General features: G+C 73.6%; 104 protein-coding genes (2 of these 104 only partly in view). 59 read left to right on the forward strand and 45 right to left on the reverse strand.

Going from position 1 to position 111220, the window contains the following annotated elements; genetic code table 11:
- The 7 genes from OG386_RS38270 to OG386_RS38300 all read left to right on the forward strand — a co-directional run.
- On the forward strand, positions 1–963 hold the 3' portion of the coding sequence (locus OG386_RS38270; protein WP_328791935.1) for a thiolase domain-containing protein. It extends 204 nt beyond the left edge of the window; only the last 963 of its 1167 coding nucleotides appear in the window; the start codon falls outside the window, past its left edge; the stop codon is at positions 961–963.
- 154 nt (positions 964–1117) lie between these two features.
- A complete protein-coding gene (locus OG386_RS38275; RefSeq protein ID WP_376112602.1) occupies positions 1118–1345 on the forward strand; it encodes a DUF397 domain-containing protein in 228 nt (75 codons plus the stop codon).
- A gap of 200 nt (positions 1346–1545) precedes the next feature.
- Positions 1546–2034 carry a GNAT family N-acetyltransferase gene (locus OG386_RS38280; protein WP_328791936.1) on the forward strand — a complete coding sequence of 163 codons (489 nt, stop codon included), beginning with the start codon at positions 1546–1548 and terminating at the stop codon, positions 2032–2034.
- A 641-nt stretch (positions 2035–2675) separates the two neighbouring features.
- Positions 2676–3083, forward strand: a complete 408-nt coding sequence (locus OG386_RS38285) for an ACT domain-containing protein (protein WP_328791937.1) — start codon at positions 2676–2678, stop codon at positions 3081–3083.
- A gap of 102 nt (positions 3084–3185) precedes the next feature.
- Positions 3186–6053, forward strand: a complete 2868-nt coding sequence (locus tag OG386_RS38290) for an ATP-binding protein (protein ID WP_328791938.1) — start codon at positions 3186–3188, stop codon at positions 6051–6053.
- Between the two features lie 34 nt (positions 6054–6087).
- Positions 6088–6849 (forward strand): maleylpyruvate isomerase family mycothiol-dependent enzyme, encoded by a 762-nt coding sequence (locus tag OG386_RS38295; protein ID WP_328791939.1) that lies wholly within the window; start codon positions 6088–6090, stop codon positions 6847–6849.
- Positions 6850–6937: 88 nt separating this feature from the next.
- Positions 6938–7438, forward strand: a complete 501-nt coding sequence (locus OG386_RS38300; protein WP_030723069.1) for a hypothetical protein — start codon at positions 6938–6940, stop codon at positions 7436–7438.
- 25 nt (positions 7439–7463) lie between these two features.
- Here OG386_RS38300 and kstD read toward each other — a convergent pair whose 3' ends face one another.
- The 3 genes from kstD to OG386_RS38315 form a co-directional block, all read right to left on the reverse strand.
- Entirely contained in the window at positions 7464–9266 is a 1803-nt protein-coding gene (gene kstD / locus OG386_RS38305) for a 3-oxosteroid 1-dehydrogenase (RefSeq protein WP_328791940.1), read from the reverse strand.
- Between the two features lie 168 nt (positions 9267–9434).
- Positions 9435–10079: an ATP-binding protein gene (locus OG386_RS38310; RefSeq protein ID WP_328791941.1), complete on the reverse strand. Its 645-nt coding sequence runs from the start codon at positions 10077–10079 to the stop codon at positions 9435–9437.
- Between the two features lie 230 nt (positions 10080–10309).
- Positions 10310–11434 carry an aminoglycoside phosphotransferase family protein gene (locus OG386_RS38315; protein ID WP_328791942.1) on the reverse strand — a complete coding sequence of 375 codons (1125 nt, stop codon included), beginning with the start codon at positions 11432–11434 and terminating at the stop codon, positions 10310–10312.
- A gap of 231 nt (positions 11435–11665) precedes the next feature.
- On the opposite strand from OG386_RS38315, the gene OG386_RS38320 reads away from it, so the two are divergent.
- Complete coding sequence (locus tag OG386_RS38320; RefSeq protein WP_328791943.1) at positions 11666–13162, forward strand: DNA-binding protein NsdB; 1497 nt, start codon at positions 11666–11668, stop codon at positions 13160–13162.
- Positions 13163–13301: 139 nt separating this feature from the next.
- On the opposite strand, the gene OG386_RS38325 is transcribed toward OG386_RS38320, so the two are convergent.
- Complete coding sequence (locus OG386_RS38325; protein WP_328791944.1) at positions 13302–14729, reverse strand: PP2C family protein-serine/threonine phosphatase; 1428 nt, start codon at positions 14727–14729, stop codon at positions 13302–13304.
- 488 nt (positions 14730–15217) lie between these two features.
- Here OG386_RS38325 and OG386_RS38330 point away from each other — a divergent pair, with 488 nt between their 5' ends.
- Together OG386_RS38330 and OG386_RS38335 are read left to right on the forward strand one after the other, a co-directional pair.
- Entirely contained in the window at positions 15218–17446 is a 2229-nt protein-coding gene (locus tag OG386_RS38330) for a xanthine dehydrogenase family protein molybdopterin-binding subunit (protein ID WP_328791945.1), read from the forward strand.
- A 20-nt stretch (positions 17447–17466) separates the two neighbouring features.
- Complete coding sequence (locus OG386_RS38335) at positions 17467–17922, forward strand: (2Fe-2S)-binding protein (protein WP_327733902.1); 456 nt, start codon at positions 17467–17469, stop codon at positions 17920–17922.
- A 10-nt stretch (positions 17923–17932) separates the two neighbouring features.
- Here the strand turns inward: OG386_RS38335 and OG386_RS38340 are convergent, their stop codons facing one another.
- A complete protein-coding gene (locus OG386_RS38340; protein ID WP_443053263.1) occupies positions 17933–19048 on the reverse strand; it encodes a MerR family transcriptional regulator in 1116 nt (371 codons plus the stop codon).
- A gap of 112 nt (positions 19049–19160) precedes the next feature.
- Here OG386_RS38340 and OG386_RS38345 point away from each other — a divergent pair, with 112 nt between their 5' ends.
- Entirely contained in the window at positions 19161–21101 is a 1941-nt protein-coding gene (locus tag OG386_RS38345; protein ID WP_328791946.1) for an APC family permease, read from the forward strand.
- On the opposite strand, the gene OG386_RS38350 is transcribed toward OG386_RS38345, so the two are convergent.
- Positions 21019–22332, reverse strand: a complete 1314-nt coding sequence (locus tag OG386_RS38350; RefSeq protein WP_328791947.1) for a helix-turn-helix domain-containing protein — start codon at positions 22330–22332, stop codon at positions 21019–21021. The genes OG386_RS38345 and OG386_RS38350 overlap by 83 nt on opposite strands.
- Positions 22333–22461: 129 nt before the next feature.
- Here OG386_RS38350 and OG386_RS38355 point away from each other — a divergent pair, with 129 nt between their 5' ends.
- From OG386_RS38355 to OG386_RS38395, 9 genes are all read left to right on the forward strand, one after another.
- On the forward strand, positions 22462–23025 hold the full coding sequence (locus OG386_RS38355; RefSeq protein WP_327387162.1) for a TetR/AcrR family transcriptional regulator: 564 nt from the start codon (positions 22462–22464) through the stop codon (positions 23023–23025).
- A gap of 56 nt (positions 23026–23081) precedes the next feature.
- Positions 23082–23702, forward strand: coding sequence for a DUF6461 domain-containing protein (locus tag OG386_RS38360; protein ID WP_328791948.1), 621 nt, complete (start codon positions 23082–23084; stop codon positions 23700–23702).
- Positions 23703–23845: 143 nt separating this feature from the next.
- Positions 23846–24088: a helix-turn-helix domain-containing protein gene (locus OG386_RS38365; RefSeq protein WP_189742670.1), complete on the forward strand. Its 243-nt coding sequence runs from the start codon at positions 23846–23848 to the stop codon at positions 24086–24088.
- A gap of 160 nt (positions 24089–24248) precedes the next feature.
- Complete coding sequence (locus OG386_RS38370; RefSeq protein ID WP_189742668.1) at positions 24249–24689, forward strand: hypothetical protein; 441 nt, start codon at positions 24249–24251, stop codon at positions 24687–24689.
- Positions 24686–25483, forward strand: a complete 798-nt coding sequence (locus OG386_RS38375; protein WP_328791949.1) for a transcriptional regulator — start codon at positions 24686–24688, stop codon at positions 25481–25483. The genes OG386_RS38370 and OG386_RS38375 overlap by 4 nt, the downstream gene beginning before the upstream one ends.
- Before the next feature lie 71 nt (positions 25484–25554).
- On the forward strand, positions 25555–25974 hold the full coding sequence (locus OG386_RS38380) for a roadblock/LC7 domain-containing protein (protein WP_109781909.1): 420 nt from the start codon (positions 25555–25557) through the stop codon (positions 25972–25974).
- A 125-nt stretch (positions 25975–26099) separates the two neighbouring features.
- A complete protein-coding gene (locus OG386_RS38385; RefSeq protein ID WP_150255694.1) occupies positions 26100–26474 on the forward strand; it encodes a hypothetical protein in 375 nt (124 codons plus the stop codon).
- Between the two features lie 195 nt (positions 26475–26669).
- The gene (locus OG386_RS38390; protein WP_328791950.1) at positions 26670–30248 is read left to right on the forward strand and encodes a bifunctional glycosyltransferase/CDP-glycerol:glycerophosphate glycerophosphotransferase; all 3579 of its coding nucleotides are present in this window, start codon (positions 26670–26672) and stop codon (positions 30246–30248) included.
- 125 nt (positions 30249–30373) lie between these two features.
- Positions 30374–30856 carry a VOC family protein gene (locus tag OG386_RS38395; protein ID WP_327387167.1) on the forward strand — a complete coding sequence of 161 codons (483 nt, stop codon included), beginning with the start codon at positions 30374–30376 and terminating at the stop codon, positions 30854–30856.
- 25 nt (positions 30857–30881) lie between these two features.
- On the opposite strand, the gene OG386_RS38400 is transcribed toward OG386_RS38395, so the two are convergent.
- The gene (locus OG386_RS38400; RefSeq protein ID WP_328791951.1) at positions 30882–31610 is read right to left on the reverse strand and encodes an SIR2 family NAD-dependent protein deacylase; all 729 of its coding nucleotides are present in this window, start codon (positions 31608–31610) and stop codon (positions 30882–30884) included.
- Between the two features lie 152 nt (positions 31611–31762).
- Between OG386_RS38400 and OG386_RS38405 the strand changes: the two genes are divergently transcribed.
- The 3 genes from OG386_RS38405 to OG386_RS38415 are packed head-to-tail and all read left to right on the forward strand — an operon-like array spanning position 31763 to position 34029.
- A complete protein-coding gene (locus tag OG386_RS38405) occupies positions 31763–32191 on the forward strand; it encodes a hypothetical protein (RefSeq protein WP_328791952.1) in 429 nt (142 codons plus the stop codon).
- Between the two features lie 42 nt (positions 32192–32233).
- Positions 32234–33184 carry an ATP-grasp domain-containing protein gene (locus OG386_RS38410; RefSeq protein WP_328791953.1) on the forward strand — a complete coding sequence of 317 codons (951 nt, stop codon included), beginning with the start codon at positions 32234–32236 and terminating at the stop codon, positions 33182–33184.
- On the forward strand, positions 33181–34029 hold the full coding sequence (locus tag OG386_RS38415; RefSeq protein ID WP_328791954.1) for a GNAT family N-acetyltransferase: 849 nt from the start codon (positions 33181–33183) through the stop codon (positions 34027–34029). Before OG386_RS38410 ends, OG386_RS38415 begins: the two co-directional genes overlap by 4 nt.
- 94 nt (positions 34030–34123) lie before the next feature.
- On the opposite strand, the gene OG386_RS38420 is transcribed toward OG386_RS38415, so the two are convergent.
- On the reverse strand, positions 34124–34567 hold the full coding sequence (locus OG386_RS38420) for a subtilase-type protease inhibitor (protein ID WP_327387172.1): 444 nt from the start codon (positions 34565–34567) through the stop codon (positions 34124–34126).
- Between the two features lie 327 nt (positions 34568–34894).
- On the opposite strand from OG386_RS38420, the gene OG386_RS38425 reads away from it, so the two are divergent.
- Together OG386_RS38425 and OG386_RS38430 are read left to right on the forward strand one after the other, a co-directional pair.
- Complete coding sequence (locus tag OG386_RS38425; protein ID WP_328791955.1) at positions 34895–35632, forward strand: ABC transporter ATP-binding protein; 738 nt, start codon at positions 34895–34897, stop codon at positions 35630–35632.
- Positions 35626–38094: an ABC transporter permease gene (locus OG386_RS38430; RefSeq protein WP_328791956.1), complete on the forward strand. Its 2469-nt coding sequence runs from the start codon at positions 35626–35628 to the stop codon at positions 38092–38094. Before OG386_RS38425 ends, OG386_RS38430 begins: the two co-directional genes overlap by 7 nt.
- A gap of 3 nt (positions 38095–38097) precedes the next feature.
- Here OG386_RS38430 and OG386_RS38435 read toward each other — a convergent pair whose 3' ends face one another.
- Positions 38098–38559 carry a Crp/Fnr family transcriptional regulator gene (locus OG386_RS38435; RefSeq protein WP_189742646.1) on the reverse strand — a complete coding sequence of 154 codons (462 nt, stop codon included), beginning with the start codon at positions 38557–38559 and terminating at the stop codon, positions 38098–38100.
- A gap of 136 nt (positions 38560–38695) precedes the next feature.
- Positions 38696–39637, reverse strand: coding sequence for a LysR family transcriptional regulator (locus OG386_RS38440; protein WP_328791957.1), 942 nt, complete (start codon positions 39635–39637; stop codon positions 38696–38698).
- Positions 39638–39743: 106 nt separating this feature from the next.
- Here OG386_RS38440 and OG386_RS38445 point away from each other — a divergent pair, with 106 nt between their 5' ends.
- The gene (locus OG386_RS38445) at positions 39744–40667 is read left to right on the forward strand and encodes an NAD(P)H-binding protein (RefSeq protein ID WP_328791958.1); all 924 of its coding nucleotides are present in this window, start codon (positions 39744–39746) and stop codon (positions 40665–40667) included.
- Entirely contained in the window at positions 40657–41022 is a 366-nt protein-coding gene (locus tag OG386_RS38450) for a darcynin family protein (protein ID WP_328791959.1), read from the forward strand. The genes OG386_RS38445 and OG386_RS38450 overlap by 11 nt, the downstream gene beginning before the upstream one ends.
- A 46-nt stretch (positions 41023–41068) precedes the next feature.
- Here the strand turns inward: OG386_RS38450 and OG386_RS38455 are convergent, their stop codons facing one another.
- A complete protein-coding gene (locus OG386_RS38455; RefSeq protein WP_189742644.1) occupies positions 41069–41377 on the reverse strand; it encodes a hypothetical protein in 309 nt (102 codons plus the stop codon).
- 298 nt (positions 41378–41675) lie between these two features.
- Between OG386_RS38455 and OG386_RS38460 the strand changes: the two genes are divergently transcribed.
- Complete coding sequence (locus OG386_RS38460; protein WP_328791960.1) at positions 41676–43604, forward strand: glycoside hydrolase family 5 protein; 1929 nt, start codon at positions 41676–41678, stop codon at positions 43602–43604.
- Here OG386_RS38460 and OG386_RS38465 read toward each other — a convergent pair.
- Entirely contained in the window at positions 43528–45060 is a 1533-nt protein-coding gene (locus tag OG386_RS38465; RefSeq protein WP_328791961.1) for an MFS transporter, read from the reverse strand. The genes OG386_RS38460 and OG386_RS38465 overlap by 77 nt on opposite strands.
- Positions 45061–45137: 77 nt before the next feature.
- Between OG386_RS38465 and OG386_RS38470 the strand changes: the two genes are divergently transcribed.
- On the forward strand, positions 45138–45725 hold the full coding sequence (locus OG386_RS38470; RefSeq protein ID WP_328791962.1) for a helix-turn-helix domain-containing protein: 588 nt from the start codon (positions 45138–45140) through the stop codon (positions 45723–45725).
- 184 nt (positions 45726–45909) lie between these two features.
- The gene (locus OG386_RS38475; RefSeq protein ID WP_328791963.1) at positions 45910–48642 is read left to right on the forward strand and encodes a DNRLRE domain-containing protein; all 2733 of its coding nucleotides are present in this window, start codon (positions 45910–45912) and stop codon (positions 48640–48642) included.
- A 65-nt stretch (positions 48643–48707) separates the two neighbouring features.
- Here OG386_RS38475 and OG386_RS38480 read toward each other — a convergent pair whose 3' ends face one another.
- From OG386_RS38480 to OG386_RS38520, 9 genes are all read right to left on the reverse strand, one after another.
- Positions 48708–51218, reverse strand: a complete 2511-nt coding sequence (locus OG386_RS38480; protein WP_328791964.1) for an acyl-CoA reductase — start codon at positions 51216–51218, stop codon at positions 48708–48710.
- 2 nt (positions 51219–51220) lie between these two features.
- Positions 51221–52378, reverse strand: a complete 1158-nt coding sequence (locus OG386_RS38485) for a LuxE/PaaK family acyltransferase (RefSeq protein WP_328791965.1) — start codon at positions 52376–52378, stop codon at positions 51221–51223.
- A gap of 5 nt (positions 52379–52383) precedes the next feature.
- Positions 52384–53529, reverse strand: coding sequence for a GNAT family N-acetyltransferase (locus tag OG386_RS38490; RefSeq protein WP_328791966.1), 1146 nt, complete (start codon positions 53527–53529; stop codon positions 52384–52386).
- Positions 53526–54866 (reverse strand): MFS transporter, encoded by a 1341-nt coding sequence (locus OG386_RS38495; RefSeq protein ID WP_328791967.1) that lies wholly within the window; start codon positions 54864–54866, stop codon positions 53526–53528. The genes OG386_RS38490 and OG386_RS38495 overlap by 4 nt, the downstream gene beginning before the upstream one ends.
- Positions 54863–56146 (reverse strand): phenylacetate--CoA ligase family protein, encoded by a 1284-nt coding sequence (locus OG386_RS38500; protein ID WP_328791968.1) that lies wholly within the window; start codon positions 56144–56146, stop codon positions 54863–54865. The genes OG386_RS38495 and OG386_RS38500 overlap by 4 nt, the downstream gene beginning before the upstream one ends.
- Before the next feature lie 248 nt (positions 56147–56394).
- Positions 56395–59052, reverse strand: coding sequence for a DUF7824 domain-containing protein (locus tag OG386_RS38505; RefSeq protein WP_328791969.1), 2658 nt, complete (start codon positions 59050–59052; stop codon positions 56395–56397).
- Positions 59049–60470, reverse strand: coding sequence for an SWIM zinc finger family protein (locus OG386_RS38510; protein ID WP_328791970.1), 1422 nt, complete (start codon positions 60468–60470; stop codon positions 59049–59051). The genes OG386_RS38505 and OG386_RS38510 overlap by 4 nt, the downstream gene beginning before the upstream one ends.
- A gap of 75 nt (positions 60471–60545) precedes the next feature.
- Complete coding sequence (locus OG386_RS38515) at positions 60546–60734, reverse strand: hypothetical protein (protein WP_328791971.1); 189 nt, start codon at positions 60732–60734, stop codon at positions 60546–60548.
- 91 nt (positions 60735–60825) lie between these two features.
- The gene (locus tag OG386_RS38520) at positions 60826–61251 is read right to left on the reverse strand and encodes a DUF3224 domain-containing protein (protein ID WP_328791972.1); all 426 of its coding nucleotides are present in this window, start codon (positions 61249–61251) and stop codon (positions 60826–60828) included.
- Positions 61252–61352: 101 nt separating this feature from the next.
- Here OG386_RS38520 and OG386_RS38525 point away from each other — a divergent pair, with 101 nt between their 5' ends.
- Together OG386_RS38525 and OG386_RS38530 are read left to right on the forward strand one after the other, a co-directional pair.
- Positions 61353–62333: a helix-turn-helix transcriptional regulator gene (locus OG386_RS38525; protein WP_328791973.1), complete on the forward strand. Its 981-nt coding sequence runs from the start codon at positions 61353–61355 to the stop codon at positions 62331–62333.
- 77 nt (positions 62334–62410) lie between these two features.
- Positions 62411–62881: a GNAT family N-acetyltransferase gene (locus tag OG386_RS38530; RefSeq protein ID WP_328791974.1), complete on the forward strand. Its 471-nt coding sequence runs from the start codon at positions 62411–62413 to the stop codon at positions 62879–62881.
- Here OG386_RS38530 and OG386_RS38535 read toward each other — a convergent pair.
- Positions 62874–63389, reverse strand: coding sequence for a hypothetical protein (locus OG386_RS38535; RefSeq protein ID WP_328791975.1), 516 nt, complete (start codon positions 63387–63389; stop codon positions 62874–62876). The genes OG386_RS38530 and OG386_RS38535 overlap by 8 nt on opposite strands.
- Before the next feature lie 97 nt (positions 63390–63486).
- Here OG386_RS38535 and OG386_RS38540 point away from each other — a divergent pair, with 97 nt between their 5' ends.
- On the forward strand, positions 63487–63783 hold the full coding sequence (locus tag OG386_RS38540; protein WP_328791976.1) for a hypothetical protein: 297 nt from the start codon (positions 63487–63489) through the stop codon (positions 63781–63783).
- A gap of 47 nt (positions 63784–63830) precedes the next feature.
- On the opposite strand, the gene OG386_RS38545 is transcribed toward OG386_RS38540, so the two are convergent.
- Together OG386_RS38545 and OG386_RS38550 are read right to left on the reverse strand one after the other, a co-directional pair.
- Positions 63831–64673, reverse strand: a complete 843-nt coding sequence (locus OG386_RS38545) for a MerR family transcriptional regulator (protein WP_328793507.1) — start codon at positions 64671–64673, stop codon at positions 63831–63833.
- Positions 64674–64741: 68 nt separating this feature from the next.
- On the reverse strand, positions 64742–65200 hold the full coding sequence (locus OG386_RS38550; RefSeq protein WP_328791977.1) for a hypothetical protein: 459 nt from the start codon (positions 65198–65200) through the stop codon (positions 64742–64744).
- Between the two features lie 190 nt (positions 65201–65390).
- Here OG386_RS38550 and OG386_RS38555 point away from each other — a divergent pair, with 190 nt between their 5' ends.
- Both OG386_RS38555 and OG386_RS38560 read left to right on the forward strand, forming a co-directional pair.
- Entirely contained in the window at positions 65391–66677 is a 1287-nt protein-coding gene (locus OG386_RS38555) for an MFS transporter (protein WP_328791978.1), read from the forward strand.
- 352 nt (positions 66678–67029) lie between these two features.
- Positions 67030–67806 carry a peptidoglycan-binding domain-containing protein gene (locus tag OG386_RS38560; RefSeq protein ID WP_328791979.1) on the forward strand — a complete coding sequence of 259 codons (777 nt, stop codon included), beginning with the start codon at positions 67030–67032 and terminating at the stop codon, positions 67804–67806.
- A gap of 351 nt (positions 67807–68157) precedes the next feature.
- Here OG386_RS38560 and OG386_RS38565 read toward each other — a convergent pair whose 3' ends face one another.
- Complete coding sequence (locus OG386_RS38565) at positions 68158–68901, reverse strand: SDR family NAD(P)-dependent oxidoreductase (RefSeq protein WP_328791980.1); 744 nt, start codon at positions 68899–68901, stop codon at positions 68158–68160.
- A gap of 219 nt (positions 68902–69120) precedes the next feature.
- Here OG386_RS38565 and OG386_RS38570 point away from each other — a divergent pair, with 219 nt between their 5' ends.
- Together OG386_RS38570 and OG386_RS38575 are read left to right on the forward strand one after the other, a co-directional pair.
- Positions 69121–70197 (forward strand): RNA ligase (ATP), encoded by a 1077-nt coding sequence (locus OG386_RS38570; RefSeq protein ID WP_328791981.1) that lies wholly within the window; start codon positions 69121–69123, stop codon positions 70195–70197.
- Between the two features lie 147 nt (positions 70198–70344).
- Positions 70345–71262, forward strand: a complete 918-nt coding sequence (locus OG386_RS38575) for an NADP-dependent oxidoreductase (RefSeq protein WP_328793508.1) — start codon at positions 70345–70347, stop codon at positions 71260–71262.
- Between the two features lie 85 nt (positions 71263–71347).
- Here OG386_RS38575 and OG386_RS38580 read toward each other — a convergent pair whose 3' ends face one another.
- The 7 genes from OG386_RS38580 to OG386_RS38610 all read right to left on the reverse strand — a co-directional run bounded on the left by OG386_RS38580 (position 71348) and on the right by OG386_RS38610 (position 80747).
- Entirely contained in the window at positions 71348–74209 is a 2862-nt protein-coding gene (locus tag OG386_RS38580) for a poly(A) polymerase (protein ID WP_328791982.1), read from the reverse strand.
- Positions 74209–76017: an RNA ligase family protein gene (locus tag OG386_RS38585; protein ID WP_328791983.1), complete on the reverse strand. Its 1809-nt coding sequence runs from the start codon at positions 76015–76017 to the stop codon at positions 74209–74211. Before OG386_RS38585 ends, OG386_RS38580 begins: the two co-directional genes overlap by 1 nt.
- Positions 76018–76124: 107 nt before the next feature.
- Entirely contained in the window at positions 76125–76790 is a 666-nt protein-coding gene (locus OG386_RS38590) for an NAD(P)-dependent oxidoreductase (RefSeq protein ID WP_328791984.1), read from the reverse strand.
- Between the two features lie 137 nt (positions 76791–76927).
- Entirely contained in the window at positions 76928–78436 is a 1509-nt protein-coding gene (locus OG386_RS38595) for a hypothetical protein (RefSeq protein WP_328791985.1), read from the reverse strand.
- 74 nt (positions 78437–78510) lie between these two features.
- Complete coding sequence (locus tag OG386_RS38600; protein WP_328791986.1) at positions 78511–79020, reverse strand: hypothetical protein; 510 nt, start codon at positions 79018–79020, stop codon at positions 78511–78513.
- Between the two features lie 66 nt (positions 79021–79086).
- Entirely contained in the window at positions 79087–80304 is a 1218-nt protein-coding gene (locus OG386_RS38605) for a DUF418 domain-containing protein (protein WP_328791987.1), read from the reverse strand.
- Entirely contained in the window at positions 80301–80747 is a 447-nt protein-coding gene (locus tag OG386_RS38610) for a hypothetical protein (protein WP_328791988.1), read from the reverse strand. Before OG386_RS38610 ends, OG386_RS38605 begins: the two co-directional genes overlap by 4 nt.
- Positions 80748–80986: 239 nt before the next feature.
- On the opposite strand from OG386_RS38610, the gene OG386_RS38615 reads away from it, so the two are divergent.
- The 6 genes from OG386_RS38615 to OG386_RS38640 all read left to right on the forward strand — a co-directional run bounded on the left by OG386_RS38615 (position 80987) and on the right by OG386_RS38640 (position 85424).
- Positions 80987–82033 (forward strand): NUDIX domain-containing protein, encoded by a 1047-nt coding sequence (locus OG386_RS38615; RefSeq protein WP_328791989.1) that lies wholly within the window; start codon positions 80987–80989, stop codon positions 82031–82033.
- A 79-nt stretch (positions 82034–82112) separates the two neighbouring features.
- Positions 82113–82721, forward strand: a complete 609-nt coding sequence (locus OG386_RS38620) for a hypothetical protein (RefSeq protein WP_328791990.1) — start codon at positions 82113–82115, stop codon at positions 82719–82721.
- A gap of 70 nt (positions 82722–82791) precedes the next feature.
- Positions 82792–83295, forward strand: a complete 504-nt coding sequence (locus OG386_RS38625; RefSeq protein WP_328791991.1) for an SRPBCC domain-containing protein — start codon at positions 82792–82794, stop codon at positions 83293–83295.
- A gap of 147 nt (positions 83296–83442) precedes the next feature.
- Positions 83443–84177, forward strand: coding sequence for an SDR family oxidoreductase (locus OG386_RS38630; RefSeq protein WP_328791992.1), 735 nt, complete (start codon positions 83443–83445; stop codon positions 84175–84177).
- 5 nt (positions 84178–84182) lie between these two features.
- On the forward strand, positions 84183–84830 hold the full coding sequence (locus OG386_RS38635; RefSeq protein WP_328791993.1) for a GNAT family N-acetyltransferase: 648 nt from the start codon (positions 84183–84185) through the stop codon (positions 84828–84830).
- A 60-nt stretch (positions 84831–84890) separates the two neighbouring features.
- A complete protein-coding gene (locus OG386_RS38640; protein WP_328791994.1) occupies positions 84891–85424 on the forward strand; it encodes a hypothetical protein in 534 nt (177 codons plus the stop codon).
- 181 nt (positions 85425–85605) lie between these two features.
- On the opposite strand, the gene OG386_RS38645 is transcribed toward OG386_RS38640, so the two are convergent.
- The gene (locus OG386_RS38645) at positions 85606–85998 is read right to left on the reverse strand and encodes a hypothetical protein (protein WP_328791995.1); all 393 of its coding nucleotides are present in this window, start codon (positions 85996–85998) and stop codon (positions 85606–85608) included.
- 119 nt (positions 85999–86117) lie between these two features.
- Here OG386_RS38645 and OG386_RS38650 point away from each other — a divergent pair, with 119 nt between their 5' ends.
- Both OG386_RS38650 and OG386_RS38655 read left to right on the forward strand, forming a co-directional pair.
- Entirely contained in the window at positions 86118–86591 is a 474-nt protein-coding gene (locus OG386_RS38650; protein WP_328791996.1) for a GNAT family N-acetyltransferase, read from the forward strand.
- A gap of 296 nt (positions 86592–86887) precedes the next feature.
- The gene (locus OG386_RS38655) at positions 86888–87823 is read left to right on the forward strand and encodes a class I SAM-dependent methyltransferase (RefSeq protein WP_443053264.1); all 936 of its coding nucleotides are present in this window, start codon (positions 86888–86890) and stop codon (positions 87821–87823) included.
- 67 nt (positions 87824–87890) lie between these two features.
- Here OG386_RS38655 and OG386_RS38660 read toward each other — a convergent pair whose 3' ends face one another.
- Together OG386_RS38660 and OG386_RS38665 are read right to left on the reverse strand one after the other, a co-directional pair.
- Positions 87891–89369 (reverse strand): DEAD/DEAH box helicase, encoded by a 1479-nt coding sequence (locus tag OG386_RS38660; protein WP_384827669.1) that lies wholly within the window; start codon positions 89367–89369, stop codon positions 87891–87893.
- A gap of 75 nt (positions 89370–89444) precedes the next feature.
- Entirely contained in the window at positions 89445–89963 is a 519-nt protein-coding gene (locus OG386_RS38665; RefSeq protein WP_328791997.1) for a MarR family winged helix-turn-helix transcriptional regulator, read from the reverse strand.
- 106 nt (positions 89964–90069) lie between these two features.
- Between OG386_RS38665 and OG386_RS38670 the strand changes: the two genes are divergently transcribed.
- On the forward strand, positions 90070–90438 hold the full coding sequence (locus OG386_RS38670; protein ID WP_328791998.1) for an HGxxPAAW family protein: 369 nt from the start codon (positions 90070–90072) through the stop codon (positions 90436–90438).
- Between the two features lie 218 nt (positions 90439–90656).
- The gene (locus OG386_RS38675) at positions 90657–90863 is read left to right on the forward strand and encodes a cold-shock protein (RefSeq protein ID WP_033213830.1); all 207 of its coding nucleotides are present in this window, start codon (positions 90657–90659) and stop codon (positions 90861–90863) included.
- 69 nt (positions 90864–90932) lie between these two features.
- On the opposite strand, the gene OG386_RS38680 is transcribed toward OG386_RS38675, so the two are convergent.
- Positions 90933–91532 (reverse strand): TetR/AcrR family transcriptional regulator, encoded by a 600-nt coding sequence (locus tag OG386_RS38680; protein ID WP_328791999.1) that lies wholly within the window; start codon positions 91530–91532, stop codon positions 90933–90935.
- Positions 91529–91882 carry a DUF1304 domain-containing protein gene (locus OG386_RS38685; RefSeq protein ID WP_327387219.1) on the reverse strand — a complete coding sequence of 118 codons (354 nt, stop codon included), beginning with the start codon at positions 91880–91882 and terminating at the stop codon, positions 91529–91531. The genes OG386_RS38680 and OG386_RS38685 overlap by 4 nt, the downstream gene beginning before the upstream one ends.
- Before the next feature lie 121 nt (positions 91883–92003).
- Here OG386_RS38685 and OG386_RS38690 point away from each other — a divergent pair, with 121 nt between their 5' ends.
- Positions 92004–93023, forward strand: coding sequence for a BtrH N-terminal domain-containing protein (locus OG386_RS38690; protein WP_328792000.1), 1020 nt, complete (start codon positions 92004–92006; stop codon positions 93021–93023).
- A gap of 37 nt (positions 93024–93060) precedes the next feature.
- Here the strand turns inward: OG386_RS38690 and OG386_RS38695 are convergent, their stop codons facing one another.
- On the reverse strand, positions 93061–93399 hold the full coding sequence (locus OG386_RS38695; protein WP_328792002.1) for a thioredoxin family protein: 339 nt from the start codon (positions 93397–93399) through the stop codon (positions 93061–93063).
- 118 nt (positions 93400–93517) lie between these two features.
- Between OG386_RS38695 and OG386_RS38700 the strand changes: the two genes are divergently transcribed.
- The gene (locus tag OG386_RS38700; protein WP_328792003.1) at positions 93518–93787 is read left to right on the forward strand and encodes a hypothetical protein; all 270 of its coding nucleotides are present in this window, start codon (positions 93518–93520) and stop codon (positions 93785–93787) included.
- Between the two features lie 71 nt (positions 93788–93858).
- On the opposite strand, the gene OG386_RS38705 is transcribed toward OG386_RS38700, so the two are convergent.
- Complete coding sequence (locus OG386_RS38705) at positions 93859–94224, reverse strand: DoxX family protein (protein WP_328792004.1); 366 nt, start codon at positions 94222–94224, stop codon at positions 93859–93861.
- 258 nt (positions 94225–94482) lie between these two features.
- On the opposite strand from OG386_RS38705, the gene OG386_RS38710 reads away from it, so the two are divergent.
- The 4 genes from OG386_RS38710 to OG386_RS38725 all read left to right on the forward strand — a co-directional run bounded on the left by OG386_RS38710 (position 94483) and on the right by OG386_RS38725 (position 97704).
- Positions 94483–94839 (forward strand): YciI family protein, encoded by a 357-nt coding sequence (locus tag OG386_RS38710; RefSeq protein ID WP_189742561.1) that lies wholly within the window; start codon positions 94483–94485, stop codon positions 94837–94839.
- Positions 94840–94907: 68 nt separating this feature from the next.
- Positions 94908–96128: an RNA polymerase sigma factor gene (locus tag OG386_RS38715; protein ID WP_328793511.1), complete on the forward strand. Its 1221-nt coding sequence runs from the start codon at positions 94908–94910 to the stop codon at positions 96126–96128.
- Positions 96129–96274: 146 nt separating this feature from the next.
- A complete protein-coding gene (locus OG386_RS38720) occupies positions 96275–97033 on the forward strand; it encodes a TetR/AcrR family transcriptional regulator (RefSeq protein ID WP_328792005.1) in 759 nt (252 codons plus the stop codon).
- Positions 97030–97704 carry a hypothetical protein gene (locus OG386_RS38725; RefSeq protein ID WP_328792006.1) on the forward strand — a complete coding sequence of 225 codons (675 nt, stop codon included), beginning with the start codon at positions 97030–97032 and terminating at the stop codon, positions 97702–97704. Before OG386_RS38720 ends, OG386_RS38725 begins: the two co-directional genes overlap by 4 nt.
- A 12-nt stretch (positions 97705–97716) precedes the next feature.
- On the opposite strand, the gene OG386_RS38730 is transcribed toward OG386_RS38725, so the two are convergent.
- The 3 genes from OG386_RS38730 to OG386_RS38740 form a co-directional block, all read right to left on the reverse strand.
- The gene (locus tag OG386_RS38730) at positions 97717–99195 is read right to left on the reverse strand and encodes a condensation domain-containing protein (RefSeq protein ID WP_328792007.1); all 1479 of its coding nucleotides are present in this window, start codon (positions 99193–99195) and stop codon (positions 97717–97719) included.
- Positions 99196–99601: 406 nt separating this feature from the next.
- On the reverse strand, positions 99602–101908 hold the full coding sequence (locus OG386_RS38735) for an ABC transporter permease (RefSeq protein WP_328792008.1): 2307 nt from the start codon (positions 101906–101908) through the stop codon (positions 99602–99604).
- The gene (locus OG386_RS38740; RefSeq protein ID WP_327387230.1) at positions 101905–102615 is read right to left on the reverse strand and encodes an ABC transporter ATP-binding protein; all 711 of its coding nucleotides are present in this window, start codon (positions 102613–102615) and stop codon (positions 101905–101907) included. The genes OG386_RS38735 and OG386_RS38740 overlap by 4 nt, the downstream gene beginning before the upstream one ends.
- Positions 102616–102749: 134 nt before the next feature.
- On the opposite strand from OG386_RS38740, the gene OG386_RS38745 reads away from it, so the two are divergent.
- Positions 102750–103601 (forward strand): sensor histidine kinase, encoded by an 852-nt coding sequence (locus OG386_RS38745; protein ID WP_328792009.1) that lies wholly within the window; start codon positions 102750–102752, stop codon positions 103599–103601.
- 44 nt (positions 103602–103645) lie between these two features.
- Entirely contained in the window at positions 103646–104368 is a 723-nt protein-coding gene (locus OG386_RS38750; RefSeq protein ID WP_328793512.1) for a response regulator transcription factor, read from the forward strand.
- A gap of 16 nt (positions 104369–104384) precedes the next feature.
- Here the strand turns inward: OG386_RS38750 and OG386_RS38755 are convergent, their stop codons facing one another.
- The gene (locus OG386_RS38755; RefSeq protein ID WP_328792010.1) at positions 104385–105722 is read right to left on the reverse strand and encodes a hypothetical protein; all 1338 of its coding nucleotides are present in this window, start codon (positions 105720–105722) and stop codon (positions 104385–104387) included.
- The gene (locus tag OG386_RS38760) at positions 105719–106642 is read right to left on the reverse strand and encodes a LysR family transcriptional regulator (protein ID WP_328792011.1); all 924 of its coding nucleotides are present in this window, start codon (positions 106640–106642) and stop codon (positions 105719–105721) included. Before OG386_RS38760 ends, OG386_RS38755 begins: the two co-directional genes overlap by 4 nt.
- 71 nt (positions 106643–106713) lie before the next feature.
- Between OG386_RS38760 and OG386_RS38765 the strand changes: the two genes are divergently transcribed.
- Positions 106714–107667 (forward strand): NAD-dependent epimerase/dehydratase family protein, encoded by a 954-nt coding sequence (locus tag OG386_RS38765; RefSeq protein WP_328792012.1) that lies wholly within the window; start codon positions 106714–106716, stop codon positions 107665–107667.
- Positions 107668–107672: 5 nt separating this feature from the next.
- On the opposite strand, the gene OG386_RS38770 is transcribed toward OG386_RS38765, so the two are convergent.
- Positions 107673–108431, reverse strand: a complete 759-nt coding sequence (locus OG386_RS38770) for a GntR family transcriptional regulator (RefSeq protein ID WP_328792013.1) — start codon at positions 108429–108431, stop codon at positions 107673–107675.
- 232 nt (positions 108432–108663) lie between these two features.
- Between OG386_RS38770 and OG386_RS38775 the strand changes: the two genes are divergently transcribed.
- The 3 genes in view from OG386_RS38775 to OG386_RS38785 are tightly spaced (each overlapping or abutting the next) and all read left to right on the forward strand, a layout consistent with a single transcriptional unit that may run on beyond the window.
- Positions 108664–109827, forward strand: a complete 1164-nt coding sequence (locus tag OG386_RS38775; RefSeq protein ID WP_376151987.1) for an ABC transporter substrate-binding protein — start codon at positions 108664–108666, stop codon at positions 109825–109827.
- Positions 109827–110717, forward strand: a complete 891-nt coding sequence (locus OG386_RS38780; protein ID WP_328792014.1) for an ABC transporter permease — start codon at positions 109827–109829, stop codon at positions 110715–110717. The genes OG386_RS38775 and OG386_RS38780 overlap by 1 nt, the downstream gene beginning before the upstream one ends.
- Positions 110705–111220 carry the 5' portion of an ABC transporter permease gene (locus tag OG386_RS38785; protein ID WP_327387237.1) on the forward strand. It continues 426 nt past the right edge of the window, so only the first 516 of its 942 coding nucleotides appear in the window; its start codon is at positions 110705–110707; its stop codon lies off the right edge, out of view. Before OG386_RS38780 ends, OG386_RS38785 begins: the two co-directional genes overlap by 13 nt.

The raw sequence follows: 111220 nt of genomic DNA on the forward strand, positions 1-111220 counted from the left end.
CTGGCGGACGCCCTCGGCGCGGTCGGCAAGCCCATGCTGCGCGTGCACACGGCCGGTTCGGTCGGCGGGTCCACCGCCCTGGTCGCCTCCAACCTGGTGGCCGCCCGCGTCCACCGCACCGTCCTCACCCTCGCCTTCGAGAAACAGTCCGAATCCAACGCCATGTGGGGCCTGTCGCTCCCCGTCCCCTTCCAGCAGCCGCTGCTCGCCGGCGCGGGCGGCTTCTTCGCCCCGCACGTGCGCGCGTACATGCGGCGCACCGGCGCGCCGGACACGGTGGGCTCGCTGGTCGCGTACAAGGACCGGCGCAACGCGCTCAAGAACCCGTACGCGCACCTGCACGAGCACGACATCACCCTGGAGAAGGTCCAGGCGTCACCGATGCTGTGGGACCCGATCCGCTACTCGGAGACCTGCCCCTCCTCCGACGGGGCGTGCGCGATGGTCCTTACCGACCGGGCGGGCGCGGCCCGTTCGCCGAAGCCGGCGGCCTGGGTGCACGGCGGGGCGATGCGCAGCGAGCCCACCCTCTTCGCGGGCAAGGACTTCGTCTCCCCGCAGGCCGGCAAGGACTGCGCGGCCGACGTCTACCGCCAGGCCGGCATCACCGACCCGCGCCGGGAGATCGACGCGGTCGAGATGTACGTGCCGTTCTCCTGGTACGAGCCGATGTGGCTGGAGAACCTCGGCTTCGCGGCGGAGGGCGAGGGCTGGAAGCTCACGGAGGCGGGGGTCACCGAACTCGACGGGGACCTTCCGGTCAATCCGTCGGGCGGTGTGCTGTCCACCAATCCGATCGGCGCCTCCGGCATGATCCGCTTCGCGGAGGCGGCCCTCCAGGTCCGCGGCCGGGCCGGGGAACACCAAGTTCCGGGAGCCCGTCGGGCGCTGGGCCACGCGTACGGCGGTGGCGCGCAGTTCTTCGCCATGTGGTTGGTGGGGGCACAGGAGCCGACCTCCTGAACACGGGCCCGGCCGACGACGGAGGGGTCGGCCGGGGAGCCGGATGAGCCGGACCGGCCACGGGTGACTCACCGTGGCCTGTCCGGCACCCGCTGCGGTGGTTAACCTTGCCCCCGGACGACGTACCGGGAGGAGCACGCACGTGGCCGAGAGCATGACTTCACAGCCCCTTGCTGGTTGGGGGAAGCCGGACCTCGATCTCACCGGGGCGGACTGGCAGTCGAGCAGCCGGGGAGTGGGTGACGTCCAGATCGCCTTCGTCGAGGGCTTCATCGCGATGCGCAACAGCGAGCGTCCCGAGAGCCCTTCACTGATCTTCTCGCCGGACGAGTGGCACAAGTTCGTACTGAACGCGCGGGGCGGTGAGTTCGACCTGACCTGACCCCGACCGGGCGGTCCCGCGGGCCCGACCCCGGGCCGGGGCGTCGGGCGCGTACGGCCACCTGCGGCCACGTACGAGCTGCGATCCTCCGCCCGGGGGCCTTGCGGCAGGGCGCCCCTACGGAGCCTGCGGCCTTCTGCGGAAACGGTGTTGCGCCCGGTGCGGGCGGCGCCGATGCTGACCGGCCGGAGGCGGTAGAGATGATCAACGTGGTGTTGAAGCTGTCCGTGCGCGACTTGAGGCCCGCGGACCTGGCGTCGTGCGGGTGGGCGGGGTCCGAAACGCATCTGGCGGGCGTCGCCCGGCAGTTGGAGCGCGCCCGGCTCGGCGAGGTCGACTACCTCGCGGTCTGCACCGGGACGGACGTCCCCGTGGCCAAGGGAGGCGTCGACTACCGGGCCAAGGAGGGCGTCGGAACGCTGTGGCAGTTGGCCGTCCACCCCGCATTGCAGTCGTGCGGGATCGGCACGTTCTTGATCGGGGCGGCGGAGCTGCGGATCAGGAACCGCGGGCTGCTCCACGCCGAGCTGGGCGTGGAGGAGGACAACACCCGGGCGCGGGCCCTGTACGAGCGGCTGGGCTACGTCGCCCGGGGCCGCCGGCCCGATGCGTGGACGGAGCAGGCCCCGGACGGATCGCTGCGCCGCCACGAGGCGATGTGCACCGTGATGCGCAAGCGGCTCGCGTAGGCCGGGTGGTACCGCGGCGGTCTACGAGCCTCCCACGAGGTACGGCTGACGCGAACCTCCTGCGCGGAGGCAGGCATGCGGCGGCGCGCTGTACGCGACGGTGCGGCGGGAGGGGGGTCGAGGCCGTCTGGGACGGCTGGCGGAACCCGGCCGGCGGGAGCGTCGACCTACCGGAACTCCCGTGCCGCTCTCGACCGCGGCTGGGGGCGGCCCGCCCGGACGGTGACGGGCCTGCTGGCGGAGCGGCATCGGGCGGACGCGGACCGGCCGCGGCTCCAGTTCGGCGTCGCCGGACGTCGGCGACGGCGATCCGGCGGCCGAGGGGCTGCACCCGGCGGCACGCCTGGCGGGCGGCGACCGGCAGCACATGGCCGAGGTGCGGGGCCGGACCTGGCACCACGCCCAAGACCACGCATGAGCCGGCCCCCGGCACTCACCCCGACCGGGCCCGCTCCACCTGCGCGGGGCCGGACCACCGATCGGGGGACCACGGCCGACCCCTCGACGCGGCCCGCCGGCCCACCGGCCCGGACGAACGGCGATCCGGCGGCCGAGGCGGTCATCGGCCCCGGCGGGGCGGGTGCACCGCGGGCGGGCCCCGATGAACCGGCCGTGACCCGCGCACTGGGTAGGGTGGCCACATGAGCGGAGAGCACGACCTGCGGAAACTCCTGAGCGGCATGCGGCCCGAGCTGAACGAGGGGCGGTACGTCTTCTGCGCCGTCGACGGCACCACCGTCCCCGCCGGAACCACCCCCGTCGCCACCGTCCTCGAACCCGAGGGCCTCACCCTGGTGCTGCGCCAGGAGGACGCCGATGCGGCCGGCCTCGCCTACGACTACACCGCCGGCTGGATCACCCTGCGGATCCACTCCGCCCTCGACGCCGTCGGGCTCACCGCCGCCTTCGCCACCGAACTCGGCGCACATGGTCTGAGCTGCAACGTCATCGCCGGCTACCACCACGACCACCTCTTCGTGGCCGCCGACCGGGCCGCCGAGGCCGTGGCCGTCCTGGAGGACCTCGCGGCCCGTTCCCTACACGACTGACGCTCCCCGGAAAAGAAGATCGGATTCTTTTCCGCACTGGGATCCCTCGCGCTGCGCGCGGGCGTACGCTGAACCCCCGAACAGGCCTGGGGGGTACCAGCCATGACGGACCGCCGGACCCGCACACGGCGCACCATGGTCGAACGCGATGCCGAACTCGCGATCGTCGACGAAGCCCTGGACCAACTCACCGGTCCCGGGCCGGACGCGGGCGGAGCGCTGCTCGCCTTCTCCGGTCCCGCCGGCCTCGGCAAGACCACCCTGCTCGCCGAACTGCGCCGCCGCGCCCTCGCCCGCAACTGCACCGTCCTCGCCGCCCGCGGCGGCGAGCAGGAGCAGACCCAGCCCTTCCACGTCGCCCGCCAGCTCATCCAGCCCCAGCTCGCCGGCACCTCCGAGCAAGAGCTGCGCGCCGCCCTCGGTGGCTGGTACCCCATCGTCGGCCCGGCCCTCGGACTCTGCGCCCCCGAACAGGGCGTCCCGCCCGACCCCCAAGGCCTGCGCGACGGGCTCGACTGGGTGCTCACCCACCTCGTCGTCAAGCGCGCCCCCGTCGCCCTCGTCCTGGACGACGCCCACTGGGCCGACCCCGAGTCCCTCGGCTGGCTCGCCGCCTTCGCCCCGCGCGCCGAACACCTCCCGCTGCTCCTCGTCGTCGCCTACCGCCCCGACGAACTGCCCGAGCACGCCGACGCCTTCCGTACGCTGCCCGGCCGGGCGGGACAGCGCCCGCTGCCCCTGGCCCCGCTCACCCCGGCCGCCGTCGCCACCCTGGTCCGCGAGGCCGTCGGCCCCCACGCCGACGACGCCTTCTGCCAGGAGGCCTGGGCCGTCACCACCGGCAACCCCTTCGAGGCCGTCGAACTCACCGCCAAGGTCCGCGGCAAGGGCCTGACCCCGGTCGAGGCGAACGCGCCGCAGCTGCGCGACCTCGCCGCAGCCCAGCGCGGCAGCGGCCTCGTCGCCCGCCTCGAACGGCTCGGTCCCTCCACCGTCCGCTTCGCCTGGGCCTGCGCCGTCCTCGGCACCGCCATCCCGCAGGACATCGCCGCCCGGGTCGCCGCACTCGGCGCCGAGGAGGCCGTGGACGCCACCCGGCGGCTGCGCGACGCCCGCATCCTCTCGGCCGCCGCCGCCGAGGAACCCGACGCCGAGGCCGGGCTGGAGTTCGTCCACCCCCTCATCGCCACCGCCATCTACCGCGCCATCCCCGACGCGCTCCGCGTCGCCCTCCACGGCAAGGCCGCGGCGGCCGTCGTCGACGCCGGGCTCGGCTCCTCCGCGGCCGCCCGCCACCTGCTGGAGACCCACCCCGAGAACGACCCCTGGGTGGTGCGCACCCTGCGCGAGGCCGCCGGCGAGAACCTACGGGCCGGCGCCCCCGAGGCCGCCCGCCGCCAGCTCGCCCGCGCCCTGCTCGAACCCCCGGACTTCGACGAACGCGCCGCCGTCCTCTACGAACTGGGCTGCGCCTCCCTGCTCACCGAGCCCGCCAACACGGTCAACCACCTGCGGGCCGCACTCGCCGAGCCCTCCGACGACCCGGCCCTGCGCCAGGGCATCGTCATCCGGCTCGCCCAGGTCCTCGCGCACAGCGACCGGCTCGCCGAGGCCTCGGAATCGCTCGCGCGGGAGATCCCGTACACCCAGGACGTGCGCGCCCGGCTGCGCCTGCAGTCCGAGCAGTTCATGTGGGACGCCTTCAACGCCGCCGAGACCGACTCCCCGGCCCGCTCCCGGCGGCTCGCCCGCCTCGCCGACCGGCTGACCGGGCGCGACCTCACCGAGCGGTACATCATCGGGCTGCGCGCCTGGGACGCCTGTCTGCGGGGCGAGCCGGTCGACGTGGTGCTGCACCACGCCGGACGGGTGCTGGAGCAGCCCTTCAGCTGGGCCCACGAGGACCGCGGCTTCGAGGTCCCGGTCCTGGTCGCGATGGCCCACATGTACACCGACCGGCCCGGACGTGCGGAGGAGCTGTTCGAAGCGGGCACCGCCGAGTTCGAACGGCACGGCTGGCGCGGGGCGCACCTCTCCTTCGCCTACAGCCTGCGGGCCTACGTCCGCTACCGGCGCGGGCGGCTCGTGGAGGCCGAGGAACTGGCCCGGGCCGGACTGCACCTCGCCGAACGCGTCGGCCGGCGTACCCCCGTGCACTGGTACGCCATAGCCATCCTCCTCACCACCCTGCTCGCCCGGGGCCGGCCCGAGGAGGCCTGGGAGCTGGCCCGGGAGCACGAGTACGGGAGCCCCTTCCCCGCGGCCGTGGTCTTCCCCGACTCGCAGACCGTCTACGCCGAACTGCTGCTGTCCCGGGGCGAGGTGCAGGCCGCGGCCGTCGAACTGGAGGCGGTCGACCGGCGGCTGACCCCGCGCGGCATCCAGAATCCGGCCTGGTGCCCGTGGCAGCTGCACCTCGCCCGGGCGGTGGCCGCGGACGATCCGCAGCGCGCCCGCGCCCTGGCCGACGACGCCGTCCGACGTGCCCGCGCCTTCGGCGCCGCCTCGGGCATCGGCCAGGCGCTGCGCGTGGCGGCGCAGGTCGCCGCCCCCGAGGAACGGGCCGGGCTCCTCCAGGAGGCGGTCACCCTGCTCTCGGCCTCACCGGCGGGCTACGAACTGGCCTGCGCCCTGGCCGCCCTCGGCACCGAGCTGCGGGACGCGGACGTGCTGATGCAGGCCGTGGTGACGGCGCGGGAATGCGGTGCGGACGGGCTGGCCGCGGAGACCACCGACACCCTGCTGGGACTCGGCGGTGCCCTGCCGTGCGGGCTGGCCTGGGAAGACGGGCTCACGGAGGAGGAGCGGCAGGCGGCGGACCTCGCGGTGCGCACCGAGAAGGAGACCGTGCCGGAAGCCGTGGTGCTGCCCGCGCCGGACTGGGCACTGTCGGCGGCCTGCCGCAAGCTGGGCACCGACCGGCCCGGGCTCAGGGACGCACTGGAGGCGTTCGCCCGTAGCTCAACGTGATCGGGTCCGCCGCCCGGTGGGCAAGCATGCTCGTATGGATCATGCCGAAAGACTCGCCCCCTTCCGGACCGAGGCGGCGGCGTTCGAGAAGGCCGTGCGCCGGGCGTTCGACCTCGGAGAGCCGGTGCCCGCGGTCCCCTCGTGCCCCGGTTGGACGGTCGCCGACCTGGTCCGCCACCTGGGCGGAGTGCACCGCTACCTCGCGCACGTCCTGCGCGAACGACTCACGGCCCCGGCCGACCCCGCCGGCCTCACCCTCCCCGAGGTCCCCGACGCCCCGGACGGGCTGACCGACTGGTTCGCGCAGGGCGCCCGGGAGCTGGCCGAGCTCTTCGACGAGCTGGGGCCGGACACGTCGGTCTGGACCTGGTCGGTGGAGCAGACCACGGGGTTCTGGCTCCGGATGCAGCTGATCGAGCTGGCCGTGCACCGCTGGGACGCCGAATCCGCGACCGGCACCGCGGGCCGCCTCGCCCCGGACGTGGCCGCGGACGCCGTGACCCAGACGATCGAGGTGATGGCCCCGGCCCGCCGCGGCTGGCAGCAGGCGCCGCCGGGCACGGGGGAGAGGTACCGCTTCCGGCGTACCGACGGCCCGGAATCCTGGACGGTCGTCTTCTCGGGGGACCAGGTCCTGCTGGAGCCGGGTTCCACCGGCCCGGCGGACGTCGAGGCCTCCGGCACCGCCTCCGACCTCGCCCTGTTCCTCTGGCGCCGCCTGCCGCCCTCCGCCCTGCAGGTCACCGGCGACGCAGCCCTGCTCCCGTACTGGTTCACGCTCGTCCCACCGATCTGACGGGCCGGGCCGGGGGGCCCGGTCCGGACAGGTCCCCGGATGCGGGCCCCCGGGCCGGAAAACCCGCGCGGCCACGTACCATGGCGGCATGTCCTTCCTCCGCCGCCACCGCGCCGCCACTCCCGCCGGCCCGGACTTCGACGTCCTGGCCATGGACCCGGGGGACTGGCCGGGCAATCTCGGGGCCGGGCTGCTGCCCGCGCCCGACGGCAGCTGCCAGGGTGTCTTCCTCCGCTACGACCTCTTCGGCGGACGCGGCCCCGCGATGATCATCGGGAACCTCCCGGAGGGATCCCCGGCCCGCGACCTCACCGACGGCCAGATCCCCTTCGAGGTGGCCCAGCTCCTCGACGCACTGGAGAACGACGAGGACGTCGAGGTCACCGGCGTCGAGGACTGCCCCGTCATGCAGGGCGACAACCTCCTCATCGTCCGGAAGATCAAGCTGTCGGAGTCCCGCATCTCCTGCGTCCAGTTCGACCGCAGCGACAACGTGCTGGTCACCATCGCCAGCTGGGACCGCCCGATCACCGATGACCTCTACGCCCTCCTGAAGCCGCTCCCCGCCGAGCTCTTCCAGCAGGGCTGACCGTCCGCATCCCCCATCGCGGGCGTCACGCGTCCGCGATGGCGTTCGCCGCCACGTAGCCGAAGGTCATCGCGGGGCCGATCGTCGATCCGGCCCCCGCGTAGCTGTGGCCCATCACCGCCGCGCTCGCGTTGCCGGCCGCGTACAGGCCCGGGATCACCGAGCCGTCCGGGCGCAGGGCCCGTGCCCGGGCGTCCGTCACGATGCCGCCCTTCGTGCCGAGGTCCCCGGGCACGATCTTGAACGCGTAGAACGGCGGGACCCAGACGGGTGCCAGACACGAGTTCGGGTGCACGCCCGGGTCCGTGTAGTAGTGGTCGTACGCCGTGTCGCCCCGGTGGAAGTCGGCGTCGTTGCCGCTCCACGCCTGCGCGTTGAACCGGCCCAGCGTCGCCCGCAGCGCCGCCGCCGGGACCCCGATCTGACCCGCCAGCGCGTCCCAGGTCCACGCCTTCTTCGCCGCGCCGGCCTGGTACCACGAGTCCGGGAAGGGGAGCGTCGGCAGGATGTCCTTGAACAGGTACCTGTTGCGGTAGTTCTGATCCACGATCAGCCACGCCGGGATGTGCGAGCCGACCGCGCCCCGGTCCTTCTCGTACATCACGTGCACCACATCGCTGTACGGCGCGGCCTCGTTGACGAACCGCGCGCCGTTCGCGTTCACGATCAGCCCGCCCGGCAGGGTCCGTTCGGCGAGGCAGAAGTACGGCTCCCCGGGCAGCGGGATCGAAGGCCCCCACCACGCGTCCTCCATCAGCGCCAGCGAGGCCCCGGCCCGCTGCCCCGCCCGGATCCCGTCGCCGGTGTTCTCCTTCGCGCCCACCGACCACTGGGTGCCGATGGGCTGCTGTTGGTACTGCGCCCGCATCGCCGCGTCGTGCTCGAACCCGCCCGAGCCGATGACCACCCCGCGCCGGGCCCGTACGGTGCCCCGTACGCCCTCCTTCTCCACCACGATCCCCGTCACGGGACCGCCGGCCCCGCCCTCCTGGACCAGGTCCACCAGCGGGCTGTTCAACCACACCGGTACCCCGGCCCGCTGGAGCCCCGCGCGCAGCCCGGCCGCCAGGGCCTGGCCCATCGTCAGCGGCTTCTCGCCGCGCAGCGCCGCCTTCGTGCCGCGCGCCAGGCACTCGGTGGACACGGCGAGCCCCTTGGCGCTCACCGCCGCCAGGTTCAGCCACTTGTAGTCCTGGCTGAAGACCACCATCCCGGCCGGGACCGGCATGTACGCCGGGTTCAGCCGGGCCAGTTCGGCACCCAGGACGTTCCCGTCGATCTGGTCCGGCTCGATGGAGCGGCCGCCCGGCAGCCCGCCCGGCAGGTTGGGGTAGTAGTCGCTGTACCCCTCCATGAAGCGGAACCTCAGTGGGCTGTTGGCCATCACGAAGTCCAGCATCCGCGGCCCGTTGGCGAGGAACGCGGCTTGGCGGTCGGCCGGCACCTCGGGCCCGACGACGGCCGCGAGGTACGTCGCCGCCTTCTGCGGGGTGTCCGGCACCCCCGCGCCCAGGATCACCGAATTGTTGGGCAGCCAGATACCGGCTCCGGACCGGGCGGCCGATCCGCCGAAGGTCGGGGCCTTCTCCACCACCAGCACGCTCAGCCCCCGTTTGGCGGCGGTGAGCGCGGCGGTCATCCCGGCGGCCCCGGAGCCGACCACGACGACGTCGTACTCGCCGAGCGGGGGCCCGTCCTGGGCGCCGTCGGCCCGGGCGGTGGCGGACGGCAGCACGGTGGCGGCGAGCACCCCCGCCCCCGTACCGGCGAGGACCGCGCGTCTGGACGGGAGGGCGGCGGAGGTGGTGCGTGAAGCGCTTGCGGACATGAGCAGGCTCCAGCGGTGTGGGGAGGAGGGGAAGTGCCTCCAGCATGTCTGATGCTGAGTCAGAAGAAGGTGTTCGGGGGATCATGTGATGTCAAGACATCCGGCACCGGGTGCGTGCGCAGGGGGGAGGGCATCCACACCGCGCACTCCGGTCGCGCCGCCCCGTGGTCACGGACCCGGCCGGTCCTCGCCGTGGCGCTGATCCTCGAGGCGGGCCGTCAGGTCGGGCCAGTGCTCGGACCACAGCGCCAGATCACCCGCGGTCAACGACCACCGCGAACGCAGGGTTTCGTCCGGCAGGAAGCGGACGCAGGTCCCGGTGGTCCCGTCGGCTTCGACGGGCTGGAGACCGGTCACCGGGACGCCGCGCTCGTAGCGCTGGCTCCAGGATCCGTTGAGCCGGCGGTTGGTGTGGATCAGCCACTCGCTGAGCGCTGCGACCACGGACATGCCACGGCGCGGATGTCCGTCAGGAAGCCGCTCCGCCTCCGGGAGGTCGAAGAACCGGAGGTCCTTCGTGGCCATGACCGGTTTCTTCACCGTCCGGCCGTGCTCGTCGACCCGCGTGTCGGTGCCCCGCCCGTCATCCTTCACCGACACCGAGCCGTCGGTGTGCAGCGTCACCACGCACCGTCCGCCGCCCCGGCCCGCCGCCTCGTCAGCGGCATAAGCAACGACCTCGAGAACGAGGTGCTCCGGCCCGCCGGGCACGAACTCCCCGGACCTCCGGCGGATCCCACCGAGATGGTCCTCGTCCACCGTACCGGCCCAATCGTGCGTGGTGTTGACCCAAGAATCCCTTGATCCGTCCATCCGGCAAGTATCCGCCGGGCCCTCGTGCGGGCCGTGTAGGAGGGGGTCGTCCCGGAGACCCGCGACCTGGACTCCCCGGACCCCGAGGTCGGCCTGACCGTAGTCCCGCCGCGGCCGGTCCAGGGGCTCCGCCCGCCACGGCTCCGTGCCGCCGCGGTGCTCATGGGCCCTCCGGAACGGGCGAAGCCCCGTGGCGGTGGGGGCCACGGGGCTTCGCGTTCGGGGAGCGGTCAGCGCGTGCCGACCGCCGCGCGGACCGCTCGGCGCGCCATCCCCGCATCGTCGTGCAGGCGGCGGAGCAGCAGCCGCTGCTCCTCGCCGGAGGACAGGGCGCCCACCGGCAGCGGCTGGCTCGGGGCGGTCGCCGACATCGAGCGCTGCACCGCCGTCTCGGACATCCGGATCTCCCGGGTCAGCACCAGCATCAGATTGACCAGGAAGGCGTCCCGCGCGGCCGGACCGGCCGACTGGGCGAGCCGGCTGATCTGGGCGCGGGCGGCCGGGGCGTCGCCCAGTACCGTCCACAGCGTGGCCAGGTCGTACCCCGGCAGGTACCAACCCGCGTGCTCCCAGTCGAGCAGGACCGGACCGGCCGGCGACAGCAGCAGGTTCGACAGCAGGGCGTCACCGTGGTTGAACTGCAGCGCCGTGCCCGACAGCTTCACGCCGTGCAGCAGCTTCTGCAGGTCGCCGAGGTCCCGGTCGGTCAGCAGGCCCAACTCGTAGTCGCGGGCGATCCGCCGCGCGTAGTTCATCGGGGTGCCGAACAACTCCGCCGGCGGCCGCCACTGGTTGACCCGGGACACCGCACCCAGGGCCGCCCGGAGGTCCACCCGCGGCGGCGGCTCCACCGGGTGCCGCTGCAGCGCCGCGACCCGACCGGCCATCCGCTCCACCACGAGCGTGCAGTTCTCGGGGTCGGCGGCGATCAGCCGCGGCACCCGGACTGGTGGGCGGTGCCGGACGAAGGTCCGGTATGCCGCTATTTCGTGCTGGTAGCGCTCACGCCACTCGGGCGAGTGGTCCAGTAAAACCTTCGCCACGGCGGTCATCCGTCCGGTGGTTCCGACCAGGAGGACCGAGCGGCCGCTGCGCCGCAGTACCTGCACCGGGGCGAACTCCGGACAGATCCGCTGCACGGAGGCGAGCGCGGTGCGCAGCTGCGCCCCCTGCGGCCCCGAGAGGTCGATTCTTCCGCTGACGGGCAGTGATCCGGTACCCGGCATTCGCCGCGCCCGGACGACGCCCTGTGCCGGAGCCGCCGGGCGGCCGGGTTCGAGGTAGGGGCCGCCGCCAGCCGGGAGCGTGCGGTGCGGCCGGACCGGTGCGGACACGGAGGACGTTGCTGCGTACATGGTGATACGGATCCCTTCGTGCGCCGACGAGTTGCGTACGCCACCCCGCCGGATCCCGTACTTCACCCTGGGGAGTTCCGCCGGTGAACCGGGTCGGGGAGGCGCATTCCTACCTGACACCCGGGGCAAGGTGGCGAACCATCGGGCGTGCCCTGGCGAAGCCTGGCGAATAGTCGCTGGGCACCTACCAGCGGGCTACTGTCAACTCAGCCGAGAACCTGGGGGCTTGACGTGAGCAAAGGTCCAAACACCCGCTTGAACGACCTGTTCGGCCTGGCCGGCTGGTCGAAGGGCGAACTGGCGAGGATGGTGAACAGGCAGGCGGCGGCCATGGGCCACCCCCAACTGGCCACCGACACCTCGCGGGTGCGGCGCTGGATCGACATGGGGGAGGCCCCCCGCGAACCGGTGCCCACGGTACTGGCAGCACTGTTCACCGAGCGGCTCGGTCGTGTCGTGACCATCGAGGACCTCGGGTTCGTACGGCAGCGGCGCACCTCCAGACGGCAGCCGGACGGGGCTCGTGAGAACCCCGACGGGATGCCCTGGGCGCCCGAACGCACAGCCGCGGTCCTCACCGAATTCACGGGAATGGACCTCATGCTCAACCGTCGCGGTCTGATGGGCGCGGGAGCGGTGCTCACCGCCGGCTCCGCCCTCAGCAACGCCATGTACGACTGGCTGCACACCGACCCCGCCCTGGCCAAGGAGGCCCGGAACTTCGGGGACACCTTCCAGGCCGACCCAGCGGGCTACGACCGCTACGAGGCCGCACCGATCGGCTCCCAGGAGATCGAGGCCCTGGAGCGCTCCGTGGAGGTGTTCCGTGCCTGGGACGCGTCCAGAGGCGGCGGACTCCAGCGCAAGGCCGTCGTCGGCCAGCTGAACGAGGTCGGCGGGATGCTCGCCTACCACCACCCCGACCACCTCCAGCGCAGGCTCTGGGGGGTGGCGGCCAACCTGGCGGTCCTCGCCGGCTGGATGTCCCACGACGTGGGCCTCGAACCCACGGCGCAGAAGTACTTCGTCATCGCCGCGCACGCGGCCCGCGAGGGCGGCGACCGGCCGCGCGCGGGCGAGGCGCTGTCCCGTGCAGCCCGGCAGATGGTCCACCTGGGCAAGCCGAACGAGGCCCTGGACCTGATGAAGCTCGCCCAGTCCGGCTCGGGCGAGCAGACCCTCCCGCGCACGCGCGCCATGCTGCACACCATCGAGGCCTGGGCACAGGCCGCCATGGGCAAGGGCCAGGCCATGCGCCGCACCCTGGGCGAGGCGGAGGAGCTCTTCGTCTCCGACAAGGGCGACGTACCGCCGCCGAGTTGGATGCAGCACTTCGACGAGGCCGACCTGCACGGCATGCAGGCCCTCGCCTACCGGACCCTCGCGGACCACGACGCCGCCGCGGCGCCGATCGCCGCGCGCCACGCCAAGGAGGCGCTGCGGCTGCGCGGCGAGGGCTACCAGCGCTCGCAGATCTTCGACTACATCTCCATGGCCTCGGCCTGCTTCATCGCCGACGAGCCGGAGCAGGCCGACCGGTACGCGCGCCTCGCCCTGGTCTCGATGAACGAGACCTCCTCGCACCGGACCTGGGACAGGCTGCGGGAGATGTACCGGCTCACCGCCCAGTACTCCGGGTACGCGCGCATCGAGGACCTGCGCCAGGAGATCAAGCTGGCCCTCCCCGACACCCCGGCGCCGCGCGGCCCGCGCGGTACGGGGGTGTAGTCCCACGCCCGCCCCCCCCCGCACGGTTCGCCGCGCGCCGTGCACGAAGCCCCGTACGGAGACGAGAAAGGCCGCGCCCTGTGGCGCGGCCCTGAAGCCCCTACGGCTGAAGCCTGACGGCCCTGCGGTTCGAAGCCCGTTACCCGCCGACCCGGGCGACCAGCACGCAGGCGTCGTCCTCGCGCTCGCTCTCGCCGAACTCCTCGATCACGATCCGCACGCACTCCTGCGCCGACCGCGCCGCCGAGAACCGTGGCGCGAGCGCCAGCAGCCGCTCGGTCCCGTCCGCCCGGCTGAACTCGATGCTGCGCGGCGTGAGTCCGTCCGTGTGCAGGACCAGCAGGTCGCCCACTTCGAGGTGTTCCTCGGCCTGGCCGTACGAGGCTCCGGAGGTCGCGCCCAGCAGGACGCCCTCCGGCGGAAGCAGGGAGCGTCCCGACCCGTGGCGGAACAGCAGGGGTGCGGGGTGGCCCGCCTGCGCCCAGGAGAGGACCCGGCGCGCGGGATCGTAGCGGCAGCAAACGGCCGAGCCGAGCGCCGGCTGCACGGAGGTCTCCAGGAGCTGGTTGAGCCAGCCCATCAGCGGGCCGGGCTCGATGCCCGCCATGGCCATGCCACGCAGGGCGCCGAGCATCATCGCCATCCCGGAGGTGGCGGTCACCCCGTGGCCGGTCAGGTCGCCGACCGTCAACATCGAGCACCCGTCGGGGAGTTCGAGCGCGTCGTACCAGTCGCCGCCGATCAGTGCGCTGGTCGCGGAGGGCAGGTAGTGCGCGGCCACGTCCAGCGTGCCGGCGCTGCCGTACGGGAACCGCAGGGAGCCGCGCCACGGGGGGAGCACGGCTTCCTGCAGCTCGACCGCCAGCCGGCGTTCGGTCTGCGCGATCTCCCGCTGACGCTGGAGCGAGTCGCGCGACTCGCGTACCGCGCGCTGGCTCCGGCGCAGTTCACTCACGTCCCGCAGGACGGCCCACATCGAGGCCGTACAGCCGTCGGAGTCGAGTACCGGCTCGGCCCTCATGTGTAAGGTCCGGACCCGGCCGTCGGCCCGGACGATGCGGAACTCGCCGTCGATCGGTCTGCCGTCCACGAGGCAGGCGGTGACCCACGCGGTGAGCAGCGGCTGATCCTCGGAGAAGAGGGTCGAGCCCAGTTCGTCGAGGGGGAGCGCGCCGGACTCGGGCGAACGGCCGAAGATCTGGAACAGCTCGTCGGACCAACTGACCTCGTCGGTCAGCAGGTTCCACTCGGCGCTGCCGACCCGGATCTGGGCCTCGGGCCCGGTCTCGGGCGCCGCCTGCGGCTGCTCGACCTCGACGATGTCGGGGGCCGCGGGCAGACCCTCCTTGAGCTGGCCGAGGTGCTCGCGGAGGTCGTCGAGGTGGTGGACGGCGAGATCGCACAGCGCGCGCTGCCAGCGGCCTTGAGCGTCGTCGTCGTCGACGACGGTGTCGCGGCGGACCGCGTCCACTTCCCCGCGCAGCCGCCGGGTCTGCGAGATCAGCGCGTCCACCGACCCGGGCTCGGGCGGCTGCGCGGGACGGTCCGCGAACAGGTGGGACGGCATGAGAACTCCGATACAGGCGCGGCACGGCCAAGTCTGAAGGAAGGACCGGTAACGACTGTTGCACAGGGCGCGACGGCGTGTAAGACGTTTGGCAACATCCGCTACGTTCTTGCTTCTGGTATATGCCGCAGGCCTGCCGCCCCGCTCGTGGCGTGCGAAAGGATCCGGTCAGGCGAACTTCGGGGCGGTACGCGGTGACCAGCCGGTCGGGGTCGTGAAGCCGTGCGAACAGCGGCCGGAATCAGGCCATCCGGTGACCGTCGATCGATCGTACGGCCGAGATGTACGAACCCGCCCGACGGGGGAATCGCGTAAGGAACGGATCAAGGCGGGCCGCCGAGATACCCCCGAAGGAGTGATGTCGCCGCAAATGACGCGGCGTGATCGGGACTTCCCATCACGCTGTCGGGTCGCTACCCTACGTGCCGGTAATAAGCCGGGGGAGGTCTGCGCGGGCGGGCCCGCGCAGCGTGGGGACACACAACGACATGACCGGGCAGGACCACGCCGCGGGGCAGAGCCGCCGTTCCTTCCTCACCTACCTCGTGGCCGCGCCGACCCTGGCCCTGGTCACCCGGGCCGGCGCCGACGCGCTGGCCCCGCAGCCCGCCCACGCCGTGGTGCCCTCCCTCCCGGCCATCGCCGACCTGATCGACCTGGGCGACCTGTTCATCCTGGCCGGGGCGCCCACCTCGGCCCTGTTGGCGCTCGCCGTCGAGGCGGACGGCACCATCCGCTTCCGGCTGCCGCGCGAGGAGGTCGGCCAGGGCCTCACCACCGCCGTGGCCATGCTGGTCGCGGAGGAGCTCGACGCGCCACTGGCCGACGTACGCGTGGAACTGGACGACGCCCGGCCCGAGCTGCTCTTCAACCAGCTCACCGGGTCCTCCAACTCCATCCGCTCCCTCTACGGGCCGGTCCGCCAGTGCGCCGCTACCGCCCGGGCCCGTCTCGTCGCGGCCGCCGCCCACCGCTGGAACCTGTCCCCGGCCGCACTGACCACCTCCGGCGGCACCGTCCGCGCCCCCGACGGCCGCACCGCCGACTACGGCGACCTCGCCGCGGCCGCCGCCGACCCGACACTGATCGTCCTGGGCGCCACCCCCAAGAAGCGGGCCGGGCACACCCTCGTGGGCAAGCCGACCGGCCGCGTCGACGCCCGCGCCATGGTCACCGGCGCCCTGCAGTACACCCTCGACCTCGACGTGCCCGGCGCCAAGCCCTGCGTCGTGCGCCGCCCGCCCACCCTCGGCGGCACGGTCCGTACCGTCACCAACCTCGCAGCCGTCCGGGCCATGCCCGGCGTCCTGCACGTGGTGACCGTCCCGACCGGGGTCGCCGTCGTCGCCGAGACCTTCGGGCAGGCCATCGACGCCAAGACGGCCCTCCAGGTCACCTGGGGGCCCGGACCCGCCGACCAGCTGTCCGACGACCAGATCCGCGCCAAACTGCGCGCCGCCACCCCGCCGTTGCTGGTCCCGCCCCTGCTGACCCCGTACGTCGACGCCGAGTTCGACTTCGCCTTCGTCAGCCACGCCCCGATGGAGACCAACTCCGCCATCGCCGACGTGCGCGAGGACCGGGCCGAGATCTGGTCCGGCCTCAAGTCCCCGATCGTGGCCCGCGAGACCATCGCCGCCGAGCTCGGCCTGCCGTTGTCCAAGGTCACCGTGCACGTGGTCCAAGCCGGCGGCTCCTTCGGCCGGCGACTCTTCTTCGACGCGGCCCTGGAAGCCGCCCGCATCTCCAAGGCCTGCCGCCGCCCGGTCCGGCTCATGTGGACCCGCGTGGACGACACCCGGCACGGCCGGATGCGCCCCGCGACCCACCACAAGATCCGCGCCACCCACCTGCTGGGCGAGGTCCTCAGCTTCGAGCACCGCGTCGCCGCTGCCGAGACCGACTTCCGGCACGGCCTGGGCGAGATCATCACCGCCACCGCGGCCAGCCTGCCGCTCGGCATCGGCAACGCCACCCTCGCCCAGACCCTCTTCCTGACCACGGTGAAGTCCCCGTACCACTTCGGACTCACCACCCAGGCCCTCACCGAGGTGCCCACCGGGATCCCCACCGCCTCCTGGCGCTCGGTCTACTCCGCCAACACGCGCGGAGCCGAGGAGATCGTGGTCGACGAACTCGCCGCCCGGACGGGCCGGGACCCGTACCGGTTCCGGCGCACCTTCCTGAAGACCGACGCCCAGCGCGCCGTACTCGACAAGGTGGCCGCGGAGGGGAACTGGGGACGGCCGATGGAGGCCGGTTGCGCGCAGGGCATCGCCTTCCACGAGGAGTACAAGTCCCGCACCGCGTGCCTCGTCGAGATCGACACCCGGGACCCCGACCACGTCCGCGTCACCAAGGCCGTCATCGCCGTGGACGTGGGCCTGCCGGTCAATCCGCGCGGACTGGAGGCCCAGATGATCGGCGGCCTCACCGACGCGATCTCCACCACCCTGCGCGCCGGGCTGCACCTCGACAAGGGGCTTCCGCTGGAGGGCAGCTACAGCCAGTTCCACTGGGCCAAGCAGCGCGACACCCCCCGCGACGTACGGGTCTTCGTGCTGCCGGCCACCGGCGAGGAGCCGGGTGGCGCGGGCGAGCTCGGCGTGCCCGCCGCCGTCGGTGCGATCGCCAACGCCTGGGCCAGGGCCACCGGTTCCAAGCCGCGCAGCTTCCCCCTCGACTTCGACGTCGACTTCACCCCCTACCCCCGCTAGCCCGAGCCAGGAGTACCCCCGTGCCCTCGCACACCTTCACCGTCAACGGGCGCAGCGTCACCGTGGACGCGCCCGACGACCTGCCCCTGCTGTGGGTGCTCCGCGACATGCTGGGCGTCCGCGGCCCCAAGTACGGCTGCGGGGTGGACGTCTGCAAGGCCTGCACCAGCCACCTGGACGGCGCCGACATCCGCCCCTGCGTGGTGCCCGTCTCCGCGTGCGCCGGCCGGACGGTGACCACCATCGAGGGTCTGGCGAACGGGGACGACCTGCACCCCGTGCAGGAGGCCTGGCTCGAACAGGACGTCGCCCAGTGCGGCTTCTGCCAGCCCGGCCAGATCATGGCCGCCGTCGCCCTGTTGAAGCGCACCAGCGAGCCCACGGACGAGGACATCGACGCCATCGCCAACATCTGTCGCTGCGGCACCTACTTCCGCATCCGGGAGGCCATCCGCAGCGCGGCGCGCAAGATGTGAGGAGTGCCGGTCATGCGATGAGCAGGCGCAGGCCGAGGTCTGCCGAGTCGAGGTCGGCGAGGTGGCCGTTGCGCTCGGCCCACCGACCGGAGTCGAGGTCGTCGCCGAGGCTTCGCACCGCCCGCTGCTCCGCCTCCGGCCCGACCCTGGTCCACACCGACATCGCACGGCGCACGTGATCCTCGAGATACGCCTCCGGCCGGCGCCAGTACGCCTCGAACAGGCCGTCGGCGCAGTCCCACGGGACCGGAACCGACTCGGCGCGGCCGCCGATCGCATCGGCCATCCCGGCGAGCGAGGGGAAACCGGCGAGGACGCCGGCGAACTCGGGCAGGTAGTCGCGGGTGAGCCAGAACCGGTCCTGCCATCCGGGCTCGTCGGTGTCGAACGTGAGCACCACCACGCGGCGGGCCACGCGCCGCATCTCGCGCAGTCCCGCCATCGGGTCCCCCCAGTGGTGAACGGTGGAGACGGCCATCGCGACGTCGAAGGACCGGTCCTCGAACGGCAGGCTCTCCGCGGCGGCGGCCACGCACGGCGCCGAGCCGGCGGGCCGCTGCCTCCGCATGACCGCCGACGGCTCCACCGCGGTCACCTGGCGATCAGCCGGCTCGTACGAGCCGGTGCCGGCCCCCACGTTCAGCACCGTCCGGGCCTCCCCGAGCGCCTCCCGGATCTGGGCGGCGATCCGCGGCTCCGTAGTTCGCGTCGCGGTGTACGCGCCGCCGATCGCCTCGTACAGTCGTGCACCGAGCATTTCCAGTTGCTTCTCGGGTGTCACCTTCAGTCCCTTCGCCCGTGCTTCGAGTTCCTTGTCGATGGCCGTCACCATGGCATCGGCGCGATCGCGCCGCTCCAGCAGCAGGCCGCGCAGTCGGCGCAGGTGCGCGACCGCGTCGGTGGACGGGTCGCCGACCAGTTCGGCAACCTCCCGCAGCCCGAAGCCCAGCCGCCGATAGGCCAGCACCTCGCGGAGCCGCTCCACGTCGTCCGCCGCATAGGCCCGGTACCCGGACGGGGTCCGCGCCGAAGGTCGCACGAGCCCGATCTCGTCGTAGTGGTGCAGCGTGCGGACGCTCACGCCGGCCAACTCGGCCACGCGCCCCACGGTCCAGTGATCTTCCATGAGTCGACTGTGCGGCCTGACGCCACGTGAGGGTCAAGTCCCGGATCGAGGGCCAGGGTGACACAAGCCCCAAAAGGGATGAAGGGTGAATCAAATGCACGATCATGCCTGAATGAGGCGTATCAATGTGAAACGCGTGCTGGTCGGCGAGCCCCTCGACACCGCCCGCCTGGGCGAGACCCTGCTGCCCAAAAGACTCGCCCTGCCGATCTTCTGCAGCGACCCGCTCTCCTCCGTGGCCTACGCCACCGAGGAGATCCTGCTCATCCTCGCCCTCGGCGGCGTCGCACTGCTGCACCTCACCTGGTACGCGGCCGCCGCCATCGTCTTCCTGCTCGTCGTCGTCGTCGCCTCGTACCGGCAGACCTGCCACGCCTACCCGGGCGGGGGCGGCGCCTACGTCGTCAGCTCGGAGAACCTCGGGCAGACCGCCGCGCTCACCGCCGCCAGCGCCCTGCTCGTCGACTACGTGATGACCGTCGCGGTCTCCGTCGTCTCCGGCGTCTCCGCGATCACCTCGGCCGTTCCCTCGCTCAGCGACCACGAAGTGGTCCTGTCCGTCGCCTTCGTGGTGCTGCTGACCCTCATGAACCTGCGCGGCGTACGGGAGTCGGGCCGCGTCTTCGCCATCCCCACCTACGGCTTCGTCCTCGTCATCTACCTCATGTTCGCCGTCGCCGCCGTACGGCTCGGGACCGGCGAGACCATCCGCGCCGAGTCCGCCGCCCTCCCCATCACCCCGGTCGACACCTACACCGGACTCGCCCTGGTGTTCCTCACGATGCGCGCCTTCGCCTCTGGATGCACCGCCCTCACGGGCGTCGAGGCCATCAGCAACGGCGTCCCCGCCTTCCGCAAGCCCAAGGCGGACAACGCGGCGACCACGCTCGCCGCGATGGGCGTGCTCTCCGTGACGATGTTCGTCGGCATCACCGCCCTGGCCATGTCGTACCAGGTGCACGTCGCGGCCGACCCCACCGAACTGGGCCTGCCCCCGGGCACCGCGACCTCCACCGCCCTCGCCCAGATCGGCCGCGCCACCTTCGGCAGCTGGAACTTCCTCTTCTACCTGCTCCAGGCCGTCACCGCGGGCGTCCTGATCCTCGCCGCGAACACCGCCTTCAACGGCTTCCCGATGCTCGCCTCGATCCTGGCCAAGGACCGGTACGCGCCCCGCCAGCTCTTCAACCGAGGCGACCGGCTCGTCTACTCCAACGGTGTCGTGCTCCTCGCACTCGCCGCCATCGCCCTCATCGTGGCCTTCGACGCCGAACTGACCCGCCTGATCCAGCTCTACATCATCGGCGTCTTCGTCTCCTTCACCCTCTCCCAGTCGGGCATGGTCCGGCACTGGCGCAAGGTGCTCGCCTCGCCCGCCACCCCGCGCGAGGAGCGGATCCACATCCACCGCAGGCGCGCCATCAACGCCGTCGGCGCGAGCTTGACGGGCCTGGTCCTCGTCATCGTCCTGCTCACCAAGTTCACCCACGGCGCCTGGCTGGTCGTCATCGCCATGCCGCTGCTCTTCCTCGGCATGAAGGTCGTCCGACGCCACTACGACCAGGTCGCCCGACAGGTCGCCGTCGCCCCCGACGCCACCCCCCGCAAGCCCGCCCGCCACCACGTCCTGGTCCTGGTCGCCGCCGTGCAGGCCCCGACGCTCAAGGCCATCGGCTACGCGCAGGGCCTGCGCCCGGACACCCTGACGGCGGTCACGGTCGCGGCGGACGAGCAGGAGGCGACCCGGCTGCGCGAGGCGTGGAGCGCGCACGACACCGGACTGCCGCTGAAGATCCTGCACTCGCCGTACCGGGAGGTGGTGGGCCCGATCCTGGCCCACGTCGAGGAACTGGCCGCCGGCTCCCGGACGGACATGCTGTCGGTGGTCATCCCCGAGTACGTGGTGGGCCGCTGGTGGGAGCAGCCCCTGCACAACCAGAACGCCCTGCGGCTGAAGGCACGACTGCTGTTCACACCCGGCGTCGCGGTGATCGACGTGCCGTACCTCCTGGAGTCCGCGAGGTCCGCGGATCCGGCGCGGCGGGACGGGTAGCGGGTTCCGTCTCGACGCGCTGCAGCACCGCCGCGTGCGCCAGCGCCAGCTCCACCACCTGTCGGGGGTCGGACAGGGAGCGGCCGGTGAGCTGCTCCAGGCGCCGCAGCCGGTTGGAGACGGTGTTGCGGTGGCAGTACAACCGCTGTGCGGCGTCCGTGGTCGAGCCCTGGCAGGCCAGCCAGGTGCCCAGGGTGGTCAAGAGCGTCCGCCGGTCCTGCGCGGGCAGCGCGAGCACCGGACCGAGCACCACCTGGCGCAGCCGGCCGGCGAGCTCGGCCTCCGCCGCGACCAGCGCCGCCGGCAGCCGTTCGTCCAGCAGCGCGGTGCGCGGGCCCTCGGACCCGGGAGCGGTGCGCAGCGCGAGGGCGGCCAGCCGGTGCGCCCGGGCCACGTCGGCCGGCGCGGCGACGACCGGACCGACCCCGGCGCGCACCCCGAGGGGCGCGAGCAGTTCCCGTACGGACTCCAGCGGATGGTGGCCCAGCTCCACCAGGCCGATCTCCCCGTCGGCGCGGATGCGCCACAGCACGCGCGGCGCGGAGGCGGCTCCGGTGCCCCCGGTCGGGGCACCCGTCCCGGCCGGTACGACCGGTGCGCCGGACGCGTCGGCGGCCAGCACGACCACCGTGAAACGGCCCCGCTCCGGCAGCCCCAACCGTGCGGCGGCCGCTTCCGCGGCCGAGACTTCCGCGGCGGAGACTTCCCCGGCTGCGGCCGACGGCCCGACCCCGCCGTCGAGCAGCACGTCGAGCAGGGCCGCCCGGTGCTCCCGGTCCCGGTCGCCGTGCGCGGCCTCCGCCCGGCGGTACGACTCCGTCACGGCGTCCGTCATCTGGTCCAGTACGTCCCACAATGCGGTCGCGCCGGGTAGCAGCCGGGGCAGCGCCGCCCGGTCGTGCGCGGTCACGGCCTCCGTGAGGCTCTGCCAGAGCAGCCGACCGCCGCGGCGGTAGGTGCGCAGCAGGGAGGTGAGCGGCAGCCCCTGTTCGGCGCGGAGCTCGCCGACGGCCCGGGCGTCGGCGAGCTCCACCGGCAGGCCCCGGGAGCTGCGGAGCAACCCCTCGACGGCCTGGCGGAGGGCGTCGTGGATGCGCTCGCGCAGTTCGGCCCGGCCCAGCAGGGCGGCGTAGGCGGGGTCCTCGGCCAGCGTCCGGTCGGTGAGCCGGTCCGCCGCCACGGCGATCCGGCGGGACAGGTCCTCGCGTATCTCCTCGATGATCCGCTCCATGACGCGCAGCCTGACACGGGGGAGGGGGTGGTGGGGAGGGGCCGGACCGGGGACGTCCGCTACCGTGTGCGAATCACTGCACCTGCAGTGATCACCAGACGCGCCCGCTCCACACCCAGGGACCCGCCCATGCGCCAGAACCCGCAGCGCCGCGCCGCACTGCTCGACGCCGCCATCGAAGTCCTGGCGCGCGAGGGCTCGCGCGGTCTGACCCTGCGCGCGGTTGACGCAGAGGCGGGCGTGCCCACGGGCACCGCCTCGAACTACTTCGCCAACCGCTCCCAGCTACTCGTACAGATCCTGCACCGCACCCGGGAGCGGCTGGTCCCGGACCCGGCGGACCTCGCGGGCCCGCTGGACACCGAGGTCCTGCTCACCCGGCTCCTCGACCGGATGCGGCGCGAACGCAGTGTGCACATCGCCATGCTGGAGCTGCGGCTCGAGGGCACCCGGCGCCCCGAACTCCAGGCGGAGCTCGCGTCCTTCCAGGGCCTGGAGCTGGAGGCCAACATCAGGTGGCACCTGGACGCGGGCCTGCCCGGGGACCGGCAGGGCGTGGTCCTGATGTACCTGGCGATGCTCGGTCTCATCGTGGACGACCTGACCGCCCCCGCCATGCTGGAGGCGCACCCGGCGCACGGGCTCATTCGGACGATGGTCGAGCGCCTCCTCCCGGAGAAGCCCGCGGACTGACTATCGTGCCGGTGAACAAGCACCAGCGGGGTGGGCAAACCGTGGGGAGTGCGGACATGGCGGACACAGCAGAGGGCGTGACGGACGGGATCCGATGGCTGGCCGGCTGGGACCAGTGGTTCGCCGGTCTGACCTTCGCCCGGGGAATAGCCCCCGACGAACTCGCCGCGCGGCTCGGGGCGCTGCCGGGCCTGCACCCCGGGCCGCTGGGCGCGCTCGACGCCTGGAGCATGGTCACCGAGACCGTGGACGGCGACGGCGTGGCCCGGGTCGGCAGGTGGGGCGGCTGGGCCTTCGCCGTCGAACACGGTCAGCCGGCCGGAGCGGAACGGCTGGCCGAGGTCTCCCGGGGCGGCGTGGAGGCCGTCCACCTCGACCCGCAGCGCGACCACCCGCCCAAGCAGTTCGCGTACGCCCGGGACGGCGAGCTGGTGTGCTGCTTCGCCCTCGGCGAGGAATGCTGGCGCGGCGGCCACCGGCCGGACTTCCTGCTCCCGGAGCTGATCGCGGCCGGGATCCTCACCCCGGAGGGCGCGTGCGCCCGTCCGGTCGACGAGGCGGACGCGGACCGTGACCGGCACACCCTCGCCGTCGTGGAACGCCGCTTCGGGCTGTCCCTGCCGCGCCACCTGATCGCGGACGCCCCGCTCCCGGCGTACGTGACCTGCACCCACTAGGGCAAGACGACCCCCTAGCGGTCCGCGCCGGGGCCGGGATGCGGTGATCTTATGCTCAGGTTTACGCGAGTCCGCTGGTTTTGCTCCCGGTGAGCCACTTTGATGGGTTTGCCAGGCCTCGTACCGGAGCAGGGGGACTAGTCATGGGCACCGACCACAGTCAGAAGGACAGCACACCCACCCTGATCGGCTCCGTGCAGCGCGCACTGCGCCTCCTGGAAGCGATGTCCGCGGAAGGAGGGGTGACGGCCAAGAGGCTCGCCCGGCTCACCGGCATCCCCCTGCCCACCGTTTACCACCTGCTGCGCACCCTCACCCACGAGGGCTACGTGCAGCGCGAGGGAGGGTCGTTCCGCCTCGCGGACGATCTTCCGCTCGCTTCGTGATCAAATATCGACGCGTTCCGGCCAAGCTCTCGCACCCTTCCTGGCATGTTCCAACGGAAAATGCCAGAACGCCCTTTCGTACAGTGGAACTTGAGTAAGTTCCCTCCTGTCGCGCCGTACGACCGTGCACTCAGCACGTCCGGCCGGGAGGGGAGCCCGCGTGCCCGGGATCGACGAATGCCTGCTCGAAGCCATGGCCCTGCCTGGTGCGCGTGGGGCCGCGCTGGTCGACTGGAGCAGCGGACTGGCCCTCGGCACCGCGGGAGAGTCGCCCGTGGGTGACCACGAGACCACCGCCGCCGAGACCGCCGAACTGGCTCGGGCGGCAGCCGAGTACGAGTCCTTCGCCCCGGCGGAAACCGACCCGGCACACGGTGGCGGAGCCGTTCCCTCCGCCGGTTCGTCCGCCGGCTTACCGGCCGGCCCGCCTGTCGAGGATCTGATCGTCACCACCCGCACTGGATACCACGTACTGCGCTTCGTCGAGACGAGCTTCGACAGCAGCGTATTCCTCCACCTGTGGCTCGACCGCGTCGACGGCAACCTCGCCCTCGCGCGCCACAGGCTCCGTGCCCTGGCGGAGGGGCTGGTTCTCAGATGACCACCCCGGCCACCGCCACGGCCGCGAACGCCTTCGCCGCAGTCTCCCCCCTTCTCACCCGGCTCGCCGCGGAGCGCGCCACCGGCGCCCTGCTCCGCGACCGCGGCACCCTCTTCCTGGAAGACGGACGAATAGTCCACGCGGAGAGCCCGGCCACCCCCGGTCTCGACGTACTGCTCACCACCGGCGGCGGCCTCGCTCCCGAGCGCTGGCGCGAAGCCGTGGACCGGGCCGGTGCCCGGGGCGAGGTCGCCCGCTTCCTCGTGGACAGCGGCGGGCTCGCCGGCGGAGAGCTGGAGATATGCCACCTCGCCGCCATATTCGACGCCGCCTTCTTCGCACTCTCCCCGGGCAGCGGGCCCTCCCGCTTCCGCCGCGGGGCCACCCACTGGATCGGCTCCGTCCGTTCCGTTCCCGCCGCCGCCGTCGAACGGGAGACCCGGCGCCGCCGGGACCTGCTCGACGCCGTCTGGCCGTACCCCCTGCTGGACACCTCCCCGGTCGTACCCCGGGCCGCCGCGCCGGGCCAGACGATCACCTCCCGGCAGCGCACCCTGCTGGGCCAGGCCGACGGCCTGCGCACCCCGGCCGACCTCGCGTGGGTCCTGGGCCGGCCCGCCTTCCACACCCTGCTCGACGTACGGCGCCTCGCGGCGGCCGGACTGGTCGAGACCCCGCACACCCCGGCCCCGCCACCGGCCGTGGCGCCCCTGCCCGACTGGATGACCGAGGCCCAATCCCCGGACGTGGCGCTGCTCCGCCGGTTACGCGACGCACTGGAGGCAAGTCTGTGAGGCTCCCGCTGCGACCGGCCCTGCGCGCCGACCGCTCCGAGCGTAGGCAGCCCGAAAGGAGAAAGGCCGACATGAGTACGGTGCCCCCCGAGGCGGAGGCCGAGATACTCGCCGAGCTCCGCAGGCTGCGGGCCCGGGTACCCCAGCTCACCGGTGCCCTCGCCGCGAGCGCCGACGGTTTCGTGCTCGCCCAGGACAGCGCCGCCGCCGAGGCCGAGTCCGTCGCGGCGCTGACCGCTGCCGCCCTCGGGGTGGCCCAGCGCCTCAGCGACTGCACGGGCCAGGGTGCCTTCCGCGAACTGCTCGTGCGCGGTGAGGACGGGTACGTCGCCACCTACGCGGCGGGCCTGGCGGCGGTCCTCACCCTGACCGCCGAGCCGCGGGTCAACGTCGGACGCCTCCATCTGGAAGCCCGGCGCTCGAGTCTCCGGATAGCAGAACTGATCGACCACACCCTCGGGCGACGGGGTCCCGGAGCCCCGCCCGGGTGATGCGCGTTCCGGCCGGCGGCAGGGCCTGACATGTCCGGCGCGTGCCGCCACGGCTACATCCAGTCACAGCCAGTCACACCTCCCTCACGTCCCAGTCACAGAGAAACGAGAAAGAGGACCCTCTCATGGTCAATGTGGAGACCGCACTCAAGGAAGCCACCACCACGATCGAAGGTGCCATCGGTGCCGCGCTCGTCGACTACGGCAGTGGCATGGCCCTCGGTACGATCGGGGGCGGCAAGGACCTCGACCTCGCGGTCGCAGCGGCGGGCAACACGGACGTGGTGCGCGCCAAGGTCCGCACGATGGAGATGCTCGGCCTCAAGGACGAGATCGAGGACATCCTCATCACCCTCGGCAGTCAGTACCACCTGATCCGGCTGATGAAGGCCCGCGGTTCCACGGGCTTCTTCCTCTACCTGGCCCTCGACAAGGGACGGGCCAACCTCGCGATGGCCCGGCATCAACTGAAGAAGATCGAAGCGGACCTGGAGGTCTGACCGGCCCCACCGGGCAGGGTCAGGCCGCCTCCAACCGCATCGCCGAAGTGGCGGACGGCTGAATTCTTTGCCGTCCGCCCTGGCGGTTGGCTTCGTATGCCCCATATGGGTGGAGTTTATGACTCTGTTACAGAGTAGGATGCTGTGAGCAGCTGATCATCGACAAAGCATAAAACGCTGGAGAAACCGCCACCCATGCCGCCGCGCCTGAGCATCGTCGTCCCCGTCTACAACGTCGAGCTCTACCTCGACGAGTGCCTGGAATCCATTGCATCCCAGACCTTCGAAGACTTCGAAGTCATTCTCGTGGACGACGGGTCCACGGACACGAGCGCCGTCATAGCCAAGGCGTTCGCCGCCAAGGACAAGCGCTTCCGCGTCGTGATGCAGGACAACGCAGGCCTCGGTGCGGCCCGCAACGTGGGCGCCCGTCACGCCGACAAGGACAGTGAGTACCTGGCCTTCGTCGACAGTGACGACACGATGCCCGACTACGCCTATCAGCGGCTCATCGAGGCGCTCGACGAGACGGGTTCGGACTTCGCGGGCGGAAACGTCAAGCGCTTCCGCTCCGTCGGCATGCAGCAGTCCTGGGGACACCGGGCCGCCTTCGCCCGCACCCAGCTGAAGACCCACATCTCGAAGTTCCCGGCGCTGGTCACCGACCGCACCGCGTGGAACAAGGTCTACCGGCGCAGCTTCTGGGACCGGCACGGCTTCCAGTACCCGGAGGGCATCCTCTACGAGGACGCCCCGGTCAGCATCCCCGCGCACTACTTCGCCTCCAGCGTCGACATCATCAGCGACTGCGTCTACCACTGGCGCGTCCGCGAGACCGGCGAGCGCTCGATCACCCAGCGCTCCACCGACCCGATCTCCCTCATCGACCGCGTGAAGTCCGTACGCCTGGTCCGCGAGTCCCTCAAGGCCAAGCAGGGCGCCAAGTACGCCCGTTACCTGCGCGACTACGACCACAACGTGCTGAGCGAGGAGCTCCCGCTCATCTACAAGTACGTCGGCGAGGGCGGCCCCGAGTTCCGCGCCGCGTTCGTCAAGGAGGTCGGCGGTCTCGTCCGCGAGATCGGCACCGGCCCCTGGTCCGACCTGACCGTTGCCGACCGGCTCAAGGCGTACCTGGCCGGCGAAGGCCGCGTCGACGACTTCATCGCGCTCCAGCACCACCAGCGCGACTACAGCTACAGCGTGCCGGTCAAGGGCCTCGCCCGCCCGCAGGCGGACTACCCCTTCCTGCAGGGCCGTCCGCCGGTTCCGGCGAAGATCCTCACCCTCGGTCCGCGCGAGCGCCGCGTCGTCAGCCGCCTGGAGCAGGCCGCCTGGGCCGACGGCAAGCTGCTGCTGCGCGGCTACGCCCTGCCCGGCCACCTCGGTGCGGAGAGCCGCCTCGGTTCCCGCAAGATGCTGGTCTTCCGCGAGGGCAACAAGCGCAAGCGCTCCGTCGTGAGCACCCGTACCGTCGCCTCCCCGATGGCCACGGTGAAGGCCCCGCACCTCGCCCTGCGGCACGCCGACTGGGCCGGCTTCACGGCCGTCGTCGACCCCTCGATCTTCCAGTCGGGCGGCAAGTGGAACCAGGGCATATGGACCACGTCCATCGCCGTCACCGGTGCCGGCGGGCTGCACCGCGCCCGCCTGCGCGGCGGGGAGAACGACACCGGCCAGAACCCGCCCCCGCACTGGGTGGCCCCCGACGTCCGGATCGTCCCGACGGTCTCCGGCGCCCTCACCATCCAGGTGGAGGTCGTTCGCGCCCGCGCCCTGGACGTCCGCGCCGCGGGTGACGACGCCGTCGAGATCACCGGCGAACTCTCCGCCGAGGCGGTCGGATCCACCACGCTGCAGGCCGTCCACGTCACCACGGGCACGGTCCTCTCCTTCCCCCTGGAGAGCGCGGCGTCCGGCGCCGAGCGGGCCTCGTTCACCGCCCGCGTACCGCTGGCCGACCTGGCCGCCGTACCGGACGCCGCGTGCGAGCCCGGCGAATGGGCCCCCGAGCCCTGGAGCCTCTCCGTCGTCGGCGCCGACGGCACCGAGCACCGCATGGTGCACGACGAGCGCGGTGGATTCGACGGCCTGGTCCTGCCCCTGCCCGGTGAGGACGGCGGACGCTCCCTCTTCGCCAAGCGCGGGAACACCGGACACCTGACCCTGTCCGTACAGCCCTCGCCGCCGCTGGTCGACGGGGTCGCCGCCGAAGACGGCACCCTCACCCTGCGGGGCCGCTTCGTCGCGCCGACCGACGAGCCGTACGAGTTGGTCCTGCACAACGCGAACGGCGTGGAGTTCAGCTACCCCGTCACCCGCGACGGGGACGCCTTCGAGGCCGTCTTCCGGCCCGTGCTCCCCGAGGCGTACGCCGGCCTGACCACGCTCCCCGAGGGCCGCTGGTGGCCGACGATGCGCCCGGTCGCCCAGGGCGGAACCACCGCCGGACTCCTCGGTGTCGACCGCGGCGCCCCCGTACAGATGGGCCCCGGCCTGCTCTTCGCCGGGCCGCACCCGGTCACCGTGCAGGGCCGCCGGATGCGGGTCGAGACCCGCTTCCACGACCGCATGGTGCTGGTCGCCGACCCGCTGATCAGCCCGCACGACCGCTCCAACTACGCGCAGCGCGTCGCCCGGTTCGAGACCTACCCGGCGCAGCGCGCCCTGCCGGTCAAGGACATCGTCGTCTACGACACCCACCACGGGCAGGGCTGCGGCGATTCGCCGCGCGCCATCCACGAGGAACTGGTGCGCCGCGGCGAGAAGCTGGAGCACGTCTGGCTGGTCCGCGACGGCCAGACCGAGGTCCCGGAGACCGCCCGCGCCGTCCAGTACAAGAGCGTGGAGTCGTGGGAGGTGCTGGCCCGCGCCCGTTACTTCGTGACCAACGACACCGTGCCGGGGCGCTTCGAGCGCCGCGCCGGCCAGGTCGTCGTGCAGACGTGGCACGGTACGCCGATCAAGGAGATCGGTCACGACTTCGTGCACGACTACTACACGAGCCCGGAGATCCTGGAGGGGCTGGAGCACGACAGCGCCCAGTGGACCCTGCTGGCCTCCCCGAGCTCCTACGCCACGCCCCTCCTCAAGCGCGCCCTCGGCTACGACGGCGAGGTCATCGAGGCGGGCGCCCCGCGTGCGGACGCCCTGGTGCGGCCCGACGCGCAGCGGATCGCCGAGGTCCGCCGCCGGCTCGGCCTGCCCGAGGGCAAGAAGGTCGTCCTCTACATGCCCACGTGGCGCGAGAACAACGAGGGCTTCTCGGGCGGCTACAAGCTCGATCTGCGGATCGACCTGGACCAGGCCCGCCGTGAGCTGGGCGAGGACCACGTCCTGCTGATCCGTAGCCACCACCACGTGACGGAGCAGGTCCGCGACGGCGTCCGCGACGGGTTCGTCGTCGACGTGTCCCGCTGGCCCGACGCGACCGACCTGCTGCTGGTCGCCGACGTGCTGATCTCGGACTACTCCTCCGCGATGTTCGACTTCGCGCACACCGACCGGCCGATCCTGCTCTTCACGTACGACCTGGAGCACTACCGCGGCACGCTGCGCGGCTTCAACTTCGACCTGGAGGCGAAGGCCCCGGGACCGCTGCTCGCGGACTCGGCGAGCCTGATCGAGGCCGTGCGCAACGCGGACGCGGTCGGGGCGGAGTACGCCGAAGCGCGGGCGGCGTTCCGCGCCGAGTTCTGCGACCTGGACAACGGAAACGCCACCGAGTGCGTCGTCGAGCGCATGCTCGCGATGGGCGCGGAGCCCGCCAAGTAAGCCGAACGGGCGAATTACCGGCTGAATGCGGACCGGCCCCGGACCCACCGATGAATTTCGGGTCCGGGGCCGGTCTGTATGTGAGGGACGGTGTCCACCGTCCACCCACCGGCCCGGAGGCAGAGATGAGCGGCAAGGGATTCACCACGTGTCTGTGGTTCGACGGCAACGCGGAAGCGGCCGCCGACTACTACCTGTCCGTCTTCAAGGACGGCAAGCTCGGCCGGATCGGCCGGTACACGGAGGCGGGCCCCGGCCAGGCCGACTCCGTGATGGTCGTGGAGTTCGAGATCAACGGCCAGCAGTTCATCGGCCTCAACGGTGGCCCGCAGTTCCCCTTCACCGAGGCGATCTCCTTCCAGATCCGCTGTGCCGACGAGGCGGAGGCGGACTACTACTGGGACGCGCTGACCGGTGACGGTGGCGAGGAGGGCGTCTGCGGCTGGGTCAAGGACAGGTTCGGCGTGTCCTGGCAGGTCATCCCGCCGGGCGCCATCGACCTGATCGCCGACCCGGACCCCGGGCGGGCCGCCCGGGCCACCGCCGCCATGATGCAGATGAAGAAGCTGGACGTGACGGAGATGCGCCGGGCGGCGGACGCGGGCTAGGGCCCGGGCCGGGGGCCAGGCCGGGCTAGGGTGCGGCGAACCTGGCCAGGACGGCCGGCAGGGCGGTGCCGATCGGCTCGCGGACGATCTCTTCGGCCAGCGGGTCGTACGGGGTCTCCTCCGCGTTCACGATGATCAGCCGGGCCCCGGCCTCCGCGGCCATCCCGGCGAGCGATGCTGCGGGCTGCACCTGCAGGGACGACCCGACGGCGATGAAGACCTGGCACCCCTTGGCCACGGCGATCGCCTGCCCCAGCACCTCGGGGTCGAGTCGCTGGCCGAACATCACGGTCGCCGACTTGAGGATCCCGCCGCACACCAGGCAGGCGGGATCCGGCTCCCCGGCGGCCACCCGGGCCAGCGCCTCGTCCATGCCCGACCGGGCGTGGCAGGCCGTGCAGACCACCGACCGGGCGCTGCCGTGCAGCTCGAACACCTTGCGGTCGGGCATCCCGGCGAGCTGGTGCAGCCCGTCCACGTTCTGGGTGATCACCCGCACCGGGGTGCCACCGCGCTCCAGCTCCGCCACGGCCAGGTGCGCGGCGTTCGGCCGTGCTCCGAGCGCGCCGATCTCGGCGCGCATCAGCCAGGAGCGGCGCCGGATCTCCGGATCGGCCATGTAGTACGCGTAGGTCACGAGCTTTTCGGCGTCGGGATCCTGCCGCCACAGGCCCTGGGGCCCCCGGTAGTCCGGAATTCCGGAGTCGGTCGACATTCCGGCCCCGCTGAACACTGCGACAAGTGGCTTCCCCATGCACCGACCCTACGTACGGGCAAGGGCAGCCCGCGAGCCCATTTCCGCGCACCCGCCGGAGGGTCGTTTCTGCGGTGAATCCCGCCCCCCACAGGAGTGAGATCCGGGCCCCGCCCTCCCGATCTGCCGGCCCGGCGGGTACAAGACCGGACATGATGCTCAAGCCGTACCGCCTCGGTGCCCTGCTGCTGACCCTGCTCGCGCTCCCGGTCATGCCGTCCGTTCCCGCCCTCGCCGCGCCCGCCGCCGTCGCGGGGAGGGGACACACCGCTGCCCAGATCAGCGAGTTCCTCATCGGCTTCTACGGTGACCACGGTCCTTCCGAGCAGGACCGGGAGAACCAGGTCTCGCAGATCCTCAAGGAGAGACAGCAGGTCAATGAAGAGATCGACGTCCTGCTCTGCTCCCAGGAGGAGCCGCAGGACATCAGCGTCGGCCCGGTCACCGTCGCCAAGACGGCCTCGGTGGGTTGGGCCACCGTGACCACCCACTGGGCCTCCGGCACCACCGACACCTTCACCGCGTACGTACGTCTGGACTCCAACCCCATCCGGCTCGACGACGTGATCTGCGCGGGCTGAAAGCCGTACGGTGATCGGCGGGGACGTCCATAGGGTGGGTGCATGTCTACGACGACCACGACCACCACCGTCCTCTACTGCCGCGACCCGTTGAACGAGCGCCGGGCCGACGCCCACTTCGCCGCGCAGGCCCGGCAGTTGCGCGACGCCGGGGGCACCGCCCTGCTCATCGACCACGACGCGCTGCTGGCCGGGGACGCCGAACGGGCCGTCGCGCGCGTGCCGGAGGGGGCCGGAGCCGTCTGGTACCGCGGCTGGATGATCCCTTCGGGCCACTACGCCGCACTGGACGCGGCCCTGCGCCGGCGCGGTGGCGAGCTGGTCGTCACCCCGGAGGCGTACCGCAGGGCGCACGAACTCCCCGGCTGGTACGAGACCTTCGCGGGCCTGACCCCGGTCAGCGGCTGGTTGCCGGCGGCTGCGGGGGCGGTCCCGGACCCGGAGGGCCTCGCGGCCCTGGTGGCGGGCCTGCCGCCGGGAGCCGCCATCGTCAAGGACTACGTGAAGTCCCGCAAGCACGAGTGGGACGAGGCCTGTTACGTGCCCGACCTCGCCGACCGGGCCGCGCTGAACCGCGTCGTCGCCCGCCTCGTCGAACTGCAGGGCGAGTTCCTGGCGGGCGGGGTGGTGGTGCGGGCCTTCGAGCGCTTCGTCACACCGGAGGCGACGGCCGCGGAGGTACGGGTGTGGTGGCGGGACGGGGTACCGCGGCTGGTCACCGCCCACCCCGACAGTCCGGTCGACGCGGTTCCGGAACCGGCCCTCGAGTCGGCCCTCGAACCGGTCCGGGCGGCAGTCGAGGCGCTGGGCTGCCCCTTCGTGACCACCGACCTCGCGCTGCGCGCGGACGGGGTCTGGCGCGTCGTCGAAGTGGGGGACGGGCAGGTCAGCGACCTCCACCCGGAGGCCGATCAGGCCGCGTTCGTCCGCCTTCTGACGGATCATCAAGCACCCCTGCGCGCACCGGCCCCATCTGGTACAACACCGGCATGACGGGATTCGAGATCGCCGGTGCGAGCGCCGCCGACATGAGGCTGATCCGTGACTGGGCCGACGAGGAGGGCTGGAACCCGGGGGACTCGGACCGGTTCGCCTTCGCGGTCGCCGACCCGGAGGGGTTCCTGATCGGGCGGCTGGACGGCGAGCCGGTGGCCTGCATCTCCGCCGTGCGGTACGGCGGAGGCTTCGGCTTCATCGGCTTCTACATCGCCCGGCCGGCCGTCCGCGGCCAGGGGTACGGCATCCGGCTGTGGCGCGCCGGGATGGAACGGCTCGACGGCCGGCTCGTGGGCCTGGACGGGGTCGTCGATCAGCAGGCCAACTACCGGAAATCGGGATTCCGCCCGGCCTGGAACAACTTCCGCTACGAAGGCACCCCACAGGGGGACGACGACGGCGCGGTCGAGGTCGAGGTCGTGGACGCGGGCACCCTTCCCTTCGGTCGGCTCGCCGCCTACGACCGACGGTTCTTCCCCGCGCCGCGGGACGCCTTCCTGTCCGCCTGGACCGGGCTGCCCGGCCGCACCGCCCTGGCCGCCGTCCGGGACGGCCGCATCGAGGGCCTCGGCGTGATCCGCCCCTCCAGCGCCGCCCATCGGATCGGCCCGCTCTACGCGGCCACTCCGGCGGTGGCTGCGTCCCTGCTGCGGGAGTTGGCCCGCCGCGCCCCCGACGGCCTGGTGTCCGTGGACGTACCGGACGCCAACCCGGTGGCCGCCGCGCTCTTCGAACGCCTCGGCCTCGCCCCGGCCTTCGAGACCGCCCGGATGTACACGGGGCCGGCGCCGGACCTCGCCCTGACGGAGCTCTTCGGGGTGACCAGTCTCGAACTGGGATGAGGATCCGGCCCTGTTGGCGGCAGTGGCGGGGCCCCGGTGAGCCGGGCCGGACGGCGGTCGCACGGCGCCGCCCGGCCCACCGCTCCACGAGGGGTCAGAAGCCGAACAGTGCGCCGGAGGTGTTCCGTAGACCGCACGGATTGGCGAAGGTGTACGTGTAGCTGAGCCGACGACCCTGCCACACGCCGACGGCCGTCACCGTCATCGGGTTCCACTCCCTGGTACAGACGGCGCCGGCGGCCGGTGCGGCCAGCGGGTCGAGCTGTGAGCCGTTCGCGCGTAACTCGGCGCACGCCGCGGCCGGGTTCGGGTGCGTCCCGCCGGGCGCCGGCGAGCAGACGAGGGTCACCGCGCGCAGGACCGTGCCCTTCTTGGCATCGGGCCCGGCCGTCACGCTGAGCACCAGCGCGGACGGCGCGTACAGGCTCTCCGTACCGGTCGGTGCGGCTCCGGCCGTACCCGGCCAGGCCAGCGCGGTGAGCGCGGTGAGCGCCATGGCGGCGGAACCGAGCCCGAGACCCCTTGCGATGGACCGCATTTCGAACACTCCCTTGGGTTGGTGTTTCGGATAGCGGACGCAGTCTTGCCGACCCGAGCCGTGAACGCCCGTTCGGACCCCCATTTCTCGTCACCGATCGTGTACGAATGATTGCAGACAGCAGCCGTGCGAGCGGGCTGACCTGTGCGGGAGCGGGCCGCCGAATCGGCCGAACACCGACCGGGACACCCCCGCGAAACCTGTCGCACCACGCCCGTGATCTGCCCGGAGGGGGTCTGGACCCCCTCCGGGGGTAGGGCCGGCCCCACCCCGGGGACACGCCCTGGGCCCGCTGTGCCGCGCCGCCCGCGACGGTTGGCTGGAGCCATGGAATACGACGCGATCCAACTCAAGGACGTCACGCGGGTCTTCGGCGCCGGAGACCGGGCGGTCACCGCCCTCGACCGGGTCTCCCTCGACGTCCCCCGGGGCACCTTCACCGCCGTCATGGGCCCCTCCGGCTCCGGCAAGTCCACCCTGCTGCAATGCGCGGCAGGACTCGACCGGCCCACGTCCGGCGGTGTGAGCGTGGGCGGCACCGAACTCGGCGGGCTCGGCGAGACCCGACTGACCCTGCTGCGTCGCGACCGCATCGGCTTCGTCTTCCAGGCCTTCAACCTGCTGCCCGCCCTGACGGCCGAACAGAACGTCGCGCTGCCGCTGCGGTTGGCCGGCCGCCGCCCCGCCAGGGCCGAGGTCCGCGAGGCCCTCGCCCGGGTGGGCCTCGGCGACCGGGCCCGGCACCGGCCCGCGCAGCTGTCCGGCGGGCAGCAGCAGCGCGTGGCCCTGGCCCGCGCCCTGATCACCCGCCCCGAGGTGCTCTTCGGCGACGAACCCACCGGCGCCCTGGACTCGCAGACCGGCCGCGGGGTGCTCACCCTGCTCCGGGCCATGGTCGACACCGAACGCCAGACCGTCGTCATGGTCACCCACGACCCCGTGGCCGCTTCCTACGCGGACCGCGTGGTCTTCCTCGCCGACGGCCGGGTGAACGGTGAACTCCGGGGCGCACGCGCCCAGGACATCGCCGCCCGCATGACCGCGCTCGAGGGAGCGCCGTGCTGACCATCGCCCTGCGCACCGCGCTGGGCCGCTGGGTCACCTTCCTCGGAAGCTTCGTGGCCCTGGCCCTCGGCGTCGGCCTCATCGCCACCATGGGCCTCGGGCTCGCCGCCACCCTGGACGCCCCGCAGCGCCTCCCGGAGCGGTTCGCCCAGGCCCCCGTCGTCGTCAAGGGCGACGACGTGCTGCGCGTCCCCGTCCCGGGCGGGGAGCGCACCGGAAAGCTCGCCCACCCCCGGCCCGTCACCCCCGAACTCGCCCGGCGGCTGGCCGCCCTCGGCCCGACCACCGAGGACCGGTCCTTCCCCGTCCGTGCCGAGGGCGGGCCGGAGCGCCTGGTCGGCCATCCCTGGTCGGTCGCCGCCTTCGCCCCGTACACCCTCGACGCGGGCCGCTCCCCGCGCACCGACGACGAGGTCGTCACCACCGGCTGGGCCCGGCCCGGGGCCCGGATCGGCACCGACCACGGCCCCGTGACCGTGGTCGGCACCGTCGCCGACCGCGGCTTCGAGGACGCCGTCTTCTGGACCGACGCCCGCGCTGCCCGGCTCTCGCCCGCCGTCGACCACCTCGTCGTCGCTGCCGACCCGACCGCCGTACGGGACGCCGTACGCGATGCCGTCCGGGCGCTCCCGGGCCGGGACACCGGCGTACGGGTCCTGACCGGCCCGGACCGCCGCCACGCCGACCCCGACCCCGAGCGCGAGGCCCTGGTCGCCGTGAACGCCGCACTCGGCACCGCGGGCGGCATCACCGGCTTCGTCTCGGTGTTCGTCGTCGCCTCCACCTTCGCCTTCGCGGTCGCCCAACGCCGCAAGGAGTTCGCCCTGCTGCGCACGGCCGGCGCCACCCCGGGCCAGATCCGGCGCACGGTGGTCGCCGAGGCGCTGTTGCTCGGCGTGGTGGCATCCGCCGCGGGCTGCCTGCTCGGGGCGTACGGGGCGCCCGTGTTCGTCTCGTACCTGGTGGACGAGGGCTTCGCACCCCGCTGGTTCGCCGTCGGCGACGCCACCTGGCCCTTCCACGCGGCCTTTTGGACCGGCCTGCTCGTCGCCCTTGCGGGAGTCGTCGCAGCCTCCTGGCGGGCGGGCCGGGTCGCCCCCTCCGAGGCGCTGCGCGAAGCCGCCCACGAGACGCGGACCATGACCCCGGGCCGCTGGATCCTCGGCGCCGCACTGCTGCTGGCGGGCCTCGCCACCCTCGCCCACTCCCTGCTCACCGATCCGTCGGACCTGCTCCACCGCAAGACGTACACCAGCCGCCCGATGCTGTTCATCGTCGCCTTCGCGCTGCTGTCGCCGGTGCTGGTGCGGCCGTTGGTCCGGCTGCTCGCCTGGCTCCCCGCACGGCTGCCGGGCGCCGGCGGGATGCTGATCCGGGAGAACGCGGCGGCCGGCACCCGCCGTACGGCGGCCGTCGCCGCCCCCGTCCTGGTCACCGTGGCCCTCGCCGGATCCCTGCTGGGCACCACCGCCACGCTGAACGAGGCCAAGGCCGCCGAGATCCGGCAGCGGACCGCCGCCGACCACGTCGTCACGGCCGGCCCGGGAGGGTTCGATCCGGCCGCGGTCGAGCGGATCCGGGCCGTACCCGGAACGGAGATCTCCGCCACCGCCGCGACCGCCGTCCACGTGTTGGAGGAGGGCACGGCGCTGATCCGCTCCGACGCCCGCGCCGCGGACCCCGAGGCCCTCGCCCGGACCGCCCGACTGCCCCTCGCGGCCGGAGCGGTCACCGACCTCGACGACGACTCCGTCATCGTCACCGCGGAATGGGAGCGGCACACCGTCGGATCCACCGTCGAGGTGTGGCTCGGCGACGGCACCCGCAAGGTCCTACGGATCGCCGCCGTGATGAGCATCGGCACCGGCGGCAACGGGGCCTACGTCACCCCCGCCAACGCCCCCGGCGCAAAGGTGGACCGGATCGACGTACGCCTCGCCCCCGGCGCGGACCGCGCGACCGTCGGCGCCGCACTGACCGAGGCCGCACGGCAGGCCGGGGGCCGCGTCCTCACCAAGGACCGGTGGATGTCCGAGAACCGTCCCGGAACCCGCCGCACCACCCGGACGGGCTTCCTGCTGGTGCTCGGCATCGCCCTGCTCTACACGGGGATCGCGCTCGCGGGCACCCTGGTCACGGCCACCTCCGACCGGGCCCGCGACCTCGCGGTGCTGCGCCTGGCCGGAGCCACCCGGTGGCAGGTCCTGCGGTCGGTCGCGGGGGAGTCCCTGCTGGTCGTCCTCGTCGGCACGGTCACCGGAACCATGGTCGCCGCCCTGAACCTGGCCGGCGTCCGGGCGGCGCTGGGCCTCCTGGACGTCAGGAGCGCCCTGGTGATCCCGTGGGGCGCCCTCGGAGCGACGTCCGGCGCGTGCGCGGCCGTGGCGGTGGTCTCCGCGGTCGTCCCCGCCGCGCTGTGCCTGCGGCGCAGGGCGGTCGAGACGGCGGGCGTGCGCGACTAGGGGTCACGCGGTGCTGCTGAGGCGGGGTGCGTACAGCTCCAGCAGGCGGGTGCGGGTCTGCTGGAGGCGCATCGCGAGGACGCGCCCGACCCAGTGCCCGATCGCGGAGCCGAAGGTGGGATCGGCGTCCATCAGCATCCGCACGGTCGCGGCGTCGAACTCGTACGCCCGTACCGGTGTCATCGCCTCCGCGCCGAGCTGCCACACGTACGGCGGGAACAGCCAGGACCAGCCCACCAGCTCACCGGGGCCGAGGCTCTCCACGGGCGCGGGCCGGCGGCCGGCGACGGGGATCTCCAAGGTCACGGTGCCGGAACGCACGATCCAGAAGGAATCCGCCCGGGTGCCCTCGTCGAAGATGCGCGCGCTCTCCGGGAAATTGACTTCGCGGGCCTGGGACATCAGCCGTCCACGGTGCTCGGTGGACAGGACGGCGGCGATCCGGATGGGGGAAGGTGTGCTCACGACGGCCTCCGATCACGACCCCCCACGACGCTCCTGCTCTCCCAGTGTCGCCGACACCCGCCATATCGCGGCCGGACCGGACGCGGTTTCTTCCGCGGCCGGTCCGGGAACGCGGCACCACCGGCCTTGTGCGCCCTCAGGAGGTGGGGCGCAGGACGTGGCGTACGGCCCCGCGCAACCACTGGTGGGCTCCGTCAGCGCTGTGACGCGGGTGCCAGGCCATGCCGATCGTCAGGGGCGGCAGCGGCAGCGGGACGTCCAGCAGGCGCAGCCCCATCGCGCGTGCCGCGTCGCCGAGTGGTGAAGGGGGCTCGCCGGGCAGCGCGGTCGGCACCAGGCAGACCACGTCGCCGACCGCAGCCAGGGCCATCGCCGCCAGATGCCCGGGCAGGACGGCGCTGACCTGCCGGCTGAGTCCTCGCTCGGCCAGGGCCGCGTCCAGCGGACCGGTGAAGCGGCCCCGGCGGCTGACCGCCACGTGCTCGGCCGCGGCCAGCCGAGCGGGGGTCAGGGTCCCTTCGGCGAGCGGGTGCCCGGCTCTGACGCCGGCCGCCATGCGCAGCGTGACCAGCTCTTCGACCCGGGTCTCCGGGTCGACGTGGTCGATGGCCCCGATCTCCAGGTCGACCCGGCCTTCGCGCAGCGCGGGGCCCGCCTCCCACTCCTCGGCCAGCACCCGCAGCGAGACCCCCGGCGCCCGACGCCGGGCCAGCCCGAGCAGGCCCGGCGCCAGCGCCGCGCCGACCAGGTCCGAGGCCTGGACGGTGAACGTGCGCCGCAGGGCGGCGGGGTCGATCCCGCCGCTCGGGGTGAGCAGTGCCTCCAGCCGGCGCACCACCGCGGCGGCCTCGTCGCGCAGCGCCTCGGCGCGGGGCGTCGGCACCATCGCCTGGCCCGCCCGTACGAGCAGCGGATCCTGGAGCACCCGGCGCAGCCGGGCCAACGTGCGGCTCATCGCCGCGGGCGAGGTGCGCAGCCGTGCGGCGGCGCGGGTGACGCTCTGCTCGGTCAGGAGGGCGTCGAGGGCGATGGCGAGATTGGCGTCGAGGCTGGGAACTGCGCTGCTCACCGGCATCATTCCATTTCTGGCAAGGATTGGATGCTGAAGTTCCCATTGTGGCAATGCGGTGGGCGTTCGCACGATGAGGGGGCCCTACCGATTCGCTACGGACTCCGAGGTTTTCATGATCGTCATTACCGCCCCCACCGGAAACATCGGCCGGCGGCTGCTGTCGCTGCTGGTCGAAGCCGCGCCCGCGCACGGAGAGGAGTTGCGCGTCGTCGTCCGCGATCCCGCCCGGCTCCCCGAAGCCGTACGCGGACGGGTCCAGGTGGTCACCGGCTCGCACGGCGACGCCGCGACCGTCGAGCGCGCCTTCGCCGGGGCCGACGCCGTCTTCTGGCTGGTTCCGCCGGACGCCTCGCTCACGCCCGAGGAGGCGTACAGCGGTTTCACCCGCCCGGCCGCGCGGGCGTTCGCCGCCCACGGCGTCGGCCGTGTCGTCGGCGTCTCGGCGCTCGGCCGCGGCACCCCCCAGGCCGGCCGGGCCGGCCTGGTCACCGCCTCCCTGGCCGTGGACGACCTGATCGCCGATTCCGGGGTCGCCTACCGCGCCCTGGCCAATCCGTCCTTCTTCGAGAACCTGTTGGAGGAGGCCGATTCGATCCGCGAGAACGGGGTCTTCACCGACACCGCCGCCGCGGACCGGCCGGCCCCGATGGTGGCCGTCGCCGACATCGCCGCGACGGCGGCCGGGCTGCTGCTGGACCGTTCCTGGACCGGCGTAGACAGTGTGCCGGTGCTCGGCCCGCAGGACCTGTCGCCCAACGACCTGGCCCGCATCATGAGCGCAGAACTGGGCCGTCCGGTCCGCTACCAGCGCGAGTCGCTCGACGAGATGCGGTCCGCCCTGCTCGCCCACGGTCTCAACGCGGCGTTCGTCGAGGGCATGGTCGACATGAAGCGCGCCAAGGACCAGGGCCTGGACTCGGGCGTCGCCCGCTCACCGCAGGCGGGCCCGGGCCCGGCCACCGGCTTCGCCCAGTGGTGCGCGCAGACCCTCAAGCCCGCCGTCCTCGCCACATCGGAGGCAGTCGATGCCCACTGACCGAACCGAGTCGCAAGTCACCGCGTTCATGCTGGTCAAGACCACGCCCGAGTGGCTGGCGCTGACGGTGGCCGAACGCGTCCACGCCTTCACCGCCCAGGTCGTTCCGGTGATCGAGGCCCGCACCCGCGGCGTCCGTTCCCGCTTCTACGACACGGAGTTCTACTCGGCGCGGGTCACCGACGTCTGGGTCTGGGAAGCGGACGACCACGACGCCTACCAGCTGCTGATCGACGCGCTGCGCGAAACCCCCTTCTGGGACCGGTACTTCGAGGTGGTGGACCTGCTCGTAGGCACCGAGAACGGCTACGCCCGCACCTACGGCCTGGAGCCGGTGGCCACCCTCGCCACCTGACGCGACCCCGACCGCCCGGTGCCGCCGCCCTGCGGGGGCACCGGGCTTAGGGGGTGTCCTCGGCGTTGGCCTCCAGGCAGGCCAGCTCCATCGCGTCGAGGACGGCCTCGTGGCTGCGCCCGCTCAGCTCGGCGACGTTCTCGATCTGGGCCGTCGCCCAGGCCGCCAGGGTCATCACCAGCACCCGGAGCCCGTCGGTGCCGTGCTCGGCCAGGACCGCGTCGGCGACGACCATGGCCTCCTCGGGGACCTGCTCGGGCGGTTCGAGGCCCGCCAGGCCGCGCAGCAGGGTGAGGGTGCGGCGGGAGATCTCCGGCGTCATTCCCGCCAGCCGCATGTCTTCGTCGTCGTCCATCCGCCCCGCCCTCCGGTGCCGTGCCACATCACCTCAGGGCACGGTAGAGCGGTGCGGCCCCGCGCGGGGCCGTTTCGGCAGGGTGACGGTACGTGATCGGGAGTCCACCGGCTGATTCCGGTGGGTGCCGTCGGGTGCCGCCCGGGGTCCGCCGGGGCCCGGGCGGGTCATTCGTGGCCCATTCGTGGGCCATTCGCGCCGGAAAGCGTCCCGCGTTCGCCTTCCGCCGGAAGCGACCCGCCGGTAACCTGCCCGCGGCAGCCGCCCGCCGGGACGGCCGAATTCCGGCAGGAGCGAGATGAAGAACCTCTTACGCGCGGTCCTGTGCGCCCTCCTGCTCGTGGTCGGCGCTCTGGCGGCGCCGTCCGCGCCGCCCGCCCACGCCGCCGCGCGGCCCGAGGCCGCCACGGGCGCCGCCGAGGCCTGGACCCCTCCGCTGTCCACCCGGGGCCGGTACGTCGTCGACGCGCAGGGCAACCGCTTCCGCCTGCGCTCCGGGAACTGGGACGGAGCCCAGGGATCCTGGAACGGCTCGGGCGACCGCAACGACCCCGCCACGCACCACAGCGGGCAGAACGCCCACGGCATCCCGATCGGCCTGGACCGCGTCCCCCTGCCCACCCTGCTCGCCGACTTCCGGGCCGTGGGGCTCAACAGCATCCGGCTGCCCTTCTCCAACGAGATGCTGCGCGACACCACTCCCGTACCGGACTCCGCCGTCGCCGCCAATCCGGCCCTGCGCGGCCGCACGCCCCTCCAGGTCTACGACGCCGTGGTCGCCGCCCTCACCGACGCCGGCTTCGCCGTCATCCTCAACAACCACACCGTCACCACCCGTTGGTGCTGCGGCCTCGACGGCAACGAACGCTGGAACAGCGGCCGCTCCACCGCCCAGTGGGCCGACGACTGGGTCTTCCTCGCCCGTCGCTACCGCGACAACCCGCGCGTGGTCGGCGCCGATCTCTACAACGAGGTCCGCCGCGACTTCTTCGACGACCCCAACTGGGGCCTCGGCGACAACCACGACTGGCACGCGGCCGCCCAGGAGGCCGCCGACCGCATCCTCACCGAGGCCAACCCGAACCTGCTGATCGTCGTCGAGGGCATCAACTGGTTCGGCCTGCCCGTGGACGGCTTCCCGCACGGCCGCCCCACCCTCACCCCCGTACGCACCCTGTCCCACACCCTGGTCACCTCGAACAAGCTGGTCTACTCGGCCCACTTCTACGGGTACACCGGCCCCCGGCACAGCGGCGCGACCGGCATGGGCGAGACCCATGACCCCCGCTACCAGGACATGACCGCGGCGGAGCTCGAGCAGACCCTCTACGACCAGGCCTTCTTCGTGTCCGCGGAGACCGGCACGCACTTCACCGCCCCCGTCTGGATCAGCGAGTTCGGGATCGGGGCCGACGAGGGCGGCGCCGCCCCGCGCGCCTGGTTCGACCGCCTCACCGGATACCTGACGCGCTCCGACGCCGACTTCGCGTACTGGCCCCTCGTCGGCTGGAGCACCACCGCCCAGGGCACCCCCGGCGGCGACACCTGGGCGCTCCTGCGCTACGACGCGACCGGCCGCCGCTCCGGCGTCCTGGACCCGGGGGACTGGCGCACCACCCGCTGGTCCCCGCTCGCGACCACCCCCGGCCGCACCGGACCGGTCCCCGCCACCACCGCCTGGTACCAGCTGACCACCGACCACCGCGACCACAACGCCTCGCTGCGCACTCGGGCCGCCGGGGACTGGGACAGCGGGGCCCGCAAGGCGGTCTGCCCCGACGGCGCCCGCCTCACCGGGCTCTCCCACACCGGTGGCCGCGGCCTGTGCACCAGTTCCGACCTGCGCGCCCCGACGGGCGGGCACACCGTGGTCCGCGACGAGAGGTACGTCCCGGCGGGCGGTGACTGGGCCACCGGATACACCAAGTTCCAGTGCCCGCAGGGCCAGTTCCTGATCGGCTACAGCCTGCGCGGCGAGCGGGTCTCGGCGGCGTTGTGCGCCCCGGCCCGTACGGCGCTCCCCGCCGGCGGCCGGACGGTGTGGTTCGACCGGGGCGACAACCGCCCGGCGGGCGGCCCCGGCGGCGAGTTCGCCTACGGGAACTACAAGGGCCAGTGCTCGCCCACCGAGTACGCGGCGGGCATCGCCTTCACCACCCGCGCCGCCACCCGCCCCTCCCCGGCCGCGCTGCTGTGCCGTCCCCTGCCGGGTCCGGACGCCCGCTGACGCGGCCCGCCGCGGCGACGGCGGCGAGCGCGACCAGGATCAGGACCGCAGCGACCAGGAAGGTGAACCGCATTCCGGTGGCCACGGCTCCGGCGGGCGCCGAGGCGATGTCGGCCGTTGCCGACGCGCGGGCGAACACGGCTCCCATGAGGGACGCACCGGTGACCAGGCCGAGATTGCGGGAGAGACCCAGCATGCCGGAGACGACGCCCCGCCGCTCCGGGGCGACGTCCGCCATGACGGCGGTGTTGTTGGCCGTCTGGAACACCGCGTAGCCGGCGGTCAGGATCGCGAGCGGGGCGAGGTACCCGAGGACACCGAGCGACGCCGGCGCCACGGACAGGGCGACGGCACCGGCCGTCATCGCCATGAGCCCGAGCAGGGTCGTGCGCTGCGCGCCGAACCGGTCCGCGAGGCGCCCGGCGGGCATCCCGGTCACCGCGGCGACCAGCGGACCGACCGACAGGACGAGTCCGACCGGGGCCTCGCCGAGCCCGAGCGTCCGGGCGAGGTAGAACGGCCCGACGACCAGCGTCGCCATCATCACCGTCGATACGAGCGCGCTCGACGCGAGGCCGGCGCCGATCACCGGAGCGCGCAGGAGCGAGCGTTGGACCAAGGGGGAGGCCGCCTTCGCCTCGACGCGCACGAAGAGGACGACCCCGCAGGCGGCGGCCAGCAGAAGGGCGGTGCCGAGCGTGCCGGAAAGGCCGCCGCCGAGGGTCATCGCGAGGGCGTAGGCGGCGAGCGTCAGGGCGAGCAGGAGCGTCCCCAGATGGTCGAAGCGGGGCCGGTCGCCCCCGCGTTCCTCCCGGTCGACGGGCAGATGGCGGTGGGTGAGGAGGAACGCCGCGATGCCGAGCGGCACGTTGACGAGGAAGAGCGCGCGCCAGCCGGACCCGGCGAGCAGGGCCCCGCCCAGCGACGGACCGAGGGCGGTGCCCACCGCGGACATCGTGGCGAGCAACCTCATGGCGCTGCCCGTCCGCTCCTTCGGGACCGTCTCACCCACGAACGCCAGGGTGAGGGCCGTCATCACGGCGGCTCCCAGGCCCTGGGCCGCCCGGGCGGCGACCAGCAGCCAGAGCGCGGGCGCGGCGGCGCACAGCACCGAGGCCGCGGTGAAGAGGGAGATTCCCGCCAGGAGCAGCCGCCGCCGGCCGACGAGGTCGCCGAGGCGCCCGACGCCCACGACCAGGGTGGTGACGGCGAGGAGATAGGCCAGGACGACCCACTGGACCTCCTGGAACGACGCGGAGAACACCTGCGTCAGGGTCGGCAGGCCGACGTGGGCGATGCCGGAGCCGAGCGAGGACAGCAGCACGGACAGGGAGAGACCGGCGAGCGCCCACCGGACCGCGGGCGGGTGCGCGCCGGCATCCGCGTCGTCGTCGGCGCCGCCGGTGGTGGTGCGGTGCTGTCGGGGGCCGGTCGTGGAATCAGTGCGTGGGCTCATGCCGGGAGGGTGCGGGCGCCGGGTGGTGGACGGCAAACCTTGTTGCCGTTTCCGGGACGGCCGGGTGCAATGGCCGGATGGACGAGACCCCATCCCCCCACCAGGCGGTCCTCGACGAGGTCGCTCCCCGGCTCAGACGGCTGCGCGCCCGGCGCGGTCTCACCCTGGCCGCGCTCTCCGAGACGACCGGCATCTCGAAGAGCACCCTGTCCCGGCTGGAGTCGGGGCAGCGCCGCCCCAGCCTGGAACTGCTGCTGCCGCTCGCGGCCGCGTACCAAGTGCCCCTGGACGACCTGGTGGGCGCTCCCGAAGTGGGGGATCCCCGGGTACGGCTGACCCCCCGCACCCTCCCGAACGGCGGTACGGCCGTCCCGTTGACCCGGGGCCCGGGACCCCTCCAGGCCTACAAGATGCTCATCCCCGACCGGGGCGGCGAGCCGGATCCGCGGACGCACGAGGGCTACGAGTGGCTGTACGTGCTGGAGGGTCGGCTGCGTCTCGTCCTCGCCGAGCACGACCTGGTCCTCGGCCCCGGCGAGGCCGCCGAGTTCGACACCCGGCTGCCCCACTGGTTCACCAGCGCGGACGGGCGGCCGGTGGAGATCCTCAGCCTCTTCGGGCGGCAGGGCGAGCGCATGCACGTCAGGGCGAAGCCCCGCGCGTGACGATAGGGGCCGGTGTGCGGGCCGGCGCTCTTTCGCATCCGATACGTCAAGTGGGATGAATCGAGCCGCGAATCGCTCTAGGGTGCGCCCTTAGGCACGGCTGTGGACTGCTGTTCGGTGGTTTTCGGCCATGGCCTGTTCGGCCGCACCCTACGGCCGTACCGCACACCGAACTGGGGGATTCATGCGTAGATCCCGAGGGGCGGCGGCCGCGCTCGCCCTGTCCCTGGCCGGCACCGCCCTGGGGGCGGGCCTCGGCCTCGTCCCGCAGGCGGCGGCAGTCACCCCGCCCGTCGCGTTCACCGCCGACCCGCTGGCCACCTGGCAGCCCGACGGCGTCGTCTGGGCCCTCGCCGAGGCGGCCGGCCAGGTCTTCGTCGGTGGCACCTTCTCCACCGTGCGCCCGCCCGACGGAGGCTCCGGAAACGAGCGGTCGGCCGTGAACTTCGTCGCGCTCGACGCCGCGACCGGCGTTCCGACCTCCTGCGAGCTGTCCTTCACCGTCGCCTCGGGCAGCGCCACGGTCCGTGCGCTCGCCCTTTCGCCGGACAAGGCGACCCTGTACGTCGGCGGCTACTTCGGTGCCGTCAACGGCACACCCGTCTCCAGCCTCGCCGCCGTCGACGTGGCGAGCTGCACGGTGAAACAAGGCTTCCGGCCGGCGTTCGCGGCCACCGTACGCGCCCTCGCCGTCACCGGCGACACCGTCTACGCGGGCGGCGACTTCCTCACCGTCGCCGGCCAGCCGCGCCAGCGCTTCGCCGCCGTCGGCGCGGCCGACGGCGCGCTGAAGCCCTTCACCGCCGACGCCGACGAGCCCGGCCGCGCCGTCGAGGTCACCCCGGACGGCAACGACGTGATCCTCGGCGGCGACTTCTTCACCGTCAACGGCACGAACACCCACGCGCTGGCCGTCGTCGACGCGACGAGCGGCGCGCTCACCAGGTCGTACGCCGGATTCATCGAGACCAACTCCGTGGTCAAGGACATCGCGACCGACGCCACCGGCTTCTACACCGCCAACGAGGGCACGGGCGGCGGCGTCTTCGACGGCCGGATCGCCCTCAACCTCAGCGACTTCGGCCAGCGCTGGCGCGACACGTGCCTCGGTGCCACCCAAGCCGTCCTGCCGTACCAGAGCGTGCTCTACAGCGCCTCGCACGCGCACGACTGCTCCAGCGTCGGCGAGTTCCCCGACGGCCAGCGCCACCACCTGCTCGCCCAGCCCACCTCCGGGACGGGCAAGCTCGGCTGGGCCCCCGACACCAACGACGGCATCGGCGAGGGCATCGGGCCGCGCGTGATGACCGTCGGCTCCAAGGGCGGCGTCCAGTACCTGTGGGTCGGCGGGGAGTTCACCACCGTCAACGGCGCGGCACAGCAGAGCCTGACCCGGTTCGCCTCCACCGGGGACACCGGCGCACCCACCGTGCCCGTGGCGAGCGCGGTCAGCTTCCGGCCCGGTGAGGTCCAGGTGCGCTGGCGCACCAGCCTCGACCTCGACGACAGCGCGCTGACCTACCGGATCTACCGCAACGGGGCCGCCACCCCCCTCGCCACGGTGACCGCCGACTCGCTGTTCTTCAAGCGGCCGCAGGCCTCCTGGACCGACACCACCGCGGCGGCGGGCCAGTCGTACACCTACCGGGTGACGGCCACCGACGCGGCCGGCAACACCAGCGCCCCGTCCGCGACGGCGAGCGTGACCGTCCCGACCTCGGTCGAGGGCTACCCGAACCAGGTCCGCACCGACGGGGCCCAGCAGTACTGGCGCTACGACGAATCGGCCCTCCCCTTCGTCGCCGACTCCTCGGCCGCCGGGAACCGCAGCGGTACGCACCTGAACGCCCCCGCCCTGCGACAGACGCCCGGCGCGGTCTCCGGCGCGAGCACCGCGATCGGCTTCAACGGCACGGACACCCAGGTGTACGGGGACGCGCGGCAGACCGTGGGCAGCACCTACACCCTCGAGACCTGGTTCAGGACCGACACCACCCGGGGCGGCAAGCTCATCGGCTTCGGGAACAACCAGACGCGCGGCAGCAGTCAGTACGACAAGCACGTCTACATGACCAACAACGGCCGGCTGGTCTACGGCGTCTACACCGGTGCCACCCGCACCATCACCACCTCCGCCGCCTACAACGACAACCAGTGGCACCACGTCGTCGCCACCCAGGGCCCCGGCGGGATGACCCTCTACGTCGACGGCGTCCAGAGGGGCACCCTCGCCGTCACCACCCACGAGAACTTCTCGGGCTACTGGCACGCCGGCGGAGACAGCCTCGGCGGCTGGCCCGACCGTCCCACGAGCGACTACTGGGCGGGCCGGCTCGACGAGACCGCCGTCTACCCCACGGTGCTCAGCGCGGCGCAGGTGCAGAACCACTACGCCCTCGCCACCGCCCCGGCCGACTCGGTGGTCCAGGTGGCCACCGCGGAGGACACCTACGCCAACGCGGGGGCGCCGGCCACCAACTACGGCACCTCGGGATCGCTCGCGGTGCGCGGCAGCTCCTTCTACGCGAGCTACCTGCGCTTCGACCTGCCCGCCGCGCCCGCCGGCACGGTGCTGAAGTCGGCCGTGCTCAGCGTGAAGACGAGCACCCAGAGCGGCGCCGGCACCACGGACACCGTCTCGGTCCTCCCGGTCACCGGTTCGTGGAGCGAAGCCGGCACCACGTACAACAACCGTCCCGCGCTGGGTGGTCCGGCACTCGGCACCTTCACCGGCATCCCGGACGGTTCGGCGGTGCACACCACCGGGCTGACCACCGCGAGCGTCGCGGCGGCGCTCGGCGGCAGCTACGGCCTGGCGCTCAGCAGCACCGGTACGGACGCCCTGTGGCTGTGGTCCGCCGAGGCGCAGGCGAACGAAGGGACGCCGCAGCTCACGCTCACCTTCGGCGCACCGTGACCTGACCGCCCCGTGAACGAGGGGGCGCGGGACAGCCTTCGAGCCGTCCCGCGCCCCCTCTCGCATCAGCCGCGCGCGTCCACGACGGCGAGGAGCTTGCCGCTGGTCGGGCTGCGGTCCAGCAACGTGCCGTCCACCGCCTCGACCACCACGTCCAGCAGCCGCTCCGTCACCGCCGAGCGCAGCTCCGGATAACCGGCCAGGAACACCTCCCGCAGCCGCTCCGGATCCGTTGCCGCGGCCCGCTCCACCCGTACGGTCAGCACCTCGCGCGCGTCGGCGGAGTCGAGCCGGACCTGCAGCTCGCCCCGGTGACCGCCGTGTTCCTCCGCCAGGTCCAGGAAGCGCCGGTAGTTGAGGAAGTACGTCGCCACCCGCATCACGTCGCCGGTGCGCCCCCGCAGCTCGAAGCGCGGCGCGTGCCGTCCGCACGGACAGCGGCCCGGGACCTCCCGGCCGAGGTCGCCGATCACGTACCGGCCCAGGTGCTGGCCGCGCCGGGCGTGCGTGGTGAAGACCAGTCGGCCCGTCTCGCCCGGGACCACCGGGCGGTCCTCGGCCAGGTCCAGGACCTCCATCGTGTGGAGGTCGGCGTGCAGGTGGTGGACGCCGCCGGAGCTCTCGGTGCACTGGTAGCCCAGCGGGCCGAGGTCGGTGCTGCCGTAGGTGATCGAGCGGACGACCTCGATGCCGAAGGTGTCCTTCAGGGTGCGCTGCTGCTCCTCGGTGAAGTGCTCGCCGCCGTAGAACACCTTGCGCAGGCCGCCGTACGCGCGCAGCGCCTCCTCCTCGGCGTGCAGCAGCTGCCACAGGTAGGAGGGCATGCCGAAGAGGGTGTCGGCCCCGTGGTCGATCAGCGCCTGCGCCGTGGCCCGGTGGTCGGGGCCCGCCGACAGCGGCAACTGCACGCCGCCGAGCCGTTCCAGGACGGAGAAGAAGCTGATGAAGCTGCCGTACATGGCACCGCAGTAGAACAGGTTGGCGGTCCGGTCCGAGGCCGGGTCGTAGCCGGCGGCCAGCAGCCCGCGGGCGGCGGCGTGCATCTGCGTGTCGTAGTCGTCGTAGCTGAAGACCGACAGCGCGGGCGCGCCCGTACTGCCGCCGCTGCGGAAGTACAGCTCGGCATCGGCGCGCGTCAGCCGGCGGGCCGGCTCCTGCACGTCCTCCTTGCCCAGCAGCGGTCCCGCAGGACGCGGCAGCACCACGGGCCGGACCAGGTCGTCCAGGCAGGCGGTGGTGGCGAAGCGGGCCGGCTCGGCCTGGACCGCGACGCGGCGGCTGTAGCGCTGCAGGGCGTAGACCCCGTCGTGCGGCTCGCCCGCGTAGCTCTCCAGCATGGCGCCGACCGGCGTGATCCGGGTGACGCCCGCGGCCAGGGCGGTGCGGGAGAGCTCGGCGATGTCCGCCGGGCTGCCCGCGATGCCCGCCGTCTGCAGATAGCGGCGCATCGGCCGCAGGGTGGCGATCAGCCGCTTGCGGGGCAGCGGCTTGACCCACACGCTGCGGTGCAGCGGCGAGGCGGTCAGCGGGGACCGGGTGTCGGCCATGACCCGCCACGAGCCGTCGGGAGCGGCGAGCACCCGGGTCAGCCCCAGGTGCTCCTCCAGCCGGGCCATCAGCTCGGTGGTGGTCAGCTCGGCCGCCTCCGCCGGGTCCGTGCCGACCGCAGGAGAGCCTGCCGAGGCCGGCGGCCGCGCGGCGAGGACCGCGGCGAACCGCTCGGCGAAACCGAAGACCTCGTCCTCGTCCTCGGTGTCGAGGTAGACCACCTGCGGGCTGGAGCACGCCTCCTGCTCGAGCAGGCAGACGTCGTCCGCCAGGGCGTCGAGCGTGCGGGCCTCCGACCAGGCGTCGGCCGTCAGGTACGCGAAGGAGATCCGGTGCCCCCACTCCACCAGCCGGCAGCCGGCCGGCACATGGGCCGCGACCCCTTCGACGGCCGCTTCCCCGCCCCAGACGGCGACGGCGTCCGCGGGCGCGCACATCAGGCGCAGCCACTCCTGGCGGGAGGAAGGGAAGCGCAGCACGACGATCCGCGCGGCCAGCGCTCCGCTCGGGTCCAGGGCGGCGAGCTCCGCCATCAGCTGCTGGGTCAGGAGGGTGTCGTCGCTGCTGGTCTTGAGCACGTTGACGTTCCCGGCGAGCAGGCCCTCGACGATGCTCAGCGGCGCCACCGTCGTGGCGTTGCCCGGCGCGACGTGGGCGACCAGGCCGACGGGCGCCCACGCCTCGTAGACCGTCTCGCGCGGATCGGCGCGGTTCAGCCGGCCGGGCGTCGCGCTGCCGAGCTCCCGGCGCAGCTTGCGGGTCAGCTCCCGCCGGCCGAGGAGGCCGCCCAGCTCGGCCAGGACGGCCGGGTCCTCGCCCTCGGGCAGGTGCGCGGCGAGCCGGGCCCGTACGGGATGTCCGGGGTCCGACAGCGCGGTGGCGAGGGCGTCGCACGCGGCCAGGACGGTCTCGGTCTCCAGGCCCTCCGCGAGCGCGGACTCGACGGCGGCCGGCAGCTCGGTGAGCCGGCGCCCGGCCTCCTCGTCGCCGATGAACTCGCCCTGCCAGTAGTGCTGGTGCACGCTCACGGTCACACCATTCCCTTCATCAGTTCCGCTGCGGCCACCGCGCAGCTGCGGTTGCGGCTCACCCCGGCACGACCGTGAACGGTGAACCAGGGGGTCTCCAGCTCGCATCCGCACGCGCTGCCGGGCCGGAGGGAGGCGAGGTCGCCCATGACCACGCTCTGCGCCGGCACCGAGGTGATGTACGGCGACACGAGGTGCAGGTAGCCCCGCTCCCCGTAGGGCAGCGGTTCGAGCGTGCGGGTGGAGCGGATCGTCACCCGTGACCAGACGGGCGCGTGCAGCCGGTGGTGGTCGCACTCGATGTACGGGATGCAGTGCTCGACCGACCCGAAGGTGTCCCGGATCCGCTCACCCGGAATGCCGAGCTGCTCGGTGACGCGGGCGTACAGTTCCTCCTTCTCTATGCGCCGGTCGGCGTGCCCCTTCCAGCCGCCGCCGAGGACGACCAGGGAGCCCTCGGGCAGGCGCAGCGGAGGCATTCCCATGGCCCGCATCCGCTCCAAGGTGAAGAAGAGGAAGGCCGGGAAGCCGAGGATGCGGACCGGGGCGTCCTCCCGCTCGAAGCGGCGCAGTGCGGCGATGCAGCCGAAGGGGTCGAACTCGTGCTCGCCGCCGGTGTTGCGCAGCGCGTACGCGACGCTGCGCGCGGGGGCGAAGTCGCACAGGTAGTTGTCGGTGAAGGCGGTCCCGAGGTTCAAGGAGGGGGACGGCTCGTAGCTGTAGAGGAGGTAGTTGACCTCCTGGTCGGGGGTGATCCAGCCGTTGCGCTCGAAGATCCGGGCGACCATGCGCTGCGCGGAGCGGATGGTCCACTCGTCGAAGAACATCTGCGACTTCTGGCCGGTGGTACCGGAGGAGGTCAGGTGCAGCTCGACGTCCTCGCGGGGGATGGAGAGCACCTCGTGCCGCTTGAAGAAGTTCGCGTGGACGAGCGGCGTACGGTACGGCTCGGCCGGGGGAGTGGCCTCGTACAGGGAGCGGAAGAACGCGGATCGCTCGGTGTGCCAGGCGTTGCTCTCCGCCATGGCCGCGGCGAACAGTTCGTCCTGCGCGGGTCCGAAGGCGTACGGATCGGTCAGGTCGCACAGCTGCTGCACGTGCGGCAGCAGGGCCGGGTCGGGTACGGCGACCGGCGCGAGATGGGGGTTCACAGGGCTCATGGGGCTCATGGGGCAACCTCGGATGAAGTGGGCAGGTGTGCCGACGCCCAGGCCGACACGTAGCAGTCCAGGTACGGCTGGAGGGGCGGTTCGACGGCGACGCCGCGGAAGTCGATCCGCTCGCCGGAACGGGACAGCACGGCGTAGTCGTGGAAGCCGTCGCCGTCCGCGCGCATGGCCGGGTAGAGGGCCCCGGCGACGAACCCCTGGACGAGGAAGGCCGCGAGGGCCTCGTGGTGCGCGAGCGGCACCAGGGCCTCGACGTAGCCGGCGCCCGCGCGGGCCAGGGCCCGGGTGACGGGTTCGAGGTGGGCCGCCGCGGCGGCCGGGTCGGGGTGGGCCGTCAGCAGGCAGCCGTACCCGCCGGCGCGGTTGAGGTAGGCGTAGACCTCGAACCGGCCGTCTTCGGGGGTGAGCAGCACGTTCGGGGTGTGCAGCGGGTAGAACCAGCCCCCGGAGCCCGGGAACCGCTCGCGGAAGCGGCGGCGGACGAAGGCGGGTGCCTCGATCACCTCCAGCCGTTCGACCGCCGCGTGCGGCGCGGGCGCCGGGAGCGGGCCGGCGGAGGCCCTGACCCCGGGGTAGCGGATGCCGAGCGCGGACTCGGCCGTGCGCAGCAACGGCATCATCGGGGCCGGTACTTCGGTGACGGGGATCCGCCGGTCGAGCACACCGTCGGCGTGACGCGCGTAGAGTGCGAGGCTCTCGCGGCTGCTGAGATCCACCGCGTTGGGCAGGATGCCCAGCGGCCGGAAGCCGTTGCGGGCGACGACGCGCTGCGGACCGGCACTGACGGTGCGTACGGTCGCGTACACCGAGTCCAGGCGGCCCGTGTCCAGCATCCCGGCGCACAGGGCCTCGGTCAGGGCGGCGGCCAGGCCCGCCGAGCGGTGCTCGGGGTGCACGGCGATGCCCTCCAGGCGGCCGGTGCGGCTGCCCGCCTCGCCGTGGATGGCGGCGGACGCGGTCAGCGCCCCGGTGACGGCGCAGCGGGTGACGAGCCAGAGGGAGTGCGGGTCCGCGATGAGCCGGGCCATCTCTGCCGGGTCGGTGCCCAGGGCCACCGGGTAGTGCGGACCGTAGACGGCGTAGTAGAGCTGGCGCAGTTCGGCGATGTCCGCGCGGACGGCCGGGGTGATCACGGGGCTCATCGCTCGCCTCCGGCGGGTTCCGCGACGGCCGGGTCGGGCGTACGGGACCCGAGCAGGGCCAGCGCGCAGGCTGCCGGGAGCAGCCCGACGCCTTGTACGAGGCAGAGCGTCTGCGGGGAGAGGAAGTCTCCGGCGAAGCCGAACACGAGGGACGCCACCGGCAGGGAGGCACCGAGGACGGCCTGCATCACGGCGAAGAAGCCGGGCTTGTCCGCCGTCGGGACCATCCGCTGGAACAGGGCGACGAAGCGCACGCTGACGGCCCCGGCGCACCAGCCGGCCACGGCCAGGCAGCCCGCGACGACCGGGCGCTGCGCGAACAGCCCGGGCAGCGCCAGTGCCAGGGCCATCAGGCCCAGGCACCAGGCCCCGGCGACCGTGGGCCGTCCCGGCACGCGGGTGCCGGTGAAGGCGCCGACGAGCGCACCGGTGCCCAGGGAGGCCTCCAGCAGGGCCACGGTGCCGCCCCCGCCGAAGAGGACCGATCGGGTGTAGAGGGGGATGACGACGAACACGGCGGCGGTGAACAGGTTCGCCGCGGTGAAGCAGATCAGGATCCGCCGTACGGAGGGCAGTTCGGCGAGGATGCGGCGCAGCGGGCGCCGCCGGGGCGGGGCCGCCGCGCCGTCCGCGCCCTCCGCACCGTCCGCGGTGACGGTGCGGAAACGGGCGCTCGCGACGAGTACGGCGGCGCCGAGGTAGGCGGCCGCGCAGCCGGCGGCCAGCCCGGCCACGCCCGCCCGGTCGACGGCCAGGGCGCCGAGCAGTGCTCCCGAGAGGCCGGCCAGGGACTGGGTGGACAGCTCGAAGCCGGTGGCCGTCTCGATGTCGGCGTCGTCGACGAGCTCGGGGACCGAGGTGGTCAGACAGGGGTCGAAGAACGCCTGGCAGGTGGCCAGGGCGAGACCGGCGGCGTACACGGTGGTGAGCGGCAGTCCGCCGCCGTACGCCCACAGCGCGAGGGCGGCCGCGGCGGCCCCGGCGACGGCTGCCGAGGTGCGCAGCACCGAGCGGTGTGCGATGCGGGCGACGGCCCCCGCCACGACGGGCGCCAGCGCCACGGCGGGCAGCGTGCAGACCGCCATGAACAGCCCCGAGGCCAGTCCCCGGGCCCCGGGCACGGCGTAGGCGACGATCCACCAGGACACGCCGACCTGGAACATGCGCACGGCGGCCTGGGTGAGGACCTGGCCGAGCCATACGGCGCCGAAGGCCCGGTTGCGCAGGACCAGCGGAGCGCGCCGACGGTCGGCCCCGGGCAGCGGCTGCGGCTCCTTGTCCGTCTCCTTTTCCGTGTCGGCCGTGTTGGCCGTGTCGGCCGTGGGTGAGGCGGTCATGCGGTCGGCCTCTCGTCCAGGACGCGGACGAGCTTGCCCGAGCGCGGGTTGACGGCGAGGTCGCGGTGGCGGGCCCACTCCACGGACAGCGGGTGCACGAACCCGGCACGCACACTGTCCGGATACAGCGGCCGTACGCTCTCCAGCTCCGTGACGACGGCCTCGGCCAGCGCCTCGCGGCCGCCCGCGACCTGGTCGCGGGCGTCGTCACCGGGGGCCGTCGCCAGTCGCAGGACCAGCCCGTCGCGGCCGTCCCAGCGGCGGACGACGAGCTGCATGCCGACCACGCGGCCCTCGGTGTCCGCCGCGGCCACGGCGTCCTGGGCGTCCTGGGTGTAGAGGGAGACGGGGCCCACGCGCACACCCTCCTCGGCGCGCCCGAGGATCCTGAAGTGGCCGGGCCCGGTGCCGGTCCACTCGGCCCGGTCACCGGCGGGGTAGCGGATGATCGGCATGAGGCGGCGGAAGAGGCTGGTGACGACGACCCGGCCGGGCCGCCCCGGTTCGGTGATGGGCTCGTCGGTGGAGTCGTCGAGGATCTCGACGACCGCGTACGGGGTGAAGGCCCGGTGCACCCGGGCGTCGGGGCCGGGCACCGGGCGGCCGAGGAGGCCCGCGTCGACGCTGGCGTATCCGACGGAACGGACCTCGGCGCCCGGGAACGCGGCGGCCAGCAGCCGCCGTTGGTCATCGAAGAGGGCCTCGCCGCCGAAGAGGAGCAACTCCACCGAGTCGAGCCGGACACCGGACGCGACGACCTGCTCGGCGAGCCGGCACAGGGTGGTGGTCGTGCCGGTCAGCACTTGGGCGGCGAGATCGCGCAGCGTGGGGATCGTCGATTCCAGCGGCGCGCCGCCGCCGATCGGCAGGCGGACGTTGTCCACGGGCGCGTGGGCGAGCGAGTCGAGGACGAAGAGGAAACTGGCGTACAGCTCCCCGGCGTAGAAGAGGTCGGCGACGCGGTGCCCCGGGCGCAGACCGGTGTCCACGAGCCCCTCGCCGAAGGCGGTGACGAACGTGCGCCACTCGTCGCGGGTGTAGACGGAGAACTTGGGGGACCCGGTGGTGCCGCCGGTCTTGTAGACCGTGGCCTCACTGAGCGGGCCGGTCAGCACACGGCTGTCGTGCAGGGCGTTGGCCGCCCAGAAGTCCTGCTGGTCGACCACCGGCAGGTCGGTGAGGCGGTCGACGTGCGGTGGCAGGGACGCGTAGAGGTCGCGGTAGTAGGGCGAGTTGTGGCGGGCGAAACGTATGAGGTCCGAGAGCTGCTGGGCGGACATGAGCCTTTGCCTGGATGACGGGAACGGGAACGGGAATCACGGCGGGGCGCGGCGAGAGAAGGAACTCGCCTGCGGAGTCGGGCCGGTGTGAACGGGGGACCCCCCGGCGCCCCCGTATCCCTCTGACGCACGCCGAAAGCTGACGTGCAGTCATGATGATGAAACATCAGTCCCGTCATCGCCAAATTGGCCGCATATTTACGGACAGTGGGACAAAGTTCAACAATTTTTCCGTTACGGCAGCCCGTTCAGTTGCCCGCGGCGGGAGCCCCCTCGTTGCGGCGGAGGGCGTCACGCAGCCGGGCGGCCTGGGTGACCAGGCGCGACGAGCCGCCCCGGGCCGCGACGGAGGCGAGCCCCGCCGGTTCGGGCGCCGCCGCCCCGCACTGTTCCACGCACTCGGCGGCCGTCGACAGGAGGTCACCGGCGCCACGGGGGTCGGCCGCCCCCGTGAGCAGCGCGGGCAGGGCGGCCGCCAGCACGGCCCAGGTCGTCGCGTACGCGCCCGTGGCGGCGAGGGTGCGCAGCGAGTCGGCGAGCCGGCTGGGCTTGACCGTGCCCAGGGCGATCAGCTCGGCCAGATCGCACCCGAGGCGTACGGCGTCCAGCTCATCCTGGGCGGCGAGGGTGAGGAGCGCGTCCACGGCCCTCAGCCGGTCCTCGGCGTGCCGGGCGCCGAGCCCGGTGGCGACCGCCAGGTGCAGGGCCGGGCCGGCCGGTCCACCGGCCGCGGCGAGCAGGGGCAGCGCTGCGGCCGACTCGCGCGCCTCGTTGACGGCACCGGCCGTGACGACCGGGAGGCACCAGGCGGCCAGGGCCTCCCGGTCCTCGGGCAGGACCGCGATCATCGACGTGTCGTCGCGACCGTCCCAGCAGCGGTCGGTCGCCGTGCGGGCCTTCGCCAGCTCGTGGAACCGGTGCGGGAACTCGCGCACCACGGTCGTCCGCTGCGCCGTGTCCAGCACGAGACGCGCGGGCGTTACGCCGCCCCACCGGTGTTCCACCGCCGGCGCGGTACGGCGGGTGACGGCCACGGGCCGGCCCGCTTCGCCGAGCCAGGCGGCCAGCCGATCGCCCGCCGGCGTGCCGAGGGCGGCGGCCTCGGGAACGACGGAGGCGTCGCGGCGGACCCGCAGCAAGGCCTGGGCCAAGTCCGCGGGCGCGGGGTCCGCGCCGAGACGGCCGTACTCGGCCAGGCGGGCGACCAGTACGCGCGGGTCCAGCGAGCCCGTCTCCACGGTGGGCGTGGCGAGGAGGAAGGGCACCGGCCGGGACGCGATGCGCTCCGCGGCCTCGGCCACGCGCGCATGGGTGGCGGCGCCGATCGCGGGGTGGTGGCAGTCGCTGCGCCAGGACACGAGGGCCGGATCCGGTGTGCCCGTCGGCGGCGCGTCCAGGACGCAGGCGGCCACGTGCTCCAGGCCGGGCAACTCCTGCGTGTAGTAACGGGACTGTTCGGGGTCCAGCCACCAGCGGTCCGCCAGCGCGGGCCGCAGCGCCTCGGCGAGGGCCGCACGGTCCCGGTACGCGTGCCGAACCAGCCCGTCCAGGGCGCGCTCGAACTCCTCGACGGTGGCGACGCGCGCGTTGATGACCGCCGCGACGAGTTCCACGGTCTCGGCGACCGTCCCCGGGGCCAGGGCGAGCGGAGCCGGGACCGGGAGCGGCGGCAGGATCTCCTGGTAAAGGCCGGGCTCCCCGGCGGGAGCGGCGGCCGGTCCCAGGAGCTCCACCGCCCGGGCCCGGTGGACCGGGCTCAACAGGTGTGCCCGTTCGGCGAGTTCGGCGCGCAGTCCGGGATCGTCGGTCAGGTGGGCGGCGACCAGCTTCAGCGCCCGCTCCTGGATGCCGGTGTCCGCGTGCCCGAACGCCTCGGCGAGCTCCGGCAGCAGCTCGGGAGCGGCGGCCGGGTTGCGGGTGAGTTCCTTGCCGATCAGTACGAGTTGCGAGCGGACCAGCTTCTTCTCGGGGCGGAAGAGGACGGCGGCCGACATCTCGGCGAGCCGGCGGGGGGCCAGGTGACCCGCCGCGGCGAGCCGGGCGAGGGTCTGCTGGGCGGTCCCGGCGACGGCGGAAGGCGCGTCGGCGGCCAGCGCGATCCAGTCGGCGGCCCGCTCCCGCTCCTCCTCGGCGGTCGGACGCAGGGCTTCCAGGATCTCCTGGTAGGGCTTCAGCTGGGCGGGCTTGCCACCGCGCAGCAACCGCGCGGTGCATCCGTCCAGCAGCACGGTTCGGTCCAGGAACCCCTCGTCGGCCAGGGCGGCCAGCGCGGTCGGCCAGTTGTCGGGGCCGTCCGGATCCCGGTGCCAGGTGAGGACCCGGACCGGTTCGGCGGTCTCGAAGAGCCGCGGGGCGAGCGCGGTGAGGTGCGGGTCGCGGCGCAGGGTGACCACGAGAGGGGAGCGGGACGCGCCCACGGCTGTCGCCCAGCCCTCGACGCAGCCGTCGGTGGTGGGTACGGGACAGCCGGCGAGCCGGACGAGTTCGCGTATCAGCGGGTAGTCCTGTTCGGCGGTGGCGGGCCGGGCGGCCAGTCGGTGGGCGAGGTCGCCGAGCCACTTCGGATCCCGGCCGGACAGTACGTCGAGCAGTGCGGCGGTGGGCGGCTGCCGCCTCCAGCGGCGCAGATCGGCGGCGCCGATCCAGGTGGCCGCGGCCGCCGCCCCGGTGATGCAGCCGGCTCCGGCGACCACCAGGGCCGGGTTCACCCGGTTGCGGTCCTCCCAGCGCTCCCACCGCGAGGAACGCAGCTCGCCGCGCAGCCCCTTCAGCCCGGCGAGCAGTGCGCGGCGCTGTGCGGGTTCCAGCGCCTTGAGGAGGCCCGGCAGCTCGGCGGCGCGGCCCGCCCGTACGGCCGCGAGGACGTCCTCGGTGATGTCGTCGGTGGGGTTCGCGGTGGCGTTCATCGTGCGGCTCCGGAAGGGGCAGGGGAGACGGAAGAGGTGGCGGAGGTGGCGGTGGCGGCGGACCGCAGGGCCATCCGGGTGGCCAGCGCGTGCTTGCAGGGGCCGCGGCGGCCCCGGTGGTCGGCCCACCACTGGCAGGTGCAGCTGAGTGCGCCGCCGGACTCGCGCACCTGGTAGCGGCGTTCGCCGGAGGCCACCAGGGCGGTACCGGGCCCGCCCAGGGTGACCGCTCCGGCGGCCAGCAGGGCGCGGGCGGCGACCAGCCGCGGGTTGTGCCGTTCGGCACGGCGGGCGTCGTAGGGGAGTTCGCGGTGGAAGTACGCGGCTTCGGCGATGTCGTAGCCGACCCGGCCGGCCGTACCGAGGCGGGTCAGGGCCGCCCGTACGCGGTCCACCGGCAGCCCCGACTGTTCGGCCAGATCGGCCGGATCGATGCGCGGCTCCCAGGCGAGCAGTACCGAGATCAGCTCGGCGTCCTCGGCCGCCGCGTCGGTGGCCAGGGCCTCCAGGACGCCGCCCTCCCCGGAGAACCCTCGGGAGGTCTCCGGGGAGAGGGTGAGCGTGAGCCGCATCCCGGGCAGGGTGACCTCCCAGGCGGAGGCGGTGGGCTCGGCCCCGGCCGGCGCGGGACCGTACACGCGCAGGCCCGTGGCGTGCCGCAGCACCCGCTGGAGGGCGGCGAGACGTTCGGGGCCGGGCAGGCAGACCGCGCCGGGCACCGGCCGGGTGGTGGGGCGCAGCGCACGACCGGCGGGAACCACCCACAGGGCGCCGCTCGTGGCTCCGCCGCCCGCCGCGCCACGGGGCAGGGAACGGAGGAAGCGCGCCGCCTCGGCGGCGGTCAGTTCGGCCCGCAGGTCGAAGCCGGCGGTGACGGCCTGGGACTCGGCGAATCCGCGCAGCCAGCGCTCCGGCAGCGGAACCTTCTTCTCCACGACCGGCCCGTCGAGCGTGGTCACCGCCAACTCGTCGGGGCCGACCCGCAGGTGCAGCGGGTCGTCACCGCTCAGCCGGGACAACGCCTCGCGCAGCGGGTTGTTGACGTCGACGTTGGTGGTGCCGTGGCCGGTGTCGGCGCCGCGCAGACCCTCCGGCAGTACGTCGAGCCGGGCGTACACCCCGCAGCAGCCGGAGAAGGACTCGAAGCGCAGCCGGTCGCCGTTGCCGGTGACGACCGGGTCGAGCGAGGCGGGCAGGGCGCGCCGGTAGTAGCGGGCCGCGGCCACGTCCGCGACGGCGAGCAGGGCCCGCGCGGCCGCCTGAGGGGCGCTCAGGAACCCGGCGAAGAACTGGGGGTGGGCGTCCGCCCCGGTCGGGGTCAGACCCCCGGCCGTCTCCAGGTTGAGGGCCTGACCCGCCTCGGCGGCGGTCAGGGAGGAAGGGCGTGCGTAGGCGAAGGTGTGTGCGGTCCGCGTCATGTCCGGGACGCTAGGGGGACCCACTGACAACGCCGGTCGCCCGCCGGCGGCGGGGCCCGACGAGCGGAGCGGACGTCAGTCCACCAACAGCTCGTCGAGACCGCGGACGGACTCCGGGGCGACCGTGTCCTCGGCCAACGCCACCAGCCCGGCGTGGCACTGCCGGGTGCCGTGTGCGAGGAGATGCCGCACGTCCGCGATGACGGCTGCGGCGGTGAGCGGCGATTCCTCGAGGAGCGCCGCCACGCGCGCTCGGTGCGACACGCTCACGAACGTGCCCCCGGGGCGAGCGCAACGATGCGATGACGCCGGCGTCACCGCCGCCTACCGGGGGACCGTCAACGCCCGGGGTCCCTCAACGGGACGGGCTCTCACCCAGGTCGTAGGTGAAGGCGTACGCGACGGAGGTGTCGCCGTGCCGGTAGGTGAAGCCTCCGGATCCCGTCAATCCCGCGAGGTCCCCGGTGCCGGAGCCGGGGACCACCTCGAAACGACAGACCGTGCCACCGGCATCGAAGGTGCCGCGCTCCTCCAGCACGAAACTGCCCTTGCGGCCGTCCACGCTGCCGCGGACCAGCTCCATTCCGCTGTAGGAGCCGAGGTTCTCCCCGGTGTAGGCGATCGTGTAGTCGCAGGCGGTCTCGGCGGCCTCGATCCCCCCGGTGAAGGCGTTGTTGACATGGGCGTGGGCGAGCCGCGGGACGGCGTCCACGGCGCCTACGGGGCTCTCCTCCCAGTTGGCGGAGGTGAAGCGGCCAGCGGTCTCTACGGGCGTGGGCATGACGGTCCTCTCGGGCGGCCGGACGGTCTCTCCGCCCGGCGTGCCCCCAGGCTGGCACCCGTACCTGACATCTTCTGTCAGGTACGGGTGACAATGACGCCATGCGCGCCGACCGGCTCCTCTCCCTGCTCCTGCTGCTGCAGAACCGCGGCCGGATGACCGCCCCGGAACTCGCCGCCGAGCTGGAGGTGTCGGTGCGCACGATCCACCGCGACATCGACGCCCTCGGCGCCTCGGGCGTCCCCGTGCTCGCCGACCGCGGCCCGGCCGGCGGCTACCGGCTCGCCGACGGCTACCGCACGCGCCTCACCGGCCTCACCGACACCCAGGCCGGCTCCCTCTTCCTCGCCGGCGCACCGGGACCCGCACAGGAGCTCGGCCTCGGCGCCGATCTGGCCGCCGCCCAGCTCAAGCTCCAGGCCGCGCTGCCGGCCGCGCTCGCCGCCCGGGCCCGCCGGATCCAGGACCGCTTCCACCTCGACGCGCCCGCCTGGTTCCGGGAGGCCGACCCCGTCCCGCACCTCGCGCAGATCGCCCAGGCCGTCTGGGACCAGCACGTGCTGCACACCCACTACCGCCGCTGGCGCGGCGAGGTACGGCGCGAGCTGCATCCGCTCGGCCTCGTCCTCAAGAGCGGCATCTGGTACCTCGTCGCCGATGTCGCCGACGTTGCGGATGCCGACGGAGCCGTACGGACCTACCGGGTCTCCCGGTTCCTGACGGTGGACACCGCGGCGGAGCGCTTCGAACGGCCCGCCGGATTCGAACTGGCCGCGTACTGGCAGGAATCCACCAGCCGACTGGACGCAGCCCTCCACCAGCAGACCGCCGAACTACGGCTGTCCCCGCGCGGACAGCGGCTGCTGCCGATGCAGTTCGGAGCGGCCGGCACCCGGGCGCTCGCCGATGCCGGCCCCGCCGACGCGGACGGCTGGGTCCGGCTGCGCATCGCCGTCGAGTTCCAGGCCGTCGCCGTCGGCGACCTGCTGCGCCTGGGCACGGAGGTCGAGGTGCTCGGCCCGCCCGAACTGCGCCGCGCCCTCGCCGAGACGGTGACCACGCTGGCCGGACGCTACGCCTGACAAGGGCCCGGGCCCGCTCCGCGCACCTCGTAGGGTGGGCGATCGAGATCGAACCCCGGGGGAGAGGGAGAGCGCACATGCAGATCGAGCTGCGCGAGACGAGCGACGACGACCTGGCCGTCTTCTGGGAGCAGCTGACGCACCCGGGCCTCCAGCAGATGGCGGCGATCACCAGGAAGTACCACTACGACCGGGGCCACTTCGACACGCACTGGGCGAAGGTGCGCAACGACCCCGCCGTGCTCCTGCGCACCGTGCTGGCCGACCGGGTCGTGGTCGGCCACGCCGCCGTGTTCGGGCCGCCGCAGGAGCGCGAGGTGACGTACGTGATCGGCCCGGAGCACTGGGGACGGGGCATCGCCACCCGGGCGCTGGCCGAGTTGATCCGGCTGGAGGGCACCCGCCCCCTGCACGCCGGGGCGGTGGCCGACAACACGGGCTCGATCCGGGTGCTGGAGAAGTGCGGGTTCACCGTCACCGGCCGCACCCGCGACTTCGCCATGGCCCGTGGCCGGGAGGTGGACGTCGTCCTGCTCACCCTCAGCTGAGCGGGCTCCCGCCCGGTCCTGCGTACCCTCCGGGCGCTCCCGGCCCGCCGCTCAGCCCGCCCGGGGGCTCCACCTCCAGGAAGCGGCGCCGTCGAGGGCCCCGGTACAGCAGACACACCCAGCCCAGCCCTTCCAGCACGGCCGCGCAGGCCGTCAGCCGCTCCTGTTCCGCACCCGCCGCACCGCCGCCCGCCGGGCCCAGCCAGGTCACCTCCACCCGCCCGGGTTCCGCTCCGGCCGCCACGCGGTAGCCCGTCCGCGTACGCCTCCCCTCGGCGTCCAGCGCCGACGGCGCGATCCCCGCCGCCTCCAGTGCGAGGGCCACCGCGCGCGGCAGCTGCCGTACCTCCCACGGCGCGGGAACCGCCGTACCCGCCGGGCCGTTCACCAGACGGCGGATCTGCAGCAATCCCTCGTACGCGGTGCGCAGCTCCGCCCCACGCCCGCCGGGCGCGGCTGCCGGGCCGTCGCCGGTCGCGGGCTCGAAGCCCTGCCCGGGTACTGCCATGACCCACCACCCGCCCCGCCCGTCTGAGTACCTCACACCCAACGGCCTGAGTATCCACCCCGATTCCCCGACGGCGCGCCGCTGGTCGAATGGGGACATGACTTCAGATGCCCCGAGCGGCCGGGCCGCCAGCCCGCGCATGCAGCACGTGACCACCGCCGGCTCGGCCCTGGCCGTGGCCCTGGTCCCGCTCGTCGTGGGCGTCCTGTTCGCCAAGGCGATGGCCGCCGACCCGATGACCCCGGTCAACGCCCTGATCGCGGGCGGCGGCCAGCGGGCCGCGCTGCCCCGGGGCGAGTGGAAGCGGCGCGGCCACGACACCGTGCGCAGGCTGCGCACGGCCCGGCGCGACACGGCCCGGCGGTGCGCCCGCGCCTGCGGACGCCGCCCCTGAGGACCGCCGGGGCCCGCCGTCCGTGTGCTGGGGGCGGCGTGAGGGCGTCAGGACGTGGCGGCCAGGGGTTCCTGGAGTTCGGTGACCCACTGGTCCCGGTCCTCCGGGCAGGCCAGGGTCAGCTCGCGCGCGTACCCGGCCGAGCGGTGCCCGTGCGCGTCGATCCACCGCGCCAGGGCCTGCGACGTCGGCAGCACGCCGTCCATCGAGCCGCGGTGCACCACGGTGGCGGCCCGCTCCACCGCCGGCAGCGTGACGATCCGTACCTCACCCCCGAGGTCCTCGGCGCGGACCGAGGCCGCCACCGGCAGTCCGGCGTGGACCAGGACGGCTCCCGCGGGTCCGCCGGCGGCCGCGTCCTCGTAGTAGGCGGTACCGGGACCGGTCGGGACGACCCCGGCCTCCTCGATCCGGCGGCACAGCTCTTCGTAGAGCGGCCCGATGACCGGCCCGATGTCCTGCGGTTCGTAACTCGCGGCCGTGCCGGTCAGTTCGGCGAGCCGGACGGGCGGAAGGCTCTTCACGACGATGTCGTCGGCGGGCATGGTTCCCTCTTCCTCGATGGTCCGGAGCCTCGCCTCGACCTGGACCAGCCGGGCCGCCGCGGCGGCCATGGCCGTCTCCAGCTCGGCCTGCCGCAGCCGCAGCATGCCGCGCAGCTCCTCCGCACCCACCCGCTCGCCGAGGATCGTTCCCACTTGGTCGAGCGAGAAGCCGAGTTCCTTGAGCGCGATGATCCGGTTGAGGCGGGCGAGCTGCCCGGCCTCGTAGGAGCGGTAGCCGGTGAAGGGGTCGACGCGTGCCGGGCGCAGCAGTCCGAGGGCGTCGTAGTGACGCAGCATGCGGACCGACACCCGGCCGTGCTTGGCGAAGTCTCCGATGGTGAACATGACGCTCTCCACTACAAGGTCTGACACAGGGGGAGGGTCAAGCGTCGCACCGGCGACGGACGCGGTGGTCAGCGGCCGTACTGCCGCAGACAGAGGTCGACGATGGACGGCGGTACCGCGCCCTCGGCGGCCGCGCACAGCTGGTCCAGGCGCGGCGGCGGGGCCGGCCGCCGCCGCGGATGGGCCGTCGCCGGCCCGGGCGCGCGCTTGCGCCGCGGCGGGGGCGCGGCCTTCGCGGCCCGCTCGCGCGAGGGCTCCGGCTCCGGGGCCGGAGCCGGGTCCGACTTCGGGGCCTGCCCCGGGTTCGCGTCCGCGCCCGGGTCCCGGGCCGCGTCCGGAGCGGGCGCGGCGGCCTCGGGCAGGGCCCCCAACGGCAGGGCCAGGGGCGTCGGGACCTCGGGCGCCTCGGCCGTCGGTACGGATCCCCGTACGGGAGCCGGAGCCGGATCCCGGGGCCCGACGGAGACACAGCCGGTGCTGGCGAGGAGCACGACGAGGGAGAGGGGCACGGCACGGCGTAACTGCATCCGACCACCTTGCCGTACGGCCGGGCCGGCCCGGCCCTCCTCTCACGCGTGCGGGTGACACCGGCCCGGTGGGAATGGCCGGAGCCCGTGGGGAATTGGAACGACAGTACGGGCGAAGGGGGAGGCGCGACCCCCGGCTCCCCGTACCGCCGTGTCCTGCCCGCCGATCGTCCGTACGGAGTACCGATCCATGACCTCAGCCGCCGCGCCCGGCAACGATCCCGCGCCGCCCTCCGAATCGGGCCCGCCCGAGCCCGGACTGCCCAGGGAGCCCGAGCCCGTAGCCGGGCCGGGAGCCGGACCCGCACCGGGGATCGGTGCCGCTCCGTGGAAGGGCTGGGCGGCCGTCTGCGCCGTCTCGCTCGGCATCTTCTGCCTGATCACCTCCGAGCTGCTGCCCGTCGGGCTGCTCACCCCCGTCGGGACCGCCCTCGGGGTGTCCGACGGGACCGCCGGTCTGATGGTCACCGCGCCCGGACTGGTCGCCGGACTCTGCGCGCCGCTGGTCACCGTCGGCGCCGGCCGGCTCGACCGGCGGCTCGTGCTGTGCGTGCTCATCGCCGTGATGGTCGCCGCCAACCTGGCCGCCGCGCTCGCCCCGAACTTCGCCGTCGTCCTGGCGGCCCGGTTGCTCGTCGGCGTCAGCGTCGGCGGATTCTGGGCCATCGCCGGCGGACTCGCCGTACGCCTCGTCCCCGAGCGCCAGGTCGGCCGGGCCACCGCGCTCGTCTTCGGCGGTGTCCCCACCGCCTCCGTGCTCGGCGTCCCCGCCGGCACCCTGCTCGGTGAACTCGGCGGCTGGCGCACCGCCTTCGCGGCGGTCGGCGCCCTCGGCCTCGTCACGCTGACCGCCCTGCTCGTGCTGCTGCCCCCGCTGCCGGCGACCCGGCACATCACCTTTCCCGAACTCCCCGCCCTGCTCCGGGAGAACCGCGCCGTGCGGGCCGGGGTCATCGTCACCTTCCTGGTGGTGACCGGGCAGTTCGCCGCCTACACGTTCGTACGGCCGATCCTCCAGGAGGTCTCCGGCGTCGACGCCGAACACATCAGCACCCTGCTGCTCGGCTACGGCATCGCCGGCGTCGCGGGGAACTTCCTGGCCGGAGCACGCGACGCGTACCGGACCCTGCTCGTGGTCAGCTCCTCCCTCACCGTCGTCCTCGCGCTGATCGCGGTCCTGCCGGGACCGGCCGTCGGCACCGCGCTCCTGCTGGCCTGGGGACTCGCGTACGGAGGGGTCTCGGTGAGCGTGCAGGGCTGGATGATCAAGGCGGCCCCGGAGGCGCCCGAGGCCGCGTCCTCCCTGATGGTGGCCATGTTCAACTTCGCCATAGCGGCGGGCGCGCTCTGCGGCGGCCTCGCGGTCGACGGCATCTCCGTACCCGCCGCCCCGCTCGGCGGGGCCGCCCTGATGCTCGCGGCGGCCGCCACCGTGTGGGTCACGGCGATCCGCCGCACACCCCGCACCCCCGGCTGATGGCGGGGCGCCGCGGGAGCGGCGCGCCCGACAGATCGGATGGACGGGGGCGGATCGGACACTCGGCTTGACCCGGCCCCCGCCGGAGGGCAAGAGTGCGCCGATCGAGCACCACAGCGTGAGCCGCACCCCGGAGATACGTCAGATGCCCCTATCCGTTCGCCCGTCGATCGACCCGGCCGAAACCGGCGGTTCTCCGACGCACGGCGCATGCGACGTACTCGGCACGCCCGGCGCCCCCGCCGCCGGTGCGGCCCCGGCTCCCGCCGCCCGGCGGTACGGAGCCTGACCGACCGGGTGGGGGCCGGCACCGCACCGCCGCGCCGGCCCCCGACCCTGCCGGGAGACCACCATGCGCCAAGACCCTGATGAGAACGGGATCGTCCCCGACGACCACCTGTTCGTCCGCCCGTACGTCGCCCCCTCGGGCGCACCGCCCCGGTCGACCGCGCCCACCTGGCCGCAGACCGGCCCCCTCGCCTTCCCCGGCCCCGCGCACGTCCAGGAACCCGGCGCTCCCGTCGCCGTTCCCGTTTCCGTTCCCGCTCCCGGCTCCGCTCCCGACCCGGCTGCGGGCCGCAGCGCCGGCCGAGGGCGCCGCAGCCGGCTTCCGTTCGCCGTCCTGACCCTGCTGGCGCTCGCCGCGGTGGGCGCCCTGGTGCTCCTGCTGAGCGGCCCCGACCCGCAGCAGTCCCGGGCCGGGGCGCCCGCCGAGCTGTCCGTACCGAAGCTCCGGGCGCGCGGTCCGGACTCCGTCGCCGGGACCGACGTACCCGGCCCGAGCGCGCCCGCACCGTCCCCCTCCGCCTCCGCTTCTGCCTCCGCCCCGCCCGCTCCCTCCCGGGAGCCGGGCGCGTCCGCGAGCCAGGGCACGAAACAGCCCTCCTCGCCCACCGCTTCGGTCCCGAGCCCGCCGAGCTCCTCCGGAACGCTGCGGATGGGCGACAGCGGCCCCGAGGTGCGCGCCCTGCAGGAGCTGCTCCACGGGCAGGGGTTCACGTACGTCTCCGTCACCGGGGTCTACGCCGGCCAGACCAAGCGCGGCGTCAGCCAACTCCAGCGCGACCGCTCCATCAAGGGCGACCCGAACGGGGTCTACGGACCGGCCACGCGGGCGGCGATGGGCTGATCGTCGGCCGCGCCCGATGGCCCCCTCTGGTTGAACGTGTTCAGTTCTTCTGTCAGGCTACGGGCGAACGCAGGAGCGGACGCGGTCGAGCGGCTCGTTCCCGTGCGATCCGTACCTGTGCCCACGGGGGTTGCCTTGTCCGTCCCGGTTCCACCGCCCGGCCCGCCGCCGCCCCCACACCCTCGGCCGGTGCCCGCGCCCCCGCCCCCGCCGGACGATCAAAGCGTGGCGAAGGCGTTCGCGCGCTCCTGCCTCACCGCCGTCGCCGTCGCCGTCGCGCTGCTGCTCTTCGTGGGGGTGCTCAGCCAGGAGCATTGGACCTGAGCCGCGGACCGGACGGCCCCGCCCGGATCAGCGGCCCCCGGAGACCCGCAGCACGGTGCCCGTCGTGTACGAGGCCTCCGCGGAGAGCAGCCAGGCGACCGCCCCGGCGATCTCGTCGGGCCGGCCGGGCCGGCCGAGCGGGATCCCGGCCGCGGCCTTCGCCGGACGGTCGGGATCGCCCATCGCCGCGTGCATGTCGGTCTCGATGATGCCCGGAGCCACGGCGTTGACCCGGATCCCGTCCGGGCCGAGCTCCTTGGCGAGCCCCACGGTGAGCGCGTCGACGGCCGCCTTGGTCGCCGCGTAGTGCACGTACTCCCCGGGACTGCCGAGGGTGGCGGCCGTGGAGGAGACGTTCACGATCGCCCCGCCGTCGCCCTCCGCCATGTCCCGGGCGGCCCGGCGGCAGCACAGCAGGTAACCGAGGAGGTTCACCTCCACGACCCGCCGCAGGTCCTCGGTGCGGGCATCGGCGAGCCGGCCCAGCGGGCCGGTCACCGCGGCGTTGTTCACCAACCCGGTCACCCCGCCGAGTTCGGCGCCGGCGATGTCGAAGAGCCGCTCCACGGCGCACTCCTCGGAGATGTCACCGCGCACGGTCACACAGCGCGCCCCGGCGGCCCGCACCCGCTCGGCGACGGCCCCGGCCGCCGCCGCGTCACGGGTGTAACCGAGCGCCAGATCGTGCCCGTCGGCAGCCAGCCGCAGACAGGTCGCCGCACCGATGCCCCTGCTGCCGCCGGTGACGACGGTGACCGGACGAGCTGACACGGGGACCTCCTGCGGGACACGGAACCTGGGACGGCGCGATGCCGGGGACGACGGGGACGGCAGGGACGACACGGGCGCCGGGGCGGGCAGGCTAACACCGTGATATTCGTTGGACCAGCGGAAATGGCGGGAAGCAGAGTGGTCGTCACCGACGCGCCGCGACATCACCGGGCGTCGGCCGTGTCCCTGACCACTGTTGACCACTGTTGGAGCCGTCCCATGTCGACCCTGCGCGTCACCGCCGAAGAACTGACCGTCCACGAGCACCCGAACGCGGACGCGCTGGAACTGGCCCAGGTGGGTCTGTACCGCGCCGTGATCGCCAAGGGCGCCTACCGCACGGGCGAGTTCGCGGTCTACATCCCCGAACAGGCCGTGCTGCCGGCGGATCTGATCGAGGAGCTCGGTCTCACCGGGCGGCTCGCGGGCGGCTCCGCCGACCGGGTCAAGGCGGTCCGGCTGCGCGGCGAACTCTCGCAAGGACTGGTGTGCAGGCCGCGCGCGCTCGCCGACGTGGACCTGGCCCGGGCGGCCGAGGAGGAGACGGACTTCGCGGAGCTGCTCGGCATCACCAAATGGGCCCCGCCCATACCCACGACCATGAACGGTGACGTCGAAGCCGCCGCCGACCTGATGCCGTGGGTCGACATCGAGAACCTCCAGCGCTACCCGCACATCTTCGAGCCCGGCGAACCGGTCGTCCTCACCGAGAAGCTGCACGGCACCGCCTGCCTGTTCACGTACGTGGTCGAGGGCGAGCGGTCCTTCGTCTCCTCCAAGGGGTTCGGCTCGAAGGGGCTGGCGCTCAAGGAGGACGAGCGCAACCTCTACTGGCGGGCCGTACGCGGGCACGGTGTGGCGGCCGTCGCGGCGGCCCTGGCCGACTGCCTCGGTGCGACCCGGGTCGGGATCTTCGGCGAGGTGTACGGCAAGGGCGTCCAGGACCTCTCGTACGGGACCGACGTCCGTACCGCCGACGCGCCACCCGGATACGCCGTCTTCGACGTCTCCGCCGAGATCGACGGACAGACGCGTTGGCTGGACCCGGCCGCCGTCCTGACGGACGGTGAGCTTCCGCTGGTACCGCGGCTGTACGAGGGCCCGTACGACCTCGACGCGGTGCTGGAGCTGGCGAGCGGCCGCGAGACCGTCTCCGGGAAGGCCGTGCACCTGCGGGAGGGTGTCGTCATCCGGCCGTCGGCGGAACGGTACAGCCCGGTCGTGGGCGGCCGCGCCATCGCCAAGGCCGTCAGCCCGGCGTACCTGACGCGCAAGGGCGGCACCGAGTACGAGTGAGCCCGTCGTTCTGCCGCGCCGCGCCGCGCCCGCCCCGCTTCGTGGGGCGGGCGCTTCGTGCATGGTGGGATGGGCCGGGGGCGGGTTCCACCAGCACACGGAGAGGTCGGGTACATGTCCCAGTCGGGCGGCAGCAGCCAGGAAACCATGCGGGCGATGGCGTACGAGACGTACGGCGGGACGGAGGTGCTCTCCGAGACCCGGCTGCCGATGCCCAAGGTCGGACCCGGTGAGGTCCTCGTCCGGGTCAAGTGCGCCGCCGTCAACCCCGTCGACTGGAAGATCATGGCAGGCGGGCTCGACCCCCTGATGGACGTGGTCTACCCCGTGGTCCCCGGCTGGGACGTGTCCGGCACCGTCGAGCGGGTCGGCATCGACACCCCCGAATACGCCGAGGGCGACGAGGTCATCGCGTACGCCCGCAAGGACTACGTGCACGGCGGGACCTTCGCCGAGTTCGTCACCGTGCCCGTGCGCGCCCTCGCGCACAAGCCGACCTCCCTCACCTGGGCCGAGGCCGCCGGACTCCCGCTCGCCGGGCTCACCGCCTACCAACTGCTCACCCGCCTGGGCACCGGCAAGGACGACACCGTCCTCATCCACGGCGCGGCGGGCGGTGTCGGCTCCTTCGGCGTGCAGATCGCCCGCGCACTGGGCGCCCGGGTCATCGGCACCGCCTCCCCGCGCAACCACGACCGGGTACGCGAACTCGGCGCCGAACCCATCGAGTACGGGGACGGGCTCGCCGCGCGCGTACGGGCCCTCGTGCCCGACGGCCCCACGGTCGTCGCGGACTTCGTCGGCGGCGTCGGAGCCGTCACCCGGGAGGTGCTCCACGACGACGGCCGGCACGCCTCCATCGCCGACCCCAGTGTGCTCGGCGCGGGCGGCGAGTGGATGTGGGTCCGCCCGGTCGGCAGCGACCTGGCCGAACTGCGGCGGCTCGCCGACAGCGGACAGCTGAAGGTGCCGGTCGCCACGACCTTCCCGCTCGGCGAGTTGGCGGCCGCCTTCGAGCTGAGCCAGGGAGGTCACACGGCAGGGAAGATCATCATCGAGATCTGACCCCCGTGGCCCCCGTGGCCCACGACCCGCGATCCCTGGCCCGCGCCCCACAGCGCCCGGGACACGACCCCTGACCGCCCACTCCTCACACCAGGTCGGGTACCTCGCCGCCGGCCGCCCAGGAGACCTCGACCCCCGCCAGGCCGGTCCGCCAGGGGCCGGCCAGGGCGGCGAGGTGCGCCGCATCGGGCGGAGCGGCGCCGAGGCCGATCGCGTAGCGGGCAAGGGTCGGGCCCGACTCGTAGGGCCGGGGCCAGGCGTGCGCGTCCGTGACGCCGGCCTCCTCCAACGTGCCGAGCAGGGCCCGCAGTCGCCCGCGCACCCGGCCCAGGGTCTCCTCGAACTCCGCCTCGGAGGCCGTCCGTACGCTCACCACCGCCCAGGCTGCGTGCCGACGGTGCAGCGGCGGAGGCCCGGGGGCCCACACGGCGTCCGCGGGGCCGGACTCCAACAGCTCCCAGGCCGCGTACAACTCCTGGACCAGCAGGTCGCGCAGGCCCGGCCCGACCTGGGTCGTGCAGCTGCGCACCGGCTCCGAGGGGGTGAGGACCGTGACCGCGTCCGGCCCGCCCTCCGCCGCGCCCGGGCCCGCCGACGACAGCGAGACGGGCACCCGCCAGTCCCAGGCGGCCCACCTGCCGAAGAACTCGCGCAGCAGGGCGTCGGGCGGCAACGCCCCGACCTCCTCCACCGTGCGCGCCGCGAGCACCGCCCAGGCCAGCCCGGGCAGCCCGCCGAACGGCGCCGAGTCCAGCCCGCGGGCCCGCGCCCACGCCTTCACCCGCCGCGCCAGCCCGGCGAACGCGGCCTGCCGCTCCGCTCCCACTCGCTCGCGTACGGCATCGGCGTCGCTGACCGCGCTCAGCGCGAGCGCGGCGGCCTCGCCCAGCTCCGCCCGCCGTGCCACCGCCTGCGCCGGGTCCAGCGCGCCGGTGGCCATCGCGACCAGATCCACCGACAGCCCGCCGACGCGGAACCGCAGCCCCGGCACCCGTGCCCCCGTCACCTCGCGCAGTCGCCCCGCCTCGGGCAGCGCCGCCGCCACCCGGTCCCGTACGAGGGCCACATCGCCCGGACCGGGCAGCACCGCCACCAGGTCCAGGTCGGCCTCCGGCAGCGCGCAGCCCATGCGGCGCGACCCTGCCACGTGCACCTGCGCGTCGCCCAGGGCCGCCCGGACGCGCGCGGTGACCGACCCGGCGGCCTCCTCCCGGTCCGTGGACCCGGGCCGGTCCGAGGCCTCCGGCTCCCATCGGACCTCGCCCGTCCCCAGCGCCACCGTCGCCCGGACCCGCATCGGCCCGTCCCCGCGCCGCGAGAGCACGGCCAGCTCCCCGACCCGCGCGGCCACCGGGCCGCCGAGCCGCGCCGCGAAGGCCGCGACCGCGCGCTGGGGGTCCCGGCTGCGTCCCAGCGTCAGATGAGGGGTGTAGCCGTGGTGATCACCCGTACGTCCCCGGCAGCCCGGGAACCGCTCCGCCAGGGCGCGCCGGAGCTCCTGCCACGGCGCCTCACCGGCCGCCGCCGGGTCCAGCCAGACCGTGGCGTCCTCACGGTGTCCGAAGCTGTGCACACCCTCCAACCGGACGGGGAACGGCCCGGTCGCGGCGGCCGCTTCCGCCAGGAGCTGCACCGCATCGGCGAAGGAGGACTCCGGGACGAAGCCGAAGAGCAGGTTCACGTGTGCGGGCCAGCGTCCGGCCTGCGGGTCGACCTCGCGGCGCAGCTCCCGTACCGCCTCCGGCAGGGTCGGCGGAAGCCATGCCACCGCCGTCCGTGCCGTCGCCGGTACGTCGAGGCGCGCGGGCGCACCGCCCCGCTCCCCGAACTCCACCGTCGCCTCCACCCCGAAGTGGTCGGAGATGAACAGCCCCTCGGGGGCCGGTGAGTCACCGCGGAGCGCGGCCCGGGCCACCCGGGCCGTCGTGGACCGCAGCAGGATCCGGTCCAGCCGGGCCGCCCGGCCCGACAGCGAGCCCACCGCGGCCAGCGGATTGGCCACCGGGTCGAAGGTCGGCGTGTCGTCCGCCGCCCCGTGCACGTCGCTCCAGGCGTCCCGCATGCCGAGTGCGGCCGCGGGCCCCCAGGTGCCGTGGCGGCCGTCGTTGAAGTCGCCCAGCAGTGCCACCCCGGCCTCGATGCCGCCCAGCCCCTCGGCGAGCCGCGCCAGTTCGGCCTCCCGCCGGACGTCGCCGTTCTCGGTGTGGTCGCTGGTCAGGTGGGTGTTCGAGACGACCAGGGGGCCGGCCGCGGTGTCCACAGTGACCGCGGTGACCGCCTTGTGCGGGCGGAGCAGGTGCATCCCCGCCTCCCGCACCGGAAGCCGGCTGAGCAGCAGCAGCCCGCACTCGGCGACGTCCCGACCGCCCGGATCCGTACCGAGGGTGTACGAGGCCCGCACCCACGGCGCCGCCAGCAGCAGGCCGAGCAGCTCGGGTTCGACCTCCTGCAGCGCGATGACATCGGCATCGGCGGCCGCGAGATCGGCCAGCAGCAGCGGCCTGCGCCGGGCGGTGGAGATGCGCGGGGCGTCGTACCGGTCCCAGAGCGTGTTCCAGGTCAGCAGCCGCACCGAGGAGGGCGCGGCAGCGGCCGCCCCGCCCCCGGGCACCGGCTCGGCGGGCCGCCAGGCGCCGCCGCCCGCCGGGTCCCACGCGTGCGGGGTCCGGGCGGTGAAGAACGGGGCCCGCAGCAGCCGCGGATCGCGGACCCGGCCCGCCGCGGTGACGTCGATCCGGTCCACGCCCGTGGCGCGGTCCCACACCAGCTCGCCGTCCGCCTCGACGAACAGCACCCGGTGCCAGGGGATGTCGCCGCCGGGCACGAAGGAGGGCAGCGGGACCCGCTTCGGCGCGGCCCCGCGCTGGAGCAGTCCGAGCACGAACCGGGCCGGATCGAACCGGGAGTCCCAGCGGACCTGGTGGTAGAGCTCCTCGCTGGTACGCATCAGTGCGGTCCCCGTCCTCGTCCTTGTCCGTGCCCTCGTCCCCGCCCCGTGCCGGCGGAGCCGGTCGTGAGGCAGCCCGCCGTGTCCTCGACGACCCCGGCCGCACCGATGTACCACGTCCGGTGCGCCTGACCGGCGTACGGCGGACTGAACCGGTGCACCTGCGAGGTGAGCACCTGCGGCGGCACCGGATGCGGGCGCACGCCGTTGCGCCGCACCAGCTCCGCCTCCTCCACGAGCACCACGGCGTGGGTGACCAGTGCGTCGCGGCGCCGTGCGACCGAGCCAGCCAGGCCGCGCTGCTGGTCGGTGAGCGAGGTGGCGTCCCACACCACCGTTCCGCCGCGGGCCAGAGCCGCGTCGAGCCGGTCCAGGCCCTCGCCCAACACCTCGGCGTTGGCGCCCTGGTCCGCACGGGAACCCCGGGCCGTGCGCAGATCGTCCAGACTGACGTACGCGTCCACACCTTGCAGTTCGCGGCCGAAGGTGCTCTTCCCGCTGCCCGAGGGCCCGCACAGCTGCACCATCCGGGGAAACGTTCCCTCGCGCCACTGCCACGTCGCCGCCACCGCTTCCTCCACGGCGGATCCCGAGATCCCGCCCCGCGCGAAGGCCCGCCGGGCCTCGGCCCAGCAGCGGTCCGCAGCCTCCGTGTCCAGCCCGGCGAGCGCCTCGCGCAACCCGGCCTCCAGGGCCTCCAGCGGATCCGGGCCGAGCAACCCGGCCTCCTCGGCGCACAGTGCGGACCATTCCACGCACTCCCGCGCCTCGGGCCCGTCCGCCAGCGCCCCGGCGAGCGCGTGCAGCACGCCGAGATCGGCCGCAGCGGCCATCCGGACCAGCCCGGCCCGCCGGTCCTCGTCCGGGAACGGCCGTTGCAGGTACGGGTACAGCCTCACCAGATCGGCGACCCGTCGCGCGAGTCCCATCCCGGCCGGGCCCGCCGCGATCCGCGCCGCGATCCGGGCCCGCGGCTCGCGGTGGAGGACGGCAGCCAGGACACCGGCCAGCCGGTCCTCCCCGGTCCGCCCCGCCCCGTCGATCCGGGCCACGACCTCGGCGACCTCGTCCGCGTCGGCGGCGCCGGTGCTGTCGGCGGCGCCGGTGGTGCCGGCCCCGCTCATCCCGAGGGCCGCGGACAGCCCGGGCACATCGACCTCGGCCCCCGAGCGCACCGCCCACAACGGGGCCGTCGGCCCGAGCCCGTTCGGCACGACCTGCGCGAACATCCAGTGCGTACTCGTCTGCACATGGCCGCCCCGCACCCACTTGGCCACGCACCGGCCGAAGTCCTCGCGCGCGAAACCGGCCGCCGTCCGAACGACGTACCCCTCCTGGCGCGCCGTGTCGAGCTTCAACTTGCGCAGCGCGCGCTCGTCGAAGGTGCCCCGCCACAGCACGCGCGGGGTGGGAACGCCCAGGCCGCGCAGGAACCGTACGGTCCGGTCCCAGTCCAGGCAGTGCTCCCCGTCCCACACCGAGAACCCGTAGAACCAGCTGTCCAGGTCCTCGTACGGGATCGAATGCCGGGCGTAGAGGTTCTCCCCGCACACCCGCCACCCGGCCGGGATCCCCGGGCCGATGCGGCCCTGGAGGCCCTTGACCCAGGCCCGCGAGGGGTGGTGCGCCGAGTCGAGCGAGCGCGCGTGCAGCCCGTCCGCGTACAGGGTGGTGTTCTCCCCGTCGAGCTTCTCCGTCACCACGACCTCGCGCCCGGCCAACCCCGTCAGTCCGACCGCCCGGACGTCGTCCGCCGCCGCCCCGGGGGACCAGGGGAGGTGCGGCGTACGGGGATAGTGGATGCGCATGGTCCGCTCCTGCTCGACATCGGGTGCCTCGTCACTGTAGGTAACCCGAACGGACGCATCCACCCAATAACACCGTCCGCACGCCTCGTGCACGCCTTCCCGGTCGCTCAGTGGGCGACGGTGAACCGTCGGCCCGCGTGCGCGTCGCGCTCGATCTCGTCGATCAGGGCGACGGCGAAGTCCTCCGTCGAGATCCGGCTCCGGCCCCCCTCGTCGACCACCAGGTCGTCGAGCCCCAGCCGGTACGTGCCCGTCCGCTCGCCCGGTGCGATCTGCGCGGGCGGGCTCAGACAGGTCCAGCGCACCTGCTCCACGGGCACGGTGCGCAGGAAGTCCAGGGCGTCGCCGTGGGCGCGCATCACCGCCAGGACGGCCGCCGGAACACCGGCCGCGTCCCGGACCAGTTGGCCGCCGGGGGTACGCAGCGACCCCGCCCCGCCGACGATGACCACCCGCGGCGCGGGAGCGTCCCCACCGAGCGACCGCACCCCGCCGATCAGCGACTCCGCGGCGGTCACCAGGTCGGTGGGGTCCCCGCGGCCGGGTCCGAAGGCGCTGACCACCACGTCGTGCCCGGCCGCCACGGCGGCCACCGACGCAGGATCGAGGACGTCGCCGCGCACCACCACGATCGTCCCGGTCCCGGTCATGGTGTCCGGGAGTCCGGCCGGATCGCGTACGACGGCCGTGACCTCGTAGCCGCGCCGGAGCGCTTCGCGCAGCACCCGGGTTCCGACGGTGCCGGTCGCGCCGAAGAGGGCGATCTTCGTCATGGCGACTCCCTGGGGGTGGAGGGCGGTACGGGGCTCCGGTCGGGCTCCGTCCGGCCCATCCAAGCGAACCCGCCCGCCACCCCCGGGCAGCCGGGCCGGGGCCGGTCGGCTGAACGGGCCCGGGGGCCGCGCCGCCGTCAGCCCCGTACCGGCACGGGCACGGCGGCGGCGAGTTGGCCGCCCGCCGCGAAGTGCAGTCGCTCCAGCCGGGCCGCGTACGGCCAGCCGGCCGCCCGGTAGAAGCACAGGTCGCTCGGGATCGGCACCGCCCGCAGGTCGGCGGCGTGCGTTCCGGCCGGCAGCTCGGTGGCCGCCGCGAGCAGCGGGTCCGCCGAACCGGCCCACTCACCGACCGGGGCGGGCCGCGGCCACGGCTCCCCGGTGTTGGGGAACAGCCACCGGGTGTCCCGGGCCATCCGCGCGGCGAAGTCAGGACCCGCAGCGGCCCGCCGGGCCAGCCGTGCGAAGGTCAGCAACAGGTCCGGCAGGGACTCGGCGAGCAGGGCCAGCTCCGGGTACTCCCGCAGGCTTTCGCCGTCGCCGGGCACGGACACGACGTACCCCCACCGGCCGGTTGCCGGGTCGATGCGGATCTGCGCGAGGGCGTGGCCGCGCCCGTCGCCGATCCGTGCGAGCGGCCAGTACGAACCGTCGCCGCCCAGCATGCGGTGCAGTTCGGGATCCACCGCGTGCTCGGGCGCCCCGGGCAGCAGCCGCAGGGCCGGAAGTCCGGCGATCGCCACTGCGCCGATCTCCCGGAGCACGGTCCGGACCTCCTCGGGGACCGGGACCGCCCAGCCGTCCATGACGGAGTCGGCGCACCCCGCGTCGAGCACGACGAAACCGGGGCAGCCATCCGCCAGTTCCCGCAGCTCGGCCACCGCACGCCGGGCGGCATCGGCCGGCACGCGGTGGCGGCGCACGGCCCGGCCGAGGAAGTCCCCGCTGACCACGCTGCGCAGCAGGAGGGCCCGGCCCTCACCCACGATCTGGAACTGGATCTCGCTGCTTCCGGTGTCGGCCGTGTTGTGGAAGGTGGAGAAGTACGGCTCCCAGTCCACGGCACACGGATAGCCCGGCAGGCCGTGCAGATCGACGAGATCGGTGAGCGGGTCGCCACGGCCGACGAGCGCGGCGAGCTCGCCGTCGAGCCCTTCGCCCGCCTCGCCCCCCTCGGCGAGTTCCACGGTGGAGGTGGCCGGTACGGAGAACTTCCCCCGCGGCCGGTCCGCCACCCCGTCCGCGAACCGTTCGGCGAACCCGGCGAGCCACGCGGTGAAGTCCGGTGCCTCGACGGTGACATCGGGGTCGGACCCCCACGGGTTGACGGCCACGACCGGCCCCCAGCAGGCGCCCCCGACCCCCACGATCAGCGAGCCTTCGCCGAAGTCGGTTTCCCCCAGGGTCCAGCAGCCGTCCGCGAACACCTCACGGCCGCGCGGCCCGAAACGGTACTCGTGGTCCTCTGTCTCCAAGCCGCCGATCTCCCGCAGGACGCCCCGCACCTCCGCGGGCACCGCCACGGGCCAGCCGTCCAACTCCGCGTCCGTGAACCCTTCGAACAGCTCCAGCTCGTCCGGCCGCTCCCGCGCCAGTTCCTTCAGCGCCCGCACGGCATCCACCGCCGACGGCCCCGCCTCGTACATCTTCTTGGCTCCCCGTGTCGTCCGTTCCGCGGCTCCGAGGGTATCCCCGAGGCCGCGGCGGACCATGGGCGCCCTCAGCGGCAGAGGGCGACGATGGACGGATGCACGATGCCCTTGGCCGCCTCGCACAGGGAGGGCATGTCGTACGGACGCTGCGGCGCCGGCCGGGGCTCGGCCACCGTCGGCGGCCGCTTGCGGGGCTTCGCCGGGGCCGCGGTTTTCACCTGCTTGGCGGGCCGCCGGGGGCGCGGCGGTTTCGTATCGACCCGGCGCGGGCGACGCGGCCGCTCGGCCGCGGCCGGTGCCGCAGCCGCAGCCGCAGCCGGTGCCGGTGGTGGTGGTGGTGGTGGCCCGGCCTCCAGGACCACGGGCGGAGCGGGCGGTGCGGGCGAGGGGGCTTCCGGCGATGTCGGGAGCGGACCCAACGGCAGCGCGAGGGGCGTCGGTTGCCGGTCCTGCGCACGGGCCGCCGCGGGCTCCGCCGGTCGCGGTGCGTCCGGCAGCGCGGCGGGACGCACCGTCAGGCACCCGGTGGCCAACACGAGCGCGGCAAGGGGCAGGGGCAGGGCGAGACGCAGCTGCATCCACCCACCCTGCCGTACCGGCGCCGCGCGAGCCGAACCCCATCACACGGACGGGTGACGGCGCGCTCAGGCCCGGCCACGCCCCGACGTGGCCAGCCGGAGCACGTGTTCCACCGGGCCGCGGCGCAGCGGGCTTTCGGCCCAGATCAGCTGCCAGGCCCAGGTCAGGGCCAGGGCCGCGCCGCTGAAGGCCAGCCAGGCGGACCAGGACGCGGCGCCGTGTGCCGGACCGGCCAGCACCAGCGCGTGGACGACGTACGCGCTCAGCGCCATCGCCCCGAGCACCGTGAGCGGCCGCAGCAGGCGCGCGCCCACCCCGTGCCGTGCGGCGAGCGCGCACAGGCCGATGAGGGCGCAGCCCACCCCCGCGTTGCCCAGGGTTTCGAGCGGGGTCTGGCTGTAGGGATCGGCCACCAGCAGCCAGTCCCAGGAGGTGCTGGGCACGGCGCCGTACTGGCCTTGCAGCACTTCCCGTACGGGATCGGCCGCGGCCAGGGCCTCGGGATGGTGGACGGCGATCGCCTCCAGCAACCGCTGCCGGGCGCCGAACACGTGGCTCGCGAGCCACGCGGAGCCGTATCCGGCGAAGGCGGCCACGGTGCCCCACAGCGCCATCCGCCGGGCCACGGACCGCTCCCGCACCTCGCACAGCCGGGCGAGCGCCATTCCGACCAGCACGTACGGGAAGTACGTGGCCAGCGGATACGCCCCGGTGAGCAGCAGCTCCAGCAGTACCGCACCCAGCCCGGACCAACTGGCCAGATCGGCGACCTCCGGGACCAGCCCGCGCCCGGACGCCTCGTACCCGAACACCGGGCCCAGTAGGAACGACAGCAGCGGGCCCGCCACCACCGAGCCGCCCGCCACGACGGCGAGCACCGGGGTGGACAGCCGGGTGAAGGGCTCGGCCGCCAGGAAGTACACGGCGAAGAAGGCCAAGATGACCAGGATCCCGGGCCACAACGAGGCCAGCCACACGCCGAGTACGGCCAGCAGCGCGCACCGGATCAGCAGCGGGCGCCAGCGTCGCGCCCAGCCCTGCGGGCGCTGCGCCGGGTCCAGCCCGCGCTGGGCGAGGACCAGGGAGAAGCCGGCGAGCAGGGTGAAGAGGGCCGGAGCGCGCCCGTCGGCCGCGACGAGGAGGTATCCGGCGCCCTCCGGCTCCGGGCTGGGGCCGACGTGCACGGCGAACATGCCGAGGACGGCCAGCCCGCGTACGGCATCGACCCCGGCCAGCCGGCCGCCGGACCCCGCGGCCGCCCCCGCCGCACCCGGGCCCGTCACGCGCCGCACGTCACACGGTCGCGCGGGGTGTGACGGGTCTTCATCGTCTCCCGCCCGACCTCCTCGCCGCCCTGTACGGACACGCGGTCGACGGCCACGTCGAAGCCCTCCAGCGGGGATCGGGGCTCGCACGTCGGGCCGGAGCCGGTGCGCGCGGCCCGGTCGGCGGTCGCGGCGCTGTCCAGGGACAGGCCGAGCGCGGCCGGGCCGAGCACGCGGTCGAGGGTCTGCCGGGCCTCGTCCCGGCTCATCCCGCCTGTGGCGACGCCGCGCACCTTCGTTCCCGCGGCGACCTCCTCACCGGTGAGGAGCAGCCCGGCGGCGTACAGCCCGCCGAAGCCGACGGCCGCGGCGCCCGCGTCCGCACCGGCGATCCCCGTCGCGGTCCACCTCCTGCCGGGTGCCGCCGGGGTGCCGGTGCCCGTGGGGGAGGCGCGTCGCATGTGGGGGTATCTCCTGGGTCCGTCGGGTGCGTGCGGTGCCTGAAAGCTGGTCGGACCGACGGCTTTCACGCCGCCAGTCCGCATCCGGAACGTACCAGGGAGTGCATAACCAAGTAATAAGGAGGTATAGGAGTGGCAAAGGAGTCGGGTGTCGGAGAGGGCGGGCGGGGCGCCGTAACCCGGGAGCCGCGCCCGCTGTTGCACAGGCCGGCAGGTCCACCCACGGTGAACGGAGTCCGATGCCGCAGCTGACCGACCAGGGCGCGATCGACGAACACGACGCGATCGACGAACACGAGCGGGAGCGGACGGGGACCTGGATGACCCCGGCGGAGTACGGGGCCTCGCGGGCCGCCGTGTGGACCGCGGCCGTCGTCCTCGTCACCGACACCCGCGGCCGGATCCTCGTCCAGAGCGTCGACTACCGCGCCGACCGGCTGCTGCCCGGCGGGGCCGTGGACGCCGGCGAGGCGCCGTCCGCGGCGGCCGCCCGGGAGCTGCGCGAGGAACTCGGCGTCGACGGCCGCTACCCGCGCGGCCTCGCCGTGGACTGGATCCCGGCCGACACCCCCGGCTTCCCGCCCGAGATGCGCTTCCCCGGCGAGATCCTGCACGTCTACGACGGCGGCACCTGGACCCCCGACCGGATCGAAGCCGTCCGCCTCCCGGCCCAGGAGATCACCGCCATCCACTTCGCCGAACCGGCCGACCTGCCCGCCCTGATGGACCCCGGCGACGCCCGCCGCGCCCTGTCCGCCCTGCGCGCCCGCATCAACGGCTCCGGCGCCGCCCTCCTCGAGGACGGCCGTCCCACCGCGCCGACCGCCCTCGACCGGCTCGGGGTCCTGCGCACCCGGCGGACCCCGCAGCACGGTGCCTGGCATCCGGGCCCGGTACCGGAGCGGCTGCCCGTACGGGACCTGTCGGCCTGGCTGTTCGCCCCCGACGGCCGGGTCCTGGTGCTGATCTCCCGGGCCACCGGCGCGGCCCACCTCCCGCCCCCGACGGCCGCAGCCACCGAGGACGCCGCCCCGCTCGGCTACCGGCACGGCGAGCAGGGCGCCCACGCCCGCACCACGGCCCGCCTCGCCGACCTCCCCGCGGGCGCGGCCCCGGAGTACGCCCGCCTGCTGGCCACCCCCGAACAGGTCCGCGAACTGAGCGACTGGGGAGGGGCGGGCGACGACGAGCTCGCGGCGGTCCACGCCGCCCGCGCCCGTTTCGGCCTCCCCGTCCCCGCCCGTACCCCGCTCACGGAACTCCCCGGGGAGGACGCTCGCCGGTGAGGGGTCGGCGGCACTGCCGGGGGCGCCGGTGGCGGCATGGTCAGGGGCGTTGTCAGCGGCGCCCCCTACCGTCGACGGCATGGGTTTCACCAGCGCCTGGTCGATCAGCTGCCACGAGGACTCCGTGATCGCGGACCTCGCGCCGCGGACGGCGGCGGCCATCGAGGCCGACCGCACCTGCCCGCGGGCCCGCCGCCGCTGGACGGCCTGGCAGCGTGCCCCGCTCCCCGACCACCGCACCTGGTGGACCTGCACCCCCGCGGAGGACGAGGCGATCCGCTCCTTCCAGGACCTGACCCGCCCGGGCCGCCACGTCGACGACCTGTGCGCGTTCCCGTTCGTGGACGACGTCTGGGAGCGACAGCCGGACCAGGAGCTCATGTTCGTGTCGGTGCACAGCAAGGCGTACCCGGTCAGCGCACTGTTCCACGCCGTCGGCCCCGAGCGCGCGGCCCTGCTGCCCGGCTGGTGCGGGAACTTCCTGCTGACCGCCGCCGAAACACGGCGGGCACTGCCCGCGGTGGAGCGGGCCCTCGGATTCGGCCCGGCGGAGCGGGCGCGGGCGCAGGAGCAGGTCTGGCTGGACCCCGAGCCCCGCGAAAGCGTCCTGGACGGCCCGCTCCGTGTCTGGCGGGCCGCGGTGCAGGCCGGCCTCGGGCTGTGCGGGCTGGCCTTCCACGTGTACTGACCCGCCCCGCGGCCACCGCCATGATCGGGAAATCCGGCGTCCGCGGTCCGCGGTCCCGCAGCATGGGGCCATGAGCGACAGCGCGATCACCTACACCCTGTACATCCAGGCCGATCCCGCCAGGGTCTGGCAGGCCCTCACCGAGCCCGCCTTCACCCGCCGGTACTGGGGCCTGAGCTTCGAGACCGACTGGGCGGTGGGCTCGCCGATGGACTGGGTCGAGCGGGGGGCCCGTACCAGCGACCCCGAACAGTTGGTCCTCGACTGCGTCCCGGACCGCCTGCTCTCCTACACCTGGCACACCTTCACCCCGCAGTGGGCGGCCTCGGTCGGGATCGGCGAAGAGCTGCGGGCCGAACTGGCGAAGGAGCGCCGTACGAAGGTCACGTACGAGATCGAGCCCGTCGGCGACACCCTCGCACGGCTGACCATCCTGCACGAGGACTTCGAACCCGGCGGAACGCTGATCGGCATGTGCGGACGGGCCTGGCCGATGCTCGCGTCCAGCCTCAAGACCCTGCTGGAGACCGGGGCTCCGCTGCCGGAGGCGGACCAGGAGGCGGGCGAGGGCTGAAGCGCGATGCGGAGGGCCGGTACGCGTCCGCGTCGGTGCCCCCGGTCGTCCCGAACGGTCCGGCTCTCCGCGGTCCCCCCACCCGGCCCAACCACCCCGCCCCGCACCTGAGATCATGTGTATAGACCACGAATCAGGAGCGCAGACATGGCACTGGAGCACCACCGCGTCGTCATCACGGCCGCCGGCCGCGACTTCGGGCGCACCCTCGCCCTTCGTTTCGCGAGCAGGGGAGCCGAGGTCCACCTCTCCGCCCGCACCTTAGAAGCCGCCGAGCGCGTCCGCGAAGAGATCCGCGCGCAGGGCCACGACGCGGACCGCGTCCACGCCTACGCCTGCGACCTCACCGATCCCGCGTCCGTAAGGGAGTTCGCCGCCGCGGTCGCCGCCCGCACCGACCACGTGGACGTGCTCGTCAACAACGGCTCCCGCTACCAGCACGGCACGGACCTGCTGTCCGCGTCCGACGAGGACGTGATCGACACCCTCGCCTCCGGCGCCACCGGCACCGTCCTGGCGACCAAGGCATTCCTCCCGCTGCTCCTGAAGTCGACCAAGCCGGACATCGTCACCGTGGTCTCCGGCTGCGGGGAGACCGGCCACCACCGCTCCGACGCCCACGCCGCCTTCTACGCGGCCAAGAGCGCCCAGGCCGGCTTCACCGAGATCCTCTCGCGCAGGCTGCGCGACCAGGGCGTCCGCGTCATCTCCCTCTACCCGCCGGACTTCGACAACCACGACCCGCTGTCGGAGTCCTGGGAGGGCGCACCGCGCACCGCGAAGGACCCGCTCACCTCGCAATCGCTGGTGGACTGCATCTTCTTCGCGATCGGCCAGCCCCGCGACTGTTTCATCAAGTCGTTCCACTTCGAGCAGGTCTGACGGTCATGGGACGGACGTTGACGGAGGTCCTGGACGCTGCCGCCGAGGGCCGGTTCCCGCCCCCTGACGGCCGCACGACCGTGGTCCCGCAGGAACACCGGCGCGACGCGGGCGTCATCGCCTTCACCGCACACTCCGTGGTGTTCACGGACGAGGACCCGGACTGGGTCCGCGCCGCCCTGGCCGCCCTCGACTGCGACGCGCTGGCCGCCACCATGAACCCCCGGTTCCTGGCCGCGTTGCTCGACCGCACGGGACGCGGCACGGACACGATCGACCTGCTCACCGTCGCCGGTCCGCTGCCCGGCGCACCGGCACTGGAGCTCGTGGAGACGACCGACCCCGACCACCCGCGCGTGCGCAGGGCCCTGCGCCGCCGCCACGACGTACGGGTCTGGTCGGCGGCCGGGGGAGTCCTCGTCCTCGGCCGCGGAGTCGCGGGTCGCTGGGAGGCGGCCGTCGAGGTCGACGAGGGCGTGCGCCACCGAGGAATCGGCCGGGAGCTGGCCCGTGCCGCCCGCCACCTCGTCCCCGACGGGCAGCCGGTCTGGTCCCAACAGGCCACCGGCAACGCGCGCAGCATCCGAGCCTTCCAGGCCGCGGGCTACCGACCGGTCGGTGCGGAGGCCCTGATGTTGGTCCCGCACCGCTGAACAGGAGCTGACGGCACCCTGAACGCCGGCGGCCCGTGGTGATCGTGTGGAATGGGGGCCATGGCGCGAGGAAACGATCAGCAGCGACCCGCCACGGGCATACCGGTGCGGGGCCCCATGAACGGCCCCGACGCCGACGAACCCCCCGAGCACCGGCGCTACGCCCGCCACCTGGAGTCACTGGCCGCGGCGCCGGGCGCGGGCGCGGAGACCGAGGCGGAGGTCGTGGTCGCCGTACTGCGCGATCCCGACCGGGTGATGGCCGAGAGCGCGGTGGTCACCCACCTCGACCGGCGAGCCGTACGACTGCTCGCAGACGAGGAGTTCGCCGCCTGGGCCCGGGCCATGGCCGCCGCCCTCGCCGGGCGCCCCTTCCCCGAGCGCCGGTTGCGGGAGTGGAGCCTGCTCAAGGCCGTCACCCGGGGCGAGCCCTGGTCCGCCGAGGAGCTCACCGCAGCCTCCGACTGGTGCCAGCGCGCCGCCGTCCGCCTGTTGACCTCGTACGAGGCCCTGACCCTGCTGGCCACCGACGCCCGCACCCGCCGCGTCCGCAACACGGCCGCCGAACGCCTGCGCCGCGGCACCGCGTTCTGAACCGGTGGCGAGCCGACCACGAGCCGAAGGAGAGCCCGGGCGGCTGATGGCCTGCTGCGGCGGTGGATCCGCCGGAGCTCCCACGACGACCCGGACGACGACTGGTGGGCGGACGCGCACCACTGTCGGGCCGCCGACGACGGCGAAGAGAAGCCCCCCGGTGACCGCCTTTCACGGCGGCTCATGCGGCGAGGCGCCGTCGGACGAACGGCGCCGTGCACAGGACGAGTACGGCGAAGGCGACCAACCGCTGGAGGCCGGGCTGAGCAGCGAGGCTGCTGCTCTGGATGCCGTAGGCCGCGTACCAGTTGGCGGCGAGGTCGGTCGTCAGGATGACGCAGGCGAGGTCTGTTCCTCGACGCTTGCCGCCGATCAGAAGCGCAGCCGCGAGCGGGTCGAGGAGCGCCAGCGAGGACCAGTAGAGGTTGAGCCACCTCGGAGCCCAGTCGTAAGGCCGAAGGCCGTGCTGCAGCAGGTCGATGACATGCACGGCTGCGCCGACCAGCAGGCCGGCCGCAACGGCGCACACCACCGTCACCACCCCGGGCGGGGTGCGGCGCATCCAAGCGATCACGCCTCCGATCGTCGCAGCCGTTGGTGCGTTACGTCAGGCAGTCTGCCGTCCGTCGTTGAGCCACCACCTCGGCACGGCGATCGACGCACGGCTGCGCCCCGTACCGGGAGACTCGACCCATGACCACAGACTTCACCGTGCGGCCGGCCCGACCCGCCGATGCGCGCCGACTGGCCGAACTGCGCTGGGCGTTCAAGCAGGAAGACCCCGAAGGGCAGCCGCCGGCTCCGGAACGGCCCCTGGAAGAGGCGGAGCTGTGGATCCGCGAACGGCTCGGCAACGGCCGCTGGCTGGCCTGGGTCGCGGAGACCGGTGACGACGTCTGCGGCCACGTCTTCCTCTGCCCGGTGGAGCGGGTGCCCGAGCCGTACGGCCACAACACGCCGATCGGCGGCGTGACGAACTTCTTCGTCACGCCGCCGCACCGGAACAAGGGAATCGGCTCGGCGCTCCTCGAAGCCCTCGAACTGCACGCACGCAGAGCCGAGTTCGACACCCTGATCGTCTGGCCCTCGGATCGCAGCAGCCCTCTCTACCGGCGTTCCGGTTACCAACCGCCGGAAGAACTGGTGGAGTTGCCGCTCGACCGGTGAGCCGTTCCGCTTCCGGCGACGCCGCGCCGCGTCATGCCACTCGAGCACCGGCGCTACGGCCGCCGCCCGGAGGCCCGTGCCGTCGCGCCGGGCGAGAGCGCCGGGGCCGCTGGCCGCCGTGCCCGCGGGCCGGGCGTTCGTTCAAGGTCATCACCCGCGGCGGGCCCGGTCCGCCGAGCAATAACAGGAAGATCTTGCTCACATCTCGTCACACGCCCATCCAGGGCTTAGGGTGCCGTTACCCGGCCGGGTATCAGCGTGAAGACCGATGCCACTTCGCTGGAGGATGACTCTCCGTGTCGCACGTTTCACAAGTTTCCGTCACGACCCCCGACGGTGAGCCAGCCCCGCTCGTCCCCACCACGTACGACGAGGTCAAGGGCTGGTTCTCGGCGCACGACCAGGTGCTCTTCGACTGGTTCCTGACGCGTCAGAACAGCGGCGAGGGGCAGCCGGGCGACCTGCTGGAGCTCGGCGCCTTCATGGGGAAGAGTGCGATCTTCCTCGGCCGGTACCTCCAGCCCGGCGAGGAGTTCACCGTCTGTGACCTCTTCGACTCGCCCGCGACGGACGACTTCAACATCGCCGAGAACCGCGAGTCCTACCCCACGCTCACGCGGCGCGGCTTCGAGACGAACTACCTGGCCTTCCACGAGGCGCTGCCGACGCTGATCCAGGCCCCCACCTCGGTCGTCGCCGACCAGGTCAAGCCCGCGAGCTGCCGGTTCGTGCACATCGACGCCTCGCACCTCTACGAGCACGTCGTCACGGACATCGCGTCCTCGCGTCTCGTCGCGGCCCCGGACGCCGTGGTGGTCTTCGACGACTACCGCTCCGAGCACACCCCCGGCGTCGCCGCCGCCGTGTGGACGGCGGTGGTCACGGGCGAACTGCGCCCCATCTGCATCTCGGGCATGAAGCTCTACGCGACCTGGGGTGACCCGGCGCCCCACCAGGCGGCGCTGATCGAGTGGCTGGAGGAGCGCACCGACCTCCGGCACTACGTGGAGATGATCGACGGCCGCCCCCTGATACGCACCGAGGACCGGGGCGTGGTCGTGCCGGTCCTCCCGCAGCCGCTGCGCCCCGCGCCGCGGACGGAACCGGCGCCGGTCCCCGCTCCCGCCGCCGTGCGCAGGCCCGGCGTCCGCTGGCGCAAGCTGGCCAAGGACCTGCTCCCGCCCGTGGTCACCCGTGCGATCGTGGCGCGCAACCGCCGCCGCAGGGGCTGACACCGAAAGGGCCGACACCACGCCCCCGGACCGGATCCGGTCCGGGGCGCGGCGCTGCGTACGCGTTTCAGACGCCCCGGCGCACCCGGGCCGCGCGGCGGGCCTCGGCCTGCTGGCGGGCTTCGATCGTCTTGCGGGACTCCTTGCCCCGGCCGGGGCGGGTGCCCATGCCGCGGAAGGCCAGGTCCGAGCCCGAGGGCTTTCCCTTGGCGTCGGTCGGCGCGGAGCCCGCCAGCGGGACCCCGGAGGGGGCCTTGGCGCCGGTGATGCGGGTCAGCGCCGCCTCGCCGGAGCGCACCTGCGTGATCGTCGGGCGGATCCGGGCGTCGGCCAGCAGACGGACCATGTCCCGGCGCTGGTTCGGGGTGACGAGGGTGACGACCCGGCCGCTCTCGCCGGCCCGCGCGGTGCGGCCGCCCCGGTGCAGGTAGTCCTTGTGGTCGGCGGGCGGGTCGACGTTGACCACGAGGTCGAGGTCGTCGATGTGGATGCCGCGCGCGGCGACGTTCGTCGCGACCAGTACGGTGACGGCCCCGGTCTTGAACTGCGCCAGGGTCCGGGTGCGCTGCGGCTGCGACTTGCCGCTGTGCAGGCCCTCCGCCCGCACGCCCATCGCCCGCAGGTGCTTCACGAACTGGTCGACCCCGTGCTTGGTGTCGAGGAACATCAGCACCCGGTTGTCCCGGGCCGCGATCTCGGTCGCCGCCGATACCTTGTCGGCCGCGTGGATGTGCAGCACGTGGTGGTCCATCGTGGACACCGCCCCCGCCTGCGGGTCGACGGAGTGCGAGACCGGGTCCTTCAGGTACTTCCGGACGAGCTGGTCGACATTGCGGTCCAGGGTCGCCGAGAACAGCATCCGCTGGCCCGCGTGGTGCACCTGGTCCAGGATCTCGGTGACCTGCGGCATGAAGCCCATGTCGCACATCTGGTCGGCCTCGTCGAGCACGGTGATCTTCACGCGCTCCAGGTGTACGTCCCGCCGCCCCACCAGGTCGCTGAGCCGCCCGGGGGTGGCCACCACGACCTCGGCGCCGGTGCGCAGGGAGCTCACCTGGCGGCCGATGGACAATCCGCCGACCACCGTGGCCATCCGCAGCTTCAGGGCCGCGGCGTACGGCTCCAGGGCCTCGGTCACCTGCTGCGCCAGCTCACGCGTCGGTACGAGGACCAGCGCAAGCGGGCGCTTCGGGTCCGCCTGCTGCCCCGCCGTACGGGCCAGCAGCGCCAGGCCGAAGGCGAGGGTCTTGCCCGAGCCGGTCCGGCCGCGACCGAGGACGTCCCGGCCGGCCAGCGCGTTCGGGAGCGTCGCGGCCTGGATCGGGAACGGCTCCGTCACGGCCAGCGAAGCCATGGTCTCCACCAGCTCAAGGGGCAGGTCGAGCTCGGCGAAGGACTCCACCGGCGCCAGCGCCGGCTCCTTCGGCGCGTGCATCGTGAACTCACCCTGCGGGCCGAGGGTCCGGGGGGCCTTGGCGGGGGTCCGGGCACCGGCCTTGGCACCGCCCTTCACACCGAAGCGCCCATGAGCTGACGGGTTCCTCATGCAGGACCTTTCGAAGCAGAGAGAAGGAGGGGGAGAAAGAAGTAGATGGTCAACCGCCCATGGTACCAGCGGGGGCTAAGCCTCCTCGGCGGTCAGTTCCCCGGCCGGTTCCGCGGTCAGTTCCCCGGACCGCACCTGCGCACAGTGCGCGCGGATCTCGACCGCCGCGCGGCCGAACCAGTCGGCGATCACGGCGATCTCGTCGGGGGTGTAGTCGGCGAAGAGGGTGGCCAGCCGGTCGTACATCGGCTGGTACACGGCGACGACCCGCGCGGCGGCCGTGGGGTCGGCCACGACCCGGACCCGGCGCCGATCGGCCGGGTCCGGGACGCGCCGCGCGTATCCGGCGCGTTCGAGGCGGTTGAGCACCCCGGTGACGGCTCCGGTGGTGAGGTCCAGCAGTCCGGCGAGGTCACCGGCGGCGAGCGGAGCCTCCCCGGCGCCCAGGATGTGCCCCAGGCAGGTCAGATCGGTGACGTTGAGCCCGAGCAGCTGCGCCACCTCCTGCTGGCCGACGATGCCGAGGGCGACGTACTGGTCCATGCGCGCAATCGCCTCGCCGGCCGTGGCCGGGGGGCGGGTCTTGCCCTGCACCCACATACTCCTTAGGATCTAAGTTACTTAGCAAGTGAGATGCTTACCTCGCGAAATAAGCTTCCCGCTTCCGAGCGTACTGCCGTCGGTCCGACCAGGGAGAACCATGAGCGCGCACGGCCACGTAGACCTCGGCCACACGGTGGCCGGCTGGACCGGGACCACCCTGGCACTGTTGGGCTTCGCGGGAGCGGGCGGTGCCGTGTGCGCGGCCTGGACCCCCGGGATCTGGATCGGGCTCGGCGTCGTCGTCGTGGCCGGGATCGTCACCTGGCTGCTGCACCTCGCAGGGTGGGGCAAGCCGAGCGGCCCCCGGCCGGAAGCCGACTGGGACTGGCGCACCCGGGACACCGGCGCCCGTGCGGGGCACGCCGACTGCCTCGGCTGCCGCGTCAGCGGGCCGCGGCGGGCCCTCGCCGCAGCCTCTCGGCCTCGATCCGCCGCGTCGCTGCCCGCTGCGGACGGCGGCGCGTGAACGGCGCCCGGGGTCCGGCCGCGGCGGCCCGGCCCGAGTGCCCCTCGAAGGCCTCGGCGCGGAGCCGTTCCCTCTTTTCACGGACAAGACGGTCAGAAGTTCGAATGCGCGCCGCGCCCCGGTTGGCCGCGTCCAGCGTGTGCTCGGGGGGACCGTTGGGCAGGATCGAGACGGCCGCGCGTGCGGCCCGCAGTGGAACGTTGTGAAGGATCAGCCAGATGGCAACAGGCATCGTGAAGTGGTTCAACTCGGAGAAGGGGTTCGGCTTCATCCAGCAGGACGACGGCGGCCCCGACGTGTTCGTGCACTTCTCCGCGATCGAGACCACCGGGTTCAAGTCGCTGGAGGAGAACGCGCGCGTCGAGTACTCCGTCTCCCAGGGCCCCAAGGGTCCGCAGGCTGAGAAGGTGGTTCCCCTCAGGTAGTCCACTTCGCGGGCCGAGCCCGTGACGCGAAGCCCCGCCGGCCCGCCCGGCGGGGCTTGGTGCGTTCCGCTACCGGGTCCGGGCCGCCCCCGGCCCGCCGTCGGGCCCGATCGCGCGGTGGAGGGCCAGGAGCAACCGCCACAGGTGGTCCGCCAGGGTTTCCGGATCCGCCCGGATGTCCTCGTGCAGCCAGTCCGCGAGCACGCCGGTGAACGCGGCCGCGACCGCCGACGCGACCAGCTCGGGGTGTGGGGCGCCCACCGCCGCCCGTTCCGCCCGGGCGCGGGCGCGCAGCTCCCGGTGGAGGCGCCTGCCGAGGGGGCCGCCGCCGCCCGGGAGGAGCAGGGTCCGGTAGAGCGGCGCCCGGTCGGCCGCCTCCGTCAGGAAGGCGGCCAGCGCGGCGGGCGGCCGGGCCGGGGGGAGCGGTGACGGGCCGGTCTGCCAGGCGTGCAGGGCGTCGACCGCCGCGTGCACCACGTCCGCGCAGGCGTCCACGGCGAGCGCGGTGAGGTCCTCGTAGTGCAGGTAGAAGGTGGCGCGGCCGACGCCGGCCCGGCGCACCACCGCCGAGACGCTGACCTCGGCGAGCGGCCGGTCCGCGCACTCGGCCAGCAGGCTTTCGCGCAGTCGCCCCTTCGTCCGGGCCGTGCGCGGGTCCTCCGGGCTCACGCGGCCAGCAGTGCGGCGCCGAGGGCGAGGGCGCCGGGCAGGGCCTGGGCCACGAGGATCCGGCGGTTGGCGGTCGCGGCCCCGTAGATCCCGGCGACGACCACGCAGACGAGGAAGAAGATCTGGGTGGCGAGCGAGTCGATCACGAGGGACCAGACCAGTCCGGCGGCGAGGAAGCCGTTGTAGAGGCCCTGGTTGGCGGCGAGCGGCGCCGTGAGGCGGGCGGTGTCCGCGTCGAAGCCGGACAGTGCGCGGCCGGGGGGCCGCTGCCACAGGAACATCTCCAGGACCATGAAGTACGCGTGCAGCGCGGCCACGAGGCCGATCAGGATCGATGCGACCGTGTGCATGGCCGCCTCCACTTCTGGGGGTCTACGTACGGGCGGTGGTGCGGGCCGGTGTACCAGCCGATATTTCCTGGACAACTGTACAGGAAGTCCGCTCGCCGGACCTCGCGGCTACGCTGGCCCGATGACCGAGCAGGCACCCCGGCCGAATCCCACCGGGCTCCTCTACGAGGACTTCGGCACCGGGCGGCACCGCGAGAGCTCACTCGTCCGGCACGCGCTCGGCAGCGTGCACGAGGAAGAACTGATCGCGGGCCTCGCGGGCGGGATCGGCTTCATGTACTTCGTCTTCGAGTACGCCGGGCGCCCGCCCCTGCTGACGATCGTCGCTCAGGCCCACCCCGACCCCTGGGTGGAAGCCGCCCTCGACCGGCTCCGCGTCCCCTACGAGGTCACCCACGGCGCGCGGCCCCGCTGGGACCGCGTGCACGCCGCCCTCGACGCCGGCCGGCCGGTGTTCTGCACCGTCGACCGGTCCCGCCTCCCCTGGCACGGCGGTGCACCGGACGAGATGGCCGGAGCCGATCCGTACACCGTGGTCCTCGCCGGGTACGAGGGCGACAGCCTCTTCGTCGAGGACGGGGCCCCGGCCGCGTACCGGATCGGGGCGCGGGAGTTCGGCGAGGCCTGGACCGGCCACCGCAAGGGCCGTCACCGGATGCTCGTACCCACCGGCCCTGCCGCCGGCACACCCGACGTCGACGGGGCCGTGGCCGCCACCGCGGCCCGCCTCACCGGTCCGGTGCTGGGCAACAGGTTCGACGTCAACTTCGGTTTCTCCGGGATGGACAAGCTCGCCGCCCAGCTGCGCGACGGCCGCACCCGGACCGGCTGGGAGCGCCGCTTCGGATCCCCGGAGGCCTTCCTCGCGGGGACCCGGCGGCTGTACGCCTGCCTGGAGGAGGAGTGGACCGCCCCCGGCGCCACCCGCCCGCTCTACGCGGACTTCCTCGACCTCGTCGGACGGCCGGAGGCGGCCGCTCTGTTCCGCGACTCGGCCGGCAACTGGTCCCGGCTCGCGGAACTGGCGCGCGCGGCCGCCCCGGACGCGGACGCCCCGGGGCGGCGCGCCCTCTTCGACGAGCTCGCCGGTCTGGTGGACGGCTCCCTCGCCCTGGAACGCCGCGCCGTCGCCCTGCTCTGAGCGCTCGGAACCGCGGAGCTCCAGAACCCCGGAACCCTCAGAGGTGGGCGTCCAGGAACGCCCGGAACTCCTCGAGCGCCATCGGTCCCGCCTGGCTCGCGACCGCCTCGCCGTCCTTGATGAGCACGGCGGTCGGCGCGCCCTCGACCCCGTAACGCCTGGTCGGCCCGGGGCAGCGGGTCATGTCGGTGCGGACGGCGGTGAACCGCGTCCCGTACTCCTGCGTCAGTTCCCCGACGACGGCGTCCATCGCGCGGCACGCCTCGACGGCCTTGGGCCAGGAGCCGCAGAAGTACGCGAGGACGGGCCCGGTCGTCATCGAGAGGATGAAGTCGAACTCCTGGTCCTCCAGTGGCTGGTGCACCCGACGTGCCATGCGTGTCGCTCCTCGCTCGTGCGCCTCCCCGGATCGGGAGGGCGGCCCCCATCATCGCCGCCCCGGCGGACCGCGGCCGCCGGGGCCGTTGTCAGTGGTGGCTGTGAAGCTGGGCGGTATGGACGACAGGATGCTCCGGCGCCGGGTCTACGGCGCCGACCACGAGGACCCCGACCCCGGACCGCGACCCGGACACGCCTACGGCGAGTTGGTCGGCGGGCCGCTCGACGGGCTCCTCCTGGACATCACCGGCTGGAGCGGCCCCCAGCTCGCCGAAGAGGCCAGGCTCCCCACGGAGATAGGGCGCTACGGAGCGGGCGGCCGCGCCCACTACCGCCGCCGTACGGGGGACCCGGGCCACTGGGACTGGACGGGGGACAGCCGATGACGGCCGGGCCCGCCCCGACGGCCGGTCCACCGGCCGGTCCACGGGCCGGTGCGTAGGCCGGTTCGGTGGCCTCAGGCGTTCCGGCTCACCTTGCGGGCCCAGAGCACCAGCGGCACCTGCAGGGGCAGCCGGCCCAGCGTCACGGCACGGACGGCGGGAGCGGCGTGGCGTGCGTCGGCGGCCATCTTCACGTTCGCCGGGAACACGCCGACGAAGAACGCCGCCGTGGCCAGCGCGGCCACCCGGCGGGTGCGCGGATGGGCGACCCCGGCGGCGAGGGCGAGTTCGGCCACCCCGCTTCCGTACGTCCACGCGCGCGGGCTGCCCGGCAACGAACGGGGGATGATCGCGTCGAACTTCCCGGGCACGGCCGCGTGGGCGACCGCCATCGTGGCCAGGAGGCCGGCCAGCAGGTGGGGGGAGGAGACGCGGGGCATCGGGGGATCCTCTCGAAGGTGTCCGGGCCCGCGATCCTACTCGCGAGTAGCCAGGTGTGGGTGCGCTCTGCGAGGTCCGGCCGCACCATCCTGGCCGGCCGCCCGGCGCGCCGGTGCATCGGCCGGATGGGGGACCGAGGTGGCCGCCCACGGAAAATCTTCGAAGAATTTCCCGGAGGCTGTCGATCCGGGCGTCTCCCGTTCGACGCAGGGGTGAGAGGCGGGGAAGGCCCCCGCCCTCCTGACCTAGGAGCCACCATGCCGCGCTTCCTGACGATGATCCGCATCGACGAGCAGGACCTGCCCAGCGACGAGTTCCCGCCCGAGTTCGAGCAGCGCATGGGCGCGCTGCTGGAGGAGATCACCAAGGCCGGGGTCATGCTCGACACCGCCGGGCTGCTCCCCACCTCCGCGGGAACCCGCCTCAGCTGGTCCGGCGGGAAGATCAGCTACACCGACGGACCCTTCACCGAGACCAAGGAGGTCGTCGGCGGCTACTCCCTCACCCAGTGCAAGGACAAGGCGGAGGCCATCGAGTGGACCCGGCGGTTCCTTGAGATCCACCCGGTGGAATGGAAGGTGAGCGCCGAGGTCCGGGAGATCCAGGAGATGTGATCCCGGCGCGCCCGCGCCGCGTTTGCCCTGCCCCGTTACGGCTGCTCTGATGGGTGGCCGTGACGGCAGTGAGTGCGGCCCAGGCGGTCGAAGCGGTGTTCAGGATCGAGTCCGCGCGGATCATCGCCAGTGTCGCCCGCGTCGTGCGGGACGTCGGCATCGCCGAGGAGATCGCCCAGGACGCCCTCGTCGCGGCGCTGGAACAGTGGCCCCGGACGGGGGTCCCGGACCGGCCCGGCGCCTGGCTCATGACCACGGCCAAACACCGCGCGATCGACCTCGTCCGCCGCAAGGAGACCTACGCGCGCAAGCTCGCGGAGGTCGGCCGCAGCCTGGAGGACGTCCCGCCGCCCGCCGAGCCGGCGGATCCGCAGGACATCGACGACGACCTGCTGCGCCTGATCTTCACCTCCTGCCACCCCGTCCTCGCCACCGAGGCCAGGATCGCGCTCACCCTGCGTCTGATGGGAGGGCTGACCACCCAGGAGATCGCCCGCGCGTTCCTCACCTCCGAGGCCACCGTCGCCCAGCGCATCGTCCGGGCGAAGCGGGCCCTGGCCAAGGCGGGGGTGCCCTTCGAGGTCCCGTACGGCGCCGACCGCGAAGCCAGGCTCTCCTCGGTCCTGGAGGTCATCTACCTCGTCTTCAACGAGGGGTACGCGGCCACCGCCGGGGACGACCTCGTCCGCCCCGCCCTGTGCGAGGACGCCCTGCGCCTGGCCCGCGTGCTGGCCGCGCTGATGCCCGAGGAACCCGAAGTGCACGGGCTGGCCGCGCTGCTGGAGTTCCAGGCCTCCCGGATCGCCACCCGCACCGGACCCGCCGGGGAACCGGTGCTGCTCGCCGACCAGAACCGGGCCCGGTGGAACCGCATGCTCATCCACCGGGGCGCCCGGGCGCTGGGCCGGGCCGGGAACGGCCCGTACTCCGTCCAGGCCGCGATCGCCGGCTGCCACGCGGCGGCGGTCCGTTACGAGGACACGGACTGGCCGAGGATCGCCACCCTGTACGGGCGGCTCGTCCAGCTGGTCCCGTCCCCGGTGGTGGAGCTCAACCGGGCGGTGGCCGTCTCGATGGCAGAGGGGCCGGAGGCGGCCCTGCCGCTGGTCGACGCCCTGGCCGCGGAACCGGCCCTGCGCGCCTACCACTTGCTGCCGAGCGTACGGGGAGACCTGCTGGAGCGGTTGGGCCGGACCGAGGAGGCCCGCGCGGAGTTCGAGCGGGCGGCCGCCCTCACCCGCAACGCGCAGGAACGCACCCTGCTGCTGGCCCGCGCGGCCCGCCTCTGAGCGGCGCGGCAGCCCGGGGACGGCCCGGATTCCCCACACCCTTGTGGTGGATGTTTACGTCCTATACTTTGTGTATGACATAAACATCTGCTGGGGCGCGACGCGGCACCGCTCGCGCGGCGAGCAGTCGGAGAGGAGGGGCCCCGATGCCCCGTGAGCCCCGGGGGCCGGGCGGATCCGCCGCCCCGCCCGATCTCGCGGCCGTGGCCGACCTGTTGTGGCGGGTCGACGCCGAGCGGACCGCCGAGGGCCGCCCGCGCCTCACCCCCCGCCGGATCGTCGACGCGGCCGTGGCCGTCGTCGACACCGACGGGCTGGACGCGCTGTCGATGCAGCGCGTGGCCACCGAGCTGGCCTGTACGGCGATGGCCCTCTACCGGCACGTGCCGGGCCGCGAGCACCTGCTCGCGGCCATGGTCGACGCCGCGAGCGGTCGCCCGCCCGCGGCGACCGGGGCGGGCTGGCGCGCCGAGGTGGAGGCCTGGGTCGACGCGCTCTGGGCGACGTACTGCAGCCATCCGTGGATGGTGCGGGTCCCGACGGTCAGCGCCCCGGTCGGACCGAACGAACTCGCCTGGTTCGAGGCGCTGCTGAGCCCGCTCGCGCGCTCCGGCGCCGACCGCGGCGAGCTGATCCCGCTCGCCACCTTCATCACCGGCGCCGTGCGCGACCTGGCCCGGATCGCCACCGAACTCGACCCGGTCGGCGCCGCCTCGTACGGACGGGTCCTCGCCGAGCGCCTCGACCCGGGGAACTTCCCCACGCTCTGTGCGCTCGCGGGCGAACCGGGATTGGACGAGGGGGAGGACGGCGCCGTCGCCCCGATCGTGGCCTGCGGCATCGCGCGCCTGCTCGACGGCATCGAGAAAGCCCCACCCGCAACAGAGGCAAAGGGAAACCGATGAACGAGAACCACGTCTTACGACTCACGGGCATCTGCGGCATCGCGGCGGGCACACTCGCCGCCGTCGCCGTACCGCTGTACTTCGTCCACTCCGGACCGCCGCCCGCCGGCAACGTCCTGGCCCGGATCCTCCTCAACCTCCTGACGTGCGCGGCCCTGCTCGTCTTCCTCGCGGGCCTGCGCCACGTCATCCGCGGCGCGGGCTCCGCCTTCGCCTGGCCGGCCACCGTGGTCCTCGGCGCCGGACTGGCCTACGTGACCATCACCCTGGTGGCCGCGTCCGTCGAGGCGGGCATCGTCCTGGAGAACCCCGGCGGGCGCCTCGACCCGACCGTGGACGGCCCGCTGGCCCACGCCAACATGCTGCTGCACGGCTCGGCCGCCCGGCTGCTGACGGCGGTCCTCCTCACCGCTGCCGGGTACGCGATCCTGCGCGCCGGGGTCCTGCCGCGCTGGACGGGGTACACGGCCCACGCCGTCGCCGCGGTCAACCTCGCCTTCGTCCCCTCACTGTTCTTCGGGACGGACGCCGCCCGCTTCTACAGTGCCGTGGGCTGGGGCAACACGGCACTGACGGCCGCCCTGCTCGTCTACTGGGCCTTCGCCGTCGGGATCGCCCTGCTGCGGCGCACCTCGCCGGCCCGTCTGCGGGCGGCGGCCCTGCCCGGCTGATGCGGCCGCGGCTCAGCCGCGGCGGGCGATCGCGGCCACGTCCAGCGGGGTCCGCAGCGGCCGCCGCGGGGTGGTCAGCGCGATGGGCCGGCGGAACCCGCCGGACCGGGCGATCTCCTGAACGGTGAGGCGCAGCCCCTCCTGGAAGTCGCCCATGGTCCGGCGGGCCGCCGGGGTGTCGACGTAGATCGAGTTCATGTGCATCCCGTCCGTGTCCCGCTGGAACCACGAACAGGCCCCGTTGGCACGCGCCGACCACACGTGGGTGGTGGGCCGCCACTCGTCGTGGCGCTCGGCCCCGGGACACTTGCGCATGTCGATGTAGGAGAAGAAGTTGACCGGATACGGCCAGGAGCGGGCGGCGAACTCCTCGGGCGCCAGCAACTGCCACGCCCGGACGAACGGCACGTCGAGATGGCTCATCATCTCGCTGAAGCCGGCCCGGACGGAGGCCATGACCTGGGTGAAGTCCCGGCCGGGCGAGGCGTCGAACTCGATGGGCAGGGTGTTGACGAACCAACCCACCGAATGCGCCCAGGTGTCCCGGCCGCGCTCGCTGACCGGCATGAAGCCGCGGTAGACGCCCGGGCCGCCGGCCTCGCGCAGGCAGACGGCGACCGAGGCCAGCACCCCCATGAACGGCTTGCCGCCGGCCGCCAAGCACGTCTTCTCGAACACCTCGGCCTCGGCGGCGTCCAGGAGGGTGGAGGACTCGTTGACGATCGGGTACATCCGGCCCGGCTCGACACCGAGGTCGAGGGGGAAGCGCGGGAAGAACTCGCCGGCCTGCCCCATGAACGCCTTCCAGTAGCCCAGGCGTTCGTCGCTCGCGTCGATGGACAGGTAGCGGCGGCGCTGCTCCTCGGCGAAGTCGAGGTAGCTGGGTGCGGGCGGCAGTTCGGCGCCCTCGCCGCGGCATAGGGCCTCGTAGCCGAGGGACACCTCGCGGGCCACGATCGGCATCGACATGCCGTCGCAGACGATGTGGTCGAAGGCGAGGTAGACCGTAGCGGACTCCTCGCGTTCCACCGCACCCATGATGAACAGCGGCCAGGAGAGGGTGTCGATGCTCCGCTTGAACCGCTCGACGAGGAAGTCGCGCAGCAGGTCGGAGGTTTCGAAGGCGCCCACCTGCTGCGGTTCGAGGGTCAGTCCTGCGGGGTCGAACGGCTCGCAGGCCACCTCGCCGGCCAGGCGGCGGAAGGCGCACCGCAGGACCTCGTGCCGCTGCACGAAGGAGAGCAGGGACTGTGCCAGGGCCTGCTCGTCCAGCCGTCCGGTCACTTCGAAGGTCACCGCCACCCAGGACGCGACCGGGTCGTCGGCGGCCCTGCTCTCCTCGGCGACGGTGAAGTGCTTGTCCTGGTTGAAGGACGCCTTCCTGTTCACCGGGTCACCCGTGTCGGCGGCCTCTACCGCCGTGGACCTGAGCCGCCACTCGACCACCCGGCCAGGTGCCATGTGGTGCATCTCCAGAGGAAACTGCCGCATTCCGTCATCCCTTCGCCCCCGAGTCAACCCCCAGGCCCTAACGACCCCCGGCCCGGGGAGGTGACGAATTCACTCGGGACGGCCGGGACGGGGCGGGATCGGGCGGGGCTTCAGCGGGAGTTCACGGGGAGTTCGGGGCGACGACGCCCGGCCATCGCCTCCTCAGCGGGGCGGCCGGGCCGCGACCGCGGCGTCGAAGGGGGTCCAGCCGTCGAACTCCTTCGAGGCGCAGTCGGGCCGCCACCCCCGGGCCCGGGCCGCTTCCACCAGGGCCAGGGCGGTTCCGGGTTCGTCTAGGTTCAGGCTCCCGCCGTCGATCCGGGCGACCTCTCCGGACCGCCCCAGATGGCCGCTCGGGGAGAACCTCCCGGGGAAGCGAACGGATGAACCGCCCCGGAGCGCCGCCCTATTCGGTGTGCAGGGCCGACGCGATCGTCATCCGGGCCGCCGACCGGGCCGGCACCAGTGCACCGAGGACGGCGATCGCGACCCCCGCCAGCAGCAGGCCGGCCACGAGCGGTGCGTCCCACACGTCCTTCATCGACTCCGGGAAGCTGACCACCCCGACGTGGTCCACGATCAGCCGGTGCGCGATCAACCCGAGCGGGACACCGAGCAGCCCGCCGACCGCGCCCACGCCCGCCACCGAGGTCACGGTCATCGCCACGACCTGCCGCGGCGTCATCCCGATCGACTTGAGCATGCCGAGGTCCCGGCGGCGCTCCCGGACGCTCAGGAGGACCGTGTTGAAGACGCCGAGCGCCGCCACGGTGCTCAGCAGGACGGTGAACACCGAGGAGAAGGCGACGACGGTGACGGTGGCGGCGTTGCGGGCGTCCAGCACCGATACGCGCAGGTCGGGATCGACCGCCTCGGCCGCTTCCACGTACGCCGGCACGTCGGCCCCGGCTGCGAGGCGCACCTCGTACTCGGCGGCGCGGGCCTCCGGTGACAGCTGGAGGAAGGTCTGCCAGGTGGCGTCCAGGGCCCGCGCGTTGCTCTCCACGAGCTCGCCGACGACGGTTGCCGCCACCTGTCTGCCGTTCATCGCCAGGGTGACCCGGTCGCCGAGCTCCAGCCCGTTCTGGGTCAGGAAGGCGGGCCCGGCCGTGATCTCGCCGGCCGCCCGTGCCTCCCGCCCCCTGGCGATCCGGCCCGCGGCCGCGGGGTCGTCCCCGCGGTAGAAGTTGGCGTAGACGGGGCGGAGCTGCCCGACCAGGCTCACCTGGGCCAGCCCGCGGGCCCGTACCGCCGTCGCGCCGGGCAGGGACCGCAGCCGTTCCTCGGTCGGGCCGTCGCCGAGCACCGGAGCGGGCCGGTCGTTGAGCGGCCCGCCCGCCTCCACGTGGATCCGGGTACCGTCGCCCCGGCCGGCCTCGCCGAACGCGAGCATCGTGCTGGTCAGGCCGGTCGCCAGGGTCACCGTGGTGACGCCGAGGACGATGGCCGCCATGGTCATCAGGGTGCGTCCGGGCCGGGCGAACGGCTGGCCGAGGCCCAGGCTGACCGGACGCGGCAGCCGGGTGCCGCCGAGCAGGCGCTGCACGCGCAGGCCCCGCCCGGTCCGCGGGGCGCCGCCGGCGCTGATCGCGCGGGCCGCCGGCAGCCGGTGCGCCCGCAGCGCGGGAACCAGGGCGGTGAGCAGGACGAGGGCGGGCATCCCCAGCAGGCAGACGACGGACACCCACGCACCGACGTCGCCGATGGCGGCCCGGCCCGTCTCGATGCCGGAGAACGCGACCCGAAGGACGGGCACGGCCAGTGCGTTGCCGAGCAGGGTGCCGAGGACGGCGCCGACGACCGCGGGCACGGCCAGCATCGTCAGGTACACGGCGACGACCTGGTTCGGGGTGAAGCCCAGTGCCTTGAGCACGCCGATGTGCCGGTACCCGGACACCACCGCCCCGCTGACGACGTTCCCGACGATCAGGGCGGACACCAGGAGGCCGAGCACACCGAACAGCGTCATGAAGGGGAGGTAGGCACCGGCCAGGGCCGAGAAGGCCTGCTGGAGGGCGAGATGGGTCTGTGTGCCGGTCAGCGACCCTTCTGGCAGTTCGGCGGTCGCCCCGGCCAGCGCGGCGGCCAGCTGGGCGTCCGTGGAGGAGCGCGTGAAGCGGTAGAGCATCTGCGCGGCGGACGGACGCAGCGCGGTCATCTGCTCGGGCGAGACCCAGGCGCCCGCCGACCTGCTCGCGGCGGCCGCGAACCCGACGACGGTCAGCGGGGCGGAACCGGGGACCTCCAGCCTGGTCCCCAGGAGTCGGGGTCCGGGCGAGCCGGTCGAGTACCAGCCGATGACGATCTCGCCGGGCGCGGTCGCCCAGTGGCCCTCCAGGAGCTCGATCCGGTCCACCGGGCCCCCCGGGTCGGCCCGCCCCACCACCGTGAGGGAGCCGCCGGCCATCCACAGCCAGCCTGCGGGAACGTCCAGGACGGCCTGCTCGAACGGCCCGGCCGCGGCCGCCACCCCGGGGCGGTCGGCGGTCTTCGCGAGCTGCTCCGGCGACGCCTTCGCCGTGTCGAAGGTCGCCACGGTGTGCGGGCCGCACTGGGCGGCGTACGCCCTGTCGAAGGGGCTGGAAGCGGCGTCGAGCAGCCCCAGTGCGAGGAGGACGGTCGTGGTCGAGCAGAGCACGACGAGTCCGATGACGAAGGTCTGGAGCCTGCGGCGCCGCACGGCTGCGCGCGAGGCCCGCCACACGGCGCTCACGCGGTCGCCTCCAGCGCGCTCTGCCGGGCGACCCGGCCGTCGGCGACCTCGACCAGGCGGCTGGCGCAGCGGGTGGCCAACTGCGGGTCGTGCGTGACGATCAGCAGGGTCTGGCCGATCTGGTTGAGGTCGATCAGCAGGTCCATCACCTGCTCGCCCGACCGGCTGTCGAGGGCGCCGGTCGGTTCGTCGGCCAGGAGCAGCGCCGGACGGTTCATCAGGGCGCGGGCCACGGCGACCCGTTGGCGCTCGCCGCCGCTGAGCGTCGCCGGATAGTTGTTGCGGCGGTCGGCCACACCGAGCTCGTCGAGCAGCTCCAGGGCCCGGCGGCGGGCCTGCCGGGCCGGGGCGCCCGTCAACTGGGCGGCCAGCGCCACGTTGTCCAGGACCGGCAGGTCGTCGATCAGGTTGAAGAACTGGAAGATCATGCCGATGTGCCGGCGCCGGAAGAGCGCCAGCCCGGTCTCGTTCAGCCCGCCGAGGTCCTGGCCCTGCACCTCGACGGTGCCCGAGGTCGGCCGGTCGAGCCCGGCCACCATGTTGAGCAGCGTGGACTTGCCGCAGCCGGACGGGCCCATCACGGCCACCGCATCCCCGGCGCGGATCTCCAGCGACAGGCCGTCCAGGGCCTTCGCGTCGCCGTACTCCTTGTGCACACCGTCCAGCCGTACGACGACCTGCCGCGCAATGTCATGATCACTTGTCATGGCTCGAACCTAAGGCGGGGCCCGCGGTCATGGCGTCGGCCCCCGGATGTAACCGTACGGGCAGGTCATCCTGGGGATGTATGCCGGCCGTCCGGCACAATGGCGTCCAGGCTTACGGGGCGGGGGAGTTCGAGGTGGGGACGGTCATCGCCGCGGTCGCGGCCTGTGTGTCCGCGGCAGCGGCCGGTGCGCTCGGCGTGGCCCTGCTGCGCGCCCGGCACAGCCACCGCGTGGCGCTCGAGGAGCGCGGCTGGCTGCTGGAGCGGGAGCGCGAGGGCGCGGCCCGCAGCGCCGTCGACGCCGAACGGGCCAGGATCGCGGCGGAGCTCCACGACATCGTCAGCCACAACGTGAGCCTGATGGTGGTCCAGGCCGGGGCCGCCCGCGAGGTGCTCGCCACCCTGCCAGAGGAGGCCGCGGCGGCGATGGGCGCCGTGGAGACGGCCGGGCGGAACACGATGACCGAACTGCGGCACCTGCTGGGCCTGCTCGCCCCCGCCCAGGACGGCGCGGACGAACCGTACGAGGCCCCGGCCACCGCCCGGTTGGCGCCGCAGCCGAGCCTCGCCCGGCTGAGCCCGTTGATCGACCGGTTCGCTTTCGCCGGGCTGCAGGTGGAGGTACGGATATCCGGGGAGCCGCGCCCGCTCCCGGCCGGGATCGACGTCACGGCGTACCGGATCATCCAGGAGGCGCTCACGAACGCGCTCAAACACGGGGACGGGGGCAGGACCGAGGTGACCGTGCGGTACCAGGAACACGCGCTGCGCGTAGAGGTGTTGGGCGGCGGACCCAGCGTGCTGACGGGGCACGCGCCCGCAGCGGCATCCGCCGGGGGCCGGGACCGGCCGAAGGCCGAGGGCACCGGTCGCGGGCTGCTCGGCCTGCGCGAGCGCGTCGCCGTCTACGGGGGCGACCTCGACGCCCGCCGCCGCCTCGGCGGCGGCTACCGGGTGCGCGCCCGGATCCCGCTGGAGCGGCCGTGACCACGCCGGACGTACCGGCCACGCCGGACGAGACGGCCGTGCCCGTGCCCGCACCCGCGCCCCGTGTGGTGATCGCCGACGACCAGGACCTGGTCCGGACCGGCTTCCGGCTGATCCTGACCGCCCGCGGGATCGACGTGGTCGGCGTCGCCGCCGACGGCGTGGAGGCGGTCGCCGCGGTGCGCCGACTGCGCCCCGACGTCGTCCTCCTGGACATCCGGATGCCGAACATGGACGGCCTGGAGGCCGCCCGCCGCATCCTCGCGGAAGCCCCGTACTGCCGGGTGATCATGCTGACCACCTTCGACCTCGACCAGTACGTGTACGCCGCCCTCGCCGCCGGGGCCAGCGGCTTCTTGCTCAAGGACGTCACCCCCGAGCACCTCGCCGCCGCCGTCCGCCTGGTCAGCACGGGCGACGCGCTGCTCGCCCCGTCGATCACCCGCCGCCTGGTGGAGCGTTGCGGCCCGGGCGCGGCCGTACCGGACCCCGCCGCGGCGGACGCCGCCCGGCAGGAGCTGGCCGCGCTGACCCCGCGCGAGCGCGAGGTGCTGACCCTGATGGGGCACGGGCTCTCCAACGCCGAGCTGGCCCGCGAGTTCACGCTGAGCGAGGCCACGGTGAAGACCCATGTGGCCCGCATCTTCGCGAAGTTGTCGCTGCGCGACCGGGCCCAGGCCGTCGTCCTCGCCTACGAGACGGGCCTGGTGACCCCCGGCTCGGTCACCGCTCCGCGTCCGGGACCCCCTCCGGCGCCCGCAGGGTGACGCGGCTGACGGACTGTCAGGGCACCAGTTCCAGCATCACGGCGCGCGGCAGCGAGGGGTTGCGCGCCGCTTCCTCCGCCACCCGCTGGTCCTCGTCGGCGAGCAGCCCGGTGATGGCCTCGGGCGGCAGCGCCGGGTGGGCCGCGGCCAGCGGCCTGGACGTACGGTCCGCCAGGCAGGCGAGCAGGGCCGGGCCGGTCGCGTGCGGGTGCTTGGCGACCTCCTTGAGCACCTTGCGCACACCCGGTCGGTGCTGCGTCAGGTACTCCAGCAGCGGACCGGACGCGTCCGGGTTGGCGGCCACCGCGGCGAGGACCTGCACGCCGTGCCGCGCGACCATGGCCCGCAGCAGCTCCTCGGACAGGCCGGGGTGCCGCGCGACGGCCCTGACCACGGACGCGTCCGGATCGACCGCCAGCGCGTCGCGCAGCTGCGGGGGCAGGTCGCGCCGCTGCGCCACGAGCATCCGTACGGCCGCGTGGCGGGAGCCGGCCAGCTCGGCGAGTTCGGCCGGCGTGGCGGCGGATATCCGTGGCAGCGGGTTCCACGCCGCCCGGTCGCCGACGACGAGCTCGGCCAGCAGGTCGAACGGCACGTGCGGATTCTCCGCGACGGCGCGCCGTACCAGGATCTCCGGATCGGCGGCCAGGACGCGGATCAGCTCCTGGCCGATCCCGGGGTTGCGCGCGTACGCGGCCCGGACCCCGTAATTCGGGTCGGCGGCCAGTCGGGTGTAGAGCGCCTGTGGTAGATCGGTGCGCTCGGACAGCGCCCATTGCAGGGGAAGTTCGGGGTCTTCGGCCAGGGCGAGGACGGCTTCGAGCGGAGTGGTGGGGTTGAACGCCGCCGCGATGCGGACCCGGGGATCCGGGTGGCGAGCGAGGCGGGCGGTGACCGGTGACTCAGTCCATCGGGCCACGTCCTCCACCACCTCCACATCCGGGTCGGCGGCGAGCAGGTCCACGACGTCGGGCGGCAGGCCGGGGCAGGAAGCCAGCCTCCAGCGGATCTCGGCGTCCGGGTGGGCCGCGAGGAGGCGGGGCCATTCGGGGTGCCCGCGGCCCTCGTCGATCAGGGCGATGGCCGCGTACGGCCAGGACATGGGATCCACGTCGGCGGCGGTGAGCGTCCCGCTGTAGGCGAGGGGCACGGCGGTGCTCCTGGCGTACGCGGCGAGCTCCAGCACCTGGTCACGGCGCAGATCGGTGCGGTCGGTCAGATCGTGGAGCAGTTCGTCGGCGTAGTCCCGGTCGGGGCAGGTCCCCGCCTCCTTCAGCGCGCGCGTCAGAAGTCGGTCGACCAGTTCGGGCGGCAGCGCCGGATTGGCTGCCAGTCCGCACAGAAGATGGTTCAAGGGCGCTCTCCGGTCGGTGTGCGGGGCGAGGCGGCGGCCGCGGTCAGGGCTGCGGCCAATGCCCGGGTAGGGGGGTGCGGGCGGCGTCGGCGGGGGAGGACCAGCCCGATGTGCCGGGCAGGACGCGGGGGTTCGATGCGGACCGCGGTCAACTCTCCTGTCGTGGTGAGCGATACGTGCGGGACCAGGGAGACCCCGACTCCGGCCGCGACCAGGGTCTGCGCGAAGAAGTAGTCGGTGGTGGAAGCCGCCACCAGGAGGTCGAAACCGGCGAGCTCCGCGTACCGGCGCAGGAAGGCCTCCGTCCTGAGGCAGCCCAGCACCCAGCGGTCGGAAGCCAGTTCGGCCAGACCCACCGACGGCCGGTCCGCGAGGCGGTGGCCGGGCGGCAGCACCAGCCACAGCGGATCTTCCATCAGCGGAACCCAGTCGAGCCCCGGGCGTTCACCCGGGCGGACGGGCGGCGGCCCGTCGAAGTGGTAGGCCAGTGCGAGATCGGCCGCTCCACCGCGCACCATCGCGGCCGCGCCCTCCGGCTCGCTCTCCAGCACCGTCAGCTCCACCTCCGGATGCGCCTCCACGAACCGGGGCAGCGCCGCGGGCAGCAGGTGTCGGCCCCCGCTGGTGAAGGTGGCGACGGTGAGGCGCGGCCGTTCCGCCGTGAGCCGGTCGATCGCGTGGCGGACCTGGTCCAGCTCGGCGGAGATCGACTCGGCGGCCTCCACCAGCAGCCGGCCGGGCTCGGTGAGGGTGACCCCGCGCGTGCTGCGCACCGCCACCGGGTGGCCGACCGCGCGCTCCAGCGCCGCGATGTGCTGCGAGACGGCAGACGGGGTCAACAGCAGGGCGCCGGCGGCCCGGTTGAAGCTGCCGTGCTCGGCCACCGCCCGAAGGACGCGCAGCCGGTGCACATCGATCATCAGTTTTCCTTACGATGCGTTCAGCAGCTGGTCGGTTCCGCGGGGGACGATACAGCGGCACAGTCGAACGCATGAAGCGAATTCTTGTCGTCGGCGGCAGCCGGTACTTCGGAAAGACCCTGGTCACCCGGGCGCGCGAGGCGGGGGACGAGGTGACCGTCCTCAACCGGGGCTCCGGCGCACCACCGCACGACGTGGACCGACTGGTCGCCGACCGCGACGACGAGGAAGCGCTGCGGGCGGCATTGGGCGCGCGCGACTTCGACGTGGTCGTGGACCAGGTCTGCTACACACCGCTCCAGGCCGCCGTCGCACGACGGGTGTTCGCCGGGCGGACCGGGCGCTACGTCATGACCTCGACGATGGAGGTCTACGACCCGGCCACGCTCCCGGCCGGTTCCCTCGACCCCGTCTCCGCCGGCCTCCCCGACCCCGCCCCCGTCCCGGTCACCGAGGCGTCGCTCGACCCCGCGCGGCTGCCGCTCGCGGGGGCGGCGGGCCGCGCCCCCGGGCCCTGGCCCGCGTACGTCTACGCCGAGGGGAAGCGGCAGGCCGAGGCCGTCTTCCTACGGGATGCGGCCTTCCCGTACGTCAGCGTGCGCGCCGCGCACGTCCTCGGCGGCGGTCCGGCGGAGTTCACCGGGCGGCTCGCGCACTACGTGGAGCGGATCGCGGCCGGGACCCCCGTCGACGTCCACAAAGCCCCGTACGCCACCTCGTTCATCCATCACCACGAGATGGCCGAATTCCTGCACTGGACGGCGGGACAGACCTTCACCGGGCCCGTCAACGCGGCCTCGCACGGCGCGCCCGACGTGCTCGCGCTCTGCGAGGCGGTGGGGGAGCACGTCGGGCGACGGCCGCGGTACCGGGTGGTCGGGGCGGGCGCCGCCGCCTCGCCCTTCTCCTTCGACCGCGCCTACGCCATGGACAACGGCCGGGCCTCGGCCCTGGGCTTCGGCTTCGGTCACGTCGCCGACTGGCTGCCCGGGGCGATCGCCGAGACCCCGCGCGCCGACGGCTGATGCGGTCACTGGTCTCCGACGCGCCGCTCCAAGGGAGTTGCTACCGATGAGTTGCTCACACTGAAGGTCACGCTGCCGGCCCGGTAGCGGTCGTCGGACCACTCGATCGGGCGGCCGGTGGCGGTCGCGGACACGTGCCGCTGGCGCAGCAGCGGGCTACCGCGCCGGATCTCCAGCAGCCGGGCGTCCTCGCTGCCGGCCGGAAGCGCGTCGATGAGGTGCTCGCCGTAGTGGGCGGTGACCCCGGATCCCTCGGCCAGGCTGTCCATGACGGAGCGGCAGTCCGCCGGCAGCGCCTCGACGGCCGCCGCGACCCAGTCGGCGTAGGCGGTCCGCTCCACCATGGTGGGCTCCCCGTCGAGCAGCCGCAGCCGCAGTACGGCCAGGACCTCCGTACCGGGCGCCAGCGCGAGCCGGTCCGCCTCCTCGGCCGTGGCGGGCCTGCGGGTGCGCGACAGGAAGCGGCTGGCGGCCCGGTGCCCCAGTCCCTCGGCCCACTGGGCGAAGCTGTTCAGCTCGCCGAAGCTGTGCCGGCGCTCCCGGCGCAGGACGATGCGCCGCGCGCCCTGGCGGGAGCCGATCAGCCCTTCCGCGGCGAGGGTGGCGACCGCCTGACGGACCGTCCCGCGCGATGCGGACCAGTGCGCCGCCAGGTCGCTCTCCGAAGGCAGGTGCGCCCCCACGGGGAGCTCGCCCGAGAGGATCTCCCGCCGCAGCGCCTCGGCGATCTCCAGGTACCTGGCCGTGCCCGCGCTCGTACTCATGCCTTTCGCCCCCTGCTGGCCGTGTCCGGCGGTGCCATGCCGGAATCGCTGTGCACCGGTCTCCCATGATCACTCCAACAGGTTCTGTCACGGCTCCTTCCGGTCATTCTTCTCTCTTCCTCGAGACGTGCTCCGGGCGACAGGCGCCGTTCACCGTCCGTACAGCGGGCCCGGGCGAACTGGAGCCAACTTGTTCAGACAAGTGAATCCACCTTCGTCTCCGGGAGAGACCGTGCTCAGTTCCTCCGCCCGTCGCGGTGCGGCCGTTCTGCTCAGCGCCGCCGTACTCACCACGCTCAGCGCCTGCGGTGCCGCCCCCGACCAGAAGTCCGGCGGCGCCGACGGCGCCAAGAACGGCGTGCAGCCGGGCGCCGCGACCTCGGTCGCCGACTTCGGCTCCTTGGAGGCCCTCGCCGCCGCCGCGCAGAAGGAGGGCGAGCTGAACGTGATCGCGCTGCCGCCGGACTGGGCGAACTACGGCGAGATCATCAAGGCCTTCGAGGCCAAGTACAAGATCAAGGTGAACAGCGAGAACCCGGACGCCTCCAGCTCCGACGAGATCGCCGCCGTCAAGTCCCGCAAGGGCCAAAAGCGCGCCCCCGACGTCCTGGACCTCGGGATCGCCTTCGCCCGCAGCGGCGCGGCCGAGAACCTCTTCGCCCCGTACAAGGTCACCGCCTGGGACAAGATCCCCGCCGCCCAGAAGGACGCCGACGGCCGCTGGACCAACGACTACGGCGGCTACGTCTCCATCGGCTGCGACGCCGCCCGCATCCCCACCTGCCCGCAGACCTTCGCCGATCTCCTCAAGCCCGAGTACAAGGGCAAGGTCGCTCTCAACGGCAACCCCACCAAGTCCGGTTCGGCCTTCGGCGGCGTCTACGCGGCCGCCCTCGCCAACAAGGGCTCCTTCGCCGACATCCAGCCCGGCATCGACTTCTTCGGGCAGCTGAAGAAGTCCGGGAACTTCATCCCGGTCGAGTCCACCCCTGCGACCGTCGAGAAGGGCGAGACGCCCATCTCCATCGACTGGGACTACCTGAACGCCGGCTACGCCGACCAGTTCAAGGGCAAGGGCGTCGACTGGAAGGTCGCCGTCCCCACCGACGGCGTCTACGCCCAGTACTACTCGCAGGCCATCAACAAGGAGGCCCCGAACCCGGCGGCCGCCCGCCTGTGGCTGGAGTTCCTCTACAGCGCCGAGGGCCAGAACCTCTGGCTCAAGGGGTACGCCCGCCCGGTCCTGCTCCCCGGCATGACCCAGGACGGCACCGCCGACCAGGCCGCCGTCGCCAAGCTCCCGCAGGTCCAGGGCACCCCGACCTTCCCCGCCTCCGAGGAGCTCGACAAGGCCAAGGCCACCCTCGCCGAGAAGTGGGACAAGGCCCTCTCCTGATGTCCTCCACCACCGACCCCCGCGTCGCCGGCGGCACCCGCCGCCGGCGACGCGGCCCGCGCACCTGGCTCGCGACCCTCCCGCTGCTCACCTTCACCGGGCTCTGCTTCGGCATCCCGCTCGGCGCCATGGCCTACGGCGCGGTCACCCGCACCGACCCGGCGAGCGGCGCCACCCGGGTGACCGGTGAGCACCTCGCGCGCTCCCTCCAGGGCCCCTACCTCGGCTCCCTCATCGGCAGCGTCCAGCTCTCCGCCCTCACCGCACTCGTCGGCGGCGTCCTGGGCGTGGTGATCGCCCAGGCCGTGGTCACCTCCCGCTCCGCCGGCCTGCGCAGCGCCGCGCTGACCGCTTCGGGGGTGCTGGCCAACTTCGGCGGCGTACCGCTGGCGTTCGCCTTCATCGCCACCGTCGGGATCTCCGGCGTCGTCACCCAACTCGCCGACCTCACCGAACTCGGCTGGAACCTGTACTCCTTCACCGGCCTCACCGTGGTCTACCTGTACTTCCTGATCCCCTTGATGGTGCTGGTGATCGCCCCCGCGCTGGACGGACTGCGCCCGCAATGGCGCGAGGCCGCGCAGAGCAGCGGAGCCACCGCACGGCAGTTCTGGCGCCACGTCGGCCTGCCCGTGCTCGCGCCCTCCCTGCTCGGCGGGTTCGTGCTGCTCTTCGGCACCGCCTTCGCCGCCCACGCCACGGCCGCGGCCCTCGTCGGAGGCTCCGTACCGCTGGTCACGCTCAAGATCGCGGACGCGCTGTCCGGGAACGTGCTCACCGGCCAGGAGAACGTGGCGCTCGCCCTCGGCCTCGACATGATCCTGATCGCCGGCCTGGTCATGGCCGTCTACCTGCCCCTCCAGCGACGGAGCGCCCGATGGCTGCGATGACCCCGACCACCCGGTACTCCGACGGCGCCCGGGACACCGGGGAACCGGAGACCGGGGCCCCGGCGCGGACCCCGGCCCGCCGGCCCCGCCGGCCCCGTCCCACGATCTGGCGCGGAGCCGTCCTCGCCCTCGCCGGCGCCTACTTCCTCGTCCCGCTCGTCGCCTCGTTCGTCTTCACCGTGCACGTGCCCGGCCACGGCATCACCTTCGAGGCGTACACCGAACTGCTCTCCGCCGACGGCTTCACCGAGAGCCTGCTGCTCTCCCTCGGCCTCGCCGCCGCGACCATCGCCCTGTCGCTGCTGCTCGCCGTACCCGCACTGGTGGCCGTACGCATCGGCTCCCCGCGGCTGCGCCCGGTCGTCGAGGTGATGTGCATGCTGCCGCTGGTGGTGCCGCCGATCGCGCTGGTCACCGGCATCACCACCGTGCTGCGCTGGGGCCCCGAACACCTGTCGCGGACCCCGCTCTACCAGACCTTCATCGCCGTCCAGAACGAGGAG

Source organism: Streptomyces sp. NBC_00273, from assembly GCF_036178145.1.
Taxonomy (GTDB): Bacteria; Actinomycetota; Actinomycetes; order Streptomycetales; family Streptomycetaceae; genus Streptomyces.

What these genes read in the sequence shown, in the direction of transcription:
- OG386_RS38275 (WP_376112602.1), top strand. Translation starts at nt 1,118, where the DNA reads ATGACTTCACAGCCCCTTGCTGGTTGGGGGAAGCCGGACCTCGATCTC.
- OG386_RS38280 (WP_328791936.1), top strand. Translation starts at nt 1,546, where the DNA reads ATGATCAACGTGGTGTTGAAGCTGTCCGTGCGCGACTTGAGGCCCGCG.
- OG386_RS38285 (WP_328791937.1), top strand. Translation starts at nt 2,676, where the DNA reads ATGAGCGGAGAGCACGACCTGCGGAAACTCCTGAGCGGCATGCGGCCC.
- OG386_RS38290 (WP_328791938.1), top strand. Translation starts at nt 3,186, where the DNA reads ATGACGGACCGCCGGACCCGCACACGGCGCACCATGGTCGAACGCGAT.
- OG386_RS38295 (WP_328791939.1), top strand. Translation starts at nt 6,088, where the DNA reads ATGGATCATGCCGAAAGACTCGCCCCCTTCCGGACCGAGGCGGCGGCG.
- OG386_RS38300 (WP_030723069.1), top strand. Translation starts at nt 6,938, where the DNA reads ATGTCCTTCCTCCGCCGCCACCGCGCCGCCACTCCCGCCGGCCCGGAC.
- kstD (WP_328791940.1), bottom strand. Translation starts at nt 9,266, where the DNA reads ATGTCCGCAAGCGCTTCACGCACCACCTCCGCCGCCCTCCCGTCCAGA.
- OG386_RS38310 (WP_328791941.1), bottom strand. Translation starts at nt 10,079, where the DNA reads ATGGACGGATCAAGGGATTCTTGGGTCAACACCACGCACGATTGGGCC.
- OG386_RS38315 (WP_328791942.1), bottom strand. Translation starts at nt 11,434, where the DNA reads ATGTACGCAGCAACGTCCTCCGTGTCCGCACCGGTCCGGCCGCACCGC.
- OG386_RS38325 (WP_328791944.1), bottom strand. Translation starts at nt 14,729, where the DNA reads ATGCCGTCCCACCTGTTCGCGGACCGTCCCGCGCAGCCGCCCGAGCCC.
- OG386_RS38330 (WP_328791945.1), top strand. Translation starts at nt 15,218, where the DNA reads ATGACCGGGCAGGACCACGCCGCGGGGCAGAGCCGCCGTTCCTTCCTC.
- OG386_RS38340 (WP_443053263.1), bottom strand. Translation starts at nt 19,048, where the DNA reads ATGGAAGATCACTGGACCGTGGGGCGCGTGGCCGAGTTGGCCGGCGTG.
- OG386_RS38345 (WP_328791946.1), top strand. Translation starts at nt 19,161, where the DNA reads ATGAGGCGTATCAATGTGAAACGCGTGCTGGTCGGCGAGCCCCTCGAC.
- OG386_RS38350 (WP_328791947.1), bottom strand. Translation starts at nt 22,332, where the DNA reads ATGGAGCGGATCATCGAGGAGATACGCGAGGACCTGTCCCGCCGGATC.
- OG386_RS38355 (WP_327387162.1), top strand. Translation starts at nt 22,462, where the DNA reads ATGCGCCAGAACCCGCAGCGCCGCGCCGCACTGCTCGACGCCGCCATC.
- OG386_RS38360 (WP_328791948.1), top strand. Translation starts at nt 23,082, where the DNA reads ATGGCGGACACAGCAGAGGGCGTGACGGACGGGATCCGATGGCTGGCC.
- OG386_RS38365 (WP_189742670.1), top strand. Translation starts at nt 23,846, where the DNA reads ATGGGCACCGACCACAGTCAGAAGGACAGCACACCCACCCTGATCGGC.
- OG386_RS38375 (WP_328791949.1), top strand. Translation starts at nt 24,686, where the DNA reads ATGACCACCCCGGCCACCGCCACGGCCGCGAACGCCTTCGCCGCAGTC.
- OG386_RS38380 (WP_109781909.1), top strand. Translation starts at nt 25,555, where the DNA reads ATGAGTACGGTGCCCCCCGAGGCGGAGGCCGAGATACTCGCCGAGCTC.
- OG386_RS38385 (WP_150255694.1), top strand. Translation starts at nt 26,100, where the DNA reads ATGGTCAATGTGGAGACCGCACTCAAGGAAGCCACCACCACGATCGAA.
- OG386_RS38390 (WP_328791950.1), top strand. Translation starts at nt 26,670, where the DNA reads ATGCCGCCGCGCCTGAGCATCGTCGTCCCCGTCTACAACGTCGAGCTC.
- OG386_RS38395 (WP_327387167.1), top strand. Translation starts at nt 30,374, where the DNA reads ATGAGCGGCAAGGGATTCACCACGTGTCTGTGGTTCGACGGCAACGCG.
- OG386_RS38400 (WP_328791951.1), bottom strand. Translation starts at nt 31,610, where the DNA reads ATGGGGAAGCCACTTGTCGCAGTGTTCAGCGGGGCCGGAATGTCGACC.
- OG386_RS38405 (WP_328791952.1), top strand. Translation starts at nt 31,763, where the DNA reads ATGATGCTCAAGCCGTACCGCCTCGGTGCCCTGCTGCTGACCCTGCTC.
- OG386_RS38410 (WP_328791953.1), top strand. Translation starts at nt 32,234, where the DNA reads ATGTCTACGACGACCACGACCACCACCGTCCTCTACTGCCGCGACCCG.
- OG386_RS38415 (WP_328791954.1), top strand. Translation starts at nt 33,181, where the DNA reads ATGACGGGATTCGAGATCGCCGGTGCGAGCGCCGCCGACATGAGGCTG.
- OG386_RS38420 (WP_327387172.1), bottom strand. Translation starts at nt 34,567, where the DNA reads ATGCGGTCCATCGCAAGGGGTCTCGGGCTCGGTTCCGCCGCCATGGCG.
- OG386_RS38425 (WP_328791955.1), top strand. Translation starts at nt 34,895, where the DNA reads ATGGAATACGACGCGATCCAACTCAAGGACGTCACGCGGGTCTTCGGC.
- OG386_RS38440 (WP_328791957.1), bottom strand. Translation starts at nt 39,637, where the DNA reads ATGATGCCGGTGAGCAGCGCAGTTCCCAGCCTCGACGCCAATCTCGCC.
- OG386_RS38445 (WP_328791958.1), top strand. Translation starts at nt 39,744, where the DNA reads ATGATCGTCATTACCGCCCCCACCGGAAACATCGGCCGGCGGCTGCTG.
- OG386_RS38450 (WP_328791959.1), top strand. Translation starts at nt 40,657, where the DNA reads ATGCCCACTGACCGAACCGAGTCGCAAGTCACCGCGTTCATGCTGGTC.
- OG386_RS38455 (WP_189742644.1), bottom strand. Translation starts at nt 41,377, where the DNA reads ATGGACGACGACGAAGACATGCGGCTGGCGGGAATGACGCCGGAGATC.
- OG386_RS38460 (WP_328791960.1), top strand. Translation starts at nt 41,676, where the DNA reads ATGAAGAACCTCTTACGCGCGGTCCTGTGCGCCCTCCTGCTCGTGGTC.
- OG386_RS38465 (WP_328791961.1), bottom strand. Translation starts at nt 45,060, where the DNA reads ATGAGCCCACGCACTGATTCCACGACCGGCCCCCGACAGCACCGCACC.
- OG386_RS38470 (WP_328791962.1), top strand. Translation starts at nt 45,138, where the DNA reads ATGGACGAGACCCCATCCCCCCACCAGGCGGTCCTCGACGAGGTCGCT.
- OG386_RS38475 (WP_328791963.1), top strand. Translation starts at nt 45,910, where the DNA reads ATGCGTAGATCCCGAGGGGCGGCGGCCGCGCTCGCCCTGTCCCTGGCC.
- OG386_RS38485 (WP_328791965.1), bottom strand. Translation starts at nt 52,378, where the DNA reads ATGAGCCCTGTGAACCCCCATCTCGCGCCGGTCGCCGTACCCGACCCG.
- OG386_RS38490 (WP_328791966.1), bottom strand. Translation starts at nt 53,529, where the DNA reads ATGAGCCCCGTGATCACCCCGGCCGTCCGCGCGGACATCGCCGAACTG.
- OG386_RS38495 (WP_328791967.1), bottom strand. Translation starts at nt 54,866, where the DNA reads ATGACCGCCTCACCCACGGCCGACACGGCCAACACGGCCGACACGGAA.
- OG386_RS38500 (WP_328791968.1), bottom strand. Translation starts at nt 56,146, where the DNA reads ATGTCCGCCCAGCAGCTCTCGGACCTCATACGTTTCGCCCGCCACAAC.
- OG386_RS38505 (WP_328791969.1), bottom strand. Translation starts at nt 59,052, where the DNA reads ATGAACGCCACCGCGAACCCCACCGACGACATCACCGAGGACGTCCTC.
- OG386_RS38510 (WP_328791970.1), bottom strand. Translation starts at nt 60,470, where the DNA reads ATGACGCGGACCGCACACACCTTCGCCTACGCACGCCCTTCCTCCCTG.
- OG386_RS38520 (WP_328791972.1), bottom strand. Translation starts at nt 61,251, where the DNA reads ATGCCCACGCCCGTAGAGACCGCTGGCCGCTTCACCTCCGCCAACTGG.
- OG386_RS38525 (WP_328791973.1), top strand. Translation starts at nt 61,353, where the DNA reads ATGCGCGCCGACCGGCTCCTCTCCCTGCTCCTGCTGCTGCAGAACCGC.
- OG386_RS38530 (WP_328791974.1), top strand. Translation starts at nt 62,411, where the DNA reads ATGCAGATCGAGCTGCGCGAGACGAGCGACGACGACCTGGCCGTCTTC.
- OG386_RS38535 (WP_328791975.1), bottom strand. Translation starts at nt 63,389, where the DNA reads ATGGCAGTACCCGGGCAGGGCTTCGAGCCCGCGACCGGCGACGGCCCG.
- OG386_RS38540 (WP_328791976.1), top strand. Translation starts at nt 63,487, where the DNA reads ATGACTTCAGATGCCCCGAGCGGCCGGGCCGCCAGCCCGCGCATGCAG.
- OG386_RS38545 (WP_328793507.1), bottom strand. Translation starts at nt 64,673, where the DNA reads ATGTTCACCATCGGAGACTTCGCCAAGCACGGCCGGGTGTCGGTCCGC.
- OG386_RS38550 (WP_328791977.1), bottom strand. Translation starts at nt 65,200, where the DNA reads ATGCAGTTACGCCGTGCCGTGCCCCTCTCCCTCGTCGTGCTCCTCGCC.
- OG386_RS38555 (WP_328791978.1), top strand. Translation starts at nt 65,391, where the DNA reads ATGACCTCAGCCGCCGCGCCCGGCAACGATCCCGCGCCGCCCTCCGAA.
- OG386_RS38560 (WP_328791979.1), top strand. Translation starts at nt 67,030, where the DNA reads ATGCGCCAAGACCCTGATGAGAACGGGATCGTCCCCGACGACCACCTG.
- OG386_RS38570 (WP_328791981.1), top strand. Translation starts at nt 69,121, where the DNA reads ATGTCGACCCTGCGCGTCACCGCCGAAGAACTGACCGTCCACGAGCAC.
- OG386_RS38575 (WP_328793508.1), top strand. Translation starts at nt 70,345, where the DNA reads ATGCGGGCGATGGCGTACGAGACGTACGGCGGGACGGAGGTGCTCTCC.
- OG386_RS38580 (WP_328791982.1), bottom strand. Translation starts at nt 74,209, where the DNA reads ATGCGTACCAGCGAGGAGCTCTACCACCAGGTCCGCTGGGACTCCCGG.
- OG386_RS38585 (WP_328791983.1), bottom strand. Translation starts at nt 76,017, where the DNA reads ATGCGCATCCACTATCCCCGTACGCCGCACCTCCCCTGGTCCCCCGGG.
- OG386_RS38590 (WP_328791984.1), bottom strand. Translation starts at nt 76,790, where the DNA reads ATGACGAAGATCGCCCTCTTCGGCGCGACCGGCACCGTCGGAACCCGG.
- OG386_RS38595 (WP_328791985.1), bottom strand. Translation starts at nt 78,436, where the DNA reads ATGTACGAGGCGGGGCCGTCGGCGGTGGATGCCGTGCGGGCGCTGAAG.
- OG386_RS38600 (WP_328791986.1), bottom strand. Translation starts at nt 79,020, where the DNA reads ATGCAGCTGCGTCTCGCCCTGCCCCTGCCCCTTGCCGCGCTCGTGTTG.
- OG386_RS38610 (WP_328791988.1), bottom strand. Translation starts at nt 80,747, where the DNA reads ATGCGACGCGCCTCCCCCACGGGCACCGGCACCCCGGCGGCACCCGGC.
- OG386_RS38615 (WP_328791989.1), top strand. Translation starts at nt 80,987, where the DNA reads ATGCCGCAGCTGACCGACCAGGGCGCGATCGACGAACACGACGCGATC.
- OG386_RS38620 (WP_328791990.1), top strand. Translation starts at nt 82,113, where the DNA reads ATGGGTTTCACCAGCGCCTGGTCGATCAGCTGCCACGAGGACTCCGTG.
- OG386_RS38625 (WP_328791991.1), top strand. Translation starts at nt 82,792, where the DNA reads ATGAGCGACAGCGCGATCACCTACACCCTGTACATCCAGGCCGATCCC.
- OG386_RS38630 (WP_328791992.1), top strand. Translation starts at nt 83,443, where the DNA reads ATGGCACTGGAGCACCACCGCGTCGTCATCACGGCCGCCGGCCGCGAC.
- OG386_RS38635 (WP_328791993.1), top strand. Translation starts at nt 84,183, where the DNA reads ATGGGACGGACGTTGACGGAGGTCCTGGACGCTGCCGCCGAGGGCCGG.
- OG386_RS38640 (WP_328791994.1), top strand. Translation starts at nt 84,891, where the DNA reads ATGGCGCGAGGAAACGATCAGCAGCGACCCGCCACGGGCATACCGGTG.
- OG386_RS38650 (WP_328791996.1), top strand. Translation starts at nt 86,118, where the DNA reads ATGACCACAGACTTCACCGTGCGGCCGGCCCGACCCGCCGATGCGCGC.
- OG386_RS38660 (WP_384827669.1), bottom strand. Translation starts at nt 89,369, where the DNA reads ATGAGGAACCCGTCAGCTCATGGGCGCTTCGGTGTGAAGGGCGGTGCC.
- OG386_RS38670 (WP_328791998.1), top strand. Translation starts at nt 90,070, where the DNA reads ATGAGCGCGCACGGCCACGTAGACCTCGGCCACACGGTGGCCGGCTGG.
- OG386_RS38675 (WP_033213830.1), top strand. Translation starts at nt 90,657, where the DNA reads ATGGCAACAGGCATCGTGAAGTGGTTCAACTCGGAGAAGGGGTTCGGC.
- OG386_RS38685 (WP_327387219.1), bottom strand. Translation starts at nt 91,882, where the DNA reads ATGCACACGGTCGCATCGATCCTGATCGGCCTCGTGGCCGCGCTGCAC.
- OG386_RS38690 (WP_328792000.1), top strand. Translation starts at nt 92,004, where the DNA reads ATGACCGAGCAGGCACCCCGGCCGAATCCCACCGGGCTCCTCTACGAG.
- OG386_RS38695 (WP_328792002.1), bottom strand. Translation starts at nt 93,399, where the DNA reads ATGGCACGTCGGGTGCACCAGCCACTGGAGGACCAGGAGTTCGACTTC.
- OG386_RS38700 (WP_328792003.1), top strand. Translation starts at nt 93,518, where the DNA reads ATGGACGACAGGATGCTCCGGCGCCGGGTCTACGGCGCCGACCACGAG.
- OG386_RS38705 (WP_328792004.1), bottom strand. Translation starts at nt 94,224, where the DNA reads ATGCCCCGCGTCTCCTCCCCCCACCTGCTGGCCGGCCTCCTGGCCACG.
- OG386_RS38710 (WP_189742561.1), top strand. Translation starts at nt 94,483, where the DNA reads ATGCCGCGCTTCCTGACGATGATCCGCATCGACGAGCAGGACCTGCCC.
- OG386_RS38720 (WP_328792005.1), top strand. Translation starts at nt 96,275, where the DNA reads ATGCCCCGTGAGCCCCGGGGGCCGGGCGGATCCGCCGCCCCGCCCGAT.
- OG386_RS38725 (WP_328792006.1), top strand. Translation starts at nt 97,030, where the DNA reads ATGAACGAGAACCACGTCTTACGACTCACGGGCATCTGCGGCATCGCG.
- OG386_RS38730 (WP_328792007.1), bottom strand. Translation starts at nt 99,195, where the DNA reads ATGCGGCAGTTTCCTCTGGAGATGCACCACATGGCACCTGGCCGGGTG.
- OG386_RS38740 (WP_327387230.1), bottom strand. Translation starts at nt 102,615, where the DNA reads ATGACAAGTGATCATGACATTGCGCGGCAGGTCGTCGTACGGCTGGAC.
- OG386_RS38760 (WP_328792011.1), bottom strand. Translation starts at nt 106,642, where the DNA reads ATGATCGATGTGCACCGGCTGCGCGTCCTTCGGGCGGTGGCCGAGCAC.
- OG386_RS38765 (WP_328792012.1), top strand. Translation starts at nt 106,714, where the DNA reads ATGAAGCGAATTCTTGTCGTCGGCGGCAGCCGGTACTTCGGAAAGACC.
- OG386_RS38770 (WP_328792013.1), bottom strand. Translation starts at nt 108,431, where the DNA reads ATGAGTACGAGCGCGGGCACGGCCAGGTACCTGGAGATCGCCGAGGCG.
- OG386_RS38780 (WP_328792014.1), top strand. Translation starts at nt 109,827, where the DNA reads ATGTCCTCCACCACCGACCCCCGCGTCGCCGGCGGCACCCGCCGCCGG.